99 protein-coding genes and 3 tRNA genes (2 of these 102 only partly in view) are annotated in these 115,343 nt (G+C 56.4%); 33 read left to right on the forward strand and 69 right to left on the reverse strand.

Annotation, left to right across the window (positions count from 1 at the left end):
• Positions 1-781, reverse strand: partial view of a formyltetrahydrofolate deformylase gene (gene purU / locus GQR90_RS12015; protein ID WP_158774325.1) — the 5' portion only. The gene continues 74 nt to the left of window position 1, outside the view; the window shows 781 of its 855 coding nt (coding positions 1-781); the start codon lies at positions 779-781; its stop codon lies beyond the left edge, outside the window.
• 375 nt (positions 782-1,156) lie between these two features.
• Between purU and GQR90_RS12020 the strand changes: the two genes are divergently transcribed.
• The gene (locus tag GQR90_RS12020) at positions 1,157-2,737 is read left to right on the forward strand and encodes a ribonuclease J (protein WP_158774326.1); all 1,581 of its coding nucleotides are present in this window, start codon (positions 1,157-1,159) and stop codon (positions 2,735-2,737) included.
• A 129-nt stretch (positions 2,738-2,866) separates the two neighbouring features.
• Here the strand turns inward: GQR90_RS12020 and GQR90_RS12025 are convergent, their stop codons facing one another.
• From GQR90_RS12025 to GQR90_RS12070, 10 genes are all read right to left on the reverse strand, one after another.
• Positions 2,867-3,154, reverse strand: a complete 288-nt coding sequence (locus GQR90_RS12025; protein ID WP_158774327.1) for an H-NS family histone-like protein — start codon at positions 3,152-3,154, stop codon at positions 2,867-2,869.
• 231 nt (positions 3,155-3,385) lie between these two features.
• Positions 3,386-4,372, reverse strand: a complete 987-nt coding sequence (gene moaA / locus GQR90_RS12030) for a GTP 3',8-cyclase MoaA (protein WP_199269421.1) — start codon at positions 4,370-4,372, stop codon at positions 3,386-3,388.
• Entirely contained in the window at positions 4,372-4,941 is a 570-nt protein-coding gene (moaE, locus tag GQR90_RS12035) for a molybdopterin synthase catalytic subunit MoaE (protein WP_158774329.1), read from the reverse strand. The genes moaA and moaE overlap by 1 nt, the downstream gene beginning before the upstream one ends.
• 5 nt (positions 4,942-4,946) lie before the next feature.
• Positions 4,947-5,807, reverse strand: coding sequence for a cyclic pyranopterin monophosphate synthase MoaC (gene moaC / locus GQR90_RS12040; protein ID WP_158774330.1), 861 nt, complete (start codon positions 5,805-5,807; stop codon positions 4,947-4,949).
• A gap of 186 nt (positions 5,808-5,993) precedes the next feature.
• Positions 5,994-7,484: a molybdopterin molybdotransferase MoeA gene (locus tag GQR90_RS12045; protein ID WP_158774331.1), complete on the reverse strand. Its 1,491-nt coding sequence runs from the start codon at positions 7,482-7,484 to the stop codon at positions 5,994-5,996.
• Positions 7,481-8,080 carry a molybdopterin-guanine dinucleotide biosynthesis protein B gene (mobB, locus tag GQR90_RS12050; protein ID WP_158775487.1) on the reverse strand — a complete coding sequence of 200 codons (600 nt, stop codon included), beginning with the start codon at positions 8,078-8,080 and terminating at the stop codon, positions 7,481-7,483. The genes GQR90_RS12045 and mobB overlap by 4 nt, the downstream gene beginning before the upstream one ends.
• Positions 8,081-8,485: 405 nt before the next feature.
• On the reverse strand, positions 8,486-9,199 hold the full coding sequence (gene mobA, locus GQR90_RS12055; protein WP_158774332.1) for a molybdenum cofactor guanylyltransferase MobA: 714 nt from the start codon (positions 9,197-9,199) through the stop codon (positions 8,486-8,488).
• A gap of 99 nt (positions 9,200-9,298) precedes the next feature.
• Positions 9,299-10,072, reverse strand: coding sequence for an ABC transporter ATP-binding protein (locus GQR90_RS12060; RefSeq protein ID WP_158774333.1), 774 nt, complete (start codon positions 10,070-10,072; stop codon positions 9,299-9,301).
• 157 nt (positions 10,073-10,229) lie between these two features.
• A complete protein-coding gene (locus GQR90_RS12065; protein ID WP_199269422.1) occupies positions 10,230-10,904 on the reverse strand; it encodes an ABC transporter permease in 675 nt (224 codons plus the stop codon).
• A gap of 26 nt (positions 10,905-10,930) precedes the next feature.
• Positions 10,931-11,848 carry a substrate-binding domain-containing protein gene (locus tag GQR90_RS12070; RefSeq protein WP_158774335.1) on the reverse strand — a complete coding sequence of 306 codons (918 nt, stop codon included), beginning with the start codon at positions 11,846-11,848 and terminating at the stop codon, positions 10,931-10,933.
• A gap of 577 nt (positions 11,849-12,425) precedes the next feature.
• Between GQR90_RS12070 and GQR90_RS12075 the strand changes: the two genes are divergently transcribed.
• The 3 genes from GQR90_RS12075 (at position 12,426) to GQR90_RS12085 (ending at position 16,928) form a co-directional block, all read left to right on the forward strand.
• The gene (locus GQR90_RS12075; protein WP_158774336.1) at positions 12,426-13,883 is read left to right on the forward strand and encodes a sigma-54-dependent transcriptional regulator; all 1,458 of its coding nucleotides are present in this window, start codon (positions 12,426-12,428) and stop codon (positions 13,881-13,883) included.
• Complete coding sequence (locus GQR90_RS12080; protein ID WP_158774337.1) at positions 13,880-16,138, forward strand: sensor histidine kinase; 2,259 nt, start codon at positions 13,880-13,882, stop codon at positions 16,136-16,138. Before GQR90_RS12075 ends, GQR90_RS12080 begins: the two co-directional genes overlap by 4 nt.
• 70 nt (positions 16,139-16,208) lie before the next feature.
• The gene (locus GQR90_RS12085) at positions 16,209-16,928 is read left to right on the forward strand and encodes a helix-turn-helix domain-containing protein (protein WP_233266275.1); all 720 of its coding nucleotides are present in this window, start codon (positions 16,209-16,211) and stop codon (positions 16,926-16,928) included.
• A gap of 32 nt (positions 16,929-16,960) precedes the next feature.
• On the opposite strand, the gene GQR90_RS12090 is transcribed toward GQR90_RS12085, so the two are convergent.
• Positions 16,961-18,145: a glycosyltransferase gene (locus GQR90_RS12090; RefSeq protein WP_233266277.1), complete on the reverse strand. Its 1,185-nt coding sequence runs from the start codon at positions 18,143-18,145 to the stop codon at positions 16,961-16,963.
• A gap of 289 nt (positions 18,146-18,434) precedes the next feature.
• On the opposite strand from GQR90_RS12090, the gene rfbB reads away from it, so the two are divergent.
• The 4 genes from rfbB (at position 18,435) to rfbC (ending at position 22,236) form a co-directional block, all read left to right on the forward strand.
• Positions 18,435-19,514: a dTDP-glucose 4,6-dehydratase gene (gene rfbB / locus GQR90_RS12095; protein WP_158774338.1), complete on the forward strand. Its 1,080-nt coding sequence runs from the start codon at positions 18,435-18,437 to the stop codon at positions 19,512-19,514.
• A 2-nt stretch (positions 19,515-19,516) separates the two neighbouring features.
• A complete protein-coding gene (rfbD, locus tag GQR90_RS12100) occupies positions 19,517-20,440 on the forward strand; it encodes a dTDP-4-dehydrorhamnose reductase (protein WP_233266279.1) in 924 nt (307 codons plus the stop codon).
• 171 nt (positions 20,441-20,611) lie between these two features.
• Complete coding sequence (gene rfbA / locus GQR90_RS12105; RefSeq protein ID WP_158774339.1) at positions 20,612-21,502, forward strand: glucose-1-phosphate thymidylyltransferase RfbA; 891 nt, start codon at positions 20,612-20,614, stop codon at positions 21,500-21,502.
• Positions 21,503-21,687: 185 nt separating this feature from the next.
• On the forward strand, positions 21,688-22,236 hold the full coding sequence (gene rfbC / locus GQR90_RS12110; RefSeq protein ID WP_158774340.1) for a dTDP-4-dehydrorhamnose 3,5-epimerase: 549 nt from the start codon (positions 21,688-21,690) through the stop codon (positions 22,234-22,236).
• Between the two features lie 74 nt (positions 22,237-22,310).
• On the opposite strand, the gene GQR90_RS12115 is transcribed toward rfbC, so the two are convergent.
• From GQR90_RS12115 to GQR90_RS12195, 17 genes are all read right to left on the reverse strand, one after another.
• On the reverse strand, positions 22,311-23,696 hold the full coding sequence (locus GQR90_RS12115; RefSeq protein WP_233266281.1) for an undecaprenyl-phosphate glucose phosphotransferase: 1,386 nt from the start codon (positions 23,694-23,696) through the stop codon (positions 22,311-22,313).
• A 68-nt stretch (positions 23,697-23,764) separates the two neighbouring features.
• Positions 23,765-24,679, reverse strand: coding sequence for a glycosyltransferase family 2 protein (locus GQR90_RS12120; RefSeq protein ID WP_158774341.1), 915 nt, complete (start codon positions 24,677-24,679; stop codon positions 23,765-23,767).
• On the reverse strand, positions 24,676-25,575 hold the full coding sequence (locus GQR90_RS12125) for a glycosyltransferase family 2 protein (RefSeq protein WP_158774342.1): 900 nt from the start codon (positions 25,573-25,575) through the stop codon (positions 24,676-24,678). The genes GQR90_RS12120 and GQR90_RS12125 overlap by 4 nt, the downstream gene beginning before the upstream one ends.
• Entirely contained in the window at positions 25,550-26,788 is a 1,239-nt protein-coding gene (locus GQR90_RS12130) for an O-antigen ligase family protein (protein ID WP_158774343.1), read from the reverse strand. The genes GQR90_RS12125 and GQR90_RS12130 overlap by 26 nt, the downstream gene beginning before the upstream one ends.
• Positions 26,772-28,085, reverse strand: coding sequence for an MATE family efflux transporter (locus GQR90_RS12135; protein WP_158774344.1), 1,314 nt, complete (start codon positions 28,083-28,085; stop codon positions 26,772-26,774). The genes GQR90_RS12130 and GQR90_RS12135 overlap by 17 nt, the downstream gene beginning before the upstream one ends.
• 135 nt (positions 28,086-28,220) lie before the next feature.
• Positions 28,221-29,540: an O-antigen ligase family protein gene (locus GQR90_RS12140; RefSeq protein ID WP_158774345.1), complete on the reverse strand. Its 1,320-nt coding sequence runs from the start codon at positions 29,538-29,540 to the stop codon at positions 28,221-28,223.
• 94 nt (positions 29,541-29,634) lie between these two features.
• Positions 29,635-30,888, reverse strand: a complete 1,254-nt coding sequence (locus GQR90_RS12145; protein WP_158774346.1) for a uracil-xanthine permease family protein — start codon at positions 30,886-30,888, stop codon at positions 29,635-29,637.
• A 126-nt stretch (positions 30,889-31,014) separates the two neighbouring features.
• Complete coding sequence (upp, locus tag GQR90_RS12150) at positions 31,015-31,644, reverse strand: uracil phosphoribosyltransferase (RefSeq protein ID WP_158774347.1); 630 nt, start codon at positions 31,642-31,644, stop codon at positions 31,015-31,017.
• 120 nt (positions 31,645-31,764) lie between these two features.
• A complete protein-coding gene (locus tag GQR90_RS12155; RefSeq protein ID WP_158774348.1) occupies positions 31,765-32,850 on the reverse strand; it encodes a glycosyltransferase family 4 protein in 1,086 nt (361 codons plus the stop codon).
• An 846-nt stretch (positions 32,851-33,696) separates the two neighbouring features.
• Positions 33,697-34,550, reverse strand: a protein-coding gene (locus GQR90_RS12160) for an IS5 family transposase (RefSeq protein WP_158773421.1) whose coding sequence is annotated in 2 segments (ribosomal slippage) — positions 33,697-34,208 and positions 34,208-34,550 — 855 coding nt in all. Because the reading frame shifts where the segments join, the coding sequence is not laid out codon by codon here.
• A 98-nt stretch (positions 34,551-34,648) separates the two neighbouring features.
• Positions 34,649-35,269, reverse strand: coding sequence for a sulfotransferase family 2 domain-containing protein (locus GQR90_RS12165; RefSeq protein WP_158774349.1), 621 nt, complete (start codon positions 35,267-35,269; stop codon positions 34,649-34,651).
• Positions 35,270-35,520: 251 nt separating this feature from the next.
• A complete protein-coding gene (locus tag GQR90_RS12170; protein WP_158774350.1) occupies positions 35,521-36,723 on the reverse strand; it encodes a glycosyltransferase family 4 protein in 1,203 nt (400 codons plus the stop codon).
• A gap of 15 nt (positions 36,724-36,738) precedes the next feature.
• A complete protein-coding gene (gene ung / locus GQR90_RS12175) occupies positions 36,739-37,458 on the reverse strand; it encodes a uracil-DNA glycosylase (RefSeq protein ID WP_158774351.1) in 720 nt (239 codons plus the stop codon).
• A 1-nt stretch (position 37,459) separates the two neighbouring features.
• Positions 37,460-37,957: a xanthine phosphoribosyltransferase gene (gene gpt / locus GQR90_RS12180; RefSeq protein ID WP_158774352.1), complete on the reverse strand. Its 498-nt coding sequence runs from the start codon at positions 37,955-37,957 to the stop codon at positions 37,460-37,462.
• Between the two features lie 171 nt (positions 37,958-38,128).
• Entirely contained in the window at positions 38,129-38,674 is a 546-nt protein-coding gene (locus GQR90_RS12185) for an adenine phosphoribosyltransferase (RefSeq protein WP_158774353.1), read from the reverse strand.
• Positions 38,674-39,975, reverse strand: coding sequence for an NCS2 family permease (locus GQR90_RS12190; protein ID WP_158774354.1), 1,302 nt, complete (start codon positions 39,973-39,975; stop codon positions 38,674-38,676). Before GQR90_RS12190 ends, GQR90_RS12185 begins: the two co-directional genes overlap by 1 nt.
• A gap of 305 nt (positions 39,976-40,280) precedes the next feature.
• Positions 40,281-40,892, reverse strand: a complete 612-nt coding sequence (locus tag GQR90_RS12195) for a riboflavin synthase subunit alpha (protein ID WP_158775492.1) — start codon at positions 40,890-40,892, stop codon at positions 40,281-40,283.
• A gap of 573 nt (positions 40,893-41,465) precedes the next feature.
• On the opposite strand from GQR90_RS12195, the gene GQR90_RS12200 reads away from it, so the two are divergent.
• The 5 genes from GQR90_RS12200 to GQR90_RS12220 all read left to right on the forward strand — a co-directional run bounded on the left by GQR90_RS12200 (position 41,466) and on the right by GQR90_RS12220 (position 45,926).
• Positions 41,466-42,509 (forward strand): methionine ABC transporter ATP-binding protein, encoded by a 1,044-nt coding sequence (locus tag GQR90_RS12200; RefSeq protein WP_158774355.1) that lies wholly within the window; start codon positions 41,466-41,468, stop codon positions 42,507-42,509.
• Positions 42,490-43,143 (forward strand): methionine ABC transporter permease, encoded by a 654-nt coding sequence (locus GQR90_RS12205; RefSeq protein WP_158774356.1) that lies wholly within the window; start codon positions 42,490-42,492, stop codon positions 43,141-43,143. Before GQR90_RS12200 ends, GQR90_RS12205 begins: the two co-directional genes overlap by 20 nt.
• A 143-nt stretch (positions 43,144-43,286) precedes the next feature.
• Positions 43,287-44,105: a MetQ/NlpA family ABC transporter substrate-binding protein gene (locus tag GQR90_RS12210; RefSeq protein WP_158775493.1), complete on the forward strand. Its 819-nt coding sequence runs from the start codon at positions 43,287-43,289 to the stop codon at positions 44,103-44,105.
• Between the two features lie 179 nt (positions 44,106-44,284).
• A complete protein-coding gene (locus GQR90_RS12215) occupies positions 44,285-44,773 on the forward strand; it encodes a GAF domain-containing protein (RefSeq protein ID WP_158774357.1) in 489 nt (162 codons plus the stop codon).
• A 163-nt stretch (positions 44,774-44,936) separates the two neighbouring features.
• Positions 44,937-45,926 (forward strand): alpha/beta hydrolase, encoded by a 990-nt coding sequence (locus GQR90_RS12220; protein WP_158774358.1) that lies wholly within the window; start codon positions 44,937-44,939, stop codon positions 45,924-45,926.
• A 119-nt stretch (positions 45,927-46,045) separates the two neighbouring features.
• Here the strand turns inward: GQR90_RS12220 and GQR90_RS12225 are convergent.
• The 6 genes from GQR90_RS12225 to glpK form a co-directional block, all read right to left on the reverse strand.
• A tRNA-Val gene (locus tag GQR90_RS12225) sits at positions 46,046-46,122 on the reverse strand.
• Between the two features lie 50 nt (positions 46,123-46,172).
• Positions 46,173-46,249: transfer RNA gene (locus GQR90_RS12230), tRNA-Val, on the reverse strand.
• A 38-nt stretch (positions 46,250-46,287) separates the two neighbouring features.
• A tRNA-Val gene (locus GQR90_RS12235) sits at positions 46,288-46,364 on the reverse strand.
• Between the two features lie 266 nt (positions 46,365-46,630).
• A complete protein-coding gene (locus GQR90_RS12240) occupies positions 46,631-47,353 on the reverse strand; it encodes an MIP/aquaporin family protein (RefSeq protein ID WP_158774359.1) in 723 nt (240 codons plus the stop codon).
• A gap of 151 nt (positions 47,354-47,504) precedes the next feature.
• Positions 47,505-48,227: an MIP/aquaporin family protein gene (locus GQR90_RS12245; RefSeq protein ID WP_158774360.1), complete on the reverse strand. Its 723-nt coding sequence runs from the start codon at positions 48,225-48,227 to the stop codon at positions 47,505-47,507.
• 1 nt (position 48,228) lies between these two features.
• Positions 48,229-49,761, reverse strand: coding sequence for a glycerol kinase GlpK (gene glpK, locus GQR90_RS12250; RefSeq protein WP_158774361.1), 1,533 nt, complete (start codon positions 49,759-49,761; stop codon positions 48,229-48,231).
• 477 nt (positions 49,762-50,238) lie between these two features.
• On the opposite strand from glpK, the gene GQR90_RS12255 reads away from it, so the two are divergent.
• Positions 50,239-51,012: a DeoR/GlpR family transcriptional regulator gene (locus GQR90_RS12255; protein WP_158774362.1), complete on the forward strand. Its 774-nt coding sequence runs from the start codon at positions 50,239-50,241 to the stop codon at positions 51,010-51,012.
• Positions 51,013-51,584: 572 nt separating this feature from the next.
• On the forward strand, positions 51,585-53,087 hold the full coding sequence (glpD, locus tag GQR90_RS12260; RefSeq protein WP_158774363.1) for a glycerol-3-phosphate dehydrogenase: 1,503 nt from the start codon (positions 51,585-51,587) through the stop codon (positions 53,085-53,087).
• 131 nt (positions 53,088-53,218) lie between these two features.
• On the opposite strand, the gene GQR90_RS12265 is transcribed toward glpD, so the two are convergent.
• Positions 53,219-54,616 carry a class II fumarate hydratase gene (locus GQR90_RS12265; protein ID WP_158774364.1) on the reverse strand — a complete coding sequence of 466 codons (1,398 nt, stop codon included), beginning with the start codon at positions 54,614-54,616 and terminating at the stop codon, positions 53,219-53,221.
• Between the two features lie 403 nt (positions 54,617-55,019).
• Between GQR90_RS12265 and GQR90_RS12270 the strand changes: the two genes are divergently transcribed.
• The 3 genes from GQR90_RS12270 to nadB all read left to right on the forward strand — a co-directional run bounded on the left by GQR90_RS12270 (position 55,020) and on the right by nadB (position 58,914).
• Positions 55,020-55,604, forward strand: coding sequence for a peroxiredoxin-like family protein (locus GQR90_RS12270; protein ID WP_199269423.1), 585 nt, complete (start codon positions 55,020-55,022; stop codon positions 55,602-55,604).
• Between the two features lie 356 nt (positions 55,605-55,960).
• The gene (locus GQR90_RS12275) at positions 55,961-57,223 is read left to right on the forward strand and encodes an FUSC family protein (RefSeq protein ID WP_158774366.1); all 1,263 of its coding nucleotides are present in this window, start codon (positions 55,961-55,963) and stop codon (positions 57,221-57,223) included.
• Positions 57,220-58,914 carry an L-aspartate oxidase gene (nadB, locus tag GQR90_RS12280; protein ID WP_158774367.1) on the forward strand — a complete coding sequence of 565 codons (1,695 nt, stop codon included), beginning with the start codon at positions 57,220-57,222 and terminating at the stop codon, positions 58,912-58,914. The genes GQR90_RS12275 and nadB overlap by 4 nt, the downstream gene beginning before the upstream one ends.
• Positions 58,915-59,118: 204 nt before the next feature.
• Here nadB and GQR90_RS12285 read toward each other — a convergent pair whose 3' ends face one another.
• Together GQR90_RS12285 and GQR90_RS12290 are read right to left on the reverse strand one after the other, a co-directional pair.
• Positions 59,119-59,334 carry a hypothetical protein gene (locus GQR90_RS12285; RefSeq protein ID WP_158774368.1) on the reverse strand — a complete coding sequence of 72 codons (216 nt, stop codon included), beginning with the start codon at positions 59,332-59,334 and terminating at the stop codon, positions 59,119-59,121.
• 440 nt (positions 59,335-59,774) lie between these two features.
• Positions 59,775-60,050, reverse strand: coding sequence for an FAD assembly factor SdhE (locus tag GQR90_RS12290; protein WP_158774369.1), 276 nt, complete (start codon positions 60,048-60,050; stop codon positions 59,775-59,777).
• A gap of 270 nt (positions 60,051-60,320) precedes the next feature.
• On the opposite strand from GQR90_RS12290, the gene GQR90_RS12295 reads away from it, so the two are divergent.
• The 3 genes from GQR90_RS12295 to lapB all read left to right on the forward strand — a co-directional run bounded on the left by GQR90_RS12295 (position 60,321) and on the right by lapB (position 62,216).
• On the forward strand, positions 60,321-60,617 hold the full coding sequence (locus GQR90_RS12295) for an integration host factor subunit beta (protein WP_158774370.1): 297 nt from the start codon (positions 60,321-60,323) through the stop codon (positions 60,615-60,617).
• A gap of 114 nt (positions 60,618-60,731) precedes the next feature.
• Entirely contained in the window at positions 60,732-61,037 is a 306-nt protein-coding gene (locus GQR90_RS12300) for a lipopolysaccharide assembly protein LapA domain-containing protein (protein ID WP_024952295.1), read from the forward strand.
• Positions 61,038-62,216: a lipopolysaccharide assembly protein LapB gene (gene lapB / locus GQR90_RS12305; protein WP_158774371.1), complete on the forward strand. Its 1,179-nt coding sequence runs from the start codon at positions 61,038-61,040 to the stop codon at positions 62,214-62,216.
• Positions 62,217-62,441: 225 nt separating this feature from the next.
• Here lapB and GQR90_RS12310 read toward each other — a convergent pair whose 3' ends face one another.
• The gene (locus GQR90_RS12310; RefSeq protein ID WP_158774372.1) at positions 62,442-63,902 is read right to left on the reverse strand and encodes a sodium-dependent transporter; all 1,461 of its coding nucleotides are present in this window, start codon (positions 63,900-63,902) and stop codon (positions 62,442-62,444) included.
• A 452-nt stretch (positions 63,903-64,354) separates the two neighbouring features.
• Here GQR90_RS12310 and GQR90_RS12315 point away from each other — a divergent pair, with 452 nt between their 5' ends.
• Together GQR90_RS12315 and GQR90_RS12320 are read left to right on the forward strand one after the other, a co-directional pair.
• Positions 64,355-65,008 (forward strand): potassium channel family protein, encoded by a 654-nt coding sequence (locus tag GQR90_RS12315; protein WP_158774373.1) that lies wholly within the window; start codon positions 64,355-64,357, stop codon positions 65,006-65,008.
• Complete coding sequence (locus GQR90_RS12320; protein WP_158774374.1) at positions 65,005-66,399, forward strand: TrkH family potassium uptake protein; 1,395 nt, start codon at positions 65,005-65,007, stop codon at positions 66,397-66,399. Before GQR90_RS12315 ends, GQR90_RS12320 begins: the two co-directional genes overlap by 4 nt.
• Before the next feature lie 211 nt (positions 66,400-66,610).
• On the opposite strand, the gene ihfA is transcribed toward GQR90_RS12320, so the two are convergent.
• From ihfA to galE, 15 genes are all read right to left on the reverse strand, one after another.
• The gene (gene ihfA / locus GQR90_RS12325) at positions 66,611-66,979 is read right to left on the reverse strand and encodes an integration host factor subunit alpha (RefSeq protein ID WP_233266283.1); all 369 of its coding nucleotides are present in this window, start codon (positions 66,977-66,979) and stop codon (positions 66,611-66,613) included.
• Between the two features lie 26 nt (positions 66,980-67,005).
• A complete protein-coding gene (gene pheT, locus GQR90_RS12330) occupies positions 67,006-69,390 on the reverse strand; it encodes a phenylalanine--tRNA ligase subunit beta (protein ID WP_158774375.1) in 2,385 nt (794 codons plus the stop codon).
• A 56-nt stretch (positions 69,391-69,446) separates the two neighbouring features.
• Complete coding sequence (pheS, locus tag GQR90_RS12335; protein ID WP_158774376.1) at positions 69,447-70,466, reverse strand: phenylalanine--tRNA ligase subunit alpha; 1,020 nt, start codon at positions 70,464-70,466, stop codon at positions 69,447-69,449.
• 371 nt (positions 70,467-70,837) lie between these two features.
• Positions 70,838-71,188: a 50S ribosomal protein L20 gene (gene rplT / locus GQR90_RS12340; RefSeq protein ID WP_024952303.1), complete on the reverse strand. Its 351-nt coding sequence runs from the start codon at positions 71,186-71,188 to the stop codon at positions 70,838-70,840.
• A gap of 45 nt (positions 71,189-71,233) precedes the next feature.
• The gene (gene rpmI / locus GQR90_RS12345; RefSeq protein WP_024952304.1) at positions 71,234-71,428 is read right to left on the reverse strand and encodes a 50S ribosomal protein L35; all 195 of its coding nucleotides are present in this window, start codon (positions 71,426-71,428) and stop codon (positions 71,234-71,236) included.
• Between the two features lie 102 nt (positions 71,429-71,530).
• A complete protein-coding gene (gene infC / locus GQR90_RS12350) occupies positions 71,531-72,070 on the reverse strand; it encodes a translation initiation factor IF-3 (protein WP_084488080.1) in 540 nt (179 codons plus the stop codon).
• 34 nt (positions 72,071-72,104) lie between these two features.
• Positions 72,105-74,003 carry a threonine--tRNA ligase gene (gene thrS / locus GQR90_RS12355; protein ID WP_158774377.1) on the reverse strand — a complete coding sequence of 633 codons (1,899 nt, stop codon included), beginning with the start codon at positions 74,001-74,003 and terminating at the stop codon, positions 72,105-72,107.
• Between the two features lie 350 nt (positions 74,004-74,353).
• Positions 74,354-75,229, reverse strand: coding sequence for an OmpA family protein (locus tag GQR90_RS12360; protein ID WP_158774378.1), 876 nt, complete (start codon positions 75,227-75,229; stop codon positions 74,354-74,356).
• A gap of 280 nt (positions 75,230-75,509) precedes the next feature.
• On the reverse strand, positions 75,510-76,664 hold the full coding sequence (locus GQR90_RS12365) for an amidohydrolase (RefSeq protein WP_158774379.1): 1,155 nt from the start codon (positions 76,662-76,664) through the stop codon (positions 75,510-75,512).
• Between the two features lie 50 nt (positions 76,665-76,714).
• Positions 76,715-77,227: a DUF2489 domain-containing protein gene (locus tag GQR90_RS12370; protein ID WP_158774380.1), complete on the reverse strand. Its 513-nt coding sequence runs from the start codon at positions 77,225-77,227 to the stop codon at positions 76,715-76,717.
• A 247-nt stretch (positions 77,228-77,474) separates the two neighbouring features.
• Entirely contained in the window at positions 77,475-78,617 is a 1,143-nt protein-coding gene (locus GQR90_RS12375; RefSeq protein WP_158774381.1) for a glycosyltransferase family 4 protein, read from the reverse strand.
• Positions 78,614-79,966, reverse strand: coding sequence for a UDP-glucose dehydrogenase family protein (locus GQR90_RS12380; RefSeq protein WP_158774382.1), 1,353 nt, complete (start codon positions 79,964-79,966; stop codon positions 78,614-78,616). Before GQR90_RS12380 ends, GQR90_RS12375 begins: the two co-directional genes overlap by 4 nt.
• Position 79,967: 1 nt before the next feature.
• A complete protein-coding gene (locus tag GQR90_RS12385; protein WP_158774383.1) occupies positions 79,968-81,863 on the reverse strand; it encodes a phosphoethanolamine transferase in 1,896 nt (631 codons plus the stop codon).
• A gap of 25 nt (positions 81,864-81,888) precedes the next feature.
• Complete coding sequence (gene cysQ / locus GQR90_RS12390) at positions 81,889-82,731, reverse strand: 3'(2'),5'-bisphosphate nucleotidase CysQ (protein WP_158774384.1); 843 nt, start codon at positions 82,729-82,731, stop codon at positions 81,889-81,891.
• A gap of 125 nt (positions 82,732-82,856) precedes the next feature.
• A complete protein-coding gene (gene galE, locus GQR90_RS12395; RefSeq protein WP_158774385.1) occupies positions 82,857-83,879 on the reverse strand; it encodes a UDP-glucose 4-epimerase GalE in 1,023 nt (340 codons plus the stop codon).
• 449 nt (positions 83,880-84,328) lie between these two features.
• On the opposite strand from galE, the gene GQR90_RS12400 reads away from it, so the two are divergent.
• On the forward strand, positions 84,329-85,822 hold the full coding sequence (locus tag GQR90_RS12400; protein WP_158774386.1) for an SLC13 family permease: 1,494 nt from the start codon (positions 84,329-84,331) through the stop codon (positions 85,820-85,822).
• A 146-nt stretch (positions 85,823-85,968) separates the two neighbouring features.
• On the opposite strand, the gene gltS is transcribed toward GQR90_RS12400, so the two are convergent.
• Positions 85,969-87,159, reverse strand: a complete 1,191-nt coding sequence (gene gltS, locus GQR90_RS12405) for a sodium/glutamate symporter (RefSeq protein ID WP_158774387.1) — start codon at positions 87,157-87,159, stop codon at positions 85,969-85,971.
• A gap of 545 nt (positions 87,160-87,704) precedes the next feature.
• Positions 87,705-89,429, reverse strand: coding sequence for a 2-isopropylmalate synthase (locus GQR90_RS12410; protein ID WP_158774388.1), 1,725 nt, complete (start codon positions 89,427-89,429; stop codon positions 87,705-87,707).
• 524 nt (positions 89,430-89,953) lie between these two features.
• Here GQR90_RS12410 and GQR90_RS12415 point away from each other — a divergent pair.
• Entirely contained in the window at positions 89,954-90,442 is a 489-nt protein-coding gene (locus GQR90_RS12415) for an Lrp/AsnC family transcriptional regulator (RefSeq protein ID WP_158774389.1), read from the forward strand.
• A gap of 160 nt (positions 90,443-90,602) precedes the next feature.
• On the opposite strand, the gene hppD is transcribed toward GQR90_RS12415, so the two are convergent.
• Both hppD and GQR90_RS12425 read right to left on the reverse strand, forming a co-directional pair.
• Complete coding sequence (hppD, locus tag GQR90_RS12420) at positions 90,603-91,682, reverse strand: 4-hydroxyphenylpyruvate dioxygenase (RefSeq protein ID WP_158774390.1); 1,080 nt, start codon at positions 91,680-91,682, stop codon at positions 90,603-90,605.
• Positions 91,683-92,093: 411 nt separating this feature from the next.
• Positions 92,094-92,705, reverse strand: a complete 612-nt coding sequence (locus GQR90_RS12425) for a LysE/ArgO family amino acid transporter (RefSeq protein ID WP_158774391.1) — start codon at positions 92,703-92,705, stop codon at positions 92,094-92,096.
• A gap of 235 nt (positions 92,706-92,940) precedes the next feature.
• On the opposite strand from GQR90_RS12425, the gene GQR90_RS12430 reads away from it, so the two are divergent.
• Entirely contained in the window at positions 92,941-93,951 is a 1,011-nt protein-coding gene (locus GQR90_RS12430; RefSeq protein ID WP_158774392.1) for a LysR family transcriptional regulator ArgP, read from the forward strand.
• A 60-nt stretch (positions 93,952-94,011) separates the two neighbouring features.
• Here GQR90_RS12430 and argE read toward each other — a convergent pair whose 3' ends face one another.
• Entirely contained in the window at positions 94,012-95,241 is a 1,230-nt protein-coding gene (gene argE, locus GQR90_RS12435; protein ID WP_233266285.1) for an acetylornithine deacetylase, read from the reverse strand.
• Between the two features lie 204 nt (positions 95,242-95,445).
• The gene (fdhA, locus tag GQR90_RS12440) at positions 95,446-96,654 is read right to left on the reverse strand and encodes a formaldehyde dehydrogenase, glutathione-independent (protein ID WP_158774393.1); all 1,209 of its coding nucleotides are present in this window, start codon (positions 96,652-96,654) and stop codon (positions 95,446-95,448) included.
• Between the two features lie 468 nt (positions 96,655-97,122).
• On the opposite strand from fdhA, the gene GQR90_RS12445 reads away from it, so the two are divergent.
• Both GQR90_RS12445 and cfa read left to right on the forward strand, forming a co-directional pair.
• Positions 97,123-97,500 (forward strand): hypothetical protein, encoded by a 378-nt coding sequence (locus tag GQR90_RS12445; RefSeq protein WP_158774394.1) that lies wholly within the window; start codon positions 97,123-97,125, stop codon positions 97,498-97,500.
• Positions 97,501-97,926: 426 nt separating this feature from the next.
• Positions 97,927-99,105, forward strand: coding sequence for a cyclopropane fatty acyl phospholipid synthase (cfa, locus tag GQR90_RS12450; RefSeq protein ID WP_158774395.1), 1,179 nt, complete (start codon positions 97,927-97,929; stop codon positions 99,103-99,105).
• 111 nt (positions 99,106-99,216) lie between these two features.
• On the opposite strand, the gene GQR90_RS12455 is transcribed toward cfa, so the two are convergent.
• The 4 genes from GQR90_RS12455 to GQR90_RS12470 all read right to left on the reverse strand — a co-directional run bounded on the left by GQR90_RS12455 (position 99,217) and on the right by GQR90_RS12470 (position 103,689).
• On the reverse strand, positions 99,217-100,323 hold the full coding sequence (locus GQR90_RS12455) for a DUF2955 domain-containing protein (RefSeq protein ID WP_158774396.1): 1,107 nt from the start codon (positions 100,321-100,323) through the stop codon (positions 99,217-99,219).
• A gap of 8 nt (positions 100,324-100,331) precedes the next feature.
• Positions 100,332-101,399: an HlyD family secretion protein gene (locus tag GQR90_RS12460; protein WP_158774397.1), complete on the reverse strand. Its 1,068-nt coding sequence runs from the start codon at positions 101,397-101,399 to the stop codon at positions 100,332-100,334.
• Complete coding sequence (locus GQR90_RS12465; protein WP_158774398.1) at positions 101,396-101,983, reverse strand: MarR family winged helix-turn-helix transcriptional regulator; 588 nt, start codon at positions 101,981-101,983, stop codon at positions 101,396-101,398. The genes GQR90_RS12460 and GQR90_RS12465 overlap by 4 nt, the downstream gene beginning before the upstream one ends.
• A 152-nt stretch (positions 101,984-102,135) precedes the next feature.
• Entirely contained in the window at positions 102,136-103,689 is a 1,554-nt protein-coding gene (locus GQR90_RS12470; protein WP_158774399.1) for a sigma-54-dependent transcriptional regulator, read from the reverse strand.
• 468 nt (positions 103,690-104,157) lie between these two features.
• Here GQR90_RS12470 and phhA point away from each other — a divergent pair, with 468 nt between their 5' ends.
• The 3 genes from phhA (at position 104,158) to GQR90_RS12485 (ending at position 106,639) form a co-directional block, all read left to right on the forward strand.
• Positions 104,158-105,042 carry a phenylalanine 4-monooxygenase gene (gene phhA / locus GQR90_RS12475; RefSeq protein ID WP_158775495.1) on the forward strand — a complete coding sequence of 295 codons (885 nt, stop codon included), beginning with the start codon at positions 104,158-104,160 and terminating at the stop codon, positions 105,040-105,042.
• Between the two features lie 63 nt (positions 105,043-105,105).
• Entirely contained in the window at positions 105,106-105,444 is a 339-nt protein-coding gene (locus GQR90_RS12480; protein ID WP_158774400.1) for a 4a-hydroxytetrahydrobiopterin dehydratase, read from the forward strand.
• 1 nt (position 105,445) lies between these two features.
• Entirely contained in the window at positions 105,446-106,639 is a 1,194-nt protein-coding gene (locus GQR90_RS12485) for an amino acid aminotransferase (RefSeq protein WP_158774401.1), read from the forward strand.
• 120 nt (positions 106,640-106,759) lie between these two features.
• Here GQR90_RS12485 and GQR90_RS12490 read toward each other — a convergent pair whose 3' ends face one another.
• The 4 genes from GQR90_RS12490 to GQR90_RS12505 form a co-directional block, all read right to left on the reverse strand.
• Positions 106,760-107,953: a LysR family transcriptional regulator gene (locus GQR90_RS12490; RefSeq protein WP_158774402.1), complete on the reverse strand. Its 1,194-nt coding sequence runs from the start codon at positions 107,951-107,953 to the stop codon at positions 106,760-106,762.
• A gap of 228 nt (positions 107,954-108,181) precedes the next feature.
• Complete coding sequence (locus tag GQR90_RS12495) at positions 108,182-108,565, reverse strand: RidA family protein (protein ID WP_024952937.1); 384 nt, start codon at positions 108,563-108,565, stop codon at positions 108,182-108,184.
• A gap of 48 nt (positions 108,566-108,613) precedes the next feature.
• Positions 108,614-109,873 (reverse strand): D-amino acid dehydrogenase, encoded by a 1,260-nt coding sequence (locus GQR90_RS12500; protein WP_158774403.1) that lies wholly within the window; start codon positions 109,871-109,873, stop codon positions 108,614-108,616.
• Between the two features lie 336 nt (positions 109,874-110,209).
• Entirely contained in the window at positions 110,210-111,511 is a 1,302-nt protein-coding gene (locus tag GQR90_RS12505) for an MATE family efflux transporter (RefSeq protein WP_233266534.1), read from the reverse strand.
• A 426-nt stretch (positions 111,512-111,937) separates the two neighbouring features.
• Here GQR90_RS12505 and GQR90_RS12510 point away from each other — a divergent pair, with 426 nt between their 5' ends.
• The gene (locus GQR90_RS12510) at positions 111,938-112,900 is read left to right on the forward strand and encodes a LysR family transcriptional regulator (protein ID WP_158774405.1); all 963 of its coding nucleotides are present in this window, start codon (positions 111,938-111,940) and stop codon (positions 112,898-112,900) included.
• 117 nt (positions 112,901-113,017) lie between these two features.
• Here the strand turns inward: GQR90_RS12510 and GQR90_RS12515 are convergent, their stop codons facing one another.
• Positions 113,018-114,748 (reverse strand): putative bifunctional diguanylate cyclase/phosphodiesterase, encoded by a 1,731-nt coding sequence (locus GQR90_RS12515; protein ID WP_158774406.1) that lies wholly within the window; start codon positions 114,746-114,748, stop codon positions 113,018-113,020.
• 413 nt (positions 114,749-115,161) lie between these two features.
• Between GQR90_RS12515 and queC the strand changes: the two genes are divergently transcribed.
• Positions 115,162-115,343, forward strand: partial view of a 7-cyano-7-deazaguanine synthase QueC gene (gene queC / locus GQR90_RS12520; RefSeq protein WP_158774407.1) — the beginning only. 562 nt of this gene lie beyond the right edge of the window; the window shows 182 of its 744 coding nt (coding positions 1-182); it begins with the start codon at positions 115,162-115,164; its stop codon lies beyond the right edge, outside the window.

Genomic DNA, 115,343 nt, shown 5'->3' on the forward strand with positions numbered 1-115,343 from the left:
GGGCCTTCTGCTCGACATCACGCCCGAGACGCACCAGATCTTCTGCGGTATGGCAGTGTGTGACGCGGTGTATGTCCTGTTCAATGATCGGCCCAGCATCCAGCTCTTCCGTCACGTAATGACAGGTCGCGCCAATCAGCTTCACGCCCCGACCGAACGCCTGATGGTAAGGCTTGGCCCCGACGAAGGACGGCAGGAAGCTGTGATGAATGTTGATCAGGCGACCCGCATAGCGCTCACACAGACTTGGCGGAATGATCTGCATATAGCGCGCGAGCACGATACAGTCGGCATGAGCCTCTGCCACCAGACGTTCGACTTCGGCGAAGGCCGGTGCCTTGTCGTGCTTGTCGACGGGCACATGGTGGAACGGAATCCCATGCCACTCGACCAGCGAACGCATGTCGTCATGATTGGAGATGACACATGGAATATCGCACTCCAGATCCCCGGACTGCCAACGATGCAACAAATCGACCAGGCAATGGGAATCCTTGGAGACCATCAAAACGACGCGCTTCTTGGTAGCGGTGTCATGCATTCTCCAGTGCATGCCGAACTCTTCGCCAATCGTGACAAAGCGCCTGCTAAGTTCTTCGGCACTCAAACCGACAGATTCAGGATTGATTTCATAGCGCATGAAGAAACGACCAGCACCAAGATCAGAATGCTGGTTGGCTTCGGTGATCCAGCCACCCTGCTCGGCAATAAAGGTAGAGACTCGGGAAACAATTCCGACCCGGTCAGGGCAGGACACCACCAGGCGATAGGCGTGAGACATCGTAAGTTCAACCATTGTGAAAGCGAGGAATGATGATGATCCGGCAACAAACACCGGCCAGCACGAGAAGACGAGCACTGATATGACAGCGCGCTGCTCGGCGGAGGCGGACTATTGTAGCGGATCCCATGCACGGGAACAGCGTCTCTACGTGATTTGCGCTACCTGTCAATTAGACCTCGGTGTCAGCCTTGAGCCATCTATCAGCCATCCTTAACACGCCTCGCCATTTGTGGCGCTTCGCGGGATTCCCGTATAGTTGAGCAACATTTTATTGATGGCATGACATCCATGTTGAAACCCCGTGTTCAAGTCCGTCAGAGACAGCGCCCACCGCTGCATCTACTTCCGCTAGGTGGCTGCGGCGAAATCGGCATGAATCTGACATTGTATGGCTATCAGGATCACTGGATTGCCGTGGATTGCGGCATGATAATCCGCCAGGACCTTCCTGATGGGCCGTTGCAGGTCCCTGATATCGAGTCATTGGCTGGACTGGGCATCTGTCCGAAAATGCTGGTTATCACGCATGGCCATGAAGACCATATCGGTGCCGTCGCATGGCTGTGGCCGAAGTGGCGCTGTCCGATCGTCGCTACACCTCTCGCAGCAGGCCTTCTGCGTGCCAAGTTCGCCGAGCGGGAGCTCGAAACCTCCAGCCTGCAGATCATCGAGGTTGATGAGGGCTTCGAATCAGGCCCCTTCGCGCTGCGCCTGCTGCCGTTGACCCATTCCATCCCCGAAAGCTGCTCGCTGCTGATCGTCACGCCGGAATACCGCGTGATGCATACCGGTGACTGGAAGCTGGACCCGGAGCCGCTGATCGGCGAGCCGACTGATCCGGAGCGCTATCAGGCACTGGCCCCGATCGATCTGGTGGTCGGTGATTCCACCAACGCCCCTCTGCCCGGCCATTCCCGCAGTGAAGGCGAAGTCGCACGCGCGCTCGAGAAGACATTGGCGGGATGTCGCGGGCGTGTCGTGGTGACCTGCTTTGCGAGCAATCTAGCGCGCATTCTCGCCTTGGGCCGTGCCGCGGCGCGCAATGGCCGCCGGGTCACGCTGCTGGGCCGCTCGATGGAGCGCATGGTGCGAGTCGCACGCGGGCTGGGCTATCTGGAGGATTTCCCTCCCTTGGTACCCGTAAAAGATCTCGGCTACCTCCCGCCGGAAGAAGTGATGGTGATCGCGACCGGTAGCCAAGGCGAACCACGCGCTGCCCTGTCACGCCTCGCTAACTCACGCCATCCCGATTTTGAACTCGCGGCTGGCGATACCGTCATCTTCTCCTCAAAAGCGATTCCCGGTAATGAGCTGGCGATTGGCAAGCTACACAATGGGCTGACGCGCCTCGGTGTCGGTATCATGGAAGAGAAACAGTTCCCGGACCTGCATGCCTCAGGGCACCCGGCACAGGAAGAACTGCGCACCTTCTACAGCTGGTTGAAGCCTGTGCGCCTACTACCGGTACATGGCGAGTATCGCCATCAGTTGGCACATACACAGGTCGCACAGTCGATGGGGATTGAGGCGCCACTGATCCCCGTCAATGGGGACCTGATGCGTCTCGATGCCCAGGGGCTGTCAGTAGAAAAACGGCTGACGCTGCACGAGCGCATCATTGAGCACGACAAGGTACGACCACTGGATTCAATGGACCGACGTGCACGCGCGCGGCTCGGTCGTCATGGCAGCGTCTCACTCGCGCTACCAGTCACGCTTCAACAAGCCGGCTGGGTGCGTATCGGTCGTTTGATGCTGGATATCAGCGGCACATCCAGCCTGGATGAAGACAGTTTTTCAGAATGGCTGGACGATACGCTTGCAGGCCTTGAAGCCACCAATGAGCGGGAACTAAAACAACAACTGGATAACCGTATCAATCGCTGGCTACGCAATCATTTACGTCATGAGCCTGTACTGTTCCTGCACGTGATGATCATGAGTGAGACGTAAACTCAGGTCACGGACGGCGTCGCGCCATCAGCACTGGCTGTAGACATCCAACGTACTGCATGAAAAAACCCGCTCGGAGATATCCAAACGGGTTTTTTATTTTCCGCCAACACATGAACCGGCGATGGCTTATCCGGCAGTCTTGTTTTTCGGTGGGCGACCACGGCGTTTCGGCTGGTCACTTACAAGATCATCCACGGAAAGACCTGCTTCAATCATCGCATCGCGAATCTCGGCCAACTTGCGCTCTTTGGCAATTTCTTCTTCACGGCGTTGCTCATCTTCTTCTGCTTTCTGCTCGATCACTTCATTGATGACTTCAGAAAGTTTATGCAGTTGCTCCATGGACAGCTGACGGGCAGCTGCACGAGCAACATTCTTGTTACGAGCAATCTTTTCCAGAGAATCTGCTGTCATTTTGCTACCTCCGTCGGTATGAGCCAGGCTGAAAATCAATGCGCAATACCGCATCAAATAGGCTAATACCGCAAAGTATAAGCCCTAAATGTGAACTAACAAGTCTTGATAAAAGCAAGGCTGTGTTTCCACAGGATAGACCAAAAAAACCCCGCTCAATGGCGAGGTTTTTATCAATGCTCGTACGTCATGAGAGATGCCGACAAGGCCAGAACAAGCGTGTATGCAAACTCATCCACCTGTCATGCTCATGAAGCGAACAATTTGCACATCACCGTCAGTCGTGAAGTGATGCCGCTCGGGTTTAAGATGCATTGCCTCGATAATCGCGGCCTTGATCGGCTCGATCTCACCGGGGAGACGACGCATTATCTCGCGAAGATCCAATGAATGCTCGTTACCCAGGCACAGCAGCAACTGCCCTTCTACCGTGACGCGGACGCGATTGCAGGTCGAGCAGAAGTTATGACTGTGCGGCGAGATAAAGCCGACACGAGACTCACTGTCTGCCATGCGAAAATATCGCGCAGGCCCAAGACTGTCCTCAAGCGTTGCTACCAGGGGATAGCGCTCCTCAATCCGGGCCTGGACGTCGTCACTGGAACAGAACGTCTCTTCACGCCCATGATCAGATACCTGCCCCAACGGCATCTCTTCGATAAAGCTGATATCGAGCCCCTCCTCTCGAGCGAACTCAACCAGGTCGACAACCTCATGATCATTGCGGCCTTTGAGCACGACGGCATTGAGCTTGATCCGGAAGCCTTCATCACGCGCCGCGCGAATACCGGCAATCACCTTGGCAAGCTCTCCCGTCCGCGTCAGCGCCTTGAAGCGTTCAGGATCCAGCGAATCAAGACTGATATTCAGGCGACTCATACCTGCCGCCTTGAGACGTGCCGCGTGCTTGACCAACCCGGAACCATTGGTCGTCATGGAGAAGTCCTTGAGTCCCTCAAGCGTGCCAATCTCTTCGACCAGCGTGCCGATATCACGGCGTACCAGAGGCTCCCCCCCCGTCAGACGGATCTTTTCAACACCCAGCTCTACAAAAGCACGTGCCAGCAGCGCGATCTCCTCGAGACTCAACACCTCATCGCGCGGCAGGAACGTCATCTCCTCACTCATGCAATAGACACAGCGGAAGTCGCAACGATCAGTCACAGATAAACGCACATAGCGGATGCGACGACCGAAGTCATCGACCAGGGTTTCCATCACGCTTCTCCTGAGTTCTGAGACACGCCGAGCGGTGAATGGTCATGCTTGTCAGGATGCTCGGTCATGTTTAAAGCGGCCTCTGATACTGGTCTCTGCCAACGCATCAGAGCATCACGGTCACTGATGCGCTCACGCACCCAGTAATCGCCAGAAGCGGTATGCTCTTTTTTCCAGAATGGCGCACGCGACTTCAGGTTATCCATCAGGAAATCACAGGCGGCGAAGGCGGCCTGTCGATGGGCACTCGCGACAACCACCAGCACGATATTGTCGCCGGGTTCGAGCCGTCCAATGCGATGGATGATACGTGCACCATCAAGAGAAAAACGCTCCCTCGCTTCATCAAGCAGCTGCTCGAGACTGCGTTCGGTCATGCCCGGATAATGCTCAAGCGTCAGCGCCACCACATCAGGACGCTGATTGAAGTCGCGCACCAGGCCCGTAAAGGCAACAACGGCGCCAACCCGCCCCTGTGTACGGGTCAGAAATGACTGCTCCGCGCCTATATCAAAATCATCAGATTGAATGCTGATCGAAAATGACGACTTGTCGATTGAAGAAGGCATCGTATCTATCCCCCTGTCACGGGCGGAAAGAAGGCGACTTCATCCCCAGCGCGTAACGGGTGATCATCCCGCACCATGTCCTGATTGACGGCACATAGCACACGTGTATCGTTCAGCGCCTCCAGCTGAGGATCACGCAGTGATAGCGTTCGCTTGAGACCGCCCACAGTCGCATCCGTCAATGTGTCGGGATTGAGCACCAGAGACTCGAGGTCCAAACGCTCGCGCAGCTCGGCAAGGAAGAGTACGTGTATCGTCTCGCCCTCAGCAGCATTGCCAGCAGTCGCTGCCATGGTGGGTGCCGAACCGACCGGCGCTGCAGTGATGGATTGAGTACTGGCAGCCGCCGGGACGGGCTCATCAGGCACAGCAGATGCAGAGGTCGCAGGTGCGCTATCACGTTGCCAGTCACCACTCTTGCCGCCTGTCTTGGTCTCGAGCTGGATATCACCAATCACGATGCCCTTGTCCACTGCCTTGCACATGTCATAAAGCGTCAGTGAAGCCACCGAAGCGGCCGTCAGTGCTTCCATCTCTACACCGGTGCGCCCATTTAGGCGGCAGAAAACCTGCACATTCACACAGCTATTCACTTCATCAAGCGTGAAGTCGACCGTGACCTTTGACAACATCAGGGCATGGCATAACGGGATTAGCTCATGCGTGCGCTTGGCTGCCTGAATACCGGCAATACGCGCCGTTGCCAGCACGTCGCCCTTGGGCAACCCACCTTCCGCCAGCAGTGCGAGCGTAGCAGGCAGCATGCTGACGCGAGCACTCGCACGTGCTTCGCGACGGGTTTCCTGCTTGTCCGCAACATCCACCATGTGGGCTTCGCCGCGTGCATTGAGATGGGTAAGGCTCATGGGCTGTCTCATATCCGTTTCAGGTCTGCCTGTCATGGCAAGGGCCTCCAGAAAGCATGGAGGTCCGCAGGGCAGGCTAGAGAGGGGATGATTACCCCTCTCCTAAAAATATTAGCAGACTATCGTTTCTACAGACTACCATTGCAGGTATTCACGCGGCCAGTGTTGCCAATCACTGCATGCGGGTCAGGCAACACCGTATCGCCCCAACCACTGCACCATGACTGGCTTTCCGGCCTCGATGCTCGCGCAACCAGCGGGAATTTCGATCAGGCACTCTGCGGCCAGCATGGACGTCAAAATGCCTGATCCTTGTTTCCCGGTGGTCATCACTACCTGACGACCATCAGCGCCAAGCACGAGGCGGCCACGATGATAATCGACCCGCTCTGGACGCGAGCGCATCGCTTCTCCGGCAATCAGCTGCAGGCGGGGGGACTGCCAGCAGGCCAGTGACGGGCTAGCGCTTTGTTCATCAGGCGACGTATCGTCCGTTGATCTTTCGACAGTCATGGGCGTGCCCGTGAGTCCAGTCGACGGCATCGCGATCAGCGGGTGCTGGCCTGACATCTGGCGCAAGGCAGGCAGCACGAACTGCAGGAAGGTCACCATGGTCGCCACTGGGTTACCGGGCAGACCGAAGAACGGCACCTGGCCATCTCTCTGCTGGCTGTCATCTCTCGCCGACAGCGTGCCAAACGCGAGTGGCCGTCCAGGACGCATGGCAATACGCCATAGCGCCAACTGACCACAGGCTTCCAGCGCAGCACGTACGTGATCTGCCTCACCAACCGACACACCGCCGGAAGTGATGACCATGTCAGCGCGCGAGGCGGCCTCCTGCAATGCCACTATCAACGCATCGCGGTCATCACTCAGGATACCAAGGTCCAGCACGTCGATACCCTGTTCAGCCAAAAGCGCAGAAAGACTATAGCGGTTGGCATCAAAGATACCGCCCATCGGCAAGGGATCTCCGGGTGCCGTCACCTCGTCGCCAGTGGAAAATACCGCCACGGTAACAGGGCGATAGACCGTGACCTCAGCCAGCCCAAGGGAAGCCAGCACGCCGATAGCGGCCGGAGTCAGCCACTGCCCGCATGACATGACATCACTACCGCAGGCGATATCTTCCCCTGCCTGGCGTACATTCTGGCCTTGGCGGACGCTGGACGCGCCCTCAATCACGACTCGCTCAGCATCGCCCGCGCCAGCCGCCGGCAATACGTCAGTGGGAGCATCAACAAGCGCAGCAGCAAAATACTGCAACTGCTCTTGCATCACGACGCTATCCGCGCCCGCCGGCAGTGCTGCACCGGTCGTGATACGCAGCGCTTCACCTGCTTCAAGTGCGCGCCCTTGCCACGGATGACCCGCCAACGAGCTACCGATCACACGCAGCTCACATACATCACTCGCCGAATCCTGCGATGTGATACGTGCAAGAGATGCATGCGCCAGTGCAATTCCATCCATCGCCGCATTGGTCTGCGCGGGGACATCAAGGGGCGACACAATCGTCTCGGCCAGAATTCGTCCGGTCGCCTTGTCGAGCGTGATTCGCTCGGTCGGGCGAGTGCGTGGCATGGCGTCAAGGCTCTCACCCAACACAGTCAATGCCTCATCGACACTCAGCATTCGTTCGCCAAACATCGGATCAAAGCACGAGAGGCTCATGACGCGACCTCCCGACGCGGCTGGCCGCCCTCAAGACGCCAATGTACCGGCCATGCCGACACCCAGGCAGCCAGTGACTCGATATCGTCGAGATCCAGCTGTTTCAGGCCCACCGGCAGCGTGTCTTGCACGTCAATCGTGGCTGACGGTGTGGCCAACGCATGAATCCAGTGATCTTCCAGTACACGCAATGGCTTGCCGACGGCGCTACGATAAAGTTCTAGCTTCGGTAACGGCCACTGCTTGAAGCCTTCGACCAGAATCAGATCCACCTCCAGACTATCCAGTTGTGCCACTAGCTGCTCGAGGTCTGCCTCCTGCTGGTCAGGTGTTTCCATCATCAGCGCGAAACGTTTCGCTGAAGCGACCAGCATGGGCACAGCCCCTGCCACGCGCAGACGGTGGCTGTCCTTGCCGGGAATATCGACATCAAAGGCATGATGCGCATGCTTGATCACAGCCACTCTGAGTCCGCGCTCACGCAGCTTGGGCAATAACTGTTCAAGTAGCGTGGTCTTGCCCGTACCGCTCCAGGCGGCAATTCCCAGCAACGGACAGGCAGCAGACGCTAGACGCGCCGCCCATGCCGACGACATGCTCTTGTCTTCCTCACCACTGCCTGACCCACCCTCGGAAGAGGTCGACGACGATTCGCGCGACGAGGTAGCAGGCCGTGAAGCATTCGCGGGGAACTCGGACATGAAAACTCTCTTGGTAATTCCTGCGTGCATACCGTCATGACAGCACGTGGATCCGTGTGCTGTGAACATGTGCTGTGAACAATATTCATCAGATGGGGGCGATGGTGAGACACGACAAGCAGGGGGAACGCTGCAAATCAAAGGCCGTGAAACCTCACCAGAGAAAGACAATAGACTGACAGACTCCGACAAACACAGTGGCGGCCCAAAGGCGGTGCATCATTTTGACTCGCCTATCGCCGCCAGCTGCTTCTTGATGATACGCATTGCTCACTATCAACACTGAGGAGCAAGCTCTTGCTAACGCGAGCCGGATTCCATCTCACGGCATTCCTCAAGAGTATTCAGATTGGCAAAGGCATGAGCATCCCCTGCCTGCACCGAGAGCCAGGCGTGTTGATCGAACCAGCGATCAATCTTGCGCTCCCCGGCAGCCAGTGCCGCCTCTAACGACGGGAGCAAGCCACGATGCATCAGGCAAATCACCGGGTGGTAGCGCTCGTCATCGGCAGCGACCGCCAAGAATGCCAGTGCCTCGGGCGAGGTATCGCCCTGCACGCTGAAACCTGCGAGCTTATCGCCATTGGCGTGATCTATCAGCGCGACGCTCAAGGTATCAATCAGCTCGATGGGCAGATGCGGAACATCACAGGCAACGACGATTACCCATTCAGTGCGCGCGGCGGCCAGCGCACTCGCCATGCCCATCAAGGGGCCGTGGTACCCCTGCTCACGATCCGCTACCAGCGTGTGCCCGTAAGCTGCATATTCCTCGTGTGAGCGGTTGGCATTGATCAACACCTCGCCCACCTGGGGCGTCAAGCGCGCCAACACGTGAGCGATCAGCGGTACGCCATCCAGCAGTACGAGCCCCTTGTCAACGCCGCCCATGCGACGTGCCTGCCCTCCCGCCAATACGACACCCGTGATGTTGGCAGGCGTCAGTGAGGCGGCCAGTTGCTCACCGCTGGTCGGCAGTGTTGTCACGGAGGGGAGTTCATTCGATGTCGACATGCAGGCGTGTCCCGATCGAGCGCGGCAAGCGCGTGAATAAAGATAAATTCGTCAAGCTGACCCAGCAGGCGTATCAAGCGAATGCTGCACGCTGGTACATCAGGTCAGACACTCAGTGTGCAGCCTGCCCTCAGCCAGCGTCCAGCGCGCGCTGCAGCCTTCACTCAAGGCGTTGTCCTGATGCGATGACAGAATCACTGCACACCCCTCGCGACACATCTGCACCAGACGCGTTGCCAGCTGCTCGACGGCCGCCTGATCCAGATTGGCAGCCGGCTCATCGAGCAACAATACCGGAGGGCGTGACAGCCAGGCGCGCGCCAATGCGAGTCGTGCACGCTCGCCGCCTGACAACGAGCGTGCGGGCTGACGGGCCTGATCACTCAAGCCGCTCCAGGCCAGCATCTCCTCGACCTGGTCGCGCTGCTGCCCCGGAGAACGACGTTGTGGCTGCCAGCGGGCTGCCAGCACAAGATTGCCCGAGACACTGGTATCAAACAGATAGGGTTGCTGGTGTAGATATCGTACCTGCTTGGCGGTGCTATCTGCCCACTGTAGCTCACCACCACTCGGTGACTGCATTCCTGCCAGCACTCTCAGCAAGGTGGTCTTTCCGCTCCCGTTGTCACCTTTCAGATGCACCCAGCCGCTGCCATGCGCAGGTCGCCAATCAAGCGATGACACTCGCCACAACAAGCGACCCTGATCTGAAGCAGCGCCAGCAGTGCCGCACGCAGCTAGTGGTAAACGATATTGAAGGTCGCGCAGGCATAGCAATGCTTGACGTGCACACGGCGTCACAGCAGCCGTGGCTGTCGAAGAAGAGGGCTCGTCCGTCGTGGCAGACGAGGACGAAGAAGTTGGGGGGGACATCATGACTCCATACGACAATTCAGACGTGCGCGACTCAGGTCTACAGGGTCAGACGCTACAGGGCCAATTCGATCTCAGGCCCGATGATATCCGGCGATTGTATTACATCACCCCTCAAGCATGAATCCGCAAGTCGCGAGGTCATCGCGACGTACGATCACGCCTGCACTGCCAGCTGACCACGACCACGCAGCAACCCCAGCAGCAGGTTCAGCGCCAACGCCAGCACCAGTAGCACCATGCCCAGCGCAACCCCCTGGGCGTATTCGCCCTTGAGCGTTTCCAGCGCAATGGCCGTGGTGATGTTGCGCGTGAAGCCGGCAATGTTACCGCCCACCATCATGGCGCAGCCCACTTCAGCGATGATTCTGCCAAACGCTGCCACCAGCGCCGCCATCACTCCGAAACGCGCCTCCATGACCAGCCGCCACAGCGCCGCCGGACGTGAGGCGCCCAGCTGCAAGGCTGTCTCCCATGCACGGCGATCCACACTGGCCAGCGCGGCATGTAGCATCACCACGAGAATCGGCAAAGCCAGCAGGATCTGACCGAGAATCATCGCCGGTTGCGAAAACAGTAGCCGCCAATCCCCGAGCGGCCCGGCGCGCGATAGCAGGATGAAGAGCAGCAGCCCCACGACTACGGTAGGCACTGCCATCAACGTATTCACAAGCGAGATAAGCAACCAACGGCCGGGAAAGGCACACCGCACCAAGACAAAGGCGATCAATAGCGCCGGTGGCACCGCCGCCAGCATTGCCAGCAGTGACACCCGAAATGACACACCGATGATCTCCCATAGCGCGGCATCCATGCTCAGCAGGAGGCCCATGGCCTCCTGCGTCGTTTCCCATAGACTCACGAGCGCGGCTCGGCCTGTTCGTCACTGGTCACCGCACCTTGGGGGGTGCTGTCAGCGGTCTGTTGAGCATCAAAACCTGTTTCGCCGTGGCTGGCATGAAATAGTGCCTTGCCCTTGAGACGGTAGTCATTGATCGCTTGTTGGCCATCTTTCGAGATCAACCACTCTGCCAGTTCGCGGGCACCCTCGGTGTTCAGGCCTTCATGATTGGCCGGGTTGACCAGAATGACCTGGTACGGGTTGAAGAGCCGTGCATCGCCTTCCACCAGCACTGAGAGGTCGAGCTTGTCTTCCATGGCAAGCCAGGTACCACGATCACTCAGCGTATAATCCTGAAGCTCGCTGGCCATGCTCAGCACCTTGCCCATGCCTTGGCCGACCGACTTGTAGCCGGAGAACTCAGGCACAACTCCAGCGCTCTGCCACAGTGCCTGTTCTTTCTTGTGAGTTCCGGAATCATCACCGCGCGAGACAAAGCCGGCATTGTCAGCCGCAATCTTGCCCAGTGCCGCATCCACGTCCTTCATGCCCTTGACGGCAACGGGATCAGTCTTCGGCCCAAGCAACACGAAGTCGTTGTACATCACGCCATGTGGCTCAACACCATAGCCTGCATCAACGAATTTACGCTCAGCCCCCTGTGCATGCGTCATGACCAGATCAACATCGCCATCCTGTCCCATGCGCAGCGCCTTGCCGGTACCGACGGCAATGACCTGGATAGTGACGTCATGCGCCTTCTCATACGGCGGCAGCAGGTGATCCAGCAGGCCAGAGTTGTAGGTGCTGGTCGTTGTCGCCAGGCGAATGATGTTGTCTGCGGCATTAGCCGGAAGAATGCTCAGTGCACCAAGTGATAGCGCGGCGATGGCACCCAATAGACGATGGGCGGTAATTGAATGGCGGTGCGACATGGTAAAGCTCCCTTGGCGTATCGATGTTGTCAGGTAGATCCTGTGGAGTCTGACGTGGCACGGCATTGAATGGCGTATCATGACGTCATGCTGGCCCCGCCAGGCTCGCGCCATATCAGTGCAAGGCGTGTGCCCAACCAGCCTTCGGGAATCCTTGTCTAGGCCTCACCGCGAACGATGTCCTGACAAAACGCGAATAATAACGGTATTGCCGCGAATTGTGTGTGTCCCTCCAGCCGACAAGCTGACGGTATCTCTGCTATTTCGTCCAGAAAAATACACACCATAACGCTGGCCGCCCAAGAAATAGCGTCACTTCGACACACATTGGCAAGGGATTGCGTCATCACGCTACGCCATGTCGATACGGTTAGCCGCTAGCCGTCTACTGTCATTGACGAGACAATGGTTGGATAAGCTCTGAGCTCAGCACCACAATACTCAGCACCGCAATGCTCGCATGCGTGATAACTCGCTTCTCGAGGCAGCGTGCTCGGCACGCCTTGTTCGGCATAAACACGACTCGCATGCCCGATATCAATACCCGCCCGCTCGCCATGCAGGCCAGAGGAACGTCATGACCGCCTACGCCACCTCTCCCCCGCGAGATTCTCGCCGGTCCAGCGACGATCGACGACTGCCCACTGCCTCGGTACTGGTCGTCGATGATGAACCAGGCATGCGCCGCTATCTGGAAAAAGCGCTGTCCTCACGCTTTGCATTGATCGAGTGCGCCGACAGCGTCGAGCAGGCAGAAGCCCTGCGCTCGCGCCTGCATTTTGATCTCATCCTGCTCGATATCCGTCTCCCGGGACGCGATGGGCTGGAGTGGGATGAAGCCCTGGCGGCTGATGCAGTCAGCGATGTCATCTTCATGACCGCCTATGCCGACCTTGATACTGCCGTTCGCGCTCTCCGTGCCGGTGCCAGTGACTTCATCATCAAGCCTTTCCGGCTTGAACAGCTCCATGCCGCAGTGGATCGCTGCCTGGAGCGCCGGCAACTGGCACGCGAGAACTTCCTGCTGCGTCGCGACAATGCTCGTCACCAATCAGAAGAAGCCAGTCTCAAGGGGGAAAGCACGGCCATGCGCGAGCTGGGCCAGATCATCGCTCGCGTGGCCCCCGCACCCTCTCCCGTATTGATCCTCGGCGAATCCGGAACCGGCAAGGAGTTGGCCGCACGTGACTTGCATCGCCTCTCCGGACGTCGAGGGGCCTTTGTGCCTATCAACTGCGGCGCCATCAGCCCGGAGCTGCTCGAAAGTGAATTATTCGGCCATTTGAAAGGAGCCTTTACCGGTGCGCATCGCAGCCGTGATGGGCTGTTCAGCTTTGCTGATGGTGGCACACTGTTTCTCGATGAAATTGGCGAGATGCCACTGGCGATGCAGGCCAAGCTGCTACGCGTGCTGGAAACCCGCCGCGTGCGCCCGGTCGGCGGTGAGCAGGAACAGGCCGTAGATGTGCGCATTGTGGCTGCAACGCATCGTACACTCGAAATAGAAGTCGCTGCAGGCCGTTTCCGCGAAGACCTCTACTATCGCCTCAACGTGCTGAGCCTGACATTGCCGGCACTGCGTGAGCGACCAGAAGATATCCCCGCGCTAGCCCAGCACTTCTCTCAACAGCTATCCCGTGAACTGGGTCTGTCGCCAGTGCCCTGGGACCACGCAGACCTCACTCGTCTGTGTCGTTATGCTTGGCCTGGCAATGTCCGTGAGCTGAAGAATGTCATCGAGCGCTCGCTACTGCTCGGCCGTCTACCGGGAGATACGCTACCCGTCAATCTCTCCACCGCGGCGGACACTGGGGAGAACACCGCCAGCACATCGTCAAGCAGTGGTTATCCGCTGGAGTGGTCACTCGATGCCGTGGAGCAAGCGCACCTGTGTGCCGTGCTGGAGCGTCACGCCAATAACAAGTCAGCCGCAGCGCGTCAGCTGGGTATCTCGCGCAAGACGCTGGATCGCAAGCTGACGACATGGCGCAATGACGATAATGCTGACGTGACCGCTGACGACGACAACGCATGATCCACGGACTGCGCCATTACTTCGCCAGCTCGCTGAGGCGGCGTCTGCTACTGCTGACCCTCGCCCCGCTGGTGATACTGCTACTGGCGTTGGTCGGCCTGACTGCCTACTGGACCACGGCCTATACCGACCGCCAGCTGTATATGAATGTACGCGGTGACCTGGATGTCGCCAGTCGTGTTCTGCAGGGGCAGCACCAGCGGCTCCGTGACGGGCTGGAGGCCATGCGGCGAAACATCCGCCAGACATCAACCACCCCGGATGAGGCTTCACGACTGCTGCCAGGACTGGTACCGCGACTGCATGCCATGCGTGAGACATTGAACGCCGACTGGTTACGCTGGCTGCCTGCCGATCAGCTACTCCAGACACCAGGAGTGGCCGCGTTGGTTCCTCAACTGGCGCACGGCGAAAGCCTGGGTGGCCTCGACGTCTTGAGCGCCGATTCACTGGCCTCATTGGACCCGACACTTGCCGAGCGCGCGCGATTGGCACTGCGGCAGACGCCACATGCCCAACCCAGCGCACGCCGTGAAGAAAATCGCGGCATGTTGCTACGTGCCCTGGTGCCTGTCACGAATGCGCAAGGCGAACTGCTTGGGGTGCTCGATGCTGGCCGTCTGCTCAATCGCGACCCACGCCTGGTCGATGAAATACGTGACCTGCTCTATGGTCCCGGCACACTGCCAGAGGATGGCATCGGGACTATCACGCTGTTTCTCGGTGATGTGCGTATCGCAACCAATGTCACCGACAGCACTGGCGAGCGAGCACTGGGGACGCGTGCCTCATCCGAAGTCACTCAGCAGGTGTTCGATACTGGCCAGCGCTATGTGAATCGCGCCTTCGTGGTACGGGATTGGTTCGTCGCCGCCTATGCACCTCTGGATGCACTTGATGGCCAGCGAATCGGCATGATTTACGCAGGCTACCCCCAAGCGCCTTACGCCACGCTCTATCGCGAGACATTGCTGCATATCAGCCTCATTCTGCTGGCGGTCAGTCTACTCGGCGTCTTGCTAGTCTGGAGTGGTATCGAGCATCTGATGCAGCCGATTCGTCAGATTCGTCGCGTGGTACACGCCGTGCGCGACACCCCATCACGCGATGACCTTCGGATTGGCACACTCACCTCACTGGGGCCGGCACAGCGTCGCGGTGATGAGCTTGATGAACTGGCCGAAGAGTTTGATGCCATGCTGGAACGCCTGGAAGCGCATCGGCGTGAGATTCAGGCAGCGGCCAGCACGCTGGAAGCCCAAGTTGAAGACCGCACTCGGGACCTCAGCACGCAAACCGATACGTTACGCGAACGAAGTCAGGCACTGGAAGAGCACGTCCATCTATTGCGTGAGGCGAGAGCGCGTCTATTGACGCGCGAGAAACTTGCCGCTCTCGGTGAACTGACGGCAGGCATCGGCCACGAGATCAACAATCCAGCCGCTGTCATTCTCGGCCACGTTGAACTGATCGAGGTCATCCTGGGGGAACAGGCCGAGCCAGTGCGAGAAGAAATCTCGACCATCATCCATCAGGTGGAGCGTATCCGCGCGCTGGTCGACAACCTGCGCCAGTACGCGCGTGACCCACACCCGATTGCTGGTGATTCTGACTCACCGGGGGCACTGGGCACTCCCGTGCTTAGTCAGATCCACCCCGATGAGGCGATTCACAGTATCGAGGTGCTGGTACGCCATGCGCTGGACCATCAGGGCCATCAATTGGTGCATGAGCTGACGGCCACACGCCGCATCGAGGCTGACCGCGCCCAACTCACGCAGGTGTTGGTCAACCTGCTGATCAATGCCATCGAAATGGCACCTGTGCCCGATACGCTCTGTATCACCAGCGCTGACCGCGATGACGTACTGATGCCAGACCTGGCAACAGATATGATATCTGCCCCAGTGCCAAACCTGACGACGGAGCAGCGGAACGAGATGCCCTCTGGCACGACCGTGGCGGGCGTCGAGATTCGCATCATGGATCACGGAAACGGTGTGCCGGAGCACTTGAAAACGCGTATCTTTACCCCCTTTTTCACCACGCGGGCCAATGGCTCCGGCATCGGCCTGTCAGTCTCGTCAGGCCTCATCACTCAGCTGGGCGGCCGTTTGTGGCTCGAAGACACACCGGGTGGCGGCGCTACGTTCTGCCTATGGCTACCCTGCATCGCCCGGCGTCACCACGAGGATAATCAAGGCCGCCATCTGCTTGAGACACTGAGTGCCGGTGGCAGTAGCCGCACTCACTGACGATAGACGCTCACCCTGTTTTCTGTCGGACCACGCATCTTTCAATTATCTTTGATCAAGGCTTTACGCCATGCAGCACGATAGCTCACCGCCCCTGCCGATGAGTCACACGACAGAGCGCACTCTGGGCGAACGCCTTCGCTCGCTGCGCACCCGACATGGACTCTCACAGCGTGAGCTTGCCAAGCGCGCTCACGTGACCAACTCCACCATTTCTCAGGTCGAGCAGGATGCGGTCAGCCCATCCGTCAGCTCACTCAACAAGATTCTCGACGTATTCCCGATATCGCTTAGCGACTTCTTCGGCGATGAGATCCCTGAGCCTCCAGCCCGCATTCTGCGCGGAGCTGAGCATGAGCAAGCACAGGAATGTGCTACCGGCATGACGCTCCAACACCTGGCGCCCTGGCCTACCAGTGGCGATCACGAGACACTCTTTCCCAATCTCAGCCTTGGCAGTCTGACGCCAGGCACCAGCGTTAGCCTTCAAGCGAGCCACGACGCCTTGCTGGTCGTCACGCAGGGCTGTCTGCGCATCGAGATACCTGGGACGGGGAGTGAGCCACTCGATACACGGCTGCGGCCTGATGACGCCGTACGCCTGTTCGCTGGCGAACGTTATCGACTGCATCATGTGATAGACGCGCCGGAAGTGAGCGCGTCGAAGGTGGTGAGGCCAGACGTGAAAGCGACAGTAGACAGATCAGCCACCGGCGAATCCTCGCCTGTAGGCAATGATGATACCGCCTCCGATCTCTGTCGTTGGGTCAGCATGAGCCCGGTACGCTGATGGCTTTACACAGCTGGTTACAAGGAATGGCGCTAGCAAGGTGAGGCTTCGTGCTCCACGGGGTCGACAGGACGAGCAGGGTCTGCCAAAAAGCGCCTGACCATGGTCTGAGGGCAGAAATCTTCCAGCCATTCATCACGAACCGAATATCCCCCAGACGCCAGCAGCTCGTTCATGCGCGTCGCAAGACCCTCTGCAGAATGGGGGGCGATCGCCTGCTCCAGCTCGCCTTTGAGTATTTCGCGAACGCCGCCACGACAGTCCACCGAGACCACCGGCGTGCCACAGGCGAGAGCCTCCATCAGCACGATCCCCATCCCTTCCACACGTGAGCTCAGTACGAAGAGCCTGGCGGCTCGCATCCATGCATAGGGATTGGCGCGCTGGCCTGCGAAGATGACGCGCTCGGAGATCCCGAGCTGTTCGGCCAGCGATTGCAATTCTTCAAGCTTGGGGCCAGCACCGACGATGACCAGACGTTCCTGCGGATTCGCCAAGGCATAGGCCCGCAAGAGGAGCGCATGATCCTTCTGACACACCAGCCGTGCCACATTGAGAATGAACGGTTCATCAGGGATATCCGGCTCGTCCAACATCGCCTGTTGGCGTATCTGGGCAATCGGGCACGCATTGACAATGGTCTCGACGTGCGCTGGCCTCACATTCAGTCGTGACGCTATTTCCCGCGCACCCTGAGCCACATCGTCTGACACAGCGACTAGATGCTTGCCTTGTAGCAGGCAACGAGCAAACAAACGCTGCTTCCAGTGCGGTCCTTTGAAATCGATACGATTCTCGAGCACATAACGCGCGCGCGAATCTTGAAAGCCCCAGACCAGCTCGAAGGTACCCAGACCGCGGAAGATGATTCGATCGACCGCGCCGTGCTCCCGCTCGAAATCCTCCAGCCAGCGAGAAAACTCTTCGCCACCCGCTTTGCCGACCCATACGAAATGAGAGCGGCGAATCAGCGGATTCAGTAACAGACGAGAAACAAACGCCATCACCGCCCCACTCACTGAGCGACGGACTCGTTGTTTTATAGGCACCATATGCAACTGAACTGCCCCGTGATCAGGTGCCAATACCTGATCACGCTGGCGCCAGGTCACCATATGCGTCTCATGACCAGCTGCCGCCAGACTGTCGGCCAGATTAACGGCGACCCGCTCCATTCCACCCATTTTCAGGCTTCTCACCACTACCAGTGTGCGCAAGATCGAGTCCTCACGTTGCACGTTTGAGCCTTATCCTACGGAGGATTTCGCAAGCATGCGACCTCCACGGAGGAAGCAAGTCCATATCATTTTTCGACTGAGGATCCGTCATATCAATGTTGGCTTCACTCAACGATCCCACGTTATCCTTGATAAAAATACGGTTGTGACTCTACACAACACCGCGTCCATATCAGTCACTATATAAAGTAAAATTCTGTAAGATTCATATCACGTGGCACTCTTTTAGCGTCAAAAAGCCCTTAATGACAATCAAGTGGAACATTCAATGCCTAAAACCTTCCTCGTCACCGGCGGCGCCGGTTTCATTGGCTCTGCGGTCCTACGTGAGCTGATCCGTTCTACCCGGCACACTGTTATCAATTTTGATGCGCTGACCTATGCCGGTAATCTTGAGTCATTAGTTGATGTCGCTGATTCCGAGCGCTATCACTTCGTGCAAGCCGATATCTGTGACGGCGAGAAGATGAAGGCTGTCTTCGCGGAGTTTCAGCCGGATATCGTGATGCACCTGGCGGCCGAGAGTCACGTGGATCGCTCCATCGATGGCCCGGCAGATTTCATCGAGACGAATATCGTCGGCACTTATCAGTTATTGGAAGCGGCACGTCACTATTGGAAAGACTTGAAAGCATCCGATGCCGAGAAGGCTGCCGGTTTCCGGTTCCATCATATTTCGACAGATGAAGTGTATGGCGATCTGGAAGGGCCAGAAGACCTCTTTACTGAGACAACAGCTTATGCCCCGAGTTCTCCGTACTCGGCCAGCAAGGCCAGTTCGGATCACCTCGTGCGGGCCTGGCAGCGTACCTATGGCCTGCCGACACTGGTCACCAACTGCTCCAACAATTACGGCCCGTTCCATTTCCCCGAGAAGCTGATTCCGTTGATGATTCTCAATGCCTTGGCAGGGAAGTCACTGCCGGTGTATGGCGATGGCAAGCAGGTGCGTGACTGGCTGTACGTGGAAGATCATGCACGTGCACTGATCAAGGTCGCGACCGAGGGTGAGATTGCCGAGACCTACAACATCGGTGGCCATAACGAGAAGCAGAACATCGAGGTCGTCAAGACACTATGTGCACTGCTGGAAGAGTTAGTGCCCGAGAAGCCGGCTGGCATTGCCCACTATGAAGACCTCATCAGCTATGTGACGGATCGACCGGGCCATGATGTGCGCTATGCCATCGATGCCGCCAAGATCGAGCGTGAGTTGGGCTGGGTGCCACAGGAAACCTTCGAGACCGGCCTGCGCAAGACGGTCGAGTGGTATCTGGCCAATGAAAGTTGGTGGCAGCGTGTACAGGACGGCAGCTACCGTGGCGAGCGCCTCGGAACCGGGAGCTGATCATGGCAGCGGACAAGATGGCATCGTGCACTACGCCGTTGAACAACGGTTTCGGCAGAATTCTCATTCTTGGCGGCAATGGCCAGGTCGGGTTCGAGTTGCAGCGTAGCTTCGCGCCATTCGGAGAAGTGCGTGCCCCGCGCCGCAGTGACATGGATGCCAGTGATCTGGACGCGGTGGCCGCCTATGTGGATGCCTATCAACCACAGCTGATTCTCAATGCTGCCGCCTGGACCGCCGTCGACAAGGCCGAAGCGCAACGCGAAGACGCCATGCGGCTCAATGCTGAGCTACCGGCGTTGTTGGCGGAGAAAGCAAGCGCCCAGGGCGCGGTGCTGGTGCACTATTCCTCCGACTACGTCTATCCGGGCGATGGCGAGCAGTTCTGGAGCGAGGACAGCCCGACAGCGCCGCTCTCGGTCTACGGTGAGAGCAAGTTGGCCGGCGATGATGCCGTGATGGCGAGTGAGTGCCGTCATCTGGTGTTGCGTACCAGCTGGGTGTACGCCGCGCGCGGCAACAACTTCATGAAAACGATGCTCAAGCTCGGGCGTGACCGTGACACGCTGAACATCGTCAACGATCAGATCGGCGCACCGACCCCCGCCCGATTGATCGCGCAACTGACCTGTGAGGCGTTGCGCCAGAATGTCGCGAGTGGTCTGTATCATCTGGCCCCGCGAGGCACTACCAGCTGGCACGGTTTCGCCCAGGCCATCTTCCGCCAGGCCATCGAGCAGGGAGAGACGCTGGCGATTGACCCTGAGACGCTGGACGTCATTCCGACCGCCGACTACCCGACACCCGCTGCGCGCCCGTTGAACTCGCGCCTGGCATTGGGCAAGTTGGAAGCGGCATTGGGCTATTCGCTGCCGAGCTGGGACGCACAGTTGTCACTGACCCTGAAAGAACATCTTGATCGCTGAGCCTTGCTGGTTCCGACTGAGGCTTTCAGCCGTTGGCGCTGACAATGCTTCATGAACAATGGCTTCGTGAACTGGTCAGCGCCATGCGGCTCACTGTCTGTGCACTACATACTTTCTGCATCAGACTTTCTCTGCACTACATAACACGTCGATTCGACAAGGACATTTGATATGGCGCGTAAAGGCATCATTCTCGCCGGCGGTTCCGGCACACGACTGCACCCCATCACGCTGGGTGTTTCCAAGCAACTGCTGCCGATCTACGACAAGCCGATGATCTTCTATCCGGTATCGGTACTGATGCTGGCCGGTATCCGCGAGATTCTGATCATCTCCACCCCGGAAGATCTGCCGCAGTATGAAAAGCTGCTTGGCAACGGCGACCAGTATGGCGTGCGCATCGAGTATGCCGTGCAGCCAAGCCCCGATGGCCTGGCGCAGGCGTTCATCATCGGTGAAGAATTCATCGGCAATGATCCGGTCTGCCTGGTGCTGGGTGACAACATCTTCCACGGCCAGCACTTCTCCGAGCAGCTCAAGCGCGCGGCAGACCAGCCGAGTGGCGCCACCGTCTTCGGCTACCTGGTACAAGACCCGGAGCGCTTCGGTGTGGTCGAGTTTGACGAGTCAGGCACCGCGATTTCCATTGAAGAGAAGCCGCTCAAGCCCAAGTCACCGTACGCGGTGACCGGTCTCTATTTCTACGACAACGATGTGGTCGAGATCGCCAAGCAGGTTGAGCCGTCAGAGCGCGGTGAGCTGGAAATCACCAGCGTCAACAATGCCTATCTGGAGCGCGGTGACCTGCGGGTCGAGCGTCTGGGCCGCGGTTTTGCGTGGCTGGACACCGGCACCCACGACAGCCTGCTGGAAGCGGGTCAGTACGTGCAGACCATCGAGCACCGTCAAGGCTTGAAGGTGGCATGCCTGGAAGAGATTTCCTGGACCAACGGCTGGATCAGCGACGAGCAGCTGGAAACCCAGGGCTCCGCACTCAAGAAGACCGGCTATGGCCAGTACCTGCTCAAGCGTCTTGCAGACAAGCGCAGTGGCAATCACTGAGACATGGCGCGCCTAGTCCTTTAGTGTGAACAAGCTGAAGGCAATGCTAGTGTCTATATTCCCGCAGTCGTCTCATTGCTGATGACGACTGCGGGAATTTTCATGAGAGAACGCGACAAACTTGATCTGCCATCGAAGTCATTGTCGTCGAATCAATCACTGCCCCATTCAGGAGCAAGCCCCGCATGAACTACGAAAAACTCGCCATCCCCGATGTCGTGCTGTTGACTCCGCAAGTCTTTGGCGATGAGCGCGGTTTCTTCATGGAAACCTTTCGTCATAGCGAATTCGTCGAGCACTGCGGTGACTACACCTTCGTGCAGGACAATCACAGCAAGTCTCGTCAAGGCATCTTGCGTGGCTTGCATTACCAGTTGAATCAGCCGCAGGGCAAGCTGGTACGTGTGACACAGGGTGAAGTGTTCGATGTGGCCGTTGACATGCGCAAGAGCAGCCCTACGTTCGGCCAGTGGGTCGGTGCACTGTTGAGCGAAGACAACAAGCAGATGTTGTGGGTACCACCGGGATTCGCCCATGGATTCTACGTCATCAGTGAATCCGCGGAATTCCAGTATAAGTGCAGCGATTACTACGCGCCCGGCGATGAATATTCCATGAAGTGGGACGATGCCACGGTGGGTATCGAGTGGCCGCTGGTCAATGGAGAAGCGCCTCAGCTGTCCGGCAAGGATGAAGCGGGTACTACGTTCGGTGATGCAAGAAAATTCGATTGATTAGTACTTTCACGATTCCATTACCCGTTCAGCGACATGCTGAACGGGTAATGGGGGGCTATACCAAAAACAGGTCACGCAGCGTTTCTGTGCACAAACCCCTTGAATATAGTCATGAAGATTATCTTCAGATCCAGAATGATTGACCAATTCTCTATATACCAGAGATCACATTCTATCCTTTTCTCGAGATCAGTATCTCCTCGCCATCCATTGATCTGTGCCCACCCCGTAATCCCGGCTTTTACCATATGCTTTTGCATATACCCTGGAATTTCAGATTTGAATTTTTCCACGAATACAGTGCGCTCAGGACGAGGCCCAACAATGGACATGTTACCATTGAAGACATTGATGAACTGAGGTAGCTCATCCAGGCTGGTAGAACGAATGAACTTACCAAAGCGAGAGAGCTTCTTGTGCTTCGCCCCTCCCCAATGTACGCCAGACTGTTCAATATCCATCGGCATGGATCGAAACTTTAAAATATCAAAAGGTTTTCCGTTCCACCCCACACGCTCCTGCCGATAAAAAACAGGCCCTGAGGAAGACATCTTGACGCCGATCGCAACGATCAGCATCACCGGACTGATCATCAGCAAAATCAGGCAAGCTAGAGATCGATCCAATATCGATTTACAGAACGAATTCCAACCCGTCATTGGACTACAGCTTAGATCCATCATGTAAAGATCGGCCACGTTGGATATTCTATGATTGATCAATCTCAAATCCGACAAGTTAGGCATATATCGTAAATTACTTGTCGAAAAGCTTAAATCCTTTTGAATTTTTCTGACAGTCGCCCCTTCGGATATCGGAAGACAAATCCAGATCTCGGCTTCATGATCTGTGATTTTTTCGCCCGGCACATGAATCTCAAACTCACGATCCGCAAGCTCTCCATGTTCATCTTCACCCACAACCAAAATACGTGCCACATCAAATCCAGCAGAAGGAACTCTCTGTAAATGTTGATAAGCTGTAGCACAGGAATGAGCATCTCCAATCAACATTACAGTCTTGCGATTGGCACCTTTCATGCGCATGATATTGAGAAGAGGATAGGCGATTCCCCGCATCACTACCGAAAATAAAGCAGAAAGAATCATCCAGCTCATGACCCAGATACGGGAAAACTCCACACTTTTACCACTGAAGAACACGACAACTGACAAAATACTACCCACAAACAAGAAAGCCACAACGACTTTCATTGCAAGAATGACACGAAGTTTGCCACGCCATGATTTATAAAGGCTAAAGCTAGGCAAGATCAATGAAGCTATACACATACCAATAACCAGAGCCCACTGATAGCGCTCCGTCATGAAAACACTATCAAATCTAAGCCAATAGGCAAACCAACCCGCCAGAGCAACAACAAGTATATCGGCCGCGCGAACCAACATATGCGTATAAGGACCAAAACCACTAATGGACCGATCAATATTACTCATTAATACCTCTATAAGATATCGACAAATGGCTCTTGATGGTCACCATCTGAATATAGAAAAAATTTGCGCTATGGGGAGGAATTCCAGAAACGTCTGTGCATACTCAGTTTTCGTTTCCATTTAATCGGCAGACGTCTCTCCTGCTTGCCTAATTTGAAACCCAACATTTTAATACCATTTCTTACAAGCGCATCGGGAATGTAGAACTTCCCATGCTGAGCAAGAAATTTCAATTCTGAAACCACAAACCGCATCCCTTCACCACCCGCACTGCCAAAACTTTCCTGAATCCAATTTTCACGCGATAAAAAGACCCCGATATCAAAGTAGCGCTTGCCCTCTTCAAGCAAAGTATAATCATGCGAATGATGACACCTGGCTGATCCCTGATAAGCGACTTTCCATCCCGCCATCAACATACGTGCCGCAACATACATGTCCTCACCCAGAATGACATGGCCTGGGAAGCCTCCAACAGACATCAGCGATTCCGAACGATAGGCAGCAAAAGAATTAGACATGAACGCCGCTTTGATTCCAAGCACTGAAGCATCTGCCATCGTCTTGGTGCGAGAGCCCACAGGATAATTGAACAGACGTGCGTGTCTGCCCAGTGGCCTTGCCTCCAAGTGTGGCAATTGCTTGCCACACACTGCGCCAACCATCGGATCTTCGAAGGGCTGAATCAGATATTCGATCGCTTCTGGCTCGGCAAGGTAAGCATCCTGCGTCATGAAAATATAGATTTCGTAGCCGGGACGCTCGACAAGCGCTCTTTGCCGAGTTCCTCCATGATTGAATTCTGATGTCGGTATCACCAGATGATCAACCTCATGTTCTGTCAGATAGTCGGCAGTGCCGTCACTGGAAGACGAATCAATGACAAAAAAATGGGCATTGGATGGCAAGCTGTCGATGAGTCGCTGCAGATCCTTCAAACCATTATACGTTGGCACTACCACCAAGCAATTTTCAGCGTTCATAGGGATATCTTACCTTTCTTTTTACAGACAACATCTTTAAGCGCTTTATAGAAAAAACGTAAGTATTCACGTCGTCCTGGCACAGCACAGAGAATCACGATTTGATGTATGAAGGCGAATACTATCTCTCTCATGGCCAAGAGATTCGGGACATGTTTCATTCCAAGTAGATAAAAAGAATTACGCACCCTATAGTACCGTCGAGCAGGACTGTGCACAGGGACTTTAAAAAACTTCAAGTCAAGTGAGTTATCACCGATAGAATGTAACATTACTGCGCCAGGTATCACCTTTATCGGAACCCCAAGTGAACGTGCACGCAGACACCACTCTGTATCAACATAATCGATAAAGAGAGATTCATTCATCAACCCAACTCTTTCCAACGCTTGACGGTTGGCCATCGTACCCGACGAAATCACGATATCGACACTGACCGGATGGTGACAGAAAGAAGGATATATTTTTTTTCGGAAACCATATTGATCAACGAGTATTGCGGGATACTCAAAATTATTCTTCTCATCGTAAAACACAGGGGCCACAATCAAGGGGCTTGGCACATCAAGTGCAAGTGTCAGTTGCTTGATCATTAACTCATCAATTCGACTATCTTGATCAAAGAATATGATCGCATCAGCATCGTCTTTCAAGGCCTGAGCAATACCTATATTCTGTGCATGGGCGATGCCACTATTGTAGCCTAGAGCGATAGCCTCTGAGCACGCAAATGATAACGCCTTATCTGGAGACTCGGTATTATCAACAACGATGACACGGAGTTCCAGACTAGAAAGTGTCTTTACCATTTCCTTGACTCTAGCCACATCTGGATTGTAAGTGACGATCACGGCATAAATGAGAGACGGTTTATTTTTTTTGAAACGATTGGTCATGCACAGACACCTCGTAAAATAAAATATAATATAAAGTCATGTAAATCATAACCATATTTGAACTGAAAAGATATGGATTGAATAACGAAGCTAATAAAAAAAGCAAAAGAAATAGTACATATAGATATCCTTTTTTAATAGCGCCGAAATAAATTATATAAAATATGTAAAATACAAATATAGCGAAGCCAATCACACCCCATTTAGCCAATAAAGAAAGCATTTGTTGCTCATAGGAAAATGGAGACGAGAATGATCGAATAACTTCCTTACTATAAGCTCCAAAGCCACCACCAAACCAATAGTTTTGGTCAAACAAATTCCAAAGCGCCCCTGCTTGATTATATCTAATTGCATCCGACGCTGTGTTCTGAGGAGATAGAAACCGTAGTTTCACAAATTCAATCAATTCATCTGAAAACGCTAAAGCTGCAATAAAAATTAAAAATAAAAAAACAAATTTTATCCAGAAGATATCCCTATCTCTATAAAAATAAATAGAGAGAGCCAATCCTGAAACTAGCATATTATATCGAGAAAAGCCTAAAATAACAACTATACTAGAAATTACAACAAGTATTCTATTGATATAATTGAAACAACATTCCCTCTTCGACATCAAAAGCACAAGCGGAAATAACGCTACAACTAAATCCGTTTGAATAAAGACTCGAATCATATTCATTGGTAGTTGCATTGTCATGAATCCAGCGCCAAAAAAGCTCACGTATTCAGTAAGGAAGACATCAATAAAATCTTGATAATTACCTATATAATAATACGAGGCTATAATCACAGCCTTGAACAACAAAGAAAATATAACAACTACTTTATAAACCATACACAGCTCATGTAACCCCCATTTATAGACCTCGAACAAATGAACTAAAATCATACCTATCAATATTGCTCCTGAAGCTAATAAAAATTCTGATATCGCCATCTTTCCAAATTCAGAATAGCCATGAAATAACTGTAAAGTTAAAAAAACGGAAACACCAGCCATGTGTTTTAAAAAGACACCATTTATTGAACTCAACTTTGTCAAAAATAATACCAACACAAAACCAGCAAAGATATATTTAATAGGAAAACCTGCCAATTTTCCAGATGGTAAAATAGAGAAAATAATCGGAGATACGAAAATCAATAATTTCCATAAATTAATTTTGTACAATGAATAGCGCATAACACATCTAGACAACATTGACATTTGACCTCCCGCTTAAATAAGGATATATCCAAAATCCGAGACGAATTCTGACAGCTATCATAGCAATAGAATTCTGCAACGTTAACACGATGGCCAATGCCAGCGTTGCCCCCAATGCTCCCCATAAGGGGATCAATATGACAAACAGCATAAGCCCAAGAAGCGTACATCCCACTGAGATGTTTCGCATGACCTTCTGATTATCCGTCATGTTAAGCATGAAACCGACACTCGCTGTCACGATATTGAAGGTCTGCGCCACCGCCAGAATTCGTAGGTAATCAGCAGCTTTCGTAAATTCATCACCAAATATGCTCAGCAAATACTCAGGAAATAACAAACATGCCACCAGCAATGGCAGACTCATCATCAATCCTACCAATGAACTACGCCTGGCGGCACTCTTCAATCCTTCAAAATCTTTCTCATAATAATATTTGGCGAATTTGGGGGGGTAAATGGCTGAAATCAGCATCAAGATAAATCCGATAATCAGCGCTATCCTTTCTGCTGATTTGAAAAGACCAAGCTCTATTGTATTCAACAGCATGCCTGCTATCAGCACCCCTGCGACATTCTGCATGAATTCCGCAAGACTCATGACAAAAAAATCTTTGGATGAATTCAAAAAACCAGGTTGATCAATATCTTTATTATCGGTGGTCTTGTATTTAGCCTTATTGATAATATAAAAAATCTGGATAGCACCTTGTAGAAAGACCAACCAACAGGCAATCATCAGCGCAACAGCAGTCCACTCTATTCGACACTCTTGATAGACCAGATAGCATCCGAGCAAAATACAACCTGTCAGTAGAGAAATATAGCCACTCTCCAAGAGACAAGCAGCTGCGGGCCTTCCCATCCCTTTCATGAACCCTGACATCAGGTATACGCCTGTCATGGCTGGAATAGCCAACACGACATAGACCAGCATATTTTGCATATCGATTGACAGAATATCTCCCAGAAGATAGCGGGCAGTCAAACCTAAAATAGCGATTGCTAAGGAATACATTAATGCTCGATACAATGCCAACTTCAAGTATCCAATATTCCTTACATCCTCTGGTGATATACCGACAAAACGCATCAAGGCGTTATCCATTCCAAATCTGGCAAAGATAGCCGCGCCTAGCAGAATTCCTTGAATAATCGAAAAAATACCTAACCCAGCAACCCCGAGGAGTCGCCCTAGAATGATTCCCAACAATACTGATCCTATTGCACCAACGCCGCGTGCACACAAGGTAGATAAAAATACCAGTTTGCCCTTGTGATTTTGTAAACTCTTCATGGTAACTCTCTTGAATCAAGCACTGCTTCAAAGAATGACTTTGGTATAAATACACTCTGATCACAAAATAAAGCAGCCTGATCGGTAGCGAAAATCATCTTCAATCCTTGCAGCGACATCTTGTCATTTATCAACTCAATCTTTATTGATAACACATGACTTCCAGTAATGTGTTATCAAACCACCCACAATCAAATTATGCACATAGACTCCCGTCCAAAAAGAGTCATAGGACTCCATTTGATTGACTATCATCCAATAAGCAAAAAATGAGGTACCAAACAATGCCATATCGCCAGGCATATCTCCTGAGCGCCAAGCCTTCCATGTCGCATAACCAATCCAGCAAGCAAGTGCAGTAATTGCTAGAAGGCCTAATATTCCGTACCCCACCCATATTTCAATGAAGAAGTTATGTAGATGCCCGAATTCTTGCGCGACCCATTCAGGCAACCAAGGAGTTTCATCCATGACTAGACTTCGTCCTTCAGCCCCCCACCCAACCCATGGACGCTCTGCAATCCATTGAGTAGCCGCTACCCAACTATGAATTCGTACGCCTAGGCTAGAATAAGGCACTTGACTCACATCACCGTGCAATATCTGGCCTATCACTTGACCTTCCATCTCGAAACGATCATGTAACACTTCACCAAACGACCAATACAATATCGTGGCTGCTGCCATGACGATCAGCAGGATGACAACGAGGGGCTTCAGCAAATACCTGACACCGTCGCGCGTCAGTACATAGAGACACCAGCTGCAAAGTCCGACTATCAGCGCGACGAATACTCCACCCCACACCGCGCGAGTCTGTCCTATCGCAAGGCCTGCGATAATCATGGACAGCGCGGCTAGCCAAGTTACCATTCGAATGAATTGCCCACGGCCAGGTTTGACACATCGTTTGGCAAAGATGATCAAACCAATACATATAACGCCAAAAAGCATCGAGGCATGTTGTTGGTTTCTGACTCCAAAACCCACTCGTTCACCACTGAAACCTGCTATCCAGCCATCTCCAGGAGGCGCATTGATCACCGTTGCCAACAGTACACCAAAGGTGGCCAGAGACCAGATCAACAAGGTATTACGTGTACTCCCCCGTAACCACCATGCAATGCTGATAAAGATGAATAGCTTGGCAAGACGATCGATACTAGGAGATGCATTCGTCCACTCAGGATGGTGCAAGCGTCCCATGCCCCAGGATAACAATTGCACGAGAATGACGGCTCCCAGCAGCAGCAATACGTTACGGCGCAGCTCCTTCCCCCAAATACAGAATGCCACCAATCCCGAAAGTGCCAGCATGAGCTCTGCTGGCTTAGCGACATCTCCTAGCAATACCTTGCCAAAGGCATACGTCAGTAATGATAAAACACCAATTATCAGCAACCACTGTGGACTCTTCCAATGAGTATTGTCGTCCCACTTGTCCAGTAATGTCATGTTAATTTATCACTTTGGTATACGACTTTAAAAAACAGAATATTGATATTGAGATTTCACTAGACCGCATGAAACTTCATGCTGATGCGATGCCTCATTCTCCTTCTCTTGCGGGGGGTAGTATCAAGTTGAGCGCGATTCCTAGAATCGCAGCCAGGCTGACACCCTGGAGCGTGAATTGCCCGCCCCCAACCTGCATGCCACCGATTCCGAATACCAGGATCAATGAGGCAATCACCAGATTGCGTGGCGCAGTCAGCGACTCGCCGGAGCGTACCAGCGTATTCATGCCGACCACGGCAATGGAGCCGAACAATAGACACATGATTCCGCCCATCACTGGTGTGGGGATAGTTTGCAGAATGGCGCCGACCTTGCCAACAAAGGCCAGAGCGATGGCGACACAGGCAGCGACGGTCATCACCCGCGGATTGAAGTTACGTGTAAGCATGACGGCACCGGTCACCTCAGAATAGGTGGTATTTGGCGGGCCTCCGAACATGGAAGCGACCGATGTCGCCAAGCCGTCTCCTAGCAGCGTGCGATGCAGGCCCGGCTTTTTCAGATAATTCTGCCGAGTGACAGATCCGATCGCGACCATATCGCCAATATGTTCCACCGCAGGGGCAATGGCCACCGGGATCATGAACAGAATGGCAGAGAACTCAAAAGTCGGAGTCGTGAAACTCGGCAGTGCGAGCCAATTGGCCGCATGTATCGGGGCAAGATCAATAACTCCCAGTGCCAGTCCCAATAGATAGCCAGTCAAAATCCCGCCCAGTATCGGAATCAAACGCCAGATTCCACGACCGAATATCGACAGGAACAGCGTCACTCCCAAGCTTGACAAAGACAGTATCAGGGCCTGGCCATGAGTGATGATGTCACTGAACTCACCAGTTGCCATCTGGACTGCCGTCGGGGCTAGCGCAAGACCAATCACCATGATGACAGGCCCAACCACTACCGCTGGCAGAAGCCGATGCACGATACCGACTCCCTTAAGGCGAATGATCTGTGCAAGCACAGCATATACCAGCCCTGCCACGAACAAGCCTCCCATGGTGGCCGAAATACCGAAGCTTGCCACCGAGCTCTGAATAGGTGCGATGAAGGCGAACGACGATGCGAGGAACACCGGCACGCTGGCCTTGGTGACGCACTGGAACACCAACGTGCCGATGCCTGCCGTAAAGAGCGCGACGTTGGGGTCAAGTCCTGTCAGCAGAGGAACCAGCACGAGTGCCCCGAATGCCACGAACAGCATTTGAGCACCGGTAACGAGGGTCATCAGCGTAAAAGGTTCTTTGCCTGGCGATGCTTCAAGATCAGATGAAGAAGGCTGCATGGACATGGTTTCTTTTCAGCAAGGGAACAGGATAAAGACATGACCTGTCAGCAGAGACAGGTTGAATGGATACAAAAAACGCCCCACGCAGGAGACGTGGAGCGTTTTGGTATTCACGCGTGACGCTTAGCGCGTGCCGAAGATCTTGTCACCGGCATCACCGAGACCCGGCACGATGTAGCCACTCTCATCGAGACGGTCATCGACGGAGGCCGTATAGATCTCGATGTCAGGATAGGACTCCTGCACCTTGGCAATACCTTCTGGCGCCGCGACCAGTACGATGACCTTGATCTGCTGACATCCCTTTGCTTTCAGCATGTCCAGCGTGGCGATCATGGAGCCGCCAGTCGCCAGCATCGGATCAATCACGATGGCCAGACGCTCATCGAGATCAGACACGAACTTTTCGAAGTATGGTACCGGCTCCAACGTTTCTTCGTCACGGTACAGGCCCACCACACTGATGCGCGCACTGGGGATCAAGTCAGTCACACCATCCAGCATGCCAAGACCAGCGCGCAGGATAGGGACGATGGTGACCTTCTTGCCCTTGATGCTCTGCACTTCGAGCTCGTTACCGCTCCAAGCATCAATCGTGGTGGTCTCGAGCTCCAAGTCCTGGGTCGCCTCATAGGTCAACAGCTTGGCGACCTCACTGGCCAGCTCACGAAAACTCTTGGTGCTGATGCCTGCAGCGCGCATCAGGCCAAGCTTGTGCTGGACCAGTGGATGATTGATGGCATGGACGCTCATGGATATACCTCTTGGGACAGAAGATGGTGCTCGCGATGCGCAGCTACCCCGCCGGTTCGGGACGAGGGCAACAGGGAGGCTGGCAAATTGGGCGTATTCTAGCCGAGCATGCCATTGATGTTAAGCGCGTTGAGCTCTCTCGCTGGCCAAGCGGTCAAGAAATTCGCCGACACTTGCGCAATATTGCGGATAATCAAAATGCTCCAGTATGGTCGTACGCGCCCGCGCTCCCATTGCTTGACGAGAGGTAGGGTCATTCATCCACTCCCGCAAAATCTGAGCTGCGGATTCAGCGGACATGACCTTTGCCTCCACCATCGCATCCTGCTCAGGAGAATAAACGCAGACCTTGGGGCCGACGAAGGCCGAGTCGTAATCCCCAAGCGTATCGATCGAGCGCTCCGGCGGGAGTACCGCACCGTTGTGTCCATGCGTCACCTGCTCTGGCAAGCCATCCACGTTGCTGACGATGGCAGGGACACCATGTGCCAGCGCTTCCTGCACCACGTTGCCGAAGGGTTCACGCCATGAAGGGCAAATGAACGCATCAAGATGACGATAGAACAGAGACATGTCCTGAACGATGCCATGGAAGTGGACGACCTCATCCAATCCCCACGCCTTCACCATTTTTTCAAGCGGATCACGCAAGGGCCCATCCCCCGCGATGTGAAGCTGTACATTCGTGCACTTTTCACGCAGCAGACGAATGACTTCCAGCGCTACCACGGGGGCTTTCAATGCCGTCAAGCGCCCGGCAAACCCAAGGCGAAAGATCGAAGAGTCATGTGTTGCCATCGCTGGTGGAAGCGCCATCGCATTGCGTGCAACTAGTGCAGGACAATCGACAGACAACCCGAGCTTCAACTGCAGCACACGAAGAGAAGCATGTGAATTGCAGATCACGCCCGACCATCTCGATAGATAGCGCTGTACTTCAGGGGTGGGGTCGATGAACCAGGCACTACCCCGTTCAAAATGAACGATGGGTAACTCGGCGGGAAGTGCGAGGGGCATGTTCGTGTATTTGTTCCACACGACAAGCTGATCAAGATCGAGCTTCTTTAACAGCGTCTTCTGATAGGCCTTGCGCAAACCCGGTATCTGACGCGGGAGACTGATACCCCAAGGCCCCTTGATCGAGTGGAAGCGTTCCAGATTGGGCTCCTGCTCTTCCTGTACGATCGGGTGAAGCTCTGTAGTCATGGGTAATACATGGTAATCGTGTCCCGTACTGAGCATGGAGCTCAAGAAACGCGAGAAGTGCCGTTCGACCCCCCCAAGATTCTTGAGGCTGACCAGATGTCCGGTTCTAGGCTGTCTTTGCATGTCATTCCCTGAGATGTAGATTGACCGAGCACCCACACTGATAATTGCCATTGCAGGGAAATCATGTCGTGACAGCGTTTTCTCGCGCTGTTCAAGAGAGACTAATAATTGCGTCAGGCAGGCGATTTTTCAGTTAAGCAGATTTATCAGGCAAGCAGGTTTACCAGGTAAGCAAGCTCAATACCGCCGATGGTAGTCATTACGTAATATATTTATTACTTATATTGACGGCATACTATCGCCTCATCATGACAATGGGAAGAGAGCAAGGGCTACCCTTCTGTCGGTACTATCCTGTCAGTACTGCTCTCGTTCGAACATGCCTTTGGTGACGCGTCTTTGTTGATATTCCTTAGGCGGCTCGACTTCGCGAACCATCATAGGGGAAACATTCCTCTGGGCGTAGTAGGCTAGCGTGAGGTGGGTGACTTCAGGTCAGTTCTCCACGTTTGCAAAGACATGCGGCAGGGCCAACGACAGGGCTTGCGACTGCATCGAGAGGCTGGGCTTTGCAGGGGGGGCAACGCTTCTGCACCATCCGTGGTGCAGACGTGATTCGTGGCAGGATAAGACGAGGCTCTCGAAATGCGCGGACGACTGACATCCACTCTTTCGATCTCTTGATGACAAAAACGTACAGCTTTCATGCATCATGGGTGTTGTCATCGCTTTAGCTGTTGCTGCTACTGGCTCAATTGCTACTGGTTCTGGTGCAAAGCGTGACTAGGTTCTGTACGAAAAGTCGGCTCGTAGGCAGCGGCGTATGCAAGCTACGCATACCATCGCATAAAAGCTACGGGCCAGCTTTTCATATCGCGTCGCAATACGACGAAACTCTTTCAGCCAACTGAAAGAACGCTCCACGATATTGCGCTGACGGTACATAGGTTTATCAAAACCCCGTGGGAGACCTGGACGGGGTTTTCGCTTGATCCTTCGTTGAGCGATGATCGGCTTGATTCGAACGCGGTCGCAGTAACGGCGCAACTCATCACTGTCATAGCCCTTGTCTGCCACGATGTAGCGGCAACGTTTTCGTGGCCGACCAAGACTCCCCGGTAGATAAACTTTTTCCAGGGTGGGCATGAAGTACCGGGTATCCGACTCTTGCCCTCCCGACAGTGTGAAAGCGATGGGCCAGCCAAGGCGATCACAGATCAAATGAATTTTGGTCGTGATGCCTCCACGACTCCGGCCCATTGCATGGTCTAAGGGTTCTTCAGATCCCCCTTTTTGCCTCCACCAGCGGAGGCGCGTGTTGCACGAACGGCTGTTGAGTCGATCATCCAGGTCTCGAGATCCATTAGGCCATCTTCGCGAAGCCGAAGTTGAAGGCGCGACAAGACCGCCTCAAAGGTACCGTCATCACGCCATTGGCGGAACCTGGCGTAGACAGTGCTCCAAGGGCCATAACGTTCGGGAAGGTCGCGCCACTTGGCGCCAGAGCATAGAGCCCAAAAGATGCCGTTCAACATCTGTCTATCGTCTTTCCTGGGCCTGCCCATCGCTTGAGCTGGTGACACAATGTCTTCGATCAACTGCCATTGGCTATCAGAGATTTCGTAACGTCCTGCCATACCGCACCTATGCTGGATGTGCATGGGCCACATTATCAAAAATGACTTTTCGTACAAAACCTAGCCTCAAGCGAAGAGACCGTCGATTCTGACAATCATCAGGGGGTATACCCAAAATTGACAAAATCCTGCGCATACATGATCGCCAACTTCTCTCGCGTGGAAGTCGCCATATCCACGTTACCGGCAGAAGCGGGGGTATTACCCTTATTATGATGTGCAACCTGCGATTCAATTCCCAGTGTCTCTGCTATGAACTTGAAATCCTCTTCGAGAGTTTCAAAATATCCTAGAAAGTCCACCATCAGCACTTCATTGGCATCCATGATAAAGGATGATTGAGGTAAAAAAAGAAGATGGCTCCGGAAGGCTCCCTTCCAAAGGGCGCGCTCGACAAAATCATCAAAACTTGAGTATTGAGCTATCTCTTGAGCCACAGATAAATCCTGCGCTCCTTGGTTACCACCGCTCAATATATAACGATACGCGGAAAGAGCACGATCATAAGGGTTTCTTACAAAAGAGAATTTGAAATAGGCATTGAATTTCCGACTGCTACATTTCTTGTAGGTCTGCCAAGAAATATGGTCTCTACCCTTCTCTTGCGTTTTCCCCAATGCCGCCAGCACCGAGGTGCCTGCAGCCTTGGGAATATGTACAAAGATGCATTTATGCTTAACAAAATGCTTTCGATACGGAAAATCTTTTCTTCGCCACATGTTAGCACTCTAGGCCTAGAGGCAGCCGCCCTCCAATGCACTCAAGCGGCTGCGATGACAAGTTATGTAACCTATATAATGTGTCAGTAGTCTAGAGGAAGAAAATGAAAGCAAAGATCATCATGTCACAGAGAAGATGCAAAAATGATGGAAGCAAACTTATGAGAAAAATCTGAAAATCCAACATCAATAATCGCTTACTGATTGATATTGCATCAGGTAATGGACCTCACGCTATCGGCTTGAGGCTTTCAACCACCGACCACATGCTCGATGAATTCCCCTATCCCCTCACAGTAATTCTGCTGGCAGAAGTCCTTGGCGATGATATCCCGTGCTGCCGCGCCCATGGCACGACGTTGTTGAGGGGATGCTGCCCACCACTCAAGCACACCGGCGATATCTGTCGGCTCAAGCACCTTGGCAACCACGATGTCATCCTGCGCTGGGCTATAGACGCGATCAGGTCCTTGAGTAAAATCCTTGCCGTAGATAGCCAGTACCTCTCGACTTCTGCGTGGAGCAAGCACTTCACCATTGACGCCAGGCGTGATCTGCTCGGGGAGTCCATCCACATTACCGACGATGGCGGGGACACCATGCGCCAGTGCCTCCTGCACCACATTGCCGAAGGGTTCACGCCAGGAAGGACACACGAAGGCATCCAGCGAGGAATAGAACTCGCTCATGTCGTCCAGCAAGCCACAGAAACGCACGCTGTCCTCCAACCCCCAATCGGCGACCAGGGATTTGAGTGCGCTTTCCAGCACGCCCTCTCCCGCGATCCACAGTTCGGCATGGGGAACGCGAGCCTTGAGCTCCCGCAAGGCTTCGATGGCGATCACTGGCGCCTTGAGACCGGTCAATCGGCCCGCAAAGCCGATCCTGAAGCGACCTTCAGGATGATCTGAAGATACCTCAGGTAGCACGATTGAATTACGTACAACCTTGCAGGGTAGCGACTCACTGATTCCTAGCGATAACTGAAGCATGCGACTGGCCGCATGTGAATTGCAGATGATGCCATCGACCCGGGAAAGGTACTCATGGACATCGGGGGAAGGTTCCACGAACCAGGCAGCACCATGTTCATAATGGATGAGGCTGATATGTTCAGGAAAATGTAGCGGATGGTGACGGAATTTGTTCCACACCACGATTGCCTGAATGCCCTCTTCTTCAAGCAATCGCGTCTGACAGGTATTGCGCAGCCACCGAATCTGGCGCGGTATCTTGACGCCCCGATAGCACTTTATGTCATGTACTCGATCAGAATGATCGGCATAGACCGGTTGCAACATGGAATGTATGACGGGTGTCTGCAGCAGGACATGATGATCTCGCTCCCTGACGGCCATCTTGAAGAAGTTGGTGAAGGTGCGCTCGGCACCTCCCAGATTCTTGAGGCTTATCAGATGGCCGGTGCGAGGCCCTTTCAATGTCAAATCCGTCACTGTGGTATTCCGTGTTCACTCTAAGGCATGGACCAATGGCAACTGCCACTCGATGGATATCTCGCCACGTGCTTGCAGCCAGGTATTGGCCTGTGAGAAGTGACGCGAGCCAAAGAAGCCGCGGTGAGCCGCTAACGGTGAGGGGTGCGGGGCATGCAAGACCAGATGCTTCTGGCTATCCACGGCGCTGGCCTTCTTCTGGGCGTAACTGCCCCAGAGAAGAAAGACGACCCCCTCACAGTATTGATTGATCACGTCAATGGCACGGTCGGTGAACATCTCCCAACCTTGCTTTTGGTGCGAAGCGGCCTTGGCCTGCTCTACCGTCAACACACTGTTGAGTAGAAGTACGCCCTGCTGTGCCCAACTTTCCAGGAAGCCGTGATCGACCGGTTCGACCCCGACATCGGTCGCCAGTTCCTTGTAGATGTTCTTGAGCGAGGGAGGGGGACGCACGCCGGGGCGCACGGAAAAGCACAGCCCATGTGCCTGGCCAGGTCCGTGGTAAGGGTCTTGGCCCAGAATCACCACCTTGACCTTGGAGAGCGGTGTCAGCCAGAAGGCACGAAACCAGTCATCAGAGTGCGGATAGATCACCTTGCCAGCATTTTTCTCGGCACGCAGGAACGTCTTCAATCGCTGCATGTAGTCGGCGTGGAACTCTTGCCCAAGATGCGCCTGCCAGTCGGCAGGCAGCACCTCGGAGCTACCGGAAGTGGCAGTCTCCAGCGGCATGTCAGCTATCGCTCGCTTGCTTCTTGAGCTGCTCGGAGATCGGCTCGACGTAGGCGATCCCCATGTCCCACGGGAACTGGATCCAGCAGTTCTGCGGCACTTCCGTGATGAAGCCATCGACCAGCGGGCGACCTTCCGGCTTGGCATAGACAGTCACGAAGTGCGCCTTGGGCAGCATCTCACGCACGGCGCGAGCAGTGTTGCCGGTATCGACCAGATCATCCACCAGCAGCCAGCCGTCACCATCATGATCAACGCCCTTGACCACTTCCAGTCCACCCTGCTCCATGTGGTCGTGATAGCTCTTGATACAGACGGTATCGATATGACGAATACCCAACTCGCGGGCAATCAGACCCGCCGGGATCAAGCCGCCGCGGGTAATGGCGATGATGCCCTTGAAGTCACGTCCACTCAGATCATGGCAGAGTGCGCGCACGTCGCGGTGCAGCTGATCCCAGGAGACGATGAAGTGGTCGTGGTAGCGTTCGGAAGACATGTGAGTCACTCGCAATGACAGGACAGAATTGAAGCATGGTGGCTGTTTCACCACCGCACAAGGTAGAGATCGAGCCGCACTGGCAACTCAGGCCACGGCTCTCACCACTGAAAGGCGCTTACCAACGACGATGGCCCTGCCAAAGGGCAGGGCCATCGTCATGGCGCAGGCTTACTCGGATTCAGTAAAGCTGCAGGCCGCGAATACGCTGTGACCTTCTTCACGAATCCGGGCAGAACCACCCAGCTCGGGCAGATCAATGATCGCTGCCGTCTCGACCACGATACCGCCGCTGCGCTCAATCAGCTTGCACGCGGCCAGCATGGTGCCGCCAGTGGCGATCAGATCATCCATCACCAGGATGCGATCACCTTCACGGAAGGCATCGGAGTGCAGTTCGACGGTGGATTCACCGTACTCCAGCGTGTAGGTCTCGCTGATGGTCTTGAACGGCAGCTTACCCTTCTTGCGCACCGGCACGAAGCTGCAGCCCAGCTCATATGCCAACGGCGCTCCGATGATGAAACCACGCGCATCGATGGCGGCGATGGCGTCGATGTCCATCTCCTGATAGCGATGCACGAAGGAGTCGATCAACTTGCGAAATGCCGCCGAGTTCTGCAGTACCGGCGTGATGTCACGGAAGTTGACGCCCTTCTGGGGCCAGTCCGGCACAGTGCGGATGACAGACTTGATATAGTCGCTGTAGATGCTCATTAAAGGGCTCCGTCGAGGAACAGGTATTTGCAGGCGAACAGGATGGCGAGAATCACCAGCCCCGGGCTCAGATCACGATAGCGGCCAGAGAACAGCTTGATCACGACGTAGCTGATAAAGCCCAGCGCGATTCCGTTGGCAATCGAGTAGGTCAGCGGCATCACCAGGGTGGCAAGCACCACAGGTGCCGCTTCGGTAATATCATTCCAGTCGATGCGCGCCAGTCCACCCGTCATCAGGCAGGCAACATAGAGAAGCGCACCGGCGGTAGCAAAGGCCGGAATCGAGGTCGCCAGCGGCGACAGGAACAGGCTGACGAGGAACAGGCCAGCCACCACTACCGCGGTAAGGCCGGTACGCCCACCTGCCGCCACCCCAGTGGCAGATTCGATGTAGCTGGTCACGTTGGATGTGCCCATTACCGAGCCGACCATGGTGGCGCTGGAATCTGCCATCAAGGCGCGTCCAAGACGCGGAAGATGACCACGCTCATTGGTCAGTCCTGCCTGCTGGGAGACAGCGATCAACGTACCGGAAGTATCGAACAGGTCCACGAACAGGAAGGCGAAGATGATCGAGACCATGCCCAGATTGAAGGCACCCGCGATATCGAGCTGCGCCAGCGTCGGCAGCATGCTTGGCGGCATGGAGGCGAAGCCATGGAAGTCATTGTTGCCCGTCAGAGTGGCCAGTAGCGTGACACCCAGAATGCCGATCATCACCGCGCCGATCACCTTGCGATAAGACAATGCAACGATCAGGAAGAATGACAACAGCGCATACATGGCGGCCGGTGAGGACAGATCCCCCAGTGTGACCAGCGTCCCCGGTGCATCAACCACAATCCCACTGCCCTGCAGGGCAATGATCGCCATGAACAGGCCGATGCCGGCAGCGATGCCCGTCTTGAGCGAGGCGGGAATGGCATTGATGATCCACTCGCGAATCTTGAAGGCGGAGAGCAGGAAGAAGCTGACACCTGACAGGAAAACTGCGCCGAGAGCGATCTGCCAAGGCACGCCCATCTGGCCGGCCACGGTATAGGTGAAGAACGCCGTCAAGCCCATGCCTGGTGCCAGGGCAATCGGATAATTGGCGTAAAGTCCCATGATCAGACAGCCAATCGCGGCGGCCAGACAGGTCGCCACGAAAACCGCGCCATGATCCATGCCCGTCGAGGCCAGCATCGAGGGCGCCACGAAGATGATGTAGGCCATCGCGAGGAAGGAGGTAAATCCGGCGATGACTTCGGTGCGCACGTTGGTGCCGTGCTCTGAGAGCTTGAAAACACGTTCCAGCATTGTTGATAGCCTCTATCCTTGGCAGTGCCTGTCCGGCAAGGCGAAGTCGTTGATGATGTTCGCAGATGGTGGATCAACACGAACTCATTCACTCGGACAGGAATGCTTCACAGGATGATGATCACTGCCTCATCATCCGTGCAGCCTGCCTGAACCACGATGCCCCGCCAGCGGCAGGGCATCGAAAGGCGCAACATGGTACCCAAAGGGCTGCAGCGAATCGAGCCTTCCTGGCATATTTCCTGACCAGTCAGACGACTATTGGTATCAGGGCTCTGCATTGATCCACTGCAAACTTGCAAATCTCATGCCAGACGCGATGCCATCACTCGCTCAACCGTCTCGACAATCGCTTGAGTCTGCGGATCTACCTCGAGATTGATCTGATCGCCAACTGCGCGCATGCCCATCAGGGTACGCTCAAGCGTCTCGGGGATAAGATTGACGCAGAAGCGTGTGCCCCGCGCCTCTCCGATGGTCAGACTGACGCCATCAAGACCCACATAACCCTTGTCAAAAAGGAAACGCATCAGTTCAGCCGGCGCCTGGAACCAGATGCGGCGATTATCCGCAGTCGCCTCGATGGCATCGATCGTGACCATTGCCATCACGTGCCCCGACATGGAATGCCCCCCGATCTCATCACCAAAACGCGCTGCACGTTCGATATTGACGTAACTGCCACTCTCAATTTCGCCCAAGTTGGTCAGACGCAGGGTCTCGCGCATCAGATCAAAGCTGGCCAACTGCCCCTCGAGGTGGGTCACGGTCAGGCAGCACCCGTTATGCGCCACTGAGGCACCTAGCGCCAACCCGACTTCCAGTCCCGGCGGTAACCTGACCTGATGAGTCCGAAACTCGGAGCGCTCTTCAATGGCCACCACTTCGGCCATGCCCTGTACGATACCGGTGAACATCCGCGAGCCTTCCTCGACAACAGTGCCCCCGACAGTGCGGAAGCGGTGGATATGAACGACATGTCGCATCAAGATGACTCTCTACATGCCAGAGTGAAATCCTAGCACGGTGCGCCGAATCACGGCAGCCGTGATACTCAGGACATCGGCTGTTCGCTTCGCGATAGGCAGCGGAACCACACTAGCGTTGTCAACTGTCAACGTGCAGTGCTGCCCTTGCGATTCTTGTAAGGTATTTCTTGCAAGAAGTATCAGTGAATTGCCGTGCAAGCTGACGGGTGCGTCAAACTCCTGACGCCCGACCAAAGTCGTTGACAGCAGGGGGCTGACTGATAGAATGCGCCTCAAATCTGTTTGGCGCCGATTTGTACCCGGATTGCGGGCGCCCACCCCGAGAGCTTGTCTCACGAGGTGCAAGTTCTGCTAAAAGGGTGTGTCCAGCGTTGATGGCCACCCTTTTTGGGTGGTCTTTTTTACCCACTGGATCACTCCTCTGTTTTTCTGCGCAGAACGCTCTGCTCCCCGCAGACTTTCGCCCGCATTCCGGCTGGTGCCTCAACCATTCGGACCCCCATGATCACACTCAAGAACGTCTCCAAGACTTACGGCAGTGGTGACAAGGCCGTGGTCGCGCTCAAGGATGCCAGTCTGACGGTTCCCCAGGGCGCCATTACCGGTGTCATCGGTCTCTCCGGTGCCGGTAAGTCGACTCTCATTCGCTGCGTCAATCTTCTCGAACGTCCTACTGCAGGAAGTATCGTGGTCGATGGCAAGGAATTGACGGCCCTTGATGAAGCTTCACTGCGCAAGGCGCGGCATCAAATCGGCATGATCTTCCAGCACTTCAACCTACTGTCCTCACGCACTGTATTTTCCAATGTGGCACTGCCACTGGAATTGGCGGGCATCTCGAAGACCGAGATCCAGAAGCGTGTTGAGCCGTTGCTGGAACTGACCGGCCTGAGCGACAAGGCCAGCCAATACCCTGCCCAGCTTTCCGGTGGCCAGAAACAGCGTGTCGCCATCGCCCGTGCGCTGGCCAGCCAGCCCAAGGTACTGCTGTGTGATGAGGCAACCTCTGCCCTCGATCCGCAAACGACAGCCTCTATCCTTGAATTGCTCAAGGACATCAATACCAAGCTCGGTCTGACCATCCTGCTGATCACCCACGAGATGGAAGTGGTCAAGAGCATCTGCGATCAGGTCGCGCTGATCAGTGACGGCGAGTTGGTCGAGATTGCGGCAGTCGGTGATTTCTTCACCGCGCCAAAGACTCGTCTTGGTCGCGAGTTCCTCAACGACTTCCTCCAGCTGGAACCGCCGCGCGCACTTGTTGAGCGCCTGGAGGCGACACCTGGCCCACATACCCATCCAGTCGTACGCCTGGCTTTCAGTGGCGATGCCGTCTCAACGCCGCTGATCTCGCGCCTGGCACGCGAATGTCAGGTGGATGTCAGCATCCTGCAAGCCAAGGTGGAATCCATTCAGGAGCGCACGCTCGGCCTGATGATCGCCGAACTGATGGGCGACAGCCGCCAGACCCAGCAGGCGCTGGACTATCTCGAATCCCACGATCTGAAAGTGGAGGTGCTCGGTCATGTCACCCGCATTGCTTAATCTCGTTCTCGAGTCGACCCTCGAAACGCTCTATATGGTCGCGATTGCCGGCCTGATCTCGGCGGCACTCGGTATTCCGCTCGGCGTGGCGCTCTACACCTCACGCCAAGGCCAGATTCTGGAGCGTCCGATACTCCACAATATCTTGAGCATCATCACCAATGTCGGCCGTTCGGTGCCCTTCATCATTCTGATGGTGGCCATCATTCCGCTGACGCGCTTTATCGCTGGCAGCTCCATCGGCACCAACGCCGCCATCGTGCCACTGACCATTGCCTCGATCCCCTTTGTCGCCCGCTTGATCGAAGGCGCGCTGAATGAAGTGGGTCCGGGATTGGTCGAAGCCGCACAGGCCATGGGCGCGACACCACTGCAGATCATCACCAAGGTGCTACTGCCAGAAGCGCGCGGTGGCATCATCAATGGCCTCACCATTACTGTCGTGACCTTGATCAGCTACTCCGCGATGGCCGGCACTGTCGGCGGCGGCGGCCTGGGCGACCTTGGCATTCGCTACGGCTATAACCGATTCGACCCAATGGTGATGCTGGTGACCGTCATCATCCTTGTCGTCATGGTGCAGGGCTTCCAGAGCCTGGGCGACCATCTGGTGCGCAAGTCTGATCACAAGTAACAAGCACCAGGTGCTTAGTTCCAAGCTCAAATGAAGCAGACATTTTCGGTATCGTGGCGACTCACTTGAATGAGTCGTCACTCATAATACCCCACGGACCTCGTCGGTCACGCTGGGTCACAAGGAGAACATCGATGCGTAACATGCTGGCCACTCTCTCTACCCCGCTGCGCCTGGCTGGCGCTGCTACCCTGCTGGGCGCCACGCTACTGGCAGGCTGCAGCAACGACGCTTCTGACGAAAATACCCTGAAGATGGGTACCGTCGCAGGCCCCGAGACCGAAGTCATGAAGGTCGCTGCTGGCATCGCCAAGGAAAAATACGGCCTGAACGTCGAGATCACCGAGTTCACTGACTACGTGTCTCCGAACGCAGCTCTGGCCGATGGCTCACTGGATGCCAACGCCTACCAGCACCAGCCGTACATGGAATCCATGGTGCGTGAGCGTGGCTACAAGTTCGCCAGTGCCGGCAAGACCTTCGTATACCCGATCGGCGCCTACTCCGAGAAGTATCAGGACATCAGTGAACTGCCGGACGGCGCTTCCATCGCGCTGCCGAACGATCCGTCCAACGAAGGCCGCTCACTGATCCTGATGCACGATCTGGGCATGATCGAGCTGACCGACAAGGACAACCTCGAAGCGACCCCGATCGACGTCGCCAAGAATCCTCATGACTACCAGTTCAAGGAAATCGAGGCCGCCCAGCTGCCGCGCATCCTGCCTGACGTCGATCTGGCCTTCATCAACAATACCTTTGCTCAGCCTGCTGGTCTGAAGCCGGAGGATGCACTGATTCGTGAAGGTGCCGACTCTCCGTACGTGAACCTGATCGTGGTTCGTCAGGGTGATGAAGACAGCGAAAAGGTCAAGAACCTGGTCAAGGCTTATCAGACACCAGAAGTCGAAGCCAAGGCAGATGAGCTGTTCAAGGGCGCTGCGGTACCGGGCTGGAAGTAGCCTCCCCCAATGCCTGTGAAAGACCTGTGAACGCAAAGCGCCGACCTCTGGTCGGCGCTTTCGTATCTGATGCATGAATCGCTCTGTCGATGGACACAGACAAGCGATTCGCTTGAAAGCCATCCCCAATGGCTGCATCTTTCAACACCTCACTATCATGACGCACTTCAGGAGCCATCATGGCCGCTCGCCCCGACTATTCACTGCTGGCCCGCCAGCTGGACGCCATTCTCGACACTCGCGACTGGCTGACCAATGCTTCACAGACGGCTGCCTTCATCAACATGACGGTGGAGAATCTCAACTGGGCCGGCTTTTATGTCCAGCGTCAGCCGAAGGTACTGCATCTGGGCCCCTTTCAGGGTCAGCCGGCCTGCCACCCCATCCCCTTCACCAAGGGCGTATGTGGTGCGGCAGCAACTCAACGCACCACGCAACGCATTGCAGACGTGTATGAGTTCCCCGGGCATATCGCCTGCGATGCCGCCTCTCGTAGTGAGCTGGTCGTGCCGGTCATCGTCTCGCAAGATGAGCAAGAAGTACTATGGGGCGTGCTGGATCTGGATAGCCCCAGCCCAGGGCGCTTCGATGCTGAAGATCAGGCCGGCATTGAACGTCTGGTTGGAATCTTCATTGCTTCCAGTGATTTCGACAGCGTTCCCAGCTAACGTGCCAGCATAGGTCATCGACGCAGTACCTTGATGGCCGCCCCTTGATGACAGCGCCTTGATGAACCGATAGCCCACTGCTCAACTTGCGAGCAGTGGGCTATTTTCGTTACACGCAGCGAGGTGTAACGTGAAGACTCCCATGACGCGACTGGAGCAGAACATGTCATCTCACGTGCCACCTCATGCAGAAGCCTCTCTCCAAAATCACGATGATGCCCATGTCGGACTCGAACAGGTCATCACGCATCTTGAACACTTCAAGGCCCTGACCGGCCGCACCGGCAATGATCTCGGCGGCAAGCGCACGTTGATGAATGCCTTCTTTGCAGCCGATGCCAGCATTCTTGATACGGGGGTGTCCGTGCAGCTGACACTGCTGCCGGGTGGTGACGGAGAGCGTGTCTGTGAGGTGCTGCCTGCACCAGACAATGCACCTGCTCGCCCACGCCGCCTGCTGTATGTTCACGGGGGCAGCTGGTTCGCTGGCTCACCTGCCGGCCACCGCCCACTGGCCTGTCGCCTGGGCCGTGCGGCACGCGCCGAGACCTATACGCTGGATTACCGCCTTGCGCCGGAAGCCGCCTTTCCGGCGGGTCTGGAGGACGTGCTTGCCGCGTGGCGCTGGTTATGCGCCGAGTACCCGGAGGACCATCTGCTGCTGGCCGGTGACAGTGCAGGCGGCAACCTCAGCCTCGCTGCCCTCAACGTGCTCAAATTGACGGAAGAGCGACTGCCGAATGCGGTAATTGCCTTCTCACCCGCCACAGACCTCAGCTGGGGCAGCGCCTCGCTGTCGCGCAAGGCCGAGGTAGACCCGATTCTCGATCCCAACCTGTTGCCTTTCGTGAGCATGGTTTATGTGCAGGACGGCACCGACATGAGCGACCCACGTATCTCGCCACTGGAGGGCAGCCTGTCTGGTCTGCCACCCACATTGATTCAATGTGGGGAAGCAGAGGTTCTGCTCGATGACAGCCGTCGCTATGCCTCCCAGGCACAGGACTGTGGCTCGCCCGTCACGCTCAGCCTCTGGCCGGACATGCCGCATGTCTTCGTCGGCTTTGCACCGCTATTGGCCGCTGCCAATGCCGCGCTGGAAGAAGCTGGTCAGTTCGTGGAAACGACACTGGCAGAACACGTTACAGTCTGACCTTATCTCGACACAGCATCAGACAGGCCATCACTCTCGCCGCCCTCTGCGCAAGCCGAGCACTTTTTTATACGCATACGAAAACGCCCGACTCAATGAGTCGGGCGTTTTCTAAATTCTGGTAGGACCAGGCGGATTTGAACCGCCGACCTCCACGATGTCAACGTGGCGCTCTAACCAACTGAGCTATGGTCCTAAAATGTGGCGATCAGACAAACTGTCACTTGAAATACCGTAATCACGGCTTGGTAGGACCAGGCGGATTTGAACCGCCGACCTCCACGATGTCAACGTGGCGCTCTAACCAACTGAGCTATGGTCCTGAATCAAGTGGCGGTGAAGATGTCATCACTGCCGATGCTGGTAGGACCAGGCGGATTTGAACCGCCGACCTCCACGATGTCAACGTGGCGCTCTAACCAACTGAGCTATGGTCCTATGTCAGCATGCTGAACGTGCCAAGCAGTGCACTACAAACTGCTTTGCCTTGTCAGCGAGGACGTATTCTACTTATCTCCCGTTTTGATGCAAGCCCTTGATGATAAAAAAATTCTCGACTCATTACCCCCGATGACAGCCGTCCTGAGAGACCAACGGCCTCAACCTTCTCCTCCAGCTGCCATCAGCCGTCTGCGATGCTCTTGCTACTCACCCATCACCCATCACCCATCACCCATCACCCATCACCGGCCACTACTCGTCACTCACCAGAGCAGCGCGCGCAGACCTGCCGCCAGACTCGCACCGAGCAACGGTCCCGCGATCGGTATCCAGGCATATTGCCAACCGCAACTCCCCTTGTCAGGAATCGGCAGCAACCAGTAGGCGATTCTAGGTGCGAGGTCCCGTGCCGGATTCATCGCATTGCCCGTCGGGCCACCCAACGAGAGCCCGATCGACCAGACGATACCGCCGATGGCATAGGGTACCCAGCCATCACTGATCAGGGCATTGTTGACCAACGCTCCGATGACGAAGATCAACACCAGTGTCGCCACCGCCTCCGTGGCAATATTGGCCCACCACTTCGTCACGGCGGGATCGGTGCAGAAGACCGACCGCTTGCGTTGCCCGTCACGTGTGATCTTCCAATGAGGCAAATAGGTCAGCCAGACCAGTACCGCGCCCAGAAAGCAGCCAATCATCTGCGCTGCCATCATTTCCAGCACCTCACGGACGGTGTCATGAATCCCCAGCAGGTATTTGGCAACCGTCACCGCAGGGTTGAGGTCACCAAAGGGTGAGCCGGACGACGTCGAGACCAGCACGCCCACCATCACTGCAAATCCCCATCCCGCATTGATCATCAGCCAGCTGGAACCGGCCCCCTTGGTGCCCCTGAGCATGGCGTTGGCCACGACTCCCCCTCCCAGCAATATCATGCAGGTAGTGCCCAGCAATTCCCCTGTCATGACGTCAGTCCACATGCGTCCCGACCTCCGCCATTCATGTTGTGTCATCAATGACGTGCCCATTGGCCTATCGCCACAAACACATCGCCCCGTCGATTGACGGGGCGATGGAGGGCATACTTTGCCATAACTCGGGGAGACGCTCCAGAGGGGCTTCAGGCAGAAGTCATAGCAACAGGTGCCACATGGCAGCGGCGATCAAAGCACCCACCAGAGGGCCGACGATCGGCACCCAGGCATAGCCCCAACCTGAACCGCCCTTACCATGAATCGGCAGTACTGCGTGGGCAATTCGCGGCCCAAGATCACGCGCCGGATTGATGGCGTAACCCGTCGTGCCGCCCAATGAAAGTCCAATGGCCCACACCAACATGCCCACTAGATAAGGCAACAAGCCAGCACTGATCTTCCCGGACCCCACAATGGCACCAATACCGAAGATCAGCACCACAGTACCAATCACCTCGCTGAGCATGTTACCCACTCGGCATTCTATTGCCGGATCGGTACAGAACACGGCTCGCTTGAGACCAGCATCACCAGTACGCTTCCAGTGTGGCAGATACGCTAGCCACACCAGTACGGCACCGATGAAACACCCCAGCATCTGTGCAATGACTAGCCGCGCGACGTCGAGCAGGTGGGCGTGGACCCCCAGCAGATATTTGGCCAGGGTCACCGCCGGATTCAGGTCGGCCTGAGGAGAGCCCGTAGACACCGCTACAAATACCCCAATCATCACGGCAAAGCCCCAGCCGGTCGTGATCACGATCCAGCCTGAGCCATTGCCTTTGGTCTCCGCCAACACGACATTGGCGACGACACCACCACCAAACAGGATGAGGAATAGACAGCCGAGAAACTCGCCTGTCATGACATCAGTCCACATGTCAGTTACCTCCGTCGCTCTTCACCCTCTCGACGGCTTCCAACCAACCTGAATACAATCGCTCGCGCTGCGCCTCGTCCATCTGTGGCGAGAAGGTACGCTCGCAATGCCATAGCTCGCTGATCTGCTCCAGGCTCTCGTACCAGCCGATGTGCAGGCCAGCCAGATAAGCCACACCCAGCGCAGTGGTTTCAAGCACGCGCGGACGGTCTACCTTCACGTTTAGCATGTCGGACAGGAACTGCATCACCCAGTTGTTGCTGACCATGCCGCCATCCACACGCAGGTTAGCGCAGTTGATGGTGACATCACGCAACATGCACTCCTGCAGATCACGCGTCTGGTAGCAGACCGCCTGCAGGCCCGCTGCCACGATATCGGTGATGCCAGTACCGCGAGTCAGACCGAGAATCGCACCACGTGCCTGAGGGTCCCAGTGCGGTGCGCCCAGTCCCGTGAAGGCCGGCACCATATAAACACCATGCTCAACCTTGGCAGCCCGCGCCAGCGATTCAGTCTCGGAGGCGTCGGAGAATAGCTTCAAGCCATCACGCAGCCACTGAACCGTCGCACCGGCCACGAAGATACTGCCTTCCATGGCGAAAGTCGGCTTGCCATTCAGGCGATAGCCCACGGTGGTGAGCAGACGGTTCTTGGAGAGCTCCATCTTCTCGCCAGTATTCATGATCATGAAGCAGCCAGTGCCATAGGTGCTCTTGCTCATGCCCGGCGCGAAGCAAGCCTGCCCCACCAATGCGGCCTGCTGGTCACCTGCAACACCACGAATCGGCATTGCTGCACCAAACAGCTGCGGATCTGTCGTACCGAAATCATCACTGGAATCCAGTACGTTTGGCAGCATGTTCTCCGGAATCCCGAACAGCTCCAGCAGCTCTGTGTCCCAGCATTGATCAACGATATTGAACAAACAGGTGCGCGAGGCATTGGTGGCATCGGTGACGTGGCGCTTGCCGCCGGTCAACTGCCAGATCAGGTAGCTGTCAACAGTACCGAAGGCCAGATCGCCCTTCTCGGCACGCGCTCGCACGCCTTCGACGTTCTCGAGAATCCAGCGCAACTTGGTGGCAGAGAAGTAGGGATCAATCAGCAGGCCTGTCTTTTGCTGAATCATGTCGCCATGACCCGCATCACTCAGGCTGCGGCAATACTCGTGGGTGCGACGGTCCTGCCAGACGATGGCGTTGTAGACCGGTATGCCTGTATTGCGGTCCCAGACGATCGTGGTTTCACGCTGATTGGTGATACCGATCGCGGCAACCTGCTCGGCGCCGACATTGGTATTGATCAATGCCTGACGGACGGTGCGTTTCACCGATCCCCAGATATCGTCAACGTTGTGCTCGACCCAACCGCTGTCGGGGAAATGTTGCGGAAACTCTTCTTGGGCCAGTCCCGTCACCGTACCTTCACGATCGAACAAAATGGCACGAGAGCTGGTGGTGCCCTGGTCGATTGCGAGAATACGCGTGGGTCCATCAACGCGAGAGGCTTTCACTGGCGTAGGGGTAGACATTGTCACTGTCCTTGGCTTCGAGGCTGCTTCTGAGAGTACGCGTCAGCAGGGGGCTACGGTACTTCACTCTTTTGGGTAGCGTTCGGACATCAGTGACGGCGGCAAGAGAAAGCGGGTTGGCTTTGTCCTGTCACGCTTGGCAGGCGCGGCAAGGACACTTCCTCTCAAACCATCACAACCGAACATCATAATGTTCGTCTTCGAATATCTCCTGCAAACGTTAGCGTCAAATGCGCGTTATCACAAACGTATTACTGGCCAATGTCATTGTACATTGGTCTCATCACAGTGACGCCGACATGACCTGTTGCCGGTTCGCAACACCCTGATGCCGTTAGGCAAATTGCGCTGACGCCCCCCTGTTGGATTAGGATGTAGCCTTATCCAACGACACACCCTCCACCAGCAGCCGTGAAGAGCACTTCTTTACATGAAGTGCGTTCACGACCCGCAAGCCGGTGACAACAAGAGAGCAGGATGATGCAGCCCAAGCGCCATCGCGCCATTATCGAACTGATCACTCGTCAGGGTTATGCCTCCATCGAGCAGCTGGCCAGTCATTTCGACGTGACACCCCAGACCATACGTCGCGACCTCAACCAGCTCTCGAAAGCAGGTGCACTCAAGCGCGTGCATGGCGGCGCAGGGCTTGAATCAAGCACGGTGAATACGGCTTACAGCACCCGCAAGACGCTCAATCTCGATGCCAAGCGTCGCATTGCACGCACATTGGCACGTGAAATCCCCAACCACTCTTCGCTATTCATCAACATCGGCACCAGTAACGAGATGGTGGCAGAGGCGTTATGTGACCATCACGGCCTTGAGGTCATCACCAACAACCTGAATGTCGCAGCCATTCTTCAGCATAAGGAAGACTTCAATGTCATCGTGGCTGGCGGCATGGTGCGCTCCCGCGATGGCGGCATCATTGGCGAGGCCACTATCGACTTCATCAATCAATTCAAGGTCGATGTCGGCATCATCGGTATCAGCGGCATCGATGAAGACGGCTCGCTACTGGAATTCGACTATCAGGAAGTGCGCGTCGCCCAAGCGATCATCCGCAACTCGCGCCAGGTATTCCTGATCGCAGATCATTCGAAATTTCAGCGCAATGCAGTCGTCCGTCAGGGCAATCTGAGTCAGTTGGATGCGCTGTTCACGGATATCCAGCCACCGGAAAGCATTCTTACGCTGATGCGCAACAATGAAGTTGCCCTTCACCTGGCCAGTGACAGCGATGGATAGCTATCCTGATGCCGCCGGTATCACCACAGATCAGTAGCCTCACAACACGTGGCAGTGCGATACCCGCGTGCGGGCTTTATTGGCTCCTCAGTGGGCAGGCGCTCGGTAACCTTTACTCTTGGTTACCTTTGCTCTTGCCTACTGACACTTCTGACAGGCTTCTGGCTTCCCTCTTCTGAATCATGCCTCCATTGCCTTGTCACGTTCCTGCTACTCCCATCTCTGGGGCTTTCACCATCTTGTCTGTCACTACTCGCTACCCTTTCAGTCAGGAGACCTCTTTTACTTTCCAGCGGCCTCTACGCCGAGACGATTTCATGAAAATGTCATGCTGCGCCAAGAGACTCAAAGAAAGATCGGTGCAGACAACAAGTTGCCCCCCCAGCCATCAACAGTTGCGACTCCATCACTAATAATGTGCAGTTGCGAAAGATAATGACGCCAAAAAATCGCCTTGATGTTCGACTTTTACTAAGCTATGTTCACTTTCGAAACCTTATTCTTCTTGCACCGAGGCGGTGCAAACCTTCTTAGACCTCCCCGGTAGCGCCGGGCACGTGCAGGAGCAGCCCATGTCCCGCGACAACGACGCACTTCTTGATCTCTTCATCATCGGCGGCGGCATCAATGGCGCCGGTATCGCCAATGATGCCAGCGGCCGTGGTCTGAGCGTTGCCTTGTGCGAGCAGAACGACCTCGCCAGCGCGACCTCCTCCGCCAGCAGCAAGCTGATCCACGGCGGCCTGCGCTACCTGGAACATTACGAGTTCCGTCTGGTACGTGAGGCATTGCAAGAGCGTGAAGTACTGCTCAAGAAGGCACCGCACATCGTGTGGCCACTCCGCTTCATCCTCCCGCACCAGCCGCATCTGCGTCCGGCGTGGATGATTCGCGCGGGCCTGTTCATGTATGACCACATCGGTAAACGTGAAACGCTGCCGGCCTCCAAGGGGCTCAAGTTCGGTGAACAAAGCCCTCTGGTCAGCGACATTACCCAAGGCTTCGAATACTCCGATTGCTGGGTCGATGACGCTCGTCTGGTCGTCACGAATGCTTTGCAGGCCCGTGATCAAGGCGCTGAGATCATGACGCGTACACGTTGTGTCAGTGCCCGCGATGTCGAAGGCCGCTGGGAGTTGACGTTGGAAGATATCGACAGCGGTGAGACATTCGTACGCCATGCGCGCACCTTGGTAAATGCTGCCGGCCCGTGGGTGGAGTCTTTCATCAAGGGCGCCACCGAACGAACACCGCGTTATGGCATCCGCATGATCCAAGGCAGCCACCTGATCGTCCCGCGCATCAACACCGATGACCGTGCCTTCATCCTGCAGAACAAGGACAAGCGCATCGTCTTCGTGCTGCCGTATCAGGATGACTTCAGTCTGGTCGGGACCACTGACGTGCGCTACAAGGGTGATCCGTCCGAAGTGGCCTGCTCAAGCGATGAGACCGACTACATGCTTGATGTGGTCAATAGCCACTTCAAGCGCAAGCTGAGCCGCGAAGACGTCATCTCGACCTTCTCCGGCGTGCGTCCGCTATGTGATGATGAATCTGCTGATCCATCAGCGATGACGCGTGATTACACCCTGCATCTGGACGACAGCGGTGCGCCAATGCTGTCAATCTTTGGTGGCAAGATCACTACCTATCGCAAGCTGGCCGAGTCTGCACTTGAAGACCTCAAGCCGCTGCTGCCGAGCATGGGCGAACCCTGGACTCATGAGAAGCCGCTGCCGGGTGGCGATATCGAAAGCCGTAGCGCCTTTACCCGCCAGTTGGTTCGTGACTTCCCGTTCCTCGGGGAAGCACGCGCCAGACGCCTGGCCTCCAGCTATGGCAGCCTGTGCCTGCACTTCCTCACCGGCAAGAAGAGCGAAGCCGAATTGGGCGAAGAGCTTGGTGCCGGGCTTACGACAGCTGAAGTGGATTATCTAGTCGAGCGTGAGTGGGCTCGTGAGGTGCAGGATGTCATCTGGCGCCGGACCAAGCTGACCCTACGTCTGAATGACGAGCAGAAGGCACGTATCGGTCAGTATCTACAGCAGCGTCTGCTGGCGCGTGCTGCCTGAGACAGGTAGCTGTCGAGAGGTGCTGATGGGCTCGAATGGATCAGCACCAATGAAACGCCCGCGACTCAATGAGTCGCGGGCGTTTTCGCATGTCGTGCTGGAATCCTGCGATCGATCAGGCTATCCCCGTGTTACTGGATACCGCCTGCAGTCAAGCGAGCAGGGTCTAGCAAGCGTGCAAGCTCATCACGGGAAATATCGGTCTCTTCCTCGGCGACATCGAGAATCGGACGACCCGCCTGATAGGCCTGCTTGGCAATGCGCGCCGCCTCGTTGTAACCGATCACAGGATTGAGCGCCGTCACCAATATCGGGTTCTTCGCCAGCGGCACCTGCAGGTTGTCTTCACGCACCGTGAAGGTGGCGATGGCCTTGTCCGCCAGCAGGCGGCTGACGTTGGTGCTCAGCGTGATCGACGACAGTAGATTGCTGGCAATCAGTGGCAGCATGACATTGAGCTGGAAATTGCCGCTCTGTCCGGCAATGCCGATGGCCGCGTCATTACCCATTACCTGAGCCGCAACTTGCGCCGCCGCCTCCGGAATCACAGGATTGACCTTGCCGGGCATGATGGAGCTACCGGGCTGCAAGGCTGCAAGTTCGATCTCACCCAGCCCCGCCAGCGGGCCGGAATTCATCCAACGCAGATCATTACTGATCTTCATCATCGCCACTGCATAGGTGCGCAGATGTCCGGAAAGCTCCACTGCGGTGTCCTGCGATGACAGTGCCGCAAAGAAGCTATCTGCCGGGCGGAAGGCATGACCTGTCTGGCGCGATAGACGCGCAGCGATGCGTTCAGCAAATTCCGGGTGAGCATTGATGCCGCTACCGACGGCGGTACCGCCCTGCGCGAGGCGTTCAAGACGCGGCAGAACTTCCTCAAAGCGCTCGATGGCCTGAGCCACCTGTGACTGCCAGGCACCCAATTCCTGGCTCATGCGGATCGGCATCGCATCCATCAGGTGGGTACGACCGGTCTTGATGACGTGATCTACCTCATCGGCCTTGCGGGCGATCACTTCATGGAGGTGACGCAACGCAGGGAGCAGTGACTCGCTGACCGCCAACACCGCTGAAAGATGGATGGCCGTCGGGATGACGTCATTGCTCGACTGTCCCATGTTGACGTGATCATTGGCACCCACATTGACATCACTGCCAGACTTCGCCAGATGCTCATTGGCCAGATGGGTCAGCACTTCATTGACGTTCATGTTGGTGGAAGTACCAGACCCCGTCTGGAAGATATCAACCGGAAACTGATCGGCATGCTCGCCGTCGATGATCTGACGTGCTGCCTGCACAATCGCCTTCGCGCGGGTGTCATCCAGCAGCGCCAGGTCATTATTCACTTCGGCAGCGGCCAACTTGATACGCGCCACGGCGCGAATGAAGGCGGCTGGCAATGGCTGACCGCTGATCGGGAAGTTATCGACCGCCCGCTGGGTCTGGGCGCCGTAAAGCGCGCTCACTGGTACGTCGAGTTCACCCATGCTGTCACGTTCGCGGCGAGTCTGGCTGCTCATTCGATTGCTCCCTGTACTAATGCGGGCACCACCTCCACGTGAAGGCGCTACCGAATAGACGTTGATAGGCGATGCGTTGATGCTTCAATGTCCTCATGATCATGTGGGGCCGGAAAGGATTCCAATCAAGTCACTTGATGGTAGTGATTATCAATATCAATCACTGATCGATCGCCAGAACCCTCCACCTTCACCACTGCAGCAGCGGGGCCGCACGCTCGCAAGGCCGCTTCTCGCCAATCCTCTGTCTCGCAAGACTGACCCTCGGTTACACTACTGACCATTCACGAGTGCACGACTCACTCAAGCTTCTCACTACCACCTTTGAGAGGAAAACATGAAAAGCCTGAAAGAGCAGACAGACGCAAAAATCGAAGCTGGGCGACGAGCCAAACCTGACTTCATGAAAAATGTCGATAAGATCCTCAATCAAGCCAAGGCCTTTCAACAAGGTGCCGATGCCATCGCTTCAGGCGACAAGGCACCCGACTTCTCGTTGCCTGCGGCATCAGGTCAATTGGTGTCACTCGAGGAATTGCTGAAATCCGGTCCGGTGGTCGTGACCTTTTATCGTGGTGACTGGTGCCCCTATTGCAGCCTGCAACTGAATGCCTTGAATGCACGACTCGATGATATACACGCACTAGGTGCACAGCTGGTGGCCATCAGTCCGCAGGTTCCTGATGACTCCTTGAGCGAGAATGACATCAGCGCGATGAAGTTCTGGGTATTGTCGGACCAGGATGCAAAAGTTGCCTCTCGCTATGGCGTCGCTTGGAAAGTCCCGGAATATCTTGCAGAACACATGCGCGTAGATCGTGGGTTGGACCTGGCTGCCATCAACAACGGTGATGGCAGCATATTGCCGATCCCGGCAACATTCATCATCAATCGAGAGGGTACGGTGACGTGGCGTCATGTCGATGTCGATTATCGAACACGCTCGGAACCTGAAGATATCATCACCGAATTGAAGCAGCTGGGTTGATGACCCTCTGAGATATCGCCATTCAGCTTGGCGATGCGGCGCGTGATGCCATAGTGCACAATCCCGATATGGCATCACGAGTCTTGGGGAATTGCATCACGACGCGTCTGCCTTCAAAGAGGCGCGTCGAACTTGACCAAGAATCGTCTTGTCCATATTTACCGACATCTCGATCACACATCATCACACCGTCGTGACACATCATTGCGGACGTGTCGTCACGGTCTGCCAGTTACCTTCATTCATCAACGGGATTCCTTCGCTCTAGATGCTCATCTCATTCTTGATCACGATCACCGAAATCTCTCTGTATCGAGTGGTCTCTTCCTCATGACGACCAAAGGGAGATACCTCCGATGAAATGGCTCTCGTTCAATCCTTATTTCACCTATCTGCACCGCCAGCGGCTGCATATCCTGCGCGTTAGCGTGGCACTGACGCTATGCTTCGCGATCATCGAGCTGTTCAACTTGCCGCACAGTTCCTGGGCTCTGGTCAGCACCGTGATGGTGATGGGCAACCTGCCCCACGTCGGCGGCGTGCTGGACAAGGGGTGGCAACGTCTCGTCGGAACGCTACTGGGCGGGCTATGGGGGCTCATCCTGATTCTGGTTGCAGAGCCACTTCCCGGCGTGGTGCCCTTCTGGAGCATTGTCGGTATCGCATTGGCATTGAATGCCACCTTCAGCAATCGCTATGGCTATAGCTCGCTGTTGTTCTGCGTCACGCTTCTGATGGTGATCGGTGATGGCAATCACGACCTGGGCATCGGCCTGTGGCGTGTCTTCAATGTCGTGCTCGGCACCTTGGTCAGCATCGTCGTCAGCGTGGTGCTGTTGCCACAGAAAGCCACGGACGTGTTCCGCTTCCTGCTGGCTGACAACCTCGACAAGCTGGCACGCCTCTATCATGGGCATACCAAGGCAGAGCGCGAAGGTGCCAATGAAGCCCTGGCGCTGGTGCGTGCCACCTCGGCCCAGCTGGTCAAGCAACGGGGACTGGTGGACGCCGTTGCTCAGGAGGGCCGCATCGATCGCGGGGCAATCGAGGAAATTCTGTCATTCGAGCGTCGCATGATCTCGACCATTGAACTGCTGCAGGAAACACACTGGAATACCCGCGAGGGCCATGAATTCATCGAGGGACTGGAGGGGCTCCGCGATGCGCAACATCGTCTGGCGCGTGCACTCGGCACATTGGCCTTCCAGGTGCGTACCGGACAGTCGATTGAGCTCACGGTCACCCCGTTTGATCTACAACGCTATGCCGATGTCCGTAACGTCGTAAGCCACAAGGGACGCGCGCTATTCAGTCCTGCAGGCTATCTGTGGCTGAATCGTGAACTGGCACGTCTGACGGAAGCACTGGCGGAGCGCTTGGGCCTGTTGGAACGCCTGCCTAGCCAGCGCTTGCAACAGCGCCTGCCAGGGCATGGGTTGATCAGCGATGCTCGCCGCCTGTTCTTGCCGGAAGACCCGACTCCGGGCGACACCGCGGTGCCGACAAGGCCCGCCGACACGCCGGGTGAGAAAGCCAGTACGACGCCAGAGACTCCACACGCTTCTACTGACACAACTGGACCAGCCTCCTCGAGCCCCTCGTCACGGAGAGACTCATGAGCCAGTCATTCTCAGAGCATCAACAGGATGTACATGATGTGCTGATCGTCGGTGGTGGTGCTGCCGGCCTGACATTGGCACTCAGTCTCGCCGATAACCTTTCCAAGGCACCTATTGCACGACGCGTCACCTTGCTACGTCCCGCTCGCGAGGCGCAAGGTGCCAGTCGCTGGGCACAAGGCGGGATTGCCGCAGTACTGGCACCTGAAGATGATGTCGAATCACATGTGGCCGACACCTTGATTGCCGGTGATGGACTATGCAATGAGCGCGCAGTTCGCTTCACTGTCAGTCATTCCCGCGAGGCCATCGAATGGCTCATCGCGCTTGGCGTACCCTTTACGCCCGCTGAGGCAGATGCAAGTTATCCCTATCATCTGACACGGGAAGGTGGACACGGAAGGCGGCGCATCATTCATGCGGCAGACGCTACTGGGCGCGCCTTGCTCGAGACACTCAGTGCGCATGTTGAGGCGCACCCTGCCATCAAGGTGCTAGATGATCTGCTGGCGGTCGATATTGCCGTGACGGACAAGCGAGTCGATGGCTTATGGGTGATGGATGACAAGGGGCAGCAATGCTTGCTGAAAGCCCATGACCTGGTGCTGGCTACCGGTGGTGCCAGTGGCCTTTTCGCGCATGCTACCAGCCCCAGCGCCAGTGTCGGCGACGGCATGGCAATGGCCGCACGCGCGGGTGCCAGCCTGATGAACCTCGAGTTCCAGCAGTTTCACCCCACCTGCCTGTATGACCCACAAGGTGGGCCTTTCTTGATTTCCGAGGCAGTACGCGGAGAAGGCGGCCTTCTCATACGCCCCGATGGCCATCGTTTCATGTTCGATCATGACCCACGGTTGGAGCTGGCACCGCGCGATGTGGTGGCACGCGCCATCTTGTCGGAAATGCGCACCCATGATCTCGCACATGTGAATCTGGATATCAGCGCACTGGGGGCGGACGCCATTCGCCATCACTTCCCGACAATCGCTGAGCATTGCTTGACGCGTGGCATCGACATCACCTGCACACCGATCCCCGTCGTACCCGCGGCGCACTATAGCTGTGGTGGTATTGCAACCGGACTCGACGGGGCAAGTGATCTGACCGGACTGTGGGCGATCGGCGAAGTAGCCTGCACGGGGTTGCATGGGGCCAATCGCATGGCCAGCAACTCACTACTGGAATGTCTAGTGCAGGCGCGGGCCTGTGGCGAGGCATTGGGTGCACCCCGCAAAGCCATCGATGCACCACGCAAGCCGACACTACGCGCATTGCCATCCCTGCAGACGCAGCTTCTGCAGTACCTGGCAGATCATCGCAGTGTGTGGCAACGGGTCATTGTCCTACGCGCCGATGAGGCACGTGAACGACTCGATGCCCTGCGCAAACTCATGAGCCTGCGGGCGGGTATTGAGCGCAGTCAGCGAGGCCTGGACGTGGCGCTTCAGCAGATGATGGACTGGATAACGCCAGCAAGCGACAGCGCCGAAACAGACACCAGCGGTCGCGAGACATTACCGCAACATACCGCTAGCCTTAGCCATCTATCGCTCTATCAGGCCTTGACACTGGCACCGCTTCTGCTCATCAGCGCTCATCAGCGTCATGAGTCGCGCGGGCTACACTTCGTGCGTGATTACCCGATGCCGGCTCCCCGTGCTCGTGACAGTATCATTCGCTTGTCAGTCTGACGCTGACACATCAACTATCCAGCTCGAGAATACGTCATCTTGTCCGTATCGCCTCAAGTACGGGTGGCTGACGGGGCATATCGTGAGGTTGCGGCGGCCATAGCAACCAAAGGCGCAACTGATGCAGATCAGAGGCATTACCGCTATCGGGCCACAACCACAGCGTACGAGACGGCTCACCCGCAGGCGTCACACGCAGACCGATCAAGCGTGGTGAGCACCAGACGCAGTGCACGCTGACAGCACGCCAGGTAGTCGACTGTGTATCTGCCCACCACCAGCAAAGCCGCATGCCAGGTCGGCGGTGACGAGCAGACTTGCTTCCCTCGTCACCGTCACCTTGTGGAACGCCGCCTCGAACGCTGTCGCGACCACCTGCTTGCCCAACGTCTTCTTGATCACTTTCTTGATCGTCGCCACGACTCTCCTCGGACATATCCTCGAGAACCCCTACCGTCAGTAGCGATGTCATCTCTGTCATATCACGACTGGCTGCGCCAGACAGGCCAGTGTCTCCCGATGGCTCATCACCCAAAGACTCCCCTCCAAGGGCTAGCCAACAGTATTCATTGCCACTGACGCGTTCTCTATACGCTCGTCGCCACCACCATAGAGACTCGATCAGCTGCAACAATACGCAGAGTGTCAGCAGCCCGAGAGCTAGCCAAACCATCCAGGGTACAGAGGCGGCCGCCCAAAACGCACAACGCCCTGTCTCGAAAGACAAGGCGTTGTATATGCAGCTCAATGACAGGGGAATGTCGAAAGACACGCTGAGTAGTTGAGCTAGACAGGCCGTCGAGGCAATACTCGCCACCAGCAAACCCAGTCGCAGGCCAGCCTGAACATGGGAAGCCTGTTTAGAGGCCTTTAAACTGATCGCGGTGGGCATTTTCGGCATTGGCAATAACCATGTCGATCAGACGCTGATACTCCGGGTTACCCGACGGGTTACGCTTCATCAGCCAGACGAAGAGGTCTTGGTCCTCTTCTGCCAGCAAGTCCACGTAAATCGCCTTGTCCTGGTCGCTCAACGCATCATAACGTTGTTCCAGGAAAGGCAGCAGCAACAGATCCAGCTCCCACATACCGCGACGCGAATGCCAGTGAAGCCGCTTACGAATCACATCTTCCATTGCCTGAACCCCTGTCGTCACATCAATACCCGCAGTATACCCGAGGGGGCTGGCGGCGGCATCCGTTGACCCATTACCTCATGATGAATTGGCAATCCGAGTCCTGATCAGCAATGATGTCCGTAGTGCGTTGTTTTCTCAGGATTTGCCCATTATGCTGAGGTGATAACAATCACAAGGATGCGTGCGCCTGTCCGGTGACAAGATGTTGCCCGACTGCCGCATCACGAACGCCTTACTTTTCTGAAGGCGCAGGCATGGAGAGATCCGATGACCAAGTCCGAGCTAATCGAGCAGATAGCAGTGCGACAGCCTGAATTGTCGCTCAAGGATGTAGAGGCCGCCGTCCGCATCATTCTCGATGATGTAACCGACTCACTGGCCCATGGTGGCCGAGTCGAGATCCGTGGCTTTGGCAGCTTCTCGTTGCACTACCGCGAGCCACGTCTGGGACGTAACCCCAAGACAGGCGAGCCGGTGCAGCTGGACGGCAAGTTCGTCCCGCATTTCAAGCCGGGCAAGGAGCTCCGCGAACAAGTCGACGCAAGTCGCGCGCTTGGCTACTGAACGACTCATCATGTGAGCCGCTATCCCGTTGGCGGCGTCAAGACTCGGGCGCTGGCCAGTGATACACTCGCCCTGTGATGATTCACGACTGCATTTCATGACAAGGAAACCGTTATGCGTTGGCTAAAAGGTCTCGTTCTGGCCGTGATCCTGCTGATCGTCCTGCTGGTCGGCATTCTGTTTGCCGTTCACAATCAGCAAGCCGTGCCCCTCGATCTTATCTGGGTTGAACTTCCCGCCGCCTCTCTTTCCATGTGGCTGCTATTCTCCCTGGCCATCGGAGTGGTACTTGGCATGGTGGCAATGACGGGTATGTACCTGCGTCTGCGCACCCTGTTGACTCGTGCGCAGCGACGCAATCAGCAGCAACGCAAGGAACTGGACCAGTTGCGTATCCAGGAGATCAAGGAAGTGGCATAAATGCCTGATCTGATGATGCTGGGAATACTGATGGCGGCCATCGCCATTGGCTTCTGGCTGGGGCGACGTGATCGTCGCCCCGAGACACAGACTCCAGCGCCGACCTCTTTATCCCGCGACTATTTCGTTGGCCTCAATCATCTGCTCAATGAGCAGCCTGATCGCGCCATTGAAACCTTCGTTCAGGCACTGGAAGTCAACAGTGATACGGTCGATACCCACATCGCACTGGGGAATCTTTACCGCAGTCGCGGTGAGGTCGATCGGGCAGTCAAGATCCATCAGAACCTGTTGGCACGCCCGGCACTCGACAGTGACCAGGGTGAACGAGTTCAACTGGAGCTCGCCCGCGACTTCATGCGCTCAGGGGTTTACGATCGTGCCGAGAAGCTGCTTGAAGCGCTGCTCAAACAGGCGCAGAACGAGTGCCATCGCCGCGATGGCAGGCGTTTGCTGATTGACCTCCTGGAACGCGAACGCGAGTGGGAAGCCGCCCTGGAAGTCGCACACTCTATTCTGCGACAGGAAGGCGGGGTTCGCCGTGCAGCGGCACATTGGCACTGTGAGCTAGCCGCTCTCGATATTGCAGAAGGTAGCTTGGCGCTCGCCCGCAAGCGCCTCAAGCAGGCACTGTCTACCGACGAGAAGTGCGTGCGTGCCAACTGGATGCTGGCAGAGATCGAATTTGATCATGCCAACTACAAACAGAGCATCCGCTTGCTGCAACGTATTCCACGCCAGGATACCGGCTTCACTCCCATTACCCTGGAACCGCTCGGCAATGCCTTTCGTATGCTTGATGATGAAAATGGCTTGGTGCGCCATCTTCATCAAGAAGTCGAGCGTGCCCCCTACACCACGACCGTCATCAGCTTGGCCCAGTTAATCGAGCGCCGTGATGGCGTCGAGGCAGCCGCCAGTTTTGCCAGCCAACAGCTTCATCGACACCCGAGCTTGCGTGGGGTCGACTATCTGCTCGATCTCTACCTGCTGGATGCCGACGAGCGCGAGACAGAGCGCTTCAATCTACTCAAGCGCCATACTCAGCAGCTGATCGAAGCACGCCCGCGCCATCGTTGTCACCGCTGCGGTTTTGAAGCCTCACTGCTGATCTGGCAATGCCCCAAGTGCCGTCACTGGGGGACTGTCAAGCCGATTACAGGCCTTGAAGGCGAGTAGCGCTGGCCATTGCCTATTATCTATCTGTTACCCATTACCCATAGATTCTTTCTTCACTTTCTCTGCGCTTGCGTGTTCAGGGCACTCTCGCGATGCCCTGCATCACAACCTCACTGTCGTATCGAGCAGTGCTGTACACCCTGACGACAGTGCTCGCAAAAACGCCTCCACAGCCAATGCCGTGGAGGCGTTTTTCATGCCATCAAGTCTGCTATCGCAATGGCATTATCTTGCAGGTGCTCGCTCACGTAAACGCGGTGAAAGCATCTCTCCGATCAGACAGGCGATCAAGATTGCAGCAAGGAAATAGGGCCAGTCGCCAATTTCCAGATTCGCGAGGCCCAGCGCGTCGACAAAGATTGCGACAATACATACTGGGCTGACATAGCGAATCATGAACACCCAAAGACGATAACCACCAGCGCTCAGATCCAGTTCATCACGCATCATGCTGCTCTTGAAGACAAACCCAGCCAGCACCGCCATGGCGATGCCTCCGATCGGCATCATCCAGCGTGAGGTCAAGTAATCAAGCCAATCGAAGAAGTGCTTGCCAGCAAACTTCCACTCCGCGCCCAGATTGAACGACAGCATCGCAAACATCGCGACAAGCCACAGTGCTACACCGGCGATCCAGGAAGCCTTTATGCGACTCATGTTGCGGTTCTCGGTCAGCCAGGCAACCGTAGCCTCAATCATTGAAATCGCCGAGGTCAGTGCCGCGATCGACAACATGGCAAAGAACAGTACGCCAAAAAATTGACCAAAGGGCATCTGATTGAAGGCCACCGGCAGACTCATGAAGATCAACCCAGGGCCGGAGGACGGGTCCATGCCATTGGCAAAGATGATCGGGAAGATCGCCAGCCCAGCCATCAGCGCCACCAGGGTGTCAGCGATCGCGACCGTAAAGGTGGTACGTGCAATCGACGTACCCGCCGGCAGATAGGAGCCGTAGGTCAGAATGGCACCAGAGGCCAGTGATAGCGTGAAGAAGGCATGCCCCAGCGCCGCCAACAGGCCTTCACTGGTCAGCTTGGTCATATCAAAATCAAACAGAAAGTGGAAACCTGCCGAGAAGTTACCCGAGGTCAGCGCATACCCGATCATGATCATCAGCATGATCACCATGCCCGGCATCATCCAGCGCACACTCTTCTCGACGCCCTCCTGAACGCCACGCCCAACGATCAGCATCGTGATGATGGTGACCAGAGTAGCCCAGCCGCCCAGCGCCCAGGGACTGGCATTGCCAGCGTCAAAAATAACGCCCAGTTCAGCAACACTTTGCCCCGACAGCGCGCCGCTGGCCATTTTCCACAGGTAGCTGAATGACCATCCCGCTACCACCACATAGAACGACAGGATCATGAAGCCGGCCAACATCGCCAGCCAGCCGAAAACTCGCCATAGCGGACTAGCACCGGACTCGCGGGCCAGAGTCGCGATCGCATCAATCGGACTACCGCGTCCGCGACGCCCCAAGGCGATCTCGGCCATCATGACCGGCACGCCTACCGCCAGAATGCAGGCCAGATAGACCAGCACGAAAGCGCCACCACCATATTCACCGGTGATATACGGGAATTTCCAAATATTACCCAGCCCCACAGCGGAGCCGGTGGCCGCGAGGATAAAGCCCCAACGACTGATCCAGAGATTCTTGGGTTGCTGTCTTGCCGTCATGGAATACCTTGCGAGTTATTGTTGTGAATCAATGATGTCCTGAATATGACATCCGCCGCCTCCCGAGACTCACTGGCGTATTTTACTGATATCAGCAGGATTCGTCCGCGATATTCATGCCAAAGACATGAATATCTATAAGAAAAAATAGTGCCTAGACACTGCACAGCAAATTCTTCTGAAAACTTGCCAACGGCAGCAAGTTACATATGAAACCATACGATGCCTATCACAGCCTTGGAAGGCCTACTTTCTCTTCCTGTCCTCTCTATAATCGATAAGTGGCACACCTCATTGACAGTCTGTCAGGCTAGTCTGCCACTCGACCCGACATGCCAGACGGCATAGGGTAGAAAATTCAGAAAGAACAGGTTGAGAGATGCAAAGACAGATCGCGCACCAGACACACAGCCAGTCAACTACAGCAGCTATAGCGTGAGAAGGAGCAGATCATGCATCGTCAATTTGCGGTCATAGGACTTGGTTACTTCGGCGCTACGGTTGCCCGTGAGCTCAGGCGTCACGAACATGAGGTACTGGGCGTCGATCCTGATGAGAAACGCCTCAACGCTGTCGCTGACCTTCTCAATCAAGCGGTCATCGCCGACCCAACGGATGAACATGCCCTCCGTGAGCTGGGGCTAGATCAATTCGACGCTGTACTGATTGACCTCTCCGACTCCATGGAGCAAAGCTTGACCTGTGCCCTGCTTGCCCGTGAGCTGGGCGCAAAGGAGTTATGGGTCAAGGCCACGTCCGATGCCCACCACAAGCTACTCAGCAAATTGGGTGTCGATCACATCGTACATCCTGAATATGACCTGGGCGTACGGGTTGCTGAAAGCCTTGCCTACCATGCAATGGTCGACTTCATCCATCTTGGAGATCATCAGTTTGTGGTTGAACTGGAAGTCAGTGAGCGGCTATGTGATGAATGCCTGCAGCTCGATCAGCTACCACTGGGCGATGACATCAGCGTGGTTGCCTTGCGCAAGGGTAAGACACTCGACCGCTCGCCAGCTCCCGACACGCCTCTCAATCATGGCGACCATCTTGTATTGATTGGAGAGCTAAGCGCCTTGCGCAAGCTAGGGTCACATCTGTGAGGCATCATTATCGGCGCTATCTACGTCCACTGACACGCTCACCGCGCGGCCCGATCATTCACCTGTCACCACCAGAAATACTGCTCGGTGGCTTTCTTGGCTTGAGCCTGCTTGGCGCCTGCCTGCTCAAGCTACCTGGCATGCACCATGAAGGCCTGAGCTGGCTGTCAGCACTGTTCACCGCAACATCGGCAGTCACGGTGACAGGACTGTCCGTCACGCCCCTCAGCGAATTCACTGTCTATGGTCAGGCAGTCGTGATGGTATTGATCCAGCTGGGCGGCCTTGGCTTCATGACACTGGCCGCTCTTTCGCTGATCATGCTGGGACAGCGATTGCCGATGCATCAAACCAGTCTGGTCCGCGAAGCACTGAACCGGAGCAGCTCTCGCGAAATTGGCCGTCTGCTCAAGATGATTACCGTTTTCGCACTGACACTCGAGCTTGTCGGGGCATTGCTGCTGGCCATTGATTGGGTGCCACGTCATGGCTGGTATCAAGGCTTGTGGCTGAGCCTCTTCCACTCCATATCGTCGTTCAACAATGCTGGCTTCACCTTATGGCCAGACAGCTTGATTCGCGATGCCGCCAATCCTTTGGTGACTGGCGTGATCAGCGTGCTGTTCATGACCGGTGGCATTGGCTTTGCCGTCATTGGAGAGCTCCGCGAGCGACGCCGCGAATATGGTTGGCGTGTACTCCTTCAGCCATCTCGCTTCTCAGTGCAGACACGGCTAATTCTCGAGGCCACTGTCATACTTAACCTGTTAAGTCTGGTGGTGATTCTGGCACTGGAATGGCGAAACCCCGGCACACTGGGCGGGATGGCCACTCAGGGCGAACGCATACTGGCCGCCGCCTTCACTGCGGTCACGCCACGCACTGCGGGATTCAGCGTCATTGACACCTCTGCGATGACTCACGCCAGCACGCTATGGACCATGGCATTGATGTTCATCGGCGGCGGCAGCGGCTCAACGGCCAGCGGCATCAAGCTGACGACCTTCGTGGTACTGCTGCTGACCACTCGCTCCTTCTTGCGCCGAGAAGCGTCCCCCTCATTGCATGGCCGACGTATTGGTGATGAGACCATCTTCAAGGCGATCTCCGTGGCGCTGGCCGCCCTGCTACTGATTTTCACCATGCTGTTTGCGCTGACCATCACTGATCCAGACCACGACTTTCTGACACTCGCCTTCGAGATAGTCTCTGCCTTTGGCACCGTGGGCCTGAGTCGGGGCCTGACACCAGAGCTTTCGGCGCCCGGGCAGCTGATCATCATCATCACCATGTTGCTAGGGCGTACCGGCCCGCTGGCACTGGGCTATCTATTGGCGACACGCAAGCATCATGGCATCAACTATGCTCGCACAGAGCTTTCCATTGGCTGATGGCTATCACCGGGAGGCTTCAGGGATACCAGGTATCGTATCTACAATGCTCTGCATCACTCTCTACAACAGCCCCCGAGATAGCGCTGAAACAACACGGCAGCATACCTTGAAACGACAAAAGCCCTGACGCAATGCGCCAGGGCTTTTGAATGCTATAAGCCGACAGAATCTGTCACCGTGAAGCGGCAAGCAGATCTAGTCAACGATTCTAATGATCATCATCATCGTGATCATCATGCTCGTCGTGATCGTCATGCTCTTCAAGGCGCTGATGCGTATGGCCTTCGCCGTCGTACTCATCCACACGAGCCTTGAGCTTCTGGCCAGGGCGGAAGGTCACCACGCGACGCGCAGAGATCGGAATCTCTTCGCCGGTCTTAGGGTTACGCCCAGGACGCTCACGCTTGTCACGCAGGTCAAAGTTGCCAAATCCGGACAGCTTCACCTGTTCGTTCTCACGCAGACAGCCGCGAATCTCATCGAAGAAGACTTCTACCATCGATTTGGCTTCACGCTTGGACATGCCAAGATCTGCATGCAGATGCTCGGCGAGTTCCGCCTTGGTCAACGCTCCCATGTCCGCTCCCTCGTTCAAGTGGCGACTCATGCTCTCAGCGCCGCCCCGAAGCGTGTATGGCCATCGGTGACGATCGCATCGACTAACTGATTGATTTCATCATCATTGAGCGTGCGCGAAGGATGCTGCCAGGTCAAGCCCAGAGCGAGCGACTTGTGACCATCGGCTACCCCCTGGCCCTGATAAACATCAAATAGACGCAGATCAGTCAGCCATTCTCCGGCCTGAGCCCGGATAGCATCGAGCAATGACTGTACATGCACGCTCTCTTTTACCACAAACGCCAGGTCACGACGCACTTCCGGGTACTTCGACAGCGCCGCGAAACGCGGTAGACGTCCGGCACAGGCAGCGGCGAGTGTCATCTCGAAGACGAACACCTCAACCTTCAGACCCAGCTCCGCACGAGTAGCGGGATGCAGTGCACCCATCCAGCCGACCGGTTCGCCATTCAGTAGCAAACGAGCACTTTGCCCCGGATGTAGCGCAGGATGCTCAGCAGCCTCAAAGCGCCATGCGTCAAGATTGCCACCCAGCGCCAGCAGTGCTTCGACATCGCCCTTGAGATCAAAGAAATCGACCTTTTCGCGACCGCCATTCCAGCCCTCCGGCACGCGCGTACCACTGATCAGACCACCCACCATCGGAATCTGGTCGAGCGTATCCAGCTCACCACGAAATACCAGGCCTGTCTCGAACAAGCGCACGCGCGACTGCTGACGATTCAGGTTGTGGCTAAGCGCCTTGACCAGTCCCGGCCACAGCGAGCTGCGCATGACAGCCATATCACTGGAAATCGGGTTCGCCAGTGACGGTGCCACACCCTCTGGGTCCAGTGCTTTCTGCTGCTCCGGCGCCACAAAGCTGTAGCTGATCGCTTCCTGATACCCACGCGCGACCAGCTGACGACGCAGACTCGTCAGCGGCTGTGTCGCCTCGTGAGAAACCGCAGGCGTCAAACGTGCATTGGGGCGACTGACGGGCAGGTTGTTATACCCGTGAATACGCGCCAGCTCTTCGATCAGATCAGCTTCGATACTGACGTCAAAACGCCAGCTCGGCACCGTGACCTGCCAGTGACCTTCGCCATTGGCAGTCAGCTGCATACCTAGACGTTCAAGAATCTCGACAATCTCGTCATTCGGTAGCGCCATGCCCAACGTACGCTCGACACTGGCAGCACTCAGGCTCACTACCGCAGCCTTGGGCAGCTCCGCGTCGCTGGCGACTTCGATGACCGGACCCGGCTGGCCACCGGCAATCTCGATCAACAAAGCAGTCGCGCGCTCAATGGCGTCACGCTGCAACTGGGCATCAACACCACGCTCGAAACGGTGCGAACTGTCAGTATGCAAGCCATAGCTACGAGCCTTGCCGGCAATCGTCAGCGGAGCAAAGAAGGCAGCTTCGAAGAAGATATCCTGAGTATCAGCACTCACACCGCTACCCTTGCCACCCATCACGCCCGCAATGGCCAACGGGCCATTCTCATCAGCGATGACCAGGGTATCGTTACGTAGGGCGATCTCCTGGCCATCGAGCAGCGTCAGCGGCTCCTCGGCTTTTGCCATGCGTACGTCGATGCCACCGTTCAGGCAGGCCAGATCGAAGGCATGCATCGGTTGACCGAGTTCAAGCAGCACATAATTGGTGATATCGACCACTGGATCGATGCTGCGAATGCCGCTGCGGCGTAAACGCTCTTCCAGCCACAGAGGAGACGTCGCGGCCACATTGACGCCACGGACCACACGACCCAGGTAGCGCGGGCAACCCTGCGGCGCACTAACGGCCACAGGGAAGGTATCATCGATGACAGCTGTCACCGGTGCGATGGTCGGCGCCGTCACGGCAAGGCGATTGAGCACAGCGACCTCGCGCGCCAGTCCCTTGACGCTCAAGCAATCGCCACGATTGGGCGTCAGATCGACCTCGATAGCATTGTCATCGAGATTCAACCACTCACGTGCGTCATGACCGATAGGCGCATCTGCCGGCAGCACCATGATGCCGTCAGAGGCATCATCTTCAAGGCCTAGTTCGGAGGCGCCGCAGATCATGCCGCGGGATTCGACACCACGCAGCTTGGCCTTGCGAATCTTGAAGTCGCCCGGCAGCTTCGCACCGACACGTGCGAAAAACACCTTCTGGCCTATGGCGACGTTTGGCGCGCCACAGACGACCTGCACCAGATCGGCGGAACCATCATCGACCTGACAAACATTGAGGCGATCGGCCTCCGGATGCGACTGCTTGTCCTTGACCTCAGCCACGACGACACCAGAAAACTCACCAGCGACTGGCTCGATACCATCAACTTCAAGACCGGCCATGGTGACCTGATCGGCCAGCTGCTGGGTGCTCAGTTCCGGCGACACCCACTCACGCAGCCACTGTTCGGAAAATTTCATCTTGCTGTCCTGTTCCGTAAGTTCACGCCGTCACGGCGCGATACGTGAATGAGTGCCTAGCTGAACTGGCGAAGGAAACGCAGGTCGTTCTCGAAGAACAACCGCAGGTCGTTGACGCCATAACGCAGCATCGCCAGACGCTCCACGCCCATGCCGAAGGCGAAGCCGCGGAAGCGCTCGCTATCGATACCGGAGTGACGGAAGACTTCCGGATGCACCATGCCGCAACCCATCACCTCTAGCCAGCCGGTGTGGGAGCAGACACGACAGCCATCACCGGCACACATCACGCACTGGATATCGACTTCAGCGGACGGCTCGGTGAATGGGAAATAGGACGGGCGGAAACGTACTTCCAGATCATCGCGCTCGAAGAAGGTATGCAGGAATTCTTCTACCGTGCCCTTGAGATCGGCAAAGCTGACGTTCTCGTCGACCAGCAGGCCTTCGACCTGATGGAACATCGGCGTGTGCGTCAAATCAGAATCACAACGATAGACACGGCCCGGACACACAATACGTATCGGTGGCTCACTGGCCTTCATGCTACGTACCTGTACCGGTGACGTATGCGTGCGCAGCAGGCGTGTCGCATCAAAGTAGAAGGTGTCGTGCATCGCGCGCGCCGGATGGTGCGACGGAATGTTCAGCGCTTCGAAGTTATGATGATCGTCCTCAATCTCAGGACCTTCCGCGACACCATAACCAATCCGCGAGAAGAAACTTTCAATACGCTCAAGCGTACGCGTGACCGGATGCAGACCACCCACCGGCTCACCACGTCCCGGCAACGTCACGTCGATTCGCTCCGAGGCCAGACGTGCATTGAGTGCAGCCGTTTCCAGCGTATTGCGCCGCGCATCCAACTCGCCACTAAGCAGCTGCTTGGCTTCGTTGATGGTCTCACCGGCCTTGGGACGCTCTTCGGGAGACAGCTTGCCCAATCCCTTGAGCAATGCGGTGATCTCGCCCTTCTTGCCCAGGAAGCGTACCCGAACCTCATCGAGGGTCTGGACGTCTCCGGCCGCCTGGATCGCGGTGCGTGCTTCGTCCACCAGGGTGGAAAGATGTTCCATCCGTTCAGCTCCGATCGCTTGAGTCACTGATGGGAGTCGCCCCACCATCAGCGGAAGTCGCGCCGACCATAAGGCCGACAGGGAGAGCGCCTCGTCGACGGTGAAACACGTCGGCGATCACGCCCTTGCCAAAAGGCTGGCTCCCGACAGGAACCAACCTCATCAATATAAATGTCTGGCACACTCAGCGAGTACCACTATTCATTCCGAGGGTGCCAAACAAAAACAGGGGAAGAGCGGCTGCTCTTCCCCTGTGACGTAACACGTCATCGTGATGCCATCTGACCAGCCCGGTGCGTACACCTGGCCGGCCTTACCAAGACAGTACCCGAAGATACTGCCAGGATGCCGATGGCATCTGATCCGGTCACTTAGGCAGCTTTTGCTTTCTCAACGATAGCAGCAAAGGCAGCTTTTTCGTGAACCGCGATATCGGCGAGGACCTTACGGTCGATCTCGATATTGGCCTTTTTCAGGCCAGCAATGAAGCGGCTGTAAGACATGCCATTGATGCGGGCCGCAGCGTTGATACGCGCGATCCACAGAGCACGGAACTGACGCTTACGGACACGACGGTCACGATAAGCATACTGGCCGGCCTTGATGACAGCTTGCTTGGCTACGCGGAAGACGCGTGAACGCGCTCCGTAATAACCTTTAGCCTGCTTCATGATCTTCTTGTGACGGCGACGTGCGACGACGCCACGCTTGACGCGGGACATAGCGTACTCCTGATATTAAGAAAGGTAGACCGAGGTAAGGACGGCTTACAGGTTCGGCAGCATACGGCGGATGAGCGCCTTGTCTGCAGCGTGAACCTGTTTCATGCCACGCAGCTGACGCTTACGCTTGGTCGACTTCTTGGTCAGGATGTGGCTACGGAAGGACTGCTTGTGCTTGAAGCCATTGGCAGTCTTCTTGAAGCGCTTGGCAGCGCCGCGGTTAGTCTTGATCTTCGGCATGAGTTTTAACTCCGCTCGGTTTCTTGAGAAAATCCAAGGCCGACAAAGACAGAATCACGCCCGCAGGCGTGACCCTGAAATGTCCGTTTTACTGCCTATGGATCACTTCTTTTTCGGCGCGAGAATCATGATCATCTGACGGCCTTCCATTTTCGGGAAGGACTCGACGACCACAAGCTCGCCAAGGTCGCCGGCGATTCGTTCCATCAGCTTGCGGCCGATGTCCTGATGCGCCATTTCACGACCACGGAAGCGCAAGGTTACCTTACCCTTGTCTCCGCCTTCGATGAAGCGAATCAGGTTACGCAGCTTGACCTGATAATCGCCTTCATCGGTACCAGGACGGAATTTGACTTCCTTGACCTGGATTTGCTTCTGCTTCTTCTTCTGCAGATTTTTCTGTTTCTTCTCATCGAAAAGAAACTTGCCGTAATCCATGATCTTACAGACGATGGGGTCGGCATTAGAAATCTGGACGAGGTCAAGCCCTGCCTCTTCGGCCTTGGTGAGCGCTTCTTTGGTTGGCACTACGCCAACCTGCTCTCCATCTGCGTCGATGAGGCGGACTTCGTCCGCACGAATACGGTCATTGATGGGAGCCCGCTTTTCTTGGGGGCGTCCGCGCTGATTATTCCGCTTGATCGTTGCGTCTCCGTTTGGCTGAAAATCATTACTGTCAGACTCGTTCTTCCGTCAGGTGTTCCACGAATGCTGAAACACTCATGGTACCGAGGTCTTCACCAGAACGAGTACGGACAGCTACTGCGTCAGCTTCCACTTCCTTGTCGCCTACGACGATAAGGTAAGGGACCTTCTGCAGAGTATGCTCACGGATTTTAAAGCCGATCTTCTCGTTCCTCAAGTCTGCTTTGACACGGATGTCATGTTTCTCGAGGCGGGAGACCAGATCCTTGGCATATTCTGCCTGGGAATCCGTGATGTTAAGTATGACGACCTGCTCCGGGGCGAGCCAAAATGGCATCGCGCCTGCGTAGTGCTCAATCAGTATACCGAGGAAGCGCTCAAAAGAGCCGAGGATCGCGCGGTGTAGCATAACCGGCGTGCGACGCTCTCCACTTTCATCGACAAACTGGGCACTGAGACGCTCAGGCAGATTGAAGTCCAGCTGTAGAGTACCACACTGCCAGACACGATTCAGACAATCTCGTAGCGAGAATTCAATCTTTGGTCCATAGAAGGCGCCTTCACCCGGCTGAAGGTCCCACGGCAGGCCGGTAGCATCAAGGGCTGCCTGCAGCCCTGCTTCAGCCTTGTCCCATGCTTCCGGCTCGCCAATGTAGGATTCCGGACGAGTAGAGAGCTTCAGTTCAACGTCTTCGAATCCGAACTGACGATAGACCTCGAGGGTCAAGCGAATGAAATCTTCTGCCTCAGCCTGCACCTGATTATCAGTGCAGAAGATGTGAGCATCATCCTGAGTAAAGCCACGCACACGCATCAGGCCATGCAGAGAACCAGATGGCTCGTTACGGTGACAGGAGCCGAACTCGGCAAGACGCAGTGGCAGGTCACGGTAGCTTTTCAGGCCCTGATTGAAGACCTGCACGTGACACGGGCAGTTCATTGGCTTGATCGCGTACTCGCGCTTCTCGGATTCAGTGGTGAACATCAACTCATTGTAATGCCCCCAGTGTCCGGATTTTTTCCAAAGCGAAAGATCAACCACCTGCGGCGTCTTGATCTCCTGATAGCCATTGGCACGCTGGATACGACGCATGTACTGCTCGAGCACCTGGTACATGGTCCACCCATTCGGGTGCCAGAACACCATGCCAGGGGCTTCTTCCTGCATGTGGAACAGGTCGAGCTTCTTGGCCAGCTTGCGATGATCGCGCTTTTCAGCTTCTTCAAGACGCTTGGCATAGGCCTTCAGCTGCTTCTTGTCCGGCCATGCGGTGCCATAGATGCGCGTCAGCATCGGCTTGGTGGAATCACCACGCCAGTAGGCACCCGCCAGCTTGAGCAGCTGGAAATGCTTGAGATGGCGGGTATTCGGCACGTGCGGGCCGCGGCACATGTCGGTGTATTCTTCATGGTGATACAGACGAATGGTATCGCCTTCGCCGATACCTTCGATGACTTCCTGCTTGTAGGGCTCATTACGCGCCTCGAACGCGGCGATGGCCTGATCGCGGGACACGTATTCGCGCACTACATCATATTCGGTATCGATCAGCTGCTTCATGCGCTTCTCGATGGTCTCAAGATCTTCCGGCGTTACCGAGCGACCGAAATCGATATCGTAATAGAAACCATCGGTGATCACCGGACCAATGGCCATCTTGGCATCAGGGTAGAGCTGCTTGACGGCGTGACCAATCAAGTGGGCGCAGGAGTGACGAATCACCTCCAGACCTTCCGCATCACGCGCCGTAAGAATGGCAACGTTGGCGTCTTCGGTGATCATGTCGGCGGCGTCGACTTCGACTCCATTGATCTTGCCAGCGACACAGGCCTTGGCCAGACCAGGACCGATGGACTCGGCCAGCTGCATCACGGAAATCGGAGTATCGAAGGTACGCTGGCTGCCGTCAGGCAGAGTAACGATAGGCATGAAGAATTCCTTGCGTTCAGTGGTGGCCCTTACCAAGGGTCACGTGAAACGGGTGTTAGCCGAACGCCATCGGCGTCAGCTCGAAAAGGGTATGACACATCACGTGTCCTCAGCTCCCGCGGTCTCCGGCCTACAATGCCTGGAGAGTCAGTTCCCGCCGCTGCTGCAATAGCCAGAACCATTGCATTCAATGCGAGACTCGAGAGCCGTCTGGTCACGAACGTACTCGACCTTAGCAGCCCTTCAGAAAGTCGTAAAGGCACTGCTGACAGGCCAGTCTCCATCACTATGCATAAACGCAGACAGGGCGCCCGAAGGCGCCCTGTCTGTTTCAACATGCGACGTATGGCTTACTTAACTTCGGCAAGCTCAACACGACGGTTTTCTGCACGACCTGCAGCAGTATCGTTACCGGCAACAGGCTGTTCTTCGCCGTAGCCCATGGAGTCGATACGGCTAGAACCAACGCCTTCGGAAGCCAGGTAGGCCTTCACGGAATCAGCACGCTTCTGGGACAGCTGCTTGTTGTAGGCATCAGAACCTACTGAGTCAGTGTGACCTTCGACGCGAACGCGGACGTTCTCGTTGGAGACCAGCTTCGCAGCAACACCGTTCAGCACTTTCTCGGCATTGGCAGTCAGCTTGGCGGAGTCAAACTCGAAGTTCACGTCACGCAGCACGAGATCGGCGACACAACCCAGAGCGTTGACCTTGGCACCGGCCGGAGTGTTCGGGCACTGGTCCTGGTAATCCGGCACGCCGTCACCGTCGGAATCGAGCGGGCAGCCTTTCGCATCAACAGTGACGCCGGCCGGAGTACCCGGGCACTGGTCTTGGTAGTCAGCAACGCCGTCACCGTCGGTGTCGAGCGGGCAGCCTTTCGCATCAACAGCAACGCCTGCCGGAGTACCCGGGCATTCGTCACGGTCGTTCGGCACGCCATCGCCATCGTCGTCCATGGACTTCGGAGCATCGTCAGCACACAGAAGTGCGCCGGCAGTCGCGCCGCCAACAGCACCCAGTGCAGCGCCAGTATCTTCATCTTTGTTGCCAGAGACGCCATAACCCAGGCCGCCACCGATCAGGCCGCCGGCCAGACCGCAGACGAACGGCTGGCTGTACCAGGGCTTCTCAGCAGATGAAGACTGGGAAGCAGAGCTTGCGCAGCCAGACAGGCCAACAACCAATGCAGAACCCAGAATCAGGCCAGTCGTAGATCTTTTCATGTAAGACTCCTTCTTAACACAGCGCTATATGTAACGAGGGTGTTACGCAGCGGCTCCGAGTATAAGAGCCGAACTCGTCACGGTGAAAGGAATTTTATGCGACATCATCCCTTAAGAAGAAAGCACATGTAGGTGCGTCCTTCCAGCTCTGATCGGGCCTTGTTCCCTTGAAAACAGTACCGATCCTTGTGCATACGTTGAAGGAAAACAGTGTTTTTTGCAACGTCGAAAAACTTTGACACTACCTGTATCTTTATAGAGACGCTGTAAAAGGCCTGTTTCACTTGCTCCCAAGGTGCTGGCGAACCAGTCCCTCGAAGAGATCAACGCCGAGCGAGATAAGGGTATCAGGAAAATCATATTGCGGATGGTGCAACCCTGGTATTTCTTCACCAGCACCGAGCGTGAACATGGCTGCATGGCACTCGCGGCCTAGTACACCGACATCTTCGGACCATCGGTGAGCGTGAGAAAGTTCGACACAATCACGCCCCAATTGTGCAGCCACTTCGCGAATCACGGCATTTGCCTGCGGCGAATTCCAGGTCGCCTCGAAGGTATCGCACCAGTCGACATCAATGCCTAGCCGGTCTTCTTCTGCTTCGCTACGCGCAAGAAAAACGGCTGCTTCAGCGAGCGCTTTCATCATGTCATTGCTTTCGGTGCGCAGCGTTGCCATTACCTCGGCGTCCCCGGGAGATGTGCCAAACGCTACCTCTCCGAGACGCGCATGTATCAATGTGACCATCGCCAGCCCAGTTTCATCTGCAAACTGAAGCGGTAATCGTGACAACCCTTGCATGATTCGGCACATGGCCATCGCAGGACTGCGACCATTTTCAGGATGTGCTGCATGGGCACACAAACCGGAAAGTCGCACGATCATCCCTCGCGAGGCGCAAGTAAAGGCCTCGTCACGCACACTGACCTCCCCAAGAGGACGTCCAGGCAAGTTATGGCAGGAATAGAGATAATCTGGCTTTATGGACTGAAATGCGCTGGTTCGCACCACTGCTCGCGCGCCCTCACCGGTTTCTTCTGCAGGCTGGAATAACAACACCACCTCACCCTGTGCGACGGGTGACTCAGCGAGGCGCTGTGCTACCCCCAGCAACCAGCTCATGTGTCCATCGTGGCCACACAGGTGCCCCACGTGCGGATGACATGACGACCAGTCCCCTCGCGGCACCTCATCAATGGGCAGGGCATCAAGTTCACAGCGCAGCATGATACGAGGGCCAGGCAAGACGCCGCGAAAGATAGCCGCCAGACCATGCCCACCAAGCCCGGTGACCACTTCAGCACCTGCCTCTTTCATCCAGCCAGCAATACAGGCCGCTGTCGCGGCTTCGTGGCCTGAAAGCTCCGGAGCGCGATGCAGTGCGTGACGCAGTTCAACCAGCGGAGTCCCCAGCAGAGGGAGTGTTATGTTCATGATCGCCTCACAATGGTCAACAAGAGCGCACAAGGATTAGCCTCACACCACTAGACGGCCCTGCCCAAGTCAGCAGGTACCACCGGCCGGTTGCGGCCCAGATAGTGCTGATGCCAAACATCCATATTCTCAAGCACACGATCAGCGGCCTGTTGAAGCGCCTCAGTGAGCGCTTCCTCAACGGCGATACGCTCGCGGTCCTCGGCAAGACGCTCACGCGGACTCAGTGCCTTGCGAGCTGAATGAGTGTGCAGGTGCGCCACACGGCCATGCAGAATGCCGAAGGCAGACAACACTTCATCCTCGGCAAGCGTTGTATCGAGAATTTCGACCAGTACCTTGCAGCGAAGCCCCCCCTCGACCAGATCAACCTGCCCTGCTTGCATGGCACGTGCGATTGTCTCGAGACTCTCCAGGCAATTGGCCCGCGCTCGCGTAAGCTCTTCCTCACGTAAAGCTTCACGCTCCTTGACCTTGCGACGCAGCTTGAGGGCATACACAGCAAGGCTCACGATGATGATGAGAGCGGTGACTATCAGAATGATGCTACTGATCAAGGACATGCCTTTCTCCTGCAGGAAACAAGTCACGAGTATAAGGATTGAATGCGTGACACCCAAGGTGCAGGCGCCTGACAGGTGATCAGGTAACAGGCAGCCGGCATGGTGACGTAGCGATATCGTGTCATGGCAAGCGCCAACATCAGCGTATGCTCGCCATCAATCCGTCTCATTCAGAACACTATCATTGGGCCTAAAAAAGCCCTGCATCACTATGGATACAGGGCTTTTTTACAACACAAGGCCTCTATCAACGCCCCTTCATCAATGCCTCAAAACTGGCCTTGAGCTTAAGGTTCTGCGCCTGATGAGAGTAGCTTTTCGCCAGTGTTGCCAGAGTGTTTCCCAGCGCTTGGGTATCACTCTCCAGCAAATGCGAACAGCGCACGGCCCATTGTTCAGGGGTGGATTCAGCTCCCATCACCAACGAGGGATGCTCGTGCAATAGCTCTGCAGAACCGACCCGTGCATTCAACAGTACCGGTGTACCACAGGCCATCGCTTCCAGTGCAACACGGCCAAACTCTTCGATATGCGCCGGTAGCACGAAGAGATCCAACGCACCGTAGAGCGTCTCGACCTCAGGAATGGTCGAGCGCCACTGTATACGCCCCTCCACGCCGGCTTCACGCGCTTGCTGCTGATAAGGGGCTGCATCGTCCTTGCCGACGACCAGGAAGCGGTAGCGGCTCGGTGAGGCCTGCTCCATCAGTGCTGCCATGGCCACGAAGAGTGTCACGTTACGCTTGATGAAATTACCGGATGAGACCAGTCCAATCAGCCGTTCATCATCGCCGACCCCGAGCGCCTGACGTTGAGCATCGCGCCCGACACGTGCCCGCTCAGGCGTGAATTGCTCTGGGTCATAACCGGGATAGCTGATCTCGATCTTGTCGCGGGCAATACCGTAGCGACTGATCAGATCTTCACCCATCATGCGTGAGTTGACCGCTATCTGACGGAACTTGCCACCCTTGAGCACATGATCATGTATCGCCGCGACCTCATGATCGTCTGGCAGCTCGCGACCGTATATGCACTGCGAGGCCAGATGCACGCAATTGTGCAGATAGACCGTATCCGGACTTTCGCAATCACCATGACTGATCAACAGATTCGGCGTATTGCGTTTGGCCCACGCCTGTACACGCCGATTGAACCAGAAACGTCGAAACGCTCCTTTCAGCGGCCAGCGCCAAAGGCGCACCAGATCAGCGCCGTGCTGTCCCGCCAGCTCCGACTTGCCGCGCTCGGCGAGAATCACGACACGATAGCCCAAAGCACGCAGGGCATCGGCCTGCTCAAACGCATTGCGACTGGCGCCAGTATTCTTCTCGACCTGACGAATGGCGATAGCCGCAAGCTTGCCGGCTCCAGACTGCCCCTCGTTCACGAGGCCTCCTGCGCGGCGACCATGGAATCGCCACGCCCGACGGCGTAATACATCAGGCCCGCAGCTTTCATCGCTGCCGGTTCAAACAGATTACGGCCATCGACAACCACCGGGAAGCCGAGCTGGGCCTTGAGCCACATGCCGTCCAGCGTGCGGAATTCTTTCCACTCGGTACAGATCACCAATGCATCTGCCCCCTTGACGGCCTGAACGTTGTCAGCCACCAACACCAAATCATCGCGCTCACCGTAGATACGACGGCACTCTTTCATCGCCTCTGGATCATAGGCCTGCACCGTGGCACCTGCAGCCCACAGCGCTTCCATCAGCGTGCGACTTGGCGCATCACGCATATCATCGGTATTTGGCTTGAAAGCGAGGCCCCAGACGGCGATGGTCTTGCCGGCGAGATCGCCATCGAAGGCCCGCGAGAGCTTCTCGAACAGCGTAACCTTCTGACGCTTGTTGACGGCTTCGACCGCTTGCAGCAACTCGGCGTTGTAACCGACCTGGCTCGCGGTACGTGCCAGCGCCTGCACATCTTTCGGGAAGCAGGAGCCGCCATAACCACATCCGGGATAGATGAAGTGATAACCGATACGCGGGTCACTGCCGATACCGCGTCGTACCTCTTCGATATCTGCCCCGAGACGCTCAGCCAGATTGGAAATCTCGTTCATGAAGCTGATCTTGGTCGCCAGCATCGCGTTGGCAGCATACTTCGTCAGCTCTGCAGCACGCACATCCATGAACATCAGCTTTTCATGATTGCGGTTGTAGGGGGCATAGCATTCACGCATGCGCTCGCGCACGGCTTCGGAGTCAGTACCGACGACGATACGTGCACCGCGCGTGAAGTCTTCAAGTGCCGCACCTTCCTTGAGGAATTCCGGGTTGGAGCAGACATCAAAATCGTGCATCGCACCACGTTCGTTCAGCACCTCGGCGACACGGGCAGTGACGCGGTCGGCAGTGCCGACGGGAACGGTCGACTTATCGATGATGACCTTATAGCCATCCATGAACTCACCGATGGTGCCCGCAACTGCCAGCACGTACTTCAAATCCGCACTACCATCCTCATCCGGCGGCGTACCGACAGCGATGAACTGCAAGGTGCCATGCTCGACCGCCTGACGGGCATCAGTCGTGAAGTTAAGTCGCCCCGCCTCGACATTGCGCAACACCATGCTCTCGAGGCCCGGCTCATAGATGGGTATCTCACCATGCTTGAGACCATCGATCTTGGCTTCATCCACATCCATGCAGATCACATCATGGCCAACATCGGCCAAACAGGTGCCAGTTACCAGGCCTACATAGCCTGTTCCGAAGACAGTGATGTTCATGTCATTCCTTGAGAGTTTCTGAGGGTAATGAAGGGGGTGACAGCATGATCGGTTCCGAGACTTTCGACGGCGTCAGGACAGCCCCGGGAACCTTGTCCGGCATAGCAAATCCGGAGTCTTCATCAGGCATGAAACCAGGATTTTCCAATAGTCGTGTCGTCGCCTGAACCGCCTCTTCCAGTTCTTCAGCCCCTGGCGCCAGCGGGCGAGAAAGATAATCGGACGGTAGACTCTCGAAGAAGTTCAAGCGGCCCAATTGATCCAGTACGGGATGATGTGCACGCGGGTGGTAACACGACGACCAAGGCGACAGGCAAGGCTTATTGCCCGAAAAATGTATGCCCATCCAATCGCTGGCGAGATAGGGAAGGTCAAAGCTGGCAAAGGGCTCGTCGGCATGACTGCGCAATCGTGTCATCTCACGTTCTGGATTAGGCCCTTGCCCTGCCTGCCACAGCCAAAGGGGGATACGGAATGGCGCCTGACTAGGACGATCGCCGCCATGCACGTAAGCATCGCTTAGCGGGTCATGCTCCAGGCCATGATCGGAGAGATAGAGCACGCCCGCCGGGCGTCCTTCCAGGCGCTGGAAGACGCCTTCCAGTACCTGATCGGTAAAGCGAATGCTGTCATCGTAAGCATCGGTCAGCGGCTTTGTGCTGTCTGGCGTCAGGAAATACCGTAACGCTTTTGGATACTGCAGACTCGCCGGTGGATGACTGCCATAGAGATGCAGCACAATCAGCTTGGGCCCCTTGACGTCACGCGCCAATGCCTCATCAAGCGCATCCAGCAGGCCATCGTCGTAATCACTCATGATGGTCTTCGCGACGTCTGCACGTTGAGCGATCGCGGTTATCCAAGTGTGCTCAGAGCTGATATCAAGCCCCTGCCGCGACAGCCATTCGGTATGAAATCCGGCTTGATTGGCGAGCGCAATCAGATTGGCATCCAGATAGCGCGGTGAGAACGTCCGTGGGTCCGTCAGGCTCGCCAACATCGGGACTGCCAAGACGGTCTGCGGGGCCGGTGCTATCGCCTTGTCGAACACGACCAGCTGGTCGCGACGCGCCTCAAGATTGGGTGTCGTCGAACGCGGATAACCATACAGGGACAGCTGATCACGCCGCTGAGATTCACCAATCACCAATACGAAAACTGCATCATCCGGCACTCGAGGACTGCGAGTCACCTTGCCGAAGTCGTAGTCATCCGCCATTAGTGCCTTGAAGCGCTCCTTTTCCCACCAGGCATGCGAAGTAGTCGCCAGATTCCAGCCCGGAGATACCGCCAGCATCGTGATGGGAAGTGGCACGCTGGCGCGTCCCCACTGCCAGCTGCCTGCCAGCAACATCAACATCCAGGCGAGGAAGGCAATACCACTGCGCCTGGCCAGCCGTGCCCGCGCAAGCCCCGCACCGTGGCGATTGGCCAGTGACAGCGCCAGCAGGAAGAAGCCCGGCGGCACGATAAGCGCCAACGGAAACTTGAATAGCATCGCCATTGACTCACTACGACTGGTGTCGAGTGAGCTCAGCGCAAACGCCAGTCCATAGCGTGAGTCATAATAGACCGCGCTGACCACGCTGGCTGACAGGTTAACGCCCAGCGCCGCCATCAATCCTAGCGTCGGCCAACGCCAACCACGACGATGCACGCCCGCCAGCAAGCATGGCCACAGCAGCAAGTTGCCGATCAGGATGAGGCCACCTTCCAGCAGACCGTGGTAGATCAGTGGCACCACACTCGCCAGTAACGACATCACGACAGTGGCGAGCAGACCACCCGCGACGCCTGCCTGAGGGCGAACGCCAAACAGTCCACGTCGCAGACACCTGAAAACGCGCTTCATTCGGCCATCGGTAGCATTTGCGCGACGGTCGCTATCAGTAGGCATGGAGCATCTCATCACATCTCATGGCTCAGCCCTCCAGCACTTTACGCCAGCGACCATCGGCCGCTCCGCAGGCGATGAAAAAGGGGTTCAGTAGTGTAGGCCGAGCGTTATAGCTCAATGTCTTAGGGTGGTGAGTCAGCAGTGACTCGGCTTCGAAGACCTGACCGCCGGCAGCTTCCAGCACAGCCTGAGCAGCCGCCGTGTCCCACTCACTGGTGGGAGCATAGCGTGGATAGAGGTCCGCATTACCCTCCGCGATACGGCAGAACTTCAGCGAGCTTCCGCAGCTGATGTCCTCCACCGGTGCCAATCGCTCAATCAATCCAGCGGTACGCTCATCAAGATGCGATTTGCTTGCCACGACACGCAGTACATCAGCAGCCGGGCTTACCTGTATCGCCACACGTCCCGCCTCATCCTCACGAAAAGCGCCCACACCCTCAAGTCCACTCCAGGTCACGCCAAGTACCGGCGCATCGACTACGCCCAGCACACTCCGGTGTCCTTTGATTAGCGCGACATTGACCGTGTATTCACCGCTGCCACTGACGAATTCACGCGTACCATCCAGCGGATCAACCAACCAGAACAGCGGCCATTCATGCCGTGCGGCAATCTCATCCTTGTCACTCTCCTCGGAGAGTACTGGCAACTCTGGCGTCAGTTCAGCAAGTCCCGCGACCAGCAGATGATGCGCCGCCATATCAGCCGCAGTGACAGGACTATTATCAGACTTGTACTGCGTTTCCAGATCACCACCTTGAGTGACGGCAAGAATGGCACGACCGGCCTCGCGGCAAAGGCGTTCGACGTCCCCAAGCAGTACCAGGTCGATGGGCTGATCGAGCGATAGGACGGGCTGTGTCATGACAAATCTCGCTGCGGATCAAAGGGGATACTCATTAGACTTCTGTGGCATATAGTACGCAAAAGCGGCCGCGGGTGCTGCCCGCGACCGCTCTACACACGGTGAATATGACTGCCGTCAGCCTGTTACGATTTGCGATAACCGTTAGGATTATTTGACTGCCAGCGCCAACTATCGGCCATCATGCGGTCCAGTCCCAACTCTGCCTTCCAGTTAAGCTCATTGAAGGCCTTGTCAGGCTTCGCCCAGCATTCGGCGATATCACCGGGACGGCGCGGCGCGATGCGATAGGCCACCGGGCGACCGCTCGCCTTCTCGAAGGCCTTGACCATCTCCAGCACACTGTAGCCGGTACCGGTACCCAGATTGTAGGTATGCACCCCATCACGCGCATCACCGGCCAGGTAATCCAACGCTTTGAGGTGTCCATCAGCCAGATCAACGACATGGATGTAATCGCGCACGCCTGTGCCGTCCGGGGTCGGATAGTCATCACCGAACACGGCCAGCTCTTCCAGACGACCCACTGCGACCTGGCTGATGTAGGGCACCAGATTGTTGGGGATACCGTTGGGATCTTCACCGATGGTACCGGAGTCATGCGCACCAACCGGATTGAAGTAGCGCAGCAGGGCGATGCGCCAGCTGCCATCGGCAATCGCCAGATCGCGCAGCATTTCCTCAACCATCAGCTTGGAACGACCGTAGGGGTTGGTGGCGGATGTCGGGAAGTCTTCACGAATCGGCGTAGAAGCCGGGTCGCCATACACCGTGGCAGAAGACGAGAACACGATACGCTTGACGCCAGCACGTGCCATCGCGGCACACAGCACCAACGTGCCGGTGACGTTGTTGTCGTAATAAGCCAATGGCTTGGCAACACTCTCACCGACCGCCTTGAGGCCAGCAAAGTGCACTACTGCCTCGATATCATGACGCTCGAACAGACTATCCAGCAGCGCACCATTGCGAATATCACCCTCAACGAAAGGCACCTCACGGCCTGCCAGCGTCGCTACTCGCGCCAGCGACGCCTCACTGGCATTGGAAAGGTTGTCCAGCACCAACACCTGATGGCCAGCCTCCATGAGTGCCAGTACTGTATGGGACCCGATATAGCCTGCACCACCCGTGACCAGAATCATCAATCTTCTTCCTTGTGCTGAATTACGCTCATGAGCCGAACACCATGCCCAGTGTCGGCCCTCATCATGGCTGCTAACCCTACCTTTCGCCTCACGGCCTCACAAGTCCACAAGGGCCGACAGCGTCTGTCGCCAGACAGCAACCGAATTCAGACACAGTCATGTTGCGTCATCGCACTACACCTGCGTGAAGCGTTACGGTTGCGCGGCGTCAATATTTCGGCATTCTACATGGTCGAAAGACAGAACATTAGGTAGTGGGTGCCGGCCCAATACTGCGACAATAGCGCCGATTCCCCGACCGGCAGCGCCTGCCTGCACCTCGTGTCGGACGGATGCAAATCCCATTGTCTCACTACAACACCAACACAACACATCGCCATCACCTACCATGACCTATACAAACAACATGACAAGGAAGCCTGATATTGCCCGGCTTCTCTGGAGTCGACATGTCTGAGCACTCTGTAGATCACGCCAACGATCCATCACCCACACCTCCGCAGACGCCCCTGGCCGCACGTATCGGGCTTTACCTGGGGCCACTGTTCCTGCTGCTGACCTGGCTGACCCCTCCTCCGGGCGGGATGCCTGACACTGCCTGGGTATGTGTCGGCCTGGCACTCTTGATGGCGACCTGGTGGGCAACGGAAGCATTGCCCATCCCTGTGACGTCACTACTGCCCATCGTGTTGGTACCGGCACTTGGCATCAGTGATATCAAGAGCACCACGGCTGCCTATGCCAACCCGACCATCTATCTGTTCCTCGGTGGCTTCCTGCTGGGTATCGCCATGCAGCGCTGGGACCTGCACCGTCGCGTGGCTCTGCATACCTTGAAACTGGCGGGACACTCACCGCGTCGTCAGATCGCAGGCTTCATGATCGCCACCGGCTTCATCAGCATGTGGGTATCCAATACCGCTACCAGCATCATGATGCTGCCGATCGGCATGTCGGTGGTCAGTCTGATGTCCAGCGGTCAGGACGAGCGTGATAGCGGAGATCCGGAACTCAAGCGCTACGCCGCCGCCCTGCTGCTGGCGATCGCCTACTCAGCCAGTCTCGGGGGTATCGCCACGCTGATCGGCACACCGCCCAATGCATTGCTGGCAGGCTACCTGGCCAGTGATCAAGGCATCCAGATCGGTTTCGCCCAGTGGATGGTGGTCGGTCTGCCGATCGCGATCACCATGTGTGTCGTCACCTGGTGGTGGCTAACGCGCACGCCCTTCACCTTCAAGGCAAACAAGGACAGCGGCGAGATGATCGCGCGTGAACTTGGCGCCCTGGGCACGATGAGCAGCGCAGAAAAACGCGTCGGTATCGCCTTCCTCGCCGCAGCGCTGCTATGGATGTTCCGTCCGCTGATCAACCAGGTGGGCCTTGAGTGGCTGTCGGATACCGGCATCGCGATGGCCATTGGCGTGGCGCTGTTCGCCATTCCTTCCGGCACCTCGCGCGGGCGTCGACTGCTGGTGTGGGAAGATGCACGTGATCTGCCCTGGGGTGTACTGCTGCTGTTCGGCGGTGGCCTGGCCCTGGCGGGTGTCATCAAGAGCTCTGGTCTGGCGGAGTGGATCGCCGCGCAGCTCTCGGTCTTCAGCATACTGCCGATCATCGGACTGGTAGGCATCGTCGTGCTGGTCATCATCTTCCTGACCGAAGTGACCTCCAACACTGCTACCGCTGCGGCTTTCCTGCCACTGCTCGGCGCATTGGCACTGTCGTTGGATATCGACCCGCTGCTGATTACCGTACCGGCCGCCATCGCCGCGAGCTGTGCCTTCATGATGCCAGTGGCTACACCACCCAATGCCATCGTGTTCGCCACCGGACATCTGAAGATTCAGACCATGATGAGTGCAGGTTTCTTCCTGAACCTGGCAGGTACCGTGATCGTCACGCTGATGGCGTACGGTTTGATCGTGGCCTTCTGGATGTAAGCGGTCGTCTCGCTGCATATCTCGTTGCATGAATGACAGAAACGACAACGCCGGACCCATGTGGGTCCGGCGTTGTCGTTTCCGGGAGATCAGGATCCGATGCTGAGACTGAATCAGGAGCACGCTCAGACACCGTGCTCACTGACTCAGTAGAAGCTCAGGAAGCCCTTGATGATCAGAGAGTTGGCGATATCGATCAGGAACCCACCCACCACCGGTACAATGATGAAGGCAAGGCGCGAGGGGCCATGATGCTGGGTGACCGCCTGCATGTTGGCGATCGCCGTCGGCGTGGCGCCCATGCCAAAACCGCAGTTACCCGCGACAAGTACCGCAGCATCGTAGTTCTTGCCCATCAGGCGGAAAGTCACCTGCGTGGTGTAGACGAAGACCAGCACCACCTGTACCAGCAGGATGGCCAGAATCGGCAGTGCCAGATTGGCCAGATCCCACAGCTTCAGTGTCATCAATGCCAGCGCGAGGAAGACGGATAGACAGATGTTGCCCAGGACGTCGACCGCATGGCTATTGAGATGCTTGTCACCGAAGGCACGCACTACGTTGCCGATCACGATACAGCTGAACAGCACCCACACGAAGGTCGGTAGCTCAACAGCAGTGCCGGCTGCAAGATTCTGCAACTGCTGACCGCAGACCACGCCCAACAGCAGCATGAAGAGCGTCTTCAGCGCAGTGGAGGTAGTGAGCGGATGCTGGACTTCGCTCTCGTCGTATTCAGACTCGCTGGTCTGGGCGTTGATGTCCTGGCCTTCACGCTTCATGCGCTTGATCAGGTAACGCGCCGTCGGACCACCGATCAGTGAACCGAATACCAGACCGAAGGTCGCGCAGGCCATCGCGACTTCCATGGCACCATCGATACCGTACTGCTCCGAGAAGACATTGGCCCATGCGGCACCGGTACCGTGACCACCCGACATGGTGATGGAACCGCCCAGCAGACCCAGAACCGGATCAAGACCAAACAGGCTGGCGACCGCTACACCAAGCAGGTTCTGCAGGATAAGCAAACCGATCACGAGCACGAGGAACAAAACGAGTTTACTGCCTCCGGCACGGATCATGCGAATGTCCGCAGACAGCCCCACGGATCCGAAGAACAGCAACATGAAGGGTGTCTGAAGCCCTCCGAAGAATTGAAATTCGTAACCCAGGCCACGCAGGCTGGTCACGATGACAGTGGCAATGAGACCGCCGACAACAGGTTCGGGGATGTTGAATTCTCGCAGCACGCGTACGCGCTCGACAATGAGATGACCGACGACAAGGACAAGTGCCGCCAGCAGCAGGGTGGTGATTGCATCAAGTTGGATCATGCGATACCGATGAGTGATTGTGGGTTGTTATAGCGGACCTCTTGAACGAGAGGTGCACTGGCGATACCCGATCAGAAGAAGGATTGGGACGCATCCATTATCTCTCCAATCAGGAAAATTACCCTTGCACCGCTTGGAATTGTTGTGTTCTCGAATCCGGTCTGCCACCAGATCGTTATCATTATGCGGGTGCTGCGATGATACGCAGGGTTTACACCGGTGCAAGGGCGGATGTTGAACAGCCAGACAGCTTCCGACAAAAGTCTATACCACCCCTGCTCGGAGGGCGTTCTTGTTTCGCACCTGAAAACAGGCCACATCCCCCGCCACAACTGACGTCAAGGCCGCTCACCTGCACCATGAAACGCAACACCCCCACTCGAGAGAGCGGGGGTGTTGTAGGCGCCTTCAGCACGTATTTCACAGACATCGTGTGACGGATGTCGCAATGAGCGTCAGGTTTCGTACATCTCGTGGTGCATCACCTGAATCATCATAGGAACTCATCACTCGAATACAGCACAAGAAAGCAGTGTGCAGATTCGTTATACGGCGACGGGCGTCGCTTCTTCAGCACGCTCGGCTTCACTGCGCGCACTGCTTTCCAGGCCACGATTGATCGCCGAGAGCACTGCCTTGAGCGATGCGCTGACAGTATCACCGTCTTCGGCCATGCCACAGACGCGCTTGCCATCCAGATTCAACATCACAAAAGCGACCGCGACGGCATCACTACCCTCACCGAGCGCATGTTCACCGTAATCCACCACGCTGACGGTGGACCCGGTGTGGCGCTGCCACGCATCCATGAATGCCGAGATGGCACCATTGCCCTCGCCTGCCAGTGAAATCTGTTCACCGTCGGCATTGAACAATGTCGCGGTCAGCTGCTCAGCGCCATCACGATCCAGACGATAGCCCTTGAGGTTCAATGGTGCCTCGCGCTTGAAGCTGGCATCGAGAATATCGCGAATCTGCTGACTCGAAAGCTCACCACTGACCTGCTCAGTGGCCTTCTGAACGTGCGGTGCCAGTTCAAGGCTCATCCAGCGTGGCAGACTGATGCCATGATCACGTTCGAGCAGGAAGGCCATACCGCCCTTGCCGGACTGACTATTGACGCGAATCACCGCCTGGAAGTCACGACCCAGATCCTGCGGATCAATCGGCAAGTAAGCGACCTGCCACGGCTCATCCGGTTGCTGCTTCTTGAGGCACTTGCGAATCGCATCCTGATGGCTGCCGGAGAAGGCGGTATAGACCAGCTCACCGACCCAGGGATGACGCGGATGCACCGGGAGATTGGTGCATTCGGTATAGACCTGGATGATCTCGTCCGGGTTGGAGAGATCCAGCTGCGGATCGATGCCCTGGCTATAGAGATTCATCGCCAGCGTGATGAGATCCATGTTGCCAGTACGCTCGCCATTGCCCAGCAGCGTGCCTTCGATGCGGTCCGCTCCGGCAAGCAAGCCCAACTCGGCTGCCGCCGCTGCGCCACCTCGGTCGTTGTGGGTATGCAGAGAAATGATCGCGCAGTCACGACGCGAGAGGTGCTTGATGAAGTACTCGACCTGATCAGCAAAATGATTGGCCGGACCCACCTCTACCGTGGCAGGCAGGTTGAGGATGCAGCGATTTTCCGGCGTCGGCTGCCAGACATCCATCACCGCATCGCACACCTCGACGGCATAATCCATCTCGGTGGAGGTAAAGCTCTCCGGTGAGTACTGGAACACCCAACGCGTCTCGGGATAGCGTGCCGCATATTCCTTGACCAGTCGCGCGCCGTCTACTGCAATGGCCTTGATACCATCTCGATCCATCTCGAATACGCGCTCACGCTGCACGGTAGAGGTGGAGTTATAGACATGGACGACAGCGTCACGTGCACCGATCAGCGACTCGTAAGTCCGCGCGATGAGGTGCTCACGCGCCTGCACCAACACCTGGATGCTGACACCTTCCGGCACCTGATCTTCTTCGATCAACCAGCGCACGAAATCGAAGTCCAGCTGACTGGCGGACGGGAAGCCCACTTCGATTTCCTTCAGGCCGATCTTGACCAGCAACTTCCACATCAGCTTCTTCTGCTCGACCGTCATCGGCTCCAGCAGTGCCTGATTGCCATCGCGCAAATCGACACTGGCCCATAGCGGTGCCTGAGTCACTGTGCGCGACGGCCACTGGCGGTCGGTCAGTGCCACAGGTGTCACTGGGCGATATTTGGTGTGGTCGAACGCAGCACTTGGCGTGGATGCAGCAGTCATGATCGTATCCTTGGCGGTCTGGTCGCGGGAACAAGATAGCGTCTTGGCACCTGATTATGGTGATTCGATGGCACCTTTCGCGCTCAGCAGTGTCCCAATCGGGGCGCCTGAGTGAATGTAAATAACGAGGGCCTTATGGGTCCCGTATGTGAAAGCTTGCCGTTAGCGTCGCAGGCAAGCAAGTCAGAATACATCGGGACCGAACCGCTCGGTTGCTTCAAGCCACGGCGCCGGATCACGGCCGCCATCAGCGGACAAGACAGAAATGACGGGATGGCCGCACTATTCATGTCAGCAAGGCCATTTCGATCAGAAGTACCCTGCTTTACCGCTATTACCGGACGAAAGAGGCGTGTGGCCAGCGCCGGTAGCTTACATTGCCTAGTGACCGAAAGGGGTCGCCATGCAGTGATTACAGTATATGCCGCATATCAGGGCGGACGATTGCGAAAATCACATGACATCGCCATCTAAACAGCAGATTATTTCACCATTCATATATTTACCGCCAATGGATTGCGAAAATGAGCCAGAACATCACTTTCCCTACACTGGATCGCTTTGATCGTCGCATCCTGGATGAGCTCCAGCACTCAGGACGTATTAGCAACCAGGAGCTTGCCGAGCGCATTGGTCTCTCACCGTCACCCTGCCTGCGCCGCGTACGTGCCTTGGAAGAAAGCGGCATGATCATGGGCTACCGTGCTCAGATCGATGCTCGCAAGTTGGGCTTGAGCCTGATGGCCCTGCTGCATATCTCGATGGATCGACACACACCGGAGCGTTTCGCCAACTTCGAAAACACGATCGCCAACCTGCCACAGGTAATGGAGTGCTTGCTGATCACTGGCCAGGAAGCTGACTACCAGCTCAAGGTGGTCGTGAAGGACATGGATGACTACCACGATCTGCTACTCAAGCAGATTACGCGTATCGAAGGCGTCACCGGTGTGCATTCAAGCTTCGTGCTGCGTCAGGTCATTGATCATCAGCGCGTACCGACGACGTCCTGAGCATTCACCCGATTGTTTGCCAGCTAGCTGACAGGTTCATAACGACAACGCCTCACCGGGGCCCGGTGAGGCGTTGTCGTTTATCAGCGCTACTGATGATTATCGCTCAGACTGAAGATCTTCACAGATAGCCTTCAGGAGTCTCGAGAAGACGTCAGTATCACTCGCCACCTATCACGCCACGGCGAATCTGATCTTCCTCGATGGACTCGAACAACGCCTTGAAATTGCCTTCGCCGAAGCCGTCGTTACCCTTGCGCTGAATGATCTCGAAAAAGATCGGCCCGATCACCGTCTCAGTGAAAATCTGCAGCAATACACCTTCTCCTGGCGCACCATCTACCAGCAAGCTGAGCGCTTTGAGGTCTTCGACCTTCTCCTCATGATTCGGCACCCGCGCATCAATCTTCTCGTAATAGGTCGCCGGCGTCGTCAGGAATGTCACGCCATTGGCCTTGAGCGCCTTCACGGTAGCGTAGATATCATCAGTCGCCATCGCTAGATGCTGGATGCCTTCACCCTTGTACTCACGGATGAATTCAGCGATCTGTGAATTGTCATCAGCGGATTCATTGATGGGGATATGCATCTTGCCGCACGGCGCTGTCATGGCGCGTGAAAACAGGCCTGTCATCTTGCCTTCTATGTCGAAGTAACGGATTTCGCGGAAGTTGGCAATGCTGGAGTAGAAACCGGCCCAGACGTCCATCTGGCCACGGCCGACATTATGGGTCAGATGATCCAACGTATGCAGGCCGACGCTGTTGCTATTGGGCACTGCACCCTCAATGGCAACGAAATCAGTCTCATAAATCGACTGCTCACGATTGTGATCTACAAAATAAAGGACCGATCCACCGATACCTTCCACCGCAGGAATACCCACTTCACCAGGCCCGACCGGATGCACCACACTGCGCGCACCGTGGGCCAAGGCATAGCGCTGCGCCTGTTCGGCATCCGTGACTCTCCACGCCATTGCACAGGCGCTGGGGCCATGCACGGCAGCAAAAGCTGCGGCGGGGGAATCAGGCTCAGCGTTCAGCACCACGTTGATACCCTGCTGCTGGAATAGGAAAACCTGCTTGGAGCGATGGCGACGCACCTCGGTAAATCCGAGCTGGTTGAACAAGGCGCGCAGCCCTTCGATGCCTGCAGCATCTGGTGCCGTAAACTCGACGAATTCGAAGCCGTCAGTGCCGATGGGATTATGCTGTTCGATGCGGGCCGGTGCATTCATGACAGGCGCTCCAAGTGTCAGGCTGCCGAGGCATGAGCCGGCAGAGGATGAAGAGAAAGGCACAATGGTGGCAAGTGAGTCATCAACGAAGCCAGCAAGACGGCTATCGCGTCAGTCGTCAGATCAGGCGTGGTCGCTGACGGCTCTACTTGTGCTAAATCACTGCCCCTAATCTAGGCCTTGCCAGTCGCCCTGCCCATGCCCGCCAGCCAGTACTCTCTCGTCCCTCACACGCTTTACGACTCGACACATGTAACGAAAACCTGCCAGCGAGAAAAGCCAGTATGCTGGGGTCATTACAGCGGTGCAGCAGCATGACACTGCGTCAACCTTTCTTTACAGCCTCTCTTGCTGTCACATCCACCTGATCGACGAACTCGCCTTGGTTACCATATCATCTGTCACTCTAGATCAGCCGTGTAACCAGGCACCGCTTCCCAGCTGCCAAGCGACCCACAGTAGAATCGTCGCAATGAAGGCCTCGATGACCTGCCAGGCACGTCGACTGGTAAGGCGCGGCGCTAACCATCCAGCGCCGGCAACCAGACCAAAGAACCAAGCCATCGACGCCAGACTAGCCCCGATAATGAAACCACTGGGCGAGGGCTGCTGCGCCCCGATAGCTCCGAGCATCACCAGCGTATCCAGATAGACTTGAGGGTTGAGCAACGTGATGGCAAACGTTGTCGCGACCACCTTGCCCAGGCTTGCCTTGAGCCCACTGCTCACCGTTAGCCGGCCACCGGTGCGCATGCGCCCTATCGCCTTGCTCGCCTGCCACAGCAGGAAGGCGACCCCACCCCAGCGTGCCGCACTCATCAGTAGCGGGGACTGTTGAATGAGTGTGCCCAACCCCAGTACACCCACCACGATCAACAGCCAATCACACAACGCACAGATACTTGCGACCCACCACTGGTGCTCACGCTTGAGACCCTGGCCTAGTACAAAGGCATTCTGAGCACCGATGGCAATAATCAATCCCGCACCGACGCCAGCCCCATTGAAAAATGACAACCACATGTTCTGCCCCTTTCTGACGCCTCTGATGAGGTGATATGCATGATGTTTAGCTTCAGGGTGCGTTATCGACTCTTTGCCTTCCCCATCTACGGTGTGCCGCCACACGACTTGCCAATCTTTGTTCCGTCCACTCACGATGTGCCACACGTAACTCCTTCATGCAGCCAGAGGCAGAGTACGCTAGGATGTTTCTATCAAGGAAATTGATTCAGGGAATGACTCATAAGGATTTCTGATGCTCGATTACAAACTGCTGGAAGCACTGGCGGCAGTCATCGACCAGGCTGGGTTTGAACGTGGCGCACGCGCGCTCGGGTTGACCCAATCGGCGGTCTCGCAACGCATCAAGCTTCTGGAAGCACGACTGGGGCAACCAGTGTTGGTGCGCACTCCCCGCCTAGGGCCGACACCACTAGGGCGACGACTGTTGAATCATGTTCAGCAGGTTCGTCTGCTGGAGCACGATCTCCTCGATCAGATCCCCGCGCTTGGCGAGAGCGAGCAACGCCTGCGCATCGCCATCAACGCAGATTCGCTGGCCACCTGGTGGCCAGAAATCACCGGTAGATTCTGTCAGGAGCGCGATCTTCTGCTGGATATGCTGGTGGAGGATCAGGAGGTCGCGCTCAAGCGCATGCGCGATGGCGAAGTCGCCGGTTGTATTTGCGCCACCCCGCGTCCTGTTCAGGGCGCACGCTCCCATCCACTCGGCAGCATGCGTTATCGCGCACTGGCCAGTCCGGATTTCGTACGGCGATACCTGATGCCCGAGAAGGTGCCATCTCCAGACAGCAAGACAACGAGTAGACAGGAGAGCAAGACGCTCTCTCAGCAAGAAAACACTGCACTTGAGATACCCGAAAGCTTGTCCCACGAAGCACTGCGCCGCATGCCGGCCATCGTTTTCGGCCGTGATGACAGGCTGCAACATCGCCTGCTCTCCAGCATGGGCTTTGACGAGCCCTTCCCCCATCATCTGTGTCCGTCATCAGAAGGCTTCGTACGCTTGGCATCAAGCGGTATGGGATACGGCATGATTCCCGAGCAACAGGCCCGTTATCTGCTGGAGAGCGGCGCGCTGATCGACATTGCGCCGAATCATGCGCTCGAGGTTCCGCTTTATTGGCATCACTGGCGACATGGTGGCCAAACGCTGGAACGGTTGACCGATCACCTTCTGCGCCACTGCCAGTCATTGCTACTGCCTATGCCGGAGCAAGACCCACCCCGCCCCGGCACACTCTAGCAGCAACGATTCCACTCACATTTACATTCACGCGCTAGCACTAGCCAGGCCGGGTGACTTTCAACCGGCCTGCTGCTCGCGCACGAGCTGTGCGAGGAAGCGATCACAGGCCGCCAGCTGCGTCAGCTCGATATACTCGTTAGCCTGGTGGGCGACACCAATCGAGCCCGGCCCACAGACCACCGTCGGCCAGCCTTCGCTTTGAAACTGGCCCGCTTCCGTGGTGTAGGTCACCGCTTCACTGGTACGCGTATCGCCCAGCAATCGCTGACAGAGGCGAATGGCGGGGTCACGATCACCATGGCCAAGCGATGGCACTGTCTCGACCGTGCGCTCACTGTGGATCCCTACCTGCGGCGCTCGCTCACGATACGGCGCTACCAGCCGCTCAGCATAGCCGTCGATCTCCGCCAGCATCGCCTCGACATCCTCTCCCGGCAGATGGCGTAACTCCCAGTCGAAGATACACTCGCCCGCCGTGATATTGACCGCCGTCCCCCCTTCGATACGCCCGACATGCAAGCTGGCATGCGGTACATCGAAGCGCTCGTCAAGATGCCCGCAATCGATACGCGCCTGCATGCGGTCTTCGATGAAAGTCACCATGCGCGCCGCCAGATGAATCGCGCTGACGCCCTGATAGACCTGACTGGAATGCGACGGCTTGCCCGTCACCGTGGTACGCAAATCCGTGATGCCCTTATGGGCGTCGACGATTGCCATCATGGTCGGCTCACCGACCAGCACCGCCGCCGGGCGCGGCAGGCGATCACGCAGGCGAGCGATCATGCGCGGCGCGCCCAGACAGCCGATTTCTTCATCGTAGGAAAAAGCGAAGATGACAGGTTTCATCAGCTTGCCTTCATGCTGAGCGCCGACCAACGCTGGCACCGCTGCCATGCAGCAGGCAATGAAGCCCTTCATGTCAGCAGAGCCACGCCCATACAGTCGGCCATCGGACTCGCGCAGCGTGAACGGGTCACTGTCCCAGGCCTGTCCTTCCACCGGCACCACATCCGTATGTCCAGAGAGCACCACGCCGCCCTCGACCTCAGGTCCAATCACCGCCAGCAGGTTGGCCTTATCGCCGCCGTCGTTGTGAATGACTTCCGCACTCACACCGGCCACTTCCAGTGCATCACGCAGGCAATGGATCAGCGCCAGGTTCGACTCGCGTGACACGGTATTGAAGCTTACGAGGTGCGAAAGCCAGCAATGGCTATCAGGCCAGTCGGAAAAATCGGCCTGACGCGGCATCTGAAACGCTGGCGCTACACTGGCTGCTGTCATGAGAGCCTTCCTGTAGTGGTCTGATCAGGTGAGCGCCGCTGCTGAGAAACGACGTCGTATGCACATCGGTATAACGCAGCACATGACGGGCAGCAAGAGGCTACCGTCATCAGACGACACATCAGCATACAAACAAAAACCCCGCCAATCGGCGGGGCTTGAGACTTGGATGCTGGCATGTCTCACGACATCCGAACGAGAACGTCAGGCAGCGCGGCCGTTACGCACCATGGAGTGCGGATCAATGACAAACTTCTTGGCAGCACCACCATCGAAATCAGCGTAACCCTGCGGGGCTTCTTCCAGACTGATGACCTGCACATTAACGGCATCCGCGATGTTGACGCGCCCGAACAGAATCGCCTGCATCAGCGGGCGGTGATACTTCATCACCGGACACTGGCCAGTATGTAGCGAGTGCGACTTGGCCCAACCGAGCCCGAAGCGCATGGAAAGTGCACCGACCTTGGCAGCCTCATCCTCGGCACCCGGGTCTTCGGTGACATAAAGGCCCGGGATGCCGATCTGACCGCCCGCGCGCGTCAGTGCCATCGCCGAGTTCAGGACGGTCGCCGGTTGCTCGCGTCCGTGGTCGCAACCACAGCCGTGGGCTTCAAAGCCGACACAGTCAACGAAGCAATCGACTTCGCGATCGCCCAGAATCACCTCGACCTTGTCTTCCATCGAGCCTTCCTGACGCAGGTCGATGGTTTCGCAACCGAAGCTCTCGGCTTGCTTGAGACGCTCAGGAATCATGTCACCTACGATGACACAGGCGGCACCGAGCAGTTGCGCGGAGACGGCAGCCGCCAGTCCGACCGGCCCGGCTCCCGCGATATACACCGTGGAGCCAGGGCCCACACCTGCCGTCACACAGCCATGAAAGCCCGTCGGGAAGATGTCGGAGAGCAGTGTCAGGTCACGAATCTTGTCCATCGCCTGATCCGCATCGGGGAACTTGAGCAGATTGAAATCGGCATATGGCACCATGACGTAATCCGTCTGGCCACCCGTCCAGCCGCCCATGTCGACATAGCCGTAAGCCGCACCGGGACGCGCTGGATTGACGTTGAGACAGATGCCGGTCTTGCCTTCCTTGCAGCTGCGGCAGCGGCCACAGGCAATATTGAACGGCACTGAGACGATGTCACCAACCTTGATGAATTCCACATCGCGTCCAGCCTCGACCACAAGCCCAGTGATCTCGTGCCCCAGCACCAGTCCTTCGGGTGCTGTCGTCCGGCCACGCACCATGTGCTGGTCACTACCGCAGATGTTGGTCGAGACAACCTTGAGGATGACGCCGTGCTCACACTTGCGATTTCCCAGTGCGAGTGTCGGATAATCCAGTGACTCGACACTGACCTTTCCGCCGCCCTGATAGACGACTCCACGATTGGCATTGGCTGACATGTCATGCTCCTGACTGGCGTAGATGGCGGTGCTGCGTGCATGGCGCTTGAGACACCGAGCGCATGGAATCCGACTACCGGTATGGCGTCCGGTAGAGAGGAATGCTCGCAGCGTAGGCCGGTGAGCATTCGCAGGCAGTCCAGATAAGGCATCGACATGTCTATTCAAGACATCTCACGACCAAAGTGGCAGGCCAGGCTCCGCTCCGTCACGTACCTCCTATAGCAAGGCAAGCTAGCTCAACAGACAGGACATATGGATAACCACGTCACATCACCTCCCACCTGTTGCCGCCAACAGACAGCGCACGTCGATGCATCTCGACACTTGAAGCCCCTTCCAATGCCCCAAGGTTCACTATCATGGCAACAAGTTGTCACGAAGTTCACTGTGCTGCTGTGCTGTCCAGCCAACCTCTTGAGCTACGACTCACGGGCAGCCAGAGATCAATTACCTCAAGGAGAGATCATGACCATGACTTCCACTGCAGTGCGTACGACTTTCATGACGCTGGCCATTGCGGGCTCCGCCTTCATTGCTGGGTGCGGTAATACCAGCGTGATCGAGAAACAGGACACCCGCTACGAGGTCAGTGCTGTCGATGAGAGCCGTGACGATGCGCTTGCTCAGGTCAAGGAGCGCGCCCTAGAGGTCTGCGAAGAGCAGGATCGCGACAAATATGACGTGATTGATTCCCGCGTGTTTGGCCCGGAAGATGCCACTGCCAAGACTGCCGACGGCAACCGTCAACTGGAAGGTGGCACCGTCAATGAAGACACCGAAATGGCCGCAGCCACCCACGAAGGCGAAGGCTACAAGGTCGTATGGACCGTGCGCTGCCGTTAAGCGCTCCAGGTAGCATCGATGTACGGAAAACCCCATGAAAAAGCCGCCCACTGGGCGGCTTTTTCATGGGCGAAATCTATTATGGTTTAGCGTAGAAGCGTGCTGCTCCCCAACATCACTGATGACTTCTCCTGCTCTTGAGCAATGTCGATTCCTACCTTTCACGTCACGCAGCGCAACACCCGGCGCAACGATCTGTTGCGATGGATTATTGATATTATCCCGCCATATCAGGCATCGCTTGTCTATGCTGGGAGCAATACTTCGGCCGCGGCCATCTTCTAACACGCCTATATAACAACAAACACCACGACGGCCCTGCATGCCTGTCTGTGACAAGACATACCAGACACATGTTGGCTGCCACATGCCATGACGAACCATCAGGACACCCTTTGCGCTCGCGCGCCGTCAAGGAGGCTACCCATGACCATCGAGCAACGCCTGGCCCCTACCGCTTTGCCTGACACCCGACACCGACAGGTGGCTGAACGCCTGTTGGAAGGCTCCGGAGTCAGGCTCAATGGTGATCGCCCCTGGGACATATGCGTCCGCCACCCGGATCTTTTCCGACGTATCCTGAGCCAAGGCAGTCTGGGCCTGGGAGATGCCTACATGGAAGGCTGGTGGGATTGTGAGCAGATCGACGAGATGATCCATCGCCTACTCAAACATGGCCTCGGATCACGTGCGCACACCTTCAGCGAGCGTATTGCCTATCGTCTTCAGGCGGGAGTCATCAACCTCCAGAGTCGGCGTCGTGCGGGGGTCGTCGGCAAGGTGCATTACGACTTCGGCAACGACCTCTTCACTCGTATGCTGGATTCAACCCTCTGCTACAGCTGCGGCTACTGGAAGGATTTGGCGACCACACCTGACAACCTTCAGCAGGCCCAGGAAGCCAAGCTCGATCTGGCCTGCCGCAAGCTCGGACTGGCACCCGGCATGCGCGTGCTGGATATCGGTTGTGGCTGGGGGAGCTTCGCCGCCTACGCCGCGCGTCACTATGGGGTGGAAGTCGTCGGCATTACCATCTCCGCCGAGCAGGCGGCACTTGCGCAGGAATACTGCAGTGGCCTGCCCGTGAGCATTCTGCTCAAGGACTATCGTGATGAGGACTTCCGCCGCGAGGTGGGCACCTTCGATGCCATCGTCTCCATCGGCATGTTCGAACACGTCGGCCACAAGAACTACGCCACCTATTTCACCCATGCCGCGCGCCTATTGCGTCCCGGTGGCCGCTTCGTGTTGCACACCATCGGCTCCAACCAGAGCGATATCTCAGCCGACCCATGGGTCAACCGCTACATCTTCCCCAATGGCGTTCTACCCAGCGCCAGTCAGCTTATCCGCGCCAGCGAAGACCATCTGATCATGGAAGACTGGCACAACTTCGGCGCCGACTATGATCCGACGCTGATGGCCTGGCGGGCGAATCTCGATACGCACTGGCATGCACTGGCCGACACCTACTCACCACGTGATAAGCGCATGTTCGAATATTATCTCGGCGCCTGTGCCGGCGCCTTCCGGGCACGACAGCTCCAGCTATGGCAGGTGGTGTTTACCCATGGCAATCCGGGGCGCTACGACGCACCCCGCTGACGGCTTGGTGCTAGCTGACGGCTCAGTTGCCACGCCATCTTCGCGGTGAGGCGCGACTGGTGACGCTTGTCATCGATGCTGCAGGGGCAAAGCATTCCCTTCCGCTGGATTTCAGGGTCGAGCAATCATCAGGCGTGTCGAGGCGAAACGATTGAGCAGCTGATGCATCAGATAGATCGCCATCAGCGAGCAGACCACGGCGAACACGACAGAACTGGTGCGATACAGGGCGCTATAGACAAGATCCGAGGTGGGCGACAGATATTGGCCGAACAAAATGGCCAGGGTCGTGATCGCCCCGAAGCCCGCCCCAGAGACACCCCCTTCATGCATATGGTGACGCGCGAAATACATCAGACTCACCCACAAACCTGTCGCGACAAACCCCAGCACGTCGAAGTGCGTCAGCAACACAAACTGGATCAACAATCCGACGTTGCAGCCCACCAACGTCCCGAAGGCACGCTTGAGCGCAGCATTGCCGGCGCCGTGCCAATTGAGCGGAAACAGTACCAGGATTGACGCCACCTGTGCTGACAGTGAGCCCTTGAGATCAAAGCTCTGGAACACGAGAAACGAGAGTGTCGCCACACTGGTGGCCAGGATGACTTCGTGACGCTGATTGGTCAGCGGCTTGTCCATCGGCGGGCGAAAAGCGCGGGGGGCACGATCCGGGAACACGGTGTGCATCAGCATCGCGATCGCCAGAGTCGTGACACCCGCCATCAGATTGCTGGCAACCAGATCTCCGATATCGGTGGACGGGTAGCTGGCGAAGTTGAGCATCACCTGCATCATCACGATCGATATCGCCCCGAACAGGAACAGTGTCCCGCGAGTCATGCAGGTGAATAACGCGGCCAGCATTCCGATCACGACGATCAGCATCGCGCCGGGGTGATCCCCCAGCACTCCGTGCACGACCAATATGAACACACATGGCAGCAGCGTACTGGCGATGAATTGCCAGACGATACGTGCATTGAGTACCGGCCCCAGCCCCAGTAGCAGAATGGGGCTGACGCAGAAGAAGGTACCGTAATTCCAGTTCATCAACTTGCAGAGCATGAAACCCAGCACACCGCCAAAGGCGATGCGCAGACACTGCTGAAGATCATTGTCCGTCAGGACAAGATGCGGTGACAGTTCGATGGCCGAGCCGAATCGACGTCGCTTTGGAGCAACCGCCACGCCATCATCGTAGACATTGTCAGGCATGGGTCACCTCAATAGATGTAATGCACGAGGCTTGCCAGATGCACCTGAGCATGGCCAAGCCAGGCAGCCAGACCGCTGACGGGATAGAGCTGCACGGTGGCCCGCGCGCCCGTAGACAACGTATTCAGCAGCGCGTGCTCATCCTCGTTCAGTGCCAGATGGACACGCATGCGTTGGGCGTCGCGCACCCAGCGGTCCGTGGCAACTGGAGCTGCCAGATTGCCATCGGGCGACTGTTGACCGTCGAACACCCCGGCATCGGCGCTCAATAGCAACGCCTCATGCACCTCACCAGGGCGTGCATCGAACACGATGCTGGCTGGCTGACCGGCTTGCGTCAGCGACAGTGACTTCTCACGGAAGTCTGCCACCACATCGGCACGGTCAGCGACCAGGGCCACCAGCGGCTGTCCAGCGGTCGCATAACTACCAGGGCTCAGCTGCAGGTTGGTGACCCAGCCACTTTCCTTCGCCCGCACCACGGTATAGGACAGATCCAATCTGGCCTGTTCCAGTGCATTTTGCGCCTGGCGCAGGCGAAGGTTGTCATCGCCAGACAGTCCACGCTGTACCAGCAACGCATTGACCTTGGCCTTGTCGACTGCCAGCTGTGCCTTGGCTGAATCACGTTCGGCACGTGTCTGATCATATTTCTGGCGCGAGATGCTGTGTTGCTTGATCAACGTCTCCGCACGACTCATCTCTATTCCCAGCTCATGAGCCGTCGCCTGACTCGCCGCGACGGTCGCCCTCGCGGCAGCCACGGAAGCATCCAGCTGTTCGTTATCCTGTCCACTTGAAACCAGCGACAATTCGGCCTTGCTGACCGACAGCTCATAACGGCGAGAGTCGATGCGAAACAAGACCTCCCCCGCCTCAACGTGCTGATTGTTGTAGACCCGCACTTCCTCGACCCGACCGCTGACCTGCGGAGCGACACTGATCACCGGGTGCATGACGCGGGCCTGAGGCGTGAGCGGCATCCAAAGGTCAGCACACAGGAAGTAGACGAAGCACACGGCAAAGATGGCGAGAGCACGATGCACCCAACGTTTGAAGCGCTGATCCGCTGTCATGCTTCGTCAATCCCTGCCAGACCCGATTTATCGTTCGTCAGGGCAGAGGACGTCGGGCAGCCCGACTCGCTCGCAGCGTCAGCCTGCAGGCGACAGATACTCTGTCGCGCGTTGGCTTCAAGGGCCAGCAACATCTCGGCAAACTGATCAAGTGATGCGTCGTCGAAACCGATATACAGCTCGCTACGCACTCGCAATATGCGCTCGGACAGCTGCTGAAGGCAGGCATGGCCCGCATCGGTGAACCACAGGCAGCGAGCACGCTTGTCAACGGAATGCGTACTGCGGCAAATCAACTGCTGAGCCTCCAGCTGCTTGAGTGTGCGCGTCAGCGAGGGCATTTCGATACTCAGCTCATCGGCCAGCATCTGCTGAGTACAGCCCTCACCGAGTTTCTCCAGCTGCATCATCACTGTCCAGCGCGCCTCGGTCATGCCCAGCGTGTGCACGGCGGTGGTAATGGCCGTTCGCCACAGACGATGAACACGCCCTACCTGCCCTCCCAATGAGGGCTTGAGCGTTTCGTGCAGGGGCTGAGCAACAGATTGAGATTCGACAACAGCCACCGGTGAATTTTCGTGCATGACCATCCTCTCGGCATCAGGCGCTCGTGCCACCTATCCGAGAGGGGTCACGAGCGCCTGATTTATAGTTTAGCGTGCTAACAATGAGAGGAATAATACCCTTTATTAGCGGGCAAAACAATTGACGGCTACCGAGATGACCTCATCGACACTCATTCCTGACCAATACCGTGTCGCTTGAGCTTGTTGGCAATCGTGGTATGCGAAACGCCCAACCGCTTCGCCAACAGGCGGCTGGAGGGAAAGTCCGGATACAGGCGCGCCAATACCCGCCGCTCTACCTCGTCATGAATATCACCAAGGCTGCCCGCCAGATCGATGCTCTCAAGGCCATCTTCTCGCGCCACGCCGATCAAACGCAGATGCACTGCCTCGATTACATCGCCATCGCACAGCGACACCGCCTGGAACAGTACATTCTCCAACTGACGTACGTTGCCCGGCCAGTGATAGCCACGCAGACGCGCCATCGCCTCTGGCGAAATATCCCGCACGAGAGCGCCAATCTGTCGCACAGCACGCTCGAGAAAGTGGCGTGCCAATTCCTCAAGACCATCCAGACATTCCCTGAGCGGCGGAATCTGCACCGAGAGCACATTGAGGCGATGGAAGAGGTCATGACGGAAGCGTCCTTCGCTACACAGCGCCGGCAGGTCTTGTTGAGTAGCGCAGATCACGCGGACATCAAGGAAGGTTTCTTCATCACTGCCCACGCGCCGGAAACCGCCATCCTGCAAGAAGCGCAATAGCTTGACCTGCATGCGCGGGCTCATCTCACCCACTTCATCGAGAAAGATGGTACCGCCACTGGTCAACTCCAGCAGACCAAGCTTGCCCTCGGGGCGCGCGCCCTCAAAGGCTCCAGGGGCGTAGCCGAAAAGCTCGGTCTCGGCCATGGATTCCGGCAGGCCAGCGCAGTTAAGCGCCATGAACGGCGCCAGTCCGCGCGGGCTGGCCAGGTGGCAGGCGCGCGCCAATAGCTCCTTGCCAGTGCCGGTCTCGCCTTCAATGAGTAACGGAGCATCCAGAGGCGCCATGCGCCTGGCCTCTTTTACCACCGCTGATAACTGGCGACTGGACTGGAATATAGCCTCGAAACCACGTACCTCGGTACGCTGGACTTGATAGATACGTGAGCCAATACGGTCTGCACGATGCAGGGTCACTACTGCGCCCGCCAGCGAGGCAACATCTTCGTTTTCGGTATGCAGTGGCGCGATATCGGCCAGAAACGTTTCTTCTCCCACTCGCAGCCGCAGGCCATTGACGCGGGCATTGTTACGCCGAATCAGATCCGGCAGATCAACATCCTGAATATGGCGCGTAAGTGCCAGGCCAGGGACCTCGTCGATGCGTACGCCCAGCAACTTACCTGCCGCGCGGTTAGCCGCCACCACGCGACCATCCATATCGATCGACATCACCGGATCTGATAGCGACGACAACAAGGCATTGAGCTCCAGGTGACGGCGCTCGGTAGGCATCAAGCTGACGCGCGTGACCTTGAATACCCCAGAAATCTCTTCAAGCGCTGGCTTCAAGGTAGAGAGCTGCATACGCAGCATGTTGGGCACATGCAGATAGATGGTGTTGTTGGCCTCACCACCCACTTCTCCACGCAGCACGTTGAGTCCGTAGTCGGCAAAGAGCGCAAGGATGTCACGCAGAATACCAATCCGATTCTGGCAGGTCAGTTTGAGGCGCATGTGTGTCTCAGCATTGTTGTTGTCAGGTAGGGAGTCGTCAGAAAGGCTTGCCAAGATCAGGCGCCACTCCATGACATGGCATTAACGTAAGCATTGCCGAGATCGTCGTAAAGTCTTCTTTACAAAAGGCGTGACTCATCACCGCTTCACCCCTAGCAAAGCCGCCACATGGCGCTATTACTCACCGACTGTCAGGTTTACGTGACGATATTTGCTTTCACTGCCTTCCCAACAGTACTCGCTGCCACTATTTCCCTCTAGCCAAAACCCATCGTTCACGCCTAGCGTAGGGGAAGATGCCAAGCGTGCAAGAGACCCTTGATGCACCGCGCACGATACGGCGATACACAGCTAACGGCGGTAAAAAACAACATGCCTGCGCACGCAGCGCTGCGGTATCGAGTCCGCATGGGAGGTTGCATGAACGCTTCACAAGGTCGGCAATGGCCTGACACTCAGTCCACTGTCATGACATCGTCCAGTGGCACGTCTCACACGGCTGGTTCTCAAGCCACGCAAGGTAATGGCACTCGCTACGTGGCACGCGAGCCCGATACCAATGGCATCATCGACTACAGCATGGAGGAGCATGCCACCTGGCAGACGTTGATGACGCGCCAGATGGCATTGGTAGATGGCCGTGTCTGTCGCGAGTATCAGCAGGGACTTGAGCGCCTTGCCCTGCCTCATGACCGCATCCCGCAACTAGGCGAAGTTGATCGTGTACTCGAAGCGACTACCGGCTGGCAGACCGCTCGTGTGCCGGCACTCATCCCCTTTACGCGATTTTTTGCGTTGCTGGCCGCAAGGCGCTTCCCTGTCGCCACCTTCATTCGCAGCCCGCAGGAACTCGACTATCTGCAGGAACCGGATATCTTCCACGAAATCTTCGGTCATTGCCCGATGCTGACCAACCCGGCCTTTGCCGAATTTACCGCCACCTATGGGCGCCTTGGACTGGCCGCCAGCAAGGAAGAGCGCGTCTATCTGGCACGCCTTTACTGGATGACAGTCGAATTCGGCATGCTTCGCGAACGCCAGCCTGATGGCAGCAACGCCTTGCGCCTGTATGGCGGCGGCATCATCTCTTCACCCCGTGAGACGCGCTACGCGCTCGGTGAGTCAGGTGACACGCTCGGTTGTCCGGAGCATCTCGACTTTGATCCTGTCGAAGCGCTACGCACACCCTATCGCATCGATATCTTGCAGCCGCTCTACTATGTACTGGCATCGCTGGATGACCTTCACCAGCTGGCAGGCCGCGACATCATGGCATTAGCGCGTGAAGCCATGCGCCTTGGTCTGAAAGCGCCATGCTTTACACCGAAAGACACCGCCATCACCCGTACTTGAAAAGCGCGATCACATCTATTCTTGTAATCCCTCATATCTGTTCCTGACGATGGAGATTTGCTCATGACCGATCTTGCCAATCAATCCTGTGAAGCCTGCAGTTTCGATGCCCCGAAGGTCACCGATAGCGAAATCGAGACGCTCAAAGCCGCCATTCCTGAGTGGCAGTTGCTTGAGCGCGATGGCATCATGCAATTGGAGCGCTGCTTCACGTTCCCCAACTTCAAGCAGGCACTGGCATTCACCAATCGCGTAGGCGAGATTGCCGAGGAAGTCGGGCACCACCCGGCACTTCTCACCGAATGGGGCAAGGCCACCGTGACCTGGTGGTCCCACGAGATGAAGGGTCTGCACAAGAACGATTTCATCATGGCCGCCAGAACCGACGAGGTAGCGAAATAAGATGTTCAAGCAGATTGCGCGTGTACCCGGGGATGCCATCCTCGGCCTGATCGAGGCCTTCAACAAGGACACCAACCCGCAGAAGGTCGACCTCGGTGTGGGTGTCTATCGCGACGCGAACGGCAACACGCCGGTGATGCGCGCGGTCAAGCAGGCCGAAAGTCGTCTGGTCGACAACGAGGTCACCAAGACGTACATCGGCTCTCATGGCGATCCGCGCTTCGGCAAGGCCGTGCTGCCGATGGTGCTGGGTGCCACGTCTCCGGTGCTGGCCGCCAACCGCGCCAGCGCCACCCAGGCACCTGGTGGTACCGGTGCGCTGCGTCTGGCGGCTGACTTCATCGCCAGCAACTTGAAGGGCCGTGATATCTGGCTCTCCACGCCGACCTGGCCGAACCATCTGGGCATCTTCGATGCCGCGGGCGTGACACGTCACGACTACCCGTATGTCGATGAGCACAATCGTCTCGACTTCGCCGGCATGCTGGCCACGCTCAAGACGATTCCGGAAGGTGATGTGGTGCTGCTGCATGCCTGCTGCCACAACCCGACCGGTTTCGATCTGAGCCGTGAGCAGTGGGATCAGGTGCTGGAAGTCGTTCAGGCGCGCAAGTTGCTACCGCTGATCGACTTCGCCTATCAAGGCTTCGGTGATGGCCTGGAAGAAGATGCCTACGGTGTACGCCTGCTGGCCGAGAACGTCGATGAAGCCATCATCACCAGCTCCTGTTCCAAGAACTTCGGCATCTACTGCGAGCGTACCGGTTGCCTGATTCTGATCGCCAAGGATGAGGAAGGCATGCTCGACGTGCGTTCACAGGCGGCAATCACCGCGCGTGAGAACTATTCCAACCCGCCGGCCCATGGCGGCGCGGTGGTCATCGATATCCTTCAGGACGAGGCGCTGCATGCTGAATGGATGAGCGAGCTGACCGAGATGCGTGAGCGCATCAACGGCCTGCGTCGTGACTTCGTCGAAGCGCTCAAGCCTTACGGCCTTGATGAGCAGTTCGCTTTCATCGCCGAACAGCGCGGCATGTTCTCCTACACCGGCCTCACCCCGGAACAGGTCGATCGCCTGCGTGATGAGTTCGGCATCTACATGGTGCGCTCTGGTCGTGCCAACGTGGCGGGATTCTCCACCGAGAACCTGCCCTACGTAGCCAAGGCCATCGCGACCGTCGTCAACGGCTAAGCCACAAGGCAACCGCTTGATGACAGGCACAAGAAAACCCGCCAAATGGCGGGTTTTCTTGTGCCTGGAGGTGGCTTGAAAATGCACCAGGATGCTCAGGTCAAAATGCGTGTGCTTATTTCACTCCTGCTCATCATTCTCTGTCGGAAGCTCAGCAAGACAGGCCGCCACTTCGGCTTCCAGCAAATCGATTAGCCACGCTTGCACCCTCTGCTCCCCACTGCCATCTTCCACCGTCGGTAGCTGCCAGCTCAACTCCAGATAACGCTCACTACGCATCGATAACGCCATGCCGATCAAACTGCCGTTAGCTCCACTCAGCGCTTGGCGAGCCGAAAGCACATCGATGATGGTGGCCGCCACGCCTGAGCGCGCCACCCGTCCTGCACCGTCCGGTGTCGCCGCTTCAGCCTGGATAGCAGGTGTCACTCGCTCACGCTTGAGCAATCCTCGGATCAAGCGGCCCTGACTAGTACTCTCCGGCAGGTCAACAAATGGACGCTCGTTGAGACGTGCCAGGCATAATGGTTTATTCAACAGTGGCCAGCGCGTCGGCCATAACAGCATCAGCGGTAACCTCAGCGCTGGCGGTTGATGAGCAGCAACCTCAACGGCTAGTGCGTCTGCTACCGGCACTTCGATGGCAGGTTCCGAGTCGCTCAGCGACGGGTTATCGCCAAGCTCTGGCATGGTAGCTGTCGCACTAGTGCCATCCTCGCCTTCTATCAAGACGGTCTCTTCACGGGCACGCTGCCGCAGGCTGGCATTGAGCTCACGAGCACGTGCCGCTGCTGTTGCTGCACGCTTGCCCCCCTGTGGCTCCGGGGGCGCGTCCAGACTCACTGCCATCGCTACCCGACCTTCGCGTACGGCTTCTGCCTGCTGCGATGATGCCATCACTTCAATAACCGGCAGCCAGTCACTCAACGCCTCACATGCTGCGATACGCGTAAGCCATCCAGCACTGAAGGCTTCAATCGCAGGTGTTACTGCCAATACCAGCCGTGGTCGCTTACCGCTGCCGGGGCCAAATGCCAGACGACGCAGCTCCGATTGAGCAGTGAACATCTGTGCCAGCGAGGGCGTCAGCCGCTCGGCCTCTGGCGTCGGCACCAGTCGCCCTCCCTCACGCAGAAACAGCGAATATCCCAGCGTCTGCTCAAGTTGAGCCAGTCCGCGCGATACCACCGGCACACTGATCCCAAGCTGTGCAGCACCGCCTTTCATCGAACCACACTCGATCACCGCCCACAGCATTTCCAGCTGCCGCAGCCGCATGCCTGGTTCACGTGTTCCGGTATCTGACTGCGCCATCTTGTTGCTCCCTGGAGATATCGACCGCCATGCCTCTGCCATCGAGTCAGCGGCATCTGCCTATTTTAGCCTTACGCTAATCATGCCGGAGCTAAATGTCACGCATGCAATGAAAGCAGCTCCCCAGAACGACACCACCCCCGCTGACGAATCAGCGAGGGTGGTGGTAGGACTTGCCACGAATGGCTCTGAGATATCAATCCATCCTGGCGTCAGAACATCGGCAGATCAGGACAGCGCCAACACGCCTTCCGCTTCAAACAGCACGCCCTTCGGCAGCTCCTTGACGCCAACCGCGGCACGTGCCGGATACGGCTGGGTGAAATACTGCTCCATCAACGTATTCACTACGGCAAAGTTGCTCAGGTCAGTCAAGAACAGGTTGACCTTGACCAGCTGATCCAGACTACCGCCAGCCGCTTCACAGACTGCCTTGAGGTTGCGGAAGACTTGATCTGCCTGTGCTTCAAAACCACCTTCCACGACTTCCATGGTGGCCGGATCCAGCGGAATCTGACCAGACAGGAAGACCAGATTCCCTGTCTGTACAGCCTGGGAGTACGGGCCAATCGCTGCGGGTGCGGATTCGGTGGAGATAATCTGCTTGGTCATACGTAATTCCTCAAGAAAGTATCATCAATAGGCGAACATCAAGGACGATCAAGCGGCGTAACGACCGAGACTCAGGCCATTAGGATCGATACCGGGTTTGCGGCCATCGATCAGGTCCGCCAACAGACTCGCACTGCCACAGCTCATGGTCCAGCCCAGGGTGCCGTGCCCCGTGTTCAGCCACAGATTGTCATACTTGGTGCCACCGATGATCGGTGTGGAGTCCGGTGTCATCGGGCGCAGGCCAGCCCAGAACTCGGCGCGTGCATAGTCGCCTGCTTCAGGGAAGATATCGCGCACGACCATGTCGATGGTCGCGCGGCGCTTCTCGAGCAATGACAGATCGAATGACGCCAGCTCGGCAGTACCGCCGACACGGATACGGTCATCAAAGCGCGTCAGTGCCACCTTGTAGGTTTCATCCATGACAGTGGATTGCGGCGCTGCATCGGCGTTGATGATCGGCACTGTCAGACTGTAGCCCTTGACCGGATAGATCGGCAGATCAAGATCAAGATCCTTGGCCAGGAAGGGCGAGTAGCTTCCCAGACACATGACGTAGCTGTCAGCCATCATCTCACCACGGTCGGTGATGACCTTTTCAATACGGCTGCCGCTGCGCTGGATACGCTGAATGGTGGTGTCGAAAACGAACGTCACACCAAGGGTATCGCGGCAGTAATCCGCCAGACGATTGGTGAAGAGGTGACAGTCACCCGTCTGGTCATCCGGCAAATGCAGTCCGGCAACGAACTTGCCCGGTACACGGGCCAGCGCGGGCTCAACGAGTGCGCAGGCCTCTGCATCCAGCAGGCTGTGACGTACGCCACAGCCTTCCAGCACCTTCATGTCCTTGCGGACGGATTCAACCTGAGCTTCGGTGCGGAACAACTGCAGCAAGCCCTGCTGACGGTCTTCATATCGTAGGCCCGTCTCGTCACGCAGTGCATTGATGCACAGACGGCTGTACTCGGAGACGCGCACCATGCGCTCCTTGTTGACGGTATAGCGATCGCCATTGCAGTTGGCGAACATCTTGACCATGAACTTGGCCATCTGCGGGTCCATGCGCGGCTGGATCTTGAGCGGCGCATGCTCCTGGAACATCCACTTGATGGCTTTCTGCGGAATGCCGGGCGCCGCCCAGGGAGAGGAGAAACCAAAGGATACCTGACCGGCATTACCGTAGCTGGTTTCCATCGCTGGCCCGGATTGGCGATCCACCACCGTCACCTCATGCCCTTGGCGCGCCAGATAATACGCACTGGTAACACCGACAACGCCGCTTCCGAGCACAAGAATCTTCATATTGACCTACTCCGTGACTGCAAACCGCACTCTGCGGAAAATGAAAAGAAAATCCTGCACTGATCAGCACCGGATAAATCCGAGAGGTCATCACCGAGTAGCGTACTACCAGCAGCTGCTTGACCTGAATACCACTAGTATAGAGCCGAGCCTCAACACTATTATTCTGTTGTTTAGCCATTAATCAGAAAAATACTAGGTTATTTTGCCAGCATGCTAGTGCTAACCAACAAAAAAGCGGCCATTTTTAGAATGGCCGCTTTTTTGTTGTCGTACTGCGTAGCAATACTGTCTCGCTCACCGCTCAGAGCATACTGCTGCGCGATGCAATCAAGCTCAGGGAGAAGCGCCCGCGCAAGCAGCGCGCGTAGACTTTCCCAGGTTACCGATGGCCTGACGGTACAATCGCCAGGCAACGATACCGGCCAACAAGTTACCGATGGCGGCACCGATGGCGACCCCACGCAGTCCATCAATCTGCGCCCCTAACCATACCGCCGGCAGGAAACACACGAAAAGACGCACGAAGGACAGAAGCGTTGCGCGCAATGGCCAACCCAGCGCATTGGCAGCAGAAACAACTAGCATGCAGATACCCAAAAAGGCATAGCTAGGTAGCATCCACGGCACCATCAGCATCAATGCATCCGCCACTTCACTGTTCCCCACCAACACATTCGCCAACGGCGACGCCAGCAAGGTCATGATCACGCCCAGAATCAGCTGCCAGACAATGACGACTCGTGCGACAAGATTCATCAGTCGCCGTACTTCCTGCCAGCGGCCTGCGCCGTAGCAACGCCCCAACCAGGGTGGCAACGACATGGTCAGGGCCAGCACCACAATCAGCGAGAAGGTCTCCAGCCGTGAGGCAATGCCCCAGGCTGCCACCTGCGTCTGCCCAAGACTTGCGACAATCGCCGTGACCAGCATGGCCGCCAGCGCAGGCATCATCTGCGACAACACGGCAGGCGCTGCAATACCCATCAATTGACGACGAGAATTGCGCCATTCCTGCAACAGTCCGTGAGTTTCGATCCAGCGCCGCCCTGAAATATTGACCAGCGTGATGGCCAGCCCAATGGCGAACGCCAATAGCGTCGCCCAAGCGGCGCCAGCCAGTCCAAAACCGGGTATCGGACCGAGCCCGAAGATCAACAGCGGATCAAGCGCAAGATTCAAGAGACTGGTGACCAGCATCATCACACCTGGCAACCGAGTGTTACCGTGCGCACGGAACAGGCTATAGAACACATAGGCCATCGCCCCCAGCCAGCTTGCCATCAACCACGGGCCCCAGTATTGCTCGATCAGCGCGAGCTCCTGATCATTGGCGCCCAGTAAATGAAAGGCTGGCACACGTACAATCCAGAGCAGTAGCATTAATAGTGCAAGCACACTGCCAGACGCGAGTACCACCACTCCCCCCAGGCGGCGCGCACGCTCATCCTCTTCTGCACCCAGCGTACGCGAGATAATGGCGGCAATCGCAATTCCCATCCCGACCTGAACACCAATGATGAGAAACGTCAGCGGGAAGGTAAAGGATTGCGCCGCCAACGGCGCCGTACCCAGACGAGACACAAAAGCAGCATCAACCAGGTTGAAGCCCAGTAACCCCATGATGCCGATCGTCATGGGCAAGGTACTGCGCCACAGCCGCGACAGCAGCTCACTCGTCGTTGGACAAGCATATGACGAGGATGGGGATGGCGTAATTCTCGAAGACATCGACTCACTCCCAGCATGCCAGGCATCGCTGGTCAGAAAATGACAAGGGTCCAAGGGCAGTACCCTTGTGGCTAGAGGGACAATTCTAGGGCTTTGCATGGCATGTCGATAGCATCAAGAAAACATGACTTTGATGCATTATCGGCAACATAAAAGGCGATAAAATAGGTTGATACGTAGCTTTAGAGGAAACAGTCGTCGTGCTAAGCTTTGCAAATCATACAATCTTGCCGTCGACGCACACCTTGCGAGACCGATAGGCACGCCACTTCCTGCTACCAAGACAACTGGCGGAGTGGCCACTTTCCCGATTGCATCACGAGAGGTCAGACCGTGGATAAAGCATCCCGCTTGTTGCTGTTTCTAGATGTGGTGGAGACGCATAGTTTTTCCAAGGCGGCAGATCATCGCCAGGTCAACCGCTCGGTGGTTTCCAAGCAGATTAGCCGTCTGGAAGAAGAGCTACAGATTCGCCTGTTCAATCGCTCCACCCGCTCATTGGCATTGACTGATGCCGGACGTGAAATTCACCAGCATGCACTGCGGCTGCGTGAAATCCTGGAAGATACCGACGATGTAGCGGGTGCCTATCAGGATGGGCCGCGCGGTGTACTCAAGATCACCAGCCCTAGTCATTTCGGCCGCACCTATGTGGCCCAAGCAGTTCGCCTCTATATGGAGCGCTACCCGGATACCCAGGTAGAAGTTCGCCTGGAAGACCATCTGACGGATATCATCGGCGGTGGATATGATCTCGCCATCCGCATGTCAGAACTTGAAGATTCCAACCTGATCGCACGTCCGCTGGCAGCGCATCGCCACCTGATCTGTGCATCTCCAGCCTTCATCGAGCGCTATGGGATGCCGAAGACGCCCGAAGATCTTTCAGGCCTTCCAGCGGCCGTCTATTCTCGGGATGGTTTCATTCTTGATCGCATTCGGGTATGCAGCGAAAGTGGCGTCGAGGAAAAGATCTCGCTGGACTCACGCCTCAAGGTCAATGACGGAGAAGTCCTGCTCAGTGCGATCAAATCAGGCGCCTGCTACGGCATGGTGTCGGCCATCAACCTCAATGATGAGATACTCACCGGCGAGTTGATCCCGCTGCTGACCGATGTCCCGATGAAGCCGCTCCCCTCGATCCATCTGGTCTATCCGCATCGCCAGTACTTGCCGCAGAAGACGCGTCGTTTCAGCGATTGCCTGCAGGAAGTGGTGGGAACGCCGCCGGTCTGGGAGCAGCGAATTCCGGGCTTCGATAGCATGTACGGTTACGGCAAGGACTGCGGCGGCTGATATCGTTAGAACGCGTATCAAGGCCAAGCACCGAAACGCCCGCCATGCAGATGCATGACGGGCGTTTCAATGTCTCACGTCGTATTCCTTTACATCATGATGTCCTGCAAACGCCGTTCATTCTCCACGGAGCTCGGCGCACGGGCGGATATACGGCTTGCGATTCAGCCATTCAATCAATTCTGGAAGACGTTTGGGGCGTGCATAGCGAAAACCTTGCACCAGATGACAGCCCATTTCGATCAACAGGCGCTCCTGCTCAGCCGTTTCGACACCTTCTGCCAACACTTCCATCCCAAGGCTATCTGCCAGGGAAATGGCATGGGACACGATAGCGCGATCCCGCGAGTCATGATCAAGACAACGCACAAATTGCTGATCAATCTTGAGGCGACATGCACGCAAGTCGCGTACATAAAGCAATGATGCAAAACCGGTACCGAAATCATCGATGGCCAAGCGCACTCCACGATCAATCAGACCCGTCAGCCGCTCTACGACACTATCGAGATCCGGCACGCGTGAGGACTCGGTGATCTCAAGTTCCAATCGCTCTGGTGCGAAATCATGTCGGGCCAATACCTCTGACACCCTTGCCGGGAAGCCGGGGTCACGAAATTCTTGAGCAGAGACATTGATCGCTACCGACAGCGGCTTGCCATCTGGCGTAACCAAATCCCGCGTCGCCTGCAGCGCGGTATCCATGACACGCGCACCTACCGTACCGATCAACCCGTACTGCTCGGCCAGCGGAATAAAACGTCCTGGCCCGATGGTGCCAAGTTCCGGATGATCCCAGCGAACGAGCACTTCAACCCCGACCGCTTGGCCACTGACAAGATCAAACTGTGGCTGGAAGGCAAGATCCAGTTCCTCAAGATGCTCGCGCAGGTCACTGGTCAGACGATAATCATTGAGATGACGCATGTGAGCACCCGGCGAGAACACATGCAACGCCCCACACACATCAAGGTCATCATTCTCGCCATGCAGCATGGCCAGCTCTGCTAGATGCATCAGACGATGGGCACGCCGCGCATGTAGCGGCGCAAGACTGATACCGACCCGGGCTGTCACCGGCAGTGTCTTGCCATCCAGGCGCATCAATGTGGTCAGACGCTCGCATAGCTCGCTGGCTCGCGTGATCAATGCGGCCTCATCTCCCTTGAAGAACAGCGCAAAGGCATTACCCAGCGGACGACACACCAGCGCATCACGATATTGGAGTGACATGGACTCTGCCATGCGTTCCAACAACGGGTCTATCCGCTCAGCACCATGGGCTGAATTGATGATTTCCAGATGCGTCAGGGAGAGATAGATGATGCCGCCGTCGGTAGCCTCCTCGACCAGCAACTCATCTACCTGGGCATTAAAGCGGTCACGTGATAACAGATTGATCGGCTGCAAACGACGCAGTGCAATCAGTGCCTTGTCTCCGAGCCCCGACGCTCTGGCTTCTGCCAATCCCGAGAAAGGGGCCTTGAGACGCACACGACGCTCACTCACTGGCTCCAGGCGTGGGCGCGCCAGCCCGAAGAGTTCTTGCCAGCCGCAGGTATTGGCGACCAGTTGCTCATCATCGAATACCGCCATTCTCCACGGTAGATTGGTCTGCTGCACTAACAGCCAATCACCAAATCCGCCAGTAATACCGACCAGCCAGAAACCCGGCTGGCCACTCAGCCCACAAGGCTCGGGCATAAAGGGCACAGGGAATGGCAGCTCTGGCTGGCTCTCTGCCTGACGGGCACGCGGAGTGCTCCAGGCGAGCTGGCCGAATCGATCATAGATCCACAAGGGCTCTTCAATGGAAGACAGTAGTCTGATCAGGATATCGAGAGGCACGTTTACCCCGCCTATGGTGACAAAGAAAAATCCTTTCGGTCCTGTTCAACAGCGCACGCGTACTGCGCGCTATATTTTCACCACCAAGCGTGAGACAAAATGACCCAGCTTATGGTGAACACACCAACAGGAACTCAGTGCCGCTATACAAAAGCACACACACGAACTCTATAAACGAACAATGGTCGCTTGAGTCTATGCCAAGCCGTGGGGAAGGTACCAAGGCTATTTTCTTGGCAACTCAACGCTTGGATCTCGACCATGACATTCCAGGGTGTGTAAAGCTATGTATAACTTGTGTTACAACGCCTTGCCTCAGTGGCGTCAGGCCATGGGGAAGAGTAGGATAGGCGCCCGTTTCGCCCGGACCGGATCCCGGGCGCCGAATCCATCGGTCAAAGAAATTCTCCGTCATGACTCAACACGTCCCGAATTCCGCTACACCCTCCAGCACTCCAGCCACTGACATTACTGCTGCGCCCCGCGCGGTCGTCATCTATTCAGGCGGCATGGACTCCTACACCGTATTGCATCAGGCACTGAAGGAAGGCTTCGAGGTACATGCCCTCTCCTTCCATTACGGCCAACGCCACTC

This window comes from Cobetia sp. L2A1 (assembly GCF_009796845.1).
Classification (GTDB): domain Bacteria; phylum Pseudomonadota; class Gammaproteobacteria; order Pseudomonadales; family Halomonadaceae; genus Cobetia.

What these genes read in the sequence shown, in the direction of transcription:
- GQR90_RS12265 (WP_158774364.1), bottom strand. Translation starts at nt 54,616, where the DNA reads ATGAGCAGCCAGACTCGCCGCGAACGTGACAGCATGGGTGAACTCGAC.
- rfbA (WP_158774339.1), top strand. Translation starts at nt 20,612, where the DNA reads ATGGCGCGTAAAGGCATCATTCTCGCCGGCGGTTCCGGCACACGACTG.
- ung (WP_158774351.1), bottom strand. Translation starts at nt 37,458, where the DNA reads ATGCCGCTGGAGACTGCCACTTCCGGTAGCTCCGAGGTGCTGCCTGCC.
- GQR90_RS12155 (WP_158774348.1), bottom strand. Translation starts at nt 32,850, where the DNA reads ATGACTACAGAGCTTCACCCGATCGTACAGGAAGAGCAGGAGCCCAAT.
- rfbC (WP_158774340.1), top strand. Translation starts at nt 21,688, where the DNA reads ATGAACTACGAAAAACTCGCCATCCCCGATGTCGTGCTGTTGACTCCG.
- GQR90_RS12120 (WP_158774341.1), bottom strand. Translation starts at nt 24,679, where the DNA reads ATGAACGCTGAAAATTGCTTGGTGGTAGTGCCAACGTATAATGGTTTG.
- GQR90_RS12185 (WP_158774353.1), bottom strand. Translation starts at nt 38,674, where the DNA reads ATGAGCATCTACAGCGACTATATCAAGTCTGTCATCCGCACTGTGCCG.
- GQR90_RS12240 (WP_158774359.1), bottom strand. Translation starts at nt 47,353, where the DNA reads ATGTGGACTGACGTCATGACAGGGGAATTGCTGGGCACTACCTGCATG.
- rpmI (WP_024952304.1), bottom strand. Translation starts at nt 71,428, where the DNA reads ATGCCGAAGATCAAGACTAACCGCGGCGCTGCCAAGCGCTTCAAGAAG.
- GQR90_RS12135 (WP_158774344.1), bottom strand. Translation starts at nt 28,085, where the DNA reads ATGAAGAGTTTACAAAATCACAAGGGCAAACTGGTATTTTTATCTACC.
- rfbB (WP_158774338.1), top strand. Translation starts at nt 18,435, where the DNA reads ATGCCTAAAACCTTCCTCGTCACCGGCGGCGCCGGTTTCATTGGCTCT.
- GQR90_RS12125 (WP_158774342.1), bottom strand. Translation starts at nt 25,575, where the DNA reads ATGACCAATCGTTTCAAAAAAAATAAACCGTCTCTCATTTATGCCGTG.
- GQR90_RS12245 (WP_158774360.1), bottom strand. Translation starts at nt 48,227, where the DNA reads ATGTGGACTGATGTCATGACAGGCGAGTTTCTCGGCTGTCTATTCCTC.
- cfa (WP_158774395.1), top strand. Translation starts at nt 97,927, where the DNA reads ATGACCATCGAGCAACGCCTGGCCCCTACCGCTTTGCCTGACACCCGA.
- GQR90_RS12080 (WP_158774337.1), top strand. Translation starts at nt 13,880, where the DNA reads ATGATCCACGGACTGCGCCATTACTTCGCCAGCTCGCTGAGGCGGCGT.
- GQR90_RS12460 (WP_158774397.1), bottom strand. Translation starts at nt 101,399, where the DNA reads ATGACAGCGGATCAGCGCTTCAAACGTTGGGTGCATCGTGCTCTCGCC.
- argE (WP_233266285.1), bottom strand. Translation starts at nt 95,241, where the DNA reads ATGACAGCAGCCAGTGTAGCGCCAGCGTTTCAGATGCCGCGTCAGGCC.
- GQR90_RS12205 (WP_158774356.1), top strand. Translation starts at nt 42,490, where the DNA reads ATGTCACCCGCATTGCTTAATCTCGTTCTCGAGTCGACCCTCGAAACG.
- moaE (WP_158774329.1), bottom strand. Translation starts at nt 4,941, where the DNA reads ATGCCTTCTTCAATCGACAAGTCGTCATTTTCGATCAGCATTCAATCT.
- GQR90_RS12360 (WP_158774378.1), bottom strand. Translation starts at nt 75,229, where the DNA reads ATGAAAAGATCTACGACTGGCCTGATTCTGGGTTCTGCATTGGTTGTT.
- GQR90_RS12300 (WP_024952295.1), top strand. Translation starts at nt 60,732, where the DNA reads ATGCGTTGGCTAAAAGGTCTCGTTCTGGCCGTGATCCTGCTGATCGTC.
- upp (WP_158774347.1), bottom strand. Translation starts at nt 31,644, where the DNA reads ATGAGCGTCCATGCCATCAATCATCCACTGGTCCAGCACAAGCTTGGC.
- phhA (WP_158775495.1), top strand. Translation starts at nt 104,158, where the DNA reads ATGACATCGTCCAGTGGCACGTCTCACACGGCTGGTTCTCAAGCCACG.
- GQR90_RS12270 (WP_199269423.1), top strand. Translation starts at nt 55,020, where the DNA reads ATGAAAAATGTCGATAAGATCCTCAATCAAGCCAAGGCCTTTCAACAA.
- GQR90_RS12140 (WP_158774345.1), bottom strand. Translation starts at nt 29,540, where the DNA reads ATGACATTACTGGACAAGTGGGACGACAATACTCATTGGAAGAGTCCA.
- GQR90_RS12425 (WP_158774391.1), bottom strand. Translation starts at nt 92,705, where the DNA reads ATGTGGTTGTCATTTTTCAATGGGGCTGGCGTCGGTGCGGGATTGATT.
- GQR90_RS12370 (WP_158774380.1), bottom strand. Translation starts at nt 77,227, where the DNA reads ATGTCCTTGATCAGTAGCATCATTCTGATAGTCACCGCTCTCATCATC.
- GQR90_RS12115 (WP_233266281.1), bottom strand. Translation starts at nt 23,696, where the DNA reads ATGAGTAATATTGATCGGTCCATTAGTGGTTTTGGTCCTTATACGCAT.
- GQR90_RS12085 (WP_233266275.1), top strand. Translation starts at nt 16,209, where the DNA reads ATGCAGCACGATAGCTCACCGCCCCTGCCGATGAGTCACACGACAGAG.
- GQR90_RS12295 (WP_158774370.1), top strand. Translation starts at nt 60,321, where the DNA reads ATGACCAAGTCCGAGCTAATCGAGCAGATAGCAGTGCGACAGCCTGAA.
- glpK (WP_158774361.1), bottom strand. Translation starts at nt 49,761, where the DNA reads ATGTCTACCCCTACGCCAGTGAAAGCCTCTCGCGTTGATGGACCCACG.
- GQR90_RS12470 (WP_158774399.1), bottom strand. Translation starts at nt 103,689, where the DNA reads ATGCGCCTCAAACTGACCTGCCAGAATCGGATTGGTATTCTGCGTGAC.
- ihfA (WP_233266283.1), bottom strand. Translation starts at nt 66,979, where the DNA reads ATGGGAGCGTTGACCAAGGCGGAACTCGCCGAGCATCTGCATGCAGAT.
- GQR90_RS12415 (WP_158774389.1), top strand. Translation starts at nt 89,954, where the DNA reads ATGAGCCAGAACATCACTTTCCCTACACTGGATCGCTTTGATCGTCGC.
- GQR90_RS12215 (WP_158774357.1), top strand. Translation starts at nt 44,285, where the DNA reads ATGGCCGCTCGCCCCGACTATTCACTGCTGGCCCGCCAGCTGGACGCC.
- thrS (WP_158774377.1), bottom strand. Translation starts at nt 74,003, where the DNA reads ATGCCTATCGTTACTCTGCCTGACGGCAGCCAGCGTACCTTCGATACT.
- GQR90_RS12045 (WP_158774331.1), bottom strand. Translation starts at nt 7,484, where the DNA reads ATGAGCCTCTCGTGCTTTGATCCGATGTTTGGCGAACGAATGCTGAGT.
- GQR90_RS12505 (WP_233266534.1), bottom strand. Translation starts at nt 111,511, where the DNA reads ATGACGATCGGCATCATGGGGTTACTGGGCTTCAACCTGGTTGATGCT.
- gpt (WP_158774352.1), bottom strand. Translation starts at nt 37,957, where the DNA reads ATGTCTTCCGAACGCTACCACGACCACTTCATCGTCTCCTGGGATCAG.
- rplT (WP_024952303.1), bottom strand. Translation starts at nt 71,188, where the DNA reads ATGTCCCGCGTCAAGCGTGGCGTCGTCGCACGTCGCCGTCACAAGAAG.
- fdhA (WP_158774393.1), bottom strand. Translation starts at nt 96,654, where the DNA reads ATGTCAGCCAATGCCAATCGTGGAGTCGTCTATCAGGGCGGCGGAAAG.
- moaA (WP_199269421.1), bottom strand. Translation starts at nt 4,372, where the DNA reads ATGGAAACCCTGGTCGATGACTTCGGTCGTCGCATCCGCTATGTGCGT.
- GQR90_RS12385 (WP_158774383.1), bottom strand. Translation starts at nt 81,863, where the DNA reads ATGCCTACTGATAGCGACCGTCGCGCAAATGCTACCGATGGCCGAATG.
- GQR90_RS12290 (WP_158774369.1), bottom strand. Translation starts at nt 60,050, where the DNA reads ATGGAAGATGTGATTCGTAAGCGGCTTCACTGGCATTCGCGTCGCGGT.
- nadB (WP_158774367.1), top strand. Translation starts at nt 57,220, where the DNA reads ATGAGCCAGTCATTCTCAGAGCATCAACAGGATGTACATGATGTGCTG.
- GQR90_RS12060 (WP_158774333.1), bottom strand. Translation starts at nt 10,072, where the DNA reads ATGTCCCCCCCAACTTCTTCGTCCTCGTCTGCCACGACGGACGAGCCC.
- mobA (WP_158774332.1), bottom strand. Translation starts at nt 9,199, where the DNA reads ATGTCGACATCGAATGAACTCCCCTCCGTGACAACACTGCCGACCAGC.
- GQR90_RS12455 (WP_158774396.1), bottom strand. Translation starts at nt 100,323, where the DNA reads ATGCCTGACAATGTCTACGATGATGGCGTGGCGGTTGCTCCAAAGCGA.
- GQR90_RS12220 (WP_158774358.1), top strand. Translation starts at nt 44,937, where the DNA reads ATGTCATCTCACGTGCCACCTCATGCAGAAGCCTCTCTCCAAAATCAC.
- GQR90_RS12400 (WP_158774386.1), top strand. Translation starts at nt 84,329, where the DNA reads ATGTCTGAGCACTCTGTAGATCACGCCAACGATCCATCACCCACACCT.
- hppD (WP_158774390.1), bottom strand. Translation starts at nt 91,682, where the DNA reads ATGAATGCACCGGCCCGCATCGAACAGCATAATCCCATCGGCACTGAC.
- GQR90_RS12445 (WP_158774394.1), top strand. Translation starts at nt 97,123, where the DNA reads ATGACCATGACTTCCACTGCAGTGCGTACGACTTTCATGACGCTGGCC.
- rfbD (WP_233266279.1), top strand. Translation starts at nt 19,517, where the DNA reads ATGGCAGCGGACAAGATGGCATCGTGCACTACGCCGTTGAACAACGGT.
- GQR90_RS12465 (WP_158774398.1), bottom strand. Translation starts at nt 101,983, where the DNA reads ATGCACGAAAATTCACCGGTGGCTGTTGTCGAATCTCAATCTGTTGCT.
- GQR90_RS12310 (WP_158774372.1), bottom strand. Translation starts at nt 63,902, where the DNA reads ATGACGGCAAGACAGCAACCCAAGAATCTCTGGATCAGTCGTTGGGGC.
- pheS (WP_158774376.1), bottom strand. Translation starts at nt 70,466, where the DNA reads ATGGAACATCTTTCCACCCTGGTGGACGAAGCACGCACCGCGATCCAG.
- GQR90_RS12315 (WP_158774373.1), top strand. Translation starts at nt 64,355, where the DNA reads ATGCATCGTCAATTTGCGGTCATAGGACTTGGTTACTTCGGCGCTACG.
- mobB (WP_158775487.1), bottom strand. Translation starts at nt 8,080, where the DNA reads ATGTCGTCGGCATGGGCGGCGCGTCTAGCGTCTGCTGCCTGTCCGTTG.
- GQR90_RS12195 (WP_158775492.1), bottom strand. Translation starts at nt 40,892, where the DNA reads ATGTTCACCGGTATCGTACAGGGCATGGCCGAAGTGGTGGCCATTGAA.
- GQR90_RS12190 (WP_158774354.1), bottom strand. Translation starts at nt 39,975, where the DNA reads ATGCTGGAACGTGTTTTCAAGCTCTCAGAGCACGGCACCAACGTGCGC.
- GQR90_RS12210 (WP_158775493.1), top strand. Translation starts at nt 43,287, where the DNA reads ATGCTGGCCACTCTCTCTACCCCGCTGCGCCTGGCTGGCGCTGCTACC.
- GQR90_RS12165 (WP_158774349.1), bottom strand. Translation starts at nt 35,269, where the DNA reads ATGTGGCGAAGAAAAGATTTTCCGTATCGAAAGCATTTTGTTAAGCAT.
- GQR90_RS12365 (WP_158774379.1), bottom strand. Translation starts at nt 76,664, where the DNA reads ATGAACATAACACTCCCTCTGCTGGGGACTCCGCTGGTTGAACTGCGT.
- GQR90_RS12020 (WP_158774326.1), top strand. Translation starts at nt 1,157, where the DNA reads ATGAATCTGACATTGTATGGCTATCAGGATCACTGGATTGCCGTGGAT.
- GQR90_RS12480 (WP_158774400.1), top strand. Translation starts at nt 105,106, where the DNA reads ATGACCGATCTTGCCAATCAATCCTGTGAAGCCTGCAGTTTCGATGCC.
- GQR90_RS12485 (WP_158774401.1), top strand. Translation starts at nt 105,446, where the DNA reads ATGTTCAAGCAGATTGCGCGTGTACCCGGGGATGCCATCCTCGGCCTG.
- GQR90_RS12075 (WP_158774336.1), top strand. Translation starts at nt 12,426, where the DNA reads ATGACCGCCTACGCCACCTCTCCCCCGCGAGATTCTCGCCGGTCCAGC.
- GQR90_RS12070 (WP_158774335.1), bottom strand. Translation starts at nt 11,848, where the DNA reads ATGTCGCACCGCCATTCAATTACCGCCCATCGTCTATTGGGTGCCATC.
- glpD (WP_158774363.1), top strand. Translation starts at nt 51,585, where the DNA reads ATGTCCCGCGACAACGACGCACTTCTTGATCTCTTCATCATCGGCGGC.
- GQR90_RS12430 (WP_158774392.1), top strand. Translation starts at nt 92,941, where the DNA reads ATGCTCGATTACAAACTGCTGGAAGCACTGGCGGCAGTCATCGACCAG.
- GQR90_RS12025 (WP_158774327.1), bottom strand. Translation starts at nt 3,154, where the DNA reads ATGACAGCAGATTCTCTGGAAAAGATTGCTCGTAACAAGAATGTTGCT.
- GQR90_RS12145 (WP_158774346.1), bottom strand. Translation starts at nt 30,888, where the DNA reads ATGCAGCCTTCTTCATCTGATCTTGAAGCATCGCCAGGCAAAGAACCT.
- GQR90_RS12380 (WP_158774382.1), bottom strand. Translation starts at nt 79,966, where the DNA reads ATGAACATCACTGTCTTCGGAACAGGCTATGTAGGCCTGGTAACTGGC.
- GQR90_RS12410 (WP_158774388.1), bottom strand. Translation starts at nt 89,429, where the DNA reads ATGACTGCTGCATCCACGCCAAGTGCTGCGTTCGACCACACCAAATAT.
- GQR90_RS12500 (WP_158774403.1), bottom strand. Translation starts at nt 109,873, where the DNA reads ATGAAGATTCTTGTGCTCGGAAGCGGCGTTGTCGGTGTTACCAGTGCG.
- moaC (WP_158774330.1), bottom strand. Translation starts at nt 5,807, where the DNA reads ATGAGCCTTACCCATCTCAATGCACGCGGCGAAGCCCACATGGTGGAT.
- GQR90_RS12490 (WP_158774402.1), bottom strand. Translation starts at nt 107,953, where the DNA reads ATGGCGCAGTCAGATACCGGAACACGTGAACCAGGCATGCGGCTGCGG.
- GQR90_RS12130 (WP_158774343.1), bottom strand. Translation starts at nt 26,788, where the DNA reads ATGTCAATGTTGTCTAGATGTGTTATGCGCTATTCATTGTACAAAATT.
- GQR90_RS12200 (WP_158774355.1), top strand. Translation starts at nt 41,466, where the DNA reads ATGATCACACTCAAGAACGTCTCCAAGACTTACGGCAGTGGTGACAAG.
- pheT (WP_158774375.1), bottom strand. Translation starts at nt 69,390, where the DNA reads ATGAAATTTTCCGAACAGTGGCTGCGTGAGTGGGTGTCGCCGGAACTG.
- GQR90_RS12275 (WP_158774366.1), top strand. Translation starts at nt 55,961, where the DNA reads ATGAAATGGCTCTCGTTCAATCCTTATTTCACCTATCTGCACCGCCAG.
- lapB (WP_158774371.1), top strand. Translation starts at nt 61,038, where the DNA reads ATGCCTGATCTGATGATGCTGGGAATACTGATGGCGGCCATCGCCATT.
- GQR90_RS12255 (WP_158774362.1), top strand. Translation starts at nt 50,239, where the DNA reads ATGATGCAGCCCAAGCGCCATCGCGCCATTATCGAACTGATCACTCGT.
- GQR90_RS12065 (WP_199269422.1), bottom strand. Translation starts at nt 10,904, where the DNA reads ATGGGCCTCCTGCTGAGCATGGATGCCGCGCTATGGGAGATCATCGGT.
- GQR90_RS12495 (WP_024952937.1), bottom strand. Translation starts at nt 108,565, where the DNA reads ATGACCAAGCAGATTATCTCCACCGAATCCGCACCCGCAGCGATTGGC.
- cysQ (WP_158774384.1), bottom strand. Translation starts at nt 82,731, where the DNA reads ATGACACAGCCCGTCCTATCGCTCGATCAGCCCATCGACCTGGTACTG.
- gltS (WP_158774387.1), bottom strand. Translation starts at nt 87,159, where the DNA reads ATGATCCAACTTGATGCAATCACCACCCTGCTGCTGGCGGCACTTGTC.